The organism is Acinetobacter sp. AOR12_HL, assembly GCF_027855275.1.
GTDB lineage: Bacteria > Pseudomonadota > Gammaproteobacteria > Pseudomonadales > Moraxellaceae > Acinetobacter > Acinetobacter baumannii.
Genome location: NZ_JAKTIJ010000012.1, coordinates 1 through 115,343, shown reverse-complemented (window position 1 = coordinate 115,343; position 115,343 = coordinate 1). Strand labels below are relative to the sequence as shown.

At 37.7% G+C, this 115,343-nt stretch carries 100 protein-coding genes and 2 pseudogenes (1 of these 102 running past the window's edge); 66 read left to right on the top strand and 36 right to left on the bottom strand.

The genetic code is table 11. From position 1 onward, the window contains the following. Positions 1-620: the 5' portion of a DMT family transporter gene (locus MKL36_RS04800; protein ID WP_270908983.1), read on the bottom strand. Its footprint begins 298 nt before the window's first position; 620 of the gene's 918 nt are visible here — the first part of the coding sequence; its start codon is at positions 618-620; its stop codon lies off the left edge, out of view. Positions 621-786: 166 nt separating this feature from the next. Between MKL36_RS04800 and MKL36_RS04795 the strand changes: the two genes are divergently transcribed. Beyond that, entirely contained in the window at positions 787-1,641 is an 855-nt protein-coding gene (locus tag MKL36_RS04795; RefSeq protein ID WP_000331400.1) for a helix-turn-helix domain-containing protein, read from the top strand. Here MKL36_RS04795 and MKL36_RS04790 read toward each other — a convergent pair. Further along, positions 1,638-2,033, bottom strand: coding sequence for a winged helix-turn-helix transcriptional regulator (locus MKL36_RS04790; RefSeq protein ID WP_079747754.1), 396 nt, complete (start codon positions 2,031-2,033; stop codon positions 1,638-1,640). The two genes, MKL36_RS04795 and MKL36_RS04790, sit on opposite strands and share 4 nt — an antisense overlap. 95 nt (positions 2,034-2,128) lie before the next feature. Here MKL36_RS04790 and MKL36_RS04785 point away from each other — a divergent pair, with 95 nt between their 5' ends. Next, a complete protein-coding gene (locus MKL36_RS04785) occupies positions 2,129-2,737 on the top strand; it encodes an FMN-dependent NADH-azoreductase (protein WP_000771649.1) in 609 nt (202 codons plus the stop codon). An 83-nt stretch (positions 2,738-2,820) separates the two neighbouring features. Here the strand turns inward: MKL36_RS04785 and chrA are convergent, their stop codons facing one another. Beyond that, a complete protein-coding gene (chrA, locus tag MKL36_RS04780; protein WP_021510779.1) occupies positions 2,821-4,170 on the bottom strand; it encodes a chromate efflux transporter in 1,350 nt (449 codons plus the stop codon). Positions 4,171-4,411: 241 nt separating this feature from the next. On the opposite strand from chrA, the gene MKL36_RS04775 reads away from it, so the two are divergent. The 8 genes from MKL36_RS04775 to MKL36_RS04740 are packed head-to-tail and all read left to right on the top strand — an operon-like array spanning position 4,412 to position 11,626. Continuing rightward, positions 4,412-5,155, top strand: coding sequence for a GntR family transcriptional regulator (locus MKL36_RS04775; protein WP_000080819.1), 744 nt, complete (start codon positions 4,412-4,414; stop codon positions 5,153-5,155). Positions 5,156-5,183: 28 nt separating this feature from the next. Further along, positions 5,184-6,917, top strand: a complete 1,734-nt coding sequence (locus MKL36_RS04770) for a fumarate reductase/succinate dehydrogenase flavoprotein subunit (protein ID WP_021510778.1) — start codon at positions 5,184-5,186, stop codon at positions 6,915-6,917. A 20-nt stretch (positions 6,918-6,937) separates the two neighbouring features. Continuing rightward, the gene (locus MKL36_RS04765) at positions 6,938-7,183 is read left to right on the top strand and encodes a 4Fe-4S dicluster domain-containing protein (RefSeq protein ID WP_004739001.1); all 246 of its coding nucleotides are present in this window, start codon (positions 6,938-6,940) and stop codon (positions 7,181-7,183) included. Positions 7,184-7,202: 19 nt separating this feature from the next. Beyond that, entirely contained in the window at positions 7,203-8,633 is a 1,431-nt protein-coding gene (locus MKL36_RS04760; RefSeq protein ID WP_021510777.1) for an ABC transporter substrate-binding protein, read from the top strand. Positions 8,634-8,667: 34 nt separating this feature from the next. Next, positions 8,668-9,522 carry an ABC transporter permease gene (locus tag MKL36_RS04755; RefSeq protein ID WP_000097139.1) on the top strand — a complete coding sequence of 285 codons (855 nt, stop codon included), beginning with the start codon at positions 8,668-8,670 and terminating at the stop codon, positions 9,520-9,522. A gap of 1 nt (position 9,523) precedes the next feature. Then, the gene (locus tag MKL36_RS04750) at positions 9,524-10,363 is read left to right on the top strand and encodes an ABC transporter ATP-binding protein (protein WP_021510776.1); all 840 of its coding nucleotides are present in this window, start codon (positions 9,524-9,526) and stop codon (positions 10,361-10,363) included. Beyond that, positions 10,360-11,361: a HEAT repeat domain-containing protein gene (locus MKL36_RS04745; RefSeq protein ID WP_021510775.1), complete on the top strand. Its 1,002-nt coding sequence runs from the start codon at positions 10,360-10,362 to the stop codon at positions 11,359-11,361. Before MKL36_RS04750 ends, MKL36_RS04745 begins: the two co-directional genes overlap by 4 nt. Continuing rightward, positions 11,345-11,626, top strand: coding sequence for a gamma-butyrobetaine hydroxylase-like domain-containing protein (locus MKL36_RS04740; RefSeq protein WP_001167102.1), 282 nt, complete (start codon positions 11,345-11,347; stop codon positions 11,624-11,626). Before MKL36_RS04745 ends, MKL36_RS04740 begins: the two co-directional genes overlap by 17 nt. Positions 11,627-11,665: 39 nt before the next feature. On the opposite strand, the gene MKL36_RS04735 is transcribed toward MKL36_RS04740, so the two are convergent. Then, positions 11,666-12,952 (bottom strand): MFS transporter, encoded by a 1,287-nt coding sequence (locus MKL36_RS04735; protein ID WP_021510774.1) that lies wholly within the window; start codon positions 12,950-12,952, stop codon positions 11,666-11,668. A gap of 518 nt (positions 12,953-13,470) precedes the next feature. Here MKL36_RS04735 and MKL36_RS04730 point away from each other — a divergent pair. Continuing rightward, complete coding sequence (locus MKL36_RS04730; protein WP_021510773.1) at positions 13,471-15,681, top strand: TonB-dependent siderophore receptor; 2,211 nt, start codon at positions 13,471-13,473, stop codon at positions 15,679-15,681. Positions 15,682-15,736: 55 nt separating this feature from the next. Here MKL36_RS04730 and MKL36_RS04725 read toward each other — a convergent pair whose 3' ends face one another. After that, complete coding sequence (locus MKL36_RS04725) at positions 15,737-17,155, bottom strand: aspartate ammonia-lyase (RefSeq protein WP_021510772.1); 1,419 nt, start codon at positions 17,153-17,155, stop codon at positions 15,737-15,739. Positions 17,156-17,568: 413 nt separating this feature from the next. Here MKL36_RS04725 and MKL36_RS04720 point away from each other — a divergent pair, with 413 nt between their 5' ends. The 4 genes from MKL36_RS04720 to MKL36_RS04705 all read left to right on the top strand — a co-directional run bounded on the left by MKL36_RS04720 (position 17,569) and on the right by MKL36_RS04705 (position 20,877). Next, positions 17,569-17,754, top strand: a complete 186-nt coding sequence (locus MKL36_RS04720) for a hypothetical protein (protein WP_000922092.1) — start codon at positions 17,569-17,571, stop codon at positions 17,752-17,754. Between the two features lie 91 nt (positions 17,755-17,845). After that, a complete protein-coding gene (locus MKL36_RS04715; RefSeq protein WP_000668585.1) occupies positions 17,846-18,067 on the top strand; it encodes a hypothetical protein in 222 nt (73 codons plus the stop codon). A gap of 779 nt (positions 18,068-18,846) precedes the next feature. Further along, the gene (locus MKL36_RS04710) at positions 18,847-19,743 is read left to right on the top strand and encodes a LysR substrate-binding domain-containing protein (RefSeq protein WP_001047845.1); all 897 of its coding nucleotides are present in this window, start codon (positions 18,847-18,849) and stop codon (positions 19,741-19,743) included. Between the two features lie 237 nt (positions 19,744-19,980). Further along, a complete protein-coding gene (locus MKL36_RS04705) occupies positions 19,981-20,877 on the top strand; it encodes a LysR family transcriptional regulator (RefSeq protein ID WP_001983834.1) in 897 nt (298 codons plus the stop codon). 60 nt (positions 20,878-20,937) lie between these two features. On the opposite strand, the gene MKL36_RS04700 is transcribed toward MKL36_RS04705, so the two are convergent. The 5 genes from MKL36_RS04700 to MKL36_RS04680 form a co-directional block, all read right to left on the bottom strand. Next, complete coding sequence (locus MKL36_RS04700; protein ID WP_000095308.1) at positions 20,938-22,110, bottom strand: thiolase family protein; 1,173 nt, start codon at positions 22,108-22,110, stop codon at positions 20,938-20,940. Positions 22,111-22,175: 65 nt separating this feature from the next. Beyond that, complete coding sequence (locus MKL36_RS04695) at positions 22,176-23,585, bottom strand: short-chain fatty acid transporter (protein WP_021510771.1); 1,410 nt, start codon at positions 23,583-23,585, stop codon at positions 22,176-22,178. 116 nt (positions 23,586-23,701) lie between these two features. Beyond that, a complete protein-coding gene (locus MKL36_RS04690; RefSeq protein ID WP_000312583.1) occupies positions 23,702-24,343 on the bottom strand; it encodes a 3-oxoacid CoA-transferase subunit B in 642 nt (213 codons plus the stop codon). A gap of 1 nt (position 24,344) precedes the next feature. Further along, positions 24,345-25,049 carry a CoA transferase subunit A gene (locus tag MKL36_RS04685; RefSeq protein WP_021510770.1) on the bottom strand — a complete coding sequence of 235 codons (705 nt, stop codon included), beginning with the start codon at positions 25,047-25,049 and terminating at the stop codon, positions 24,345-24,347. A gap of 245 nt (positions 25,050-25,294) precedes the next feature. After that, positions 25,295-26,176, bottom strand: a complete 882-nt coding sequence (locus MKL36_RS04680; protein ID WP_000172956.1) for a LysR family transcriptional regulator — start codon at positions 26,174-26,176, stop codon at positions 25,295-25,297. A 226-nt stretch (positions 26,177-26,402) separates the two neighbouring features. Here MKL36_RS04680 and MKL36_RS04675 point away from each other — a divergent pair, with 226 nt between their 5' ends. The 4 genes from MKL36_RS04675 (at position 26,403) to MKL36_RS04660 (ending at position 30,910) form a co-directional block, all read left to right on the top strand. After that, entirely contained in the window at positions 26,403-26,915 is a 513-nt protein-coding gene (locus MKL36_RS04675; RefSeq protein WP_001121559.1) for a hypothetical protein, read from the top strand. 443 nt (positions 26,916-27,358) lie between these two features. After that, a complete protein-coding gene (locus tag MKL36_RS04670) occupies positions 27,359-28,780 on the top strand; it encodes a GntP family permease (protein WP_000263716.1) in 1,422 nt (473 codons plus the stop codon). 33 nt (positions 28,781-28,813) lie between these two features. After that, positions 28,814-29,599, top strand: coding sequence for a 3-hydroxybutyrate dehydrogenase (locus MKL36_RS04665; protein WP_021510769.1), 786 nt, complete (start codon positions 28,814-28,816; stop codon positions 29,597-29,599). A 324-nt stretch (positions 29,600-29,923) separates the two neighbouring features. Then, positions 29,924-30,910, top strand: a complete 987-nt coding sequence (locus MKL36_RS04660) for an AraC family transcriptional regulator (protein WP_004708836.1) — start codon at positions 29,924-29,926, stop codon at positions 30,908-30,910. Positions 30,911-30,978: 68 nt separating this feature from the next. Here MKL36_RS04660 and MKL36_RS04655 read toward each other — a convergent pair whose 3' ends face one another. Continuing rightward, a complete protein-coding gene (locus MKL36_RS04655) occupies positions 30,979-32,322 on the bottom strand; it encodes an MFS transporter (RefSeq protein ID WP_021510768.1) in 1,344 nt (447 codons plus the stop codon). 329 nt (positions 32,323-32,651) lie between these two features. On the opposite strand from MKL36_RS04655, the gene MKL36_RS04650 reads away from it, so the two are divergent. From MKL36_RS04650 to MKL36_RS04630, 5 genes are read left to right on the top strand one after another with little or no spacing between them, the layout of a single operon-like run. After that, the gene (locus tag MKL36_RS04650) at positions 32,652-33,902 is read left to right on the top strand and encodes a dienelactone hydrolase family protein (RefSeq protein WP_021510767.1); all 1,251 of its coding nucleotides are present in this window, start codon (positions 32,652-32,654) and stop codon (positions 33,900-33,902) included. A 12-nt stretch (positions 33,903-33,914) separates the two neighbouring features. Next, on the top strand, positions 33,915-34,700 hold the full coding sequence (locus MKL36_RS04645) for an SDR family oxidoreductase (RefSeq protein WP_001017893.1): 786 nt from the start codon (positions 33,915-33,917) through the stop codon (positions 34,698-34,700). A gap of 43 nt (positions 34,701-34,743) precedes the next feature. Continuing rightward, entirely contained in the window at positions 34,744-35,982 is a 1,239-nt protein-coding gene (locus MKL36_RS04640) for a styrene monooxygenase/indole monooxygenase family protein (protein WP_215903926.1), read from the top strand. A 28-nt stretch (positions 35,983-36,010) separates the two neighbouring features. After that, complete coding sequence (locus tag MKL36_RS04635) at positions 36,011-36,541, top strand: flavin reductase family protein (protein WP_000379656.1); 531 nt, start codon at positions 36,011-36,013, stop codon at positions 36,539-36,541. Positions 36,542-36,594: 53 nt separating this feature from the next. Beyond that, positions 36,595-37,542, top strand: coding sequence for a SphA family protein (locus MKL36_RS04630; protein ID WP_021510765.1), 948 nt, complete (start codon positions 36,595-36,597; stop codon positions 37,540-37,542). 60 nt (positions 37,543-37,602) lie between these two features. On the opposite strand, the gene MKL36_RS04625 is transcribed toward MKL36_RS04630, so the two are convergent. From MKL36_RS04625 to antA, 4 genes are all read right to left on the bottom strand, one after another. Further along, positions 37,603-38,661 carry an AraC family transcriptional regulator gene (locus MKL36_RS04625; protein WP_021510764.1) on the bottom strand — a complete coding sequence of 353 codons (1,059 nt, stop codon included), beginning with the start codon at positions 38,659-38,661 and terminating at the stop codon, positions 37,603-37,605. 466 nt (positions 38,662-39,127) lie between these two features. Continuing rightward, a complete protein-coding gene (gene antC / locus MKL36_RS04620; RefSeq protein ID WP_001987956.1) occupies positions 39,128-40,162 on the bottom strand; it encodes an anthranilate 1,2-dioxygenase electron transfer component AntC in 1,035 nt (344 codons plus the stop codon). A 5-nt stretch (positions 40,163-40,167) separates the two neighbouring features. After that, positions 40,168-40,659, bottom strand: a complete 492-nt coding sequence (antB, locus tag MKL36_RS04615) for an anthranilate 1,2-dioxygenase small subunit (protein WP_000076809.1) — start codon at positions 40,657-40,659, stop codon at positions 40,168-40,170. Positions 40,660-40,661: 2 nt separating this feature from the next. Further along, a complete protein-coding gene (antA, locus tag MKL36_RS04610) occupies positions 40,662-42,077 on the bottom strand; it encodes an anthranilate 1,2-dioxygenase large subunit (protein WP_000204400.1) in 1,416 nt (471 codons plus the stop codon). A 222-nt stretch (positions 42,078-42,299) separates the two neighbouring features. On the opposite strand from antA, the gene MKL36_RS04605 reads away from it, so the two are divergent. The 7 genes from MKL36_RS04605 (at position 42,300) to MKL36_RS04575 (ending at position 47,715) form a co-directional block, all read left to right on the top strand. Then, a complete protein-coding gene (locus tag MKL36_RS04605) occupies positions 42,300-42,650 on the top strand; it encodes a winged helix-turn-helix domain-containing protein (RefSeq protein ID WP_000664112.1) in 351 nt (116 codons plus the stop codon). 192 nt (positions 42,651-42,842) lie between these two features. After that, entirely contained in the window at positions 42,843-43,628 is a 786-nt protein-coding gene (gene modA / locus MKL36_RS04600; protein WP_021510763.1) for a molybdate ABC transporter substrate-binding protein, read from the top strand. Continuing rightward, positions 43,625-44,317: a molybdate ABC transporter permease subunit gene (gene modB / locus MKL36_RS04595; protein ID WP_000971578.1), complete on the top strand. Its 693-nt coding sequence runs from the start codon at positions 43,625-43,627 to the stop codon at positions 44,315-44,317. The genes modA and modB overlap by 4 nt, the downstream gene beginning before the upstream one ends. 4 nt (positions 44,318-44,321) lie before the next feature. Continuing rightward, positions 44,322-44,942 carry an ATP-binding cassette domain-containing protein gene (locus tag MKL36_RS04590; protein ID WP_000903966.1) on the top strand — a complete coding sequence of 207 codons (621 nt, stop codon included), beginning with the start codon at positions 44,322-44,324 and terminating at the stop codon, positions 44,940-44,942. 359 nt (positions 44,943-45,301) lie between these two features. After that, positions 45,302-46,072 (top strand): SDR family oxidoreductase, encoded by a 771-nt coding sequence (locus MKL36_RS04585; protein ID WP_002047318.1) that lies wholly within the window; start codon positions 45,302-45,304, stop codon positions 46,070-46,072. A 72-nt stretch (positions 46,073-46,144) separates the two neighbouring features. Continuing rightward, positions 46,145-46,786, top strand: a complete 642-nt coding sequence (locus MKL36_RS04580) for an isochorismatase family protein (RefSeq protein ID WP_021510762.1) — start codon at positions 46,145-46,147, stop codon at positions 46,784-46,786. A 527-nt stretch (positions 46,787-47,313) separates the two neighbouring features. After that, on the top strand, positions 47,314-47,715 hold the full coding sequence (locus MKL36_RS04575; protein WP_000207886.1) for a transcriptional repressor: 402 nt from the start codon (positions 47,314-47,316) through the stop codon (positions 47,713-47,715). 67 nt (positions 47,716-47,782) lie between these two features. On the opposite strand, the gene MKL36_RS04570 is transcribed toward MKL36_RS04575, so the two are convergent. Further along, positions 47,783-49,573 (bottom strand): bifunctional metallophosphatase/5'-nucleotidase, encoded by a 1,791-nt coding sequence (locus MKL36_RS04570; RefSeq protein ID WP_031945559.1) that lies wholly within the window; start codon positions 49,571-49,573, stop codon positions 47,783-47,785. A gap of 306 nt (positions 49,574-49,879) precedes the next feature. Between MKL36_RS04570 and ppk1 the strand changes: the two genes are divergently transcribed. From ppk1 to MKL36_RS04525, 9 genes are all read left to right on the top strand, one after another. Next, on the top strand, positions 49,880-51,955 hold the full coding sequence (gene ppk1, locus MKL36_RS04565; RefSeq protein ID WP_002047338.1) for a polyphosphate kinase 1: 2,076 nt from the start codon (positions 49,880-49,882) through the stop codon (positions 51,953-51,955). 223 nt (positions 51,956-52,178) lie between these two features. Continuing rightward, positions 52,179-52,253, top strand: a complete 75-nt coding sequence (gene pqqA / locus MKL36_RS04560; protein ID WP_001982218.1) for a pyrroloquinoline quinone precursor peptide PqqA — start codon at positions 52,179-52,181, stop codon at positions 52,251-52,253. Positions 52,254-52,328: 75 nt separating this feature from the next. Continuing rightward, the gene (pqqB, locus tag MKL36_RS04555) at positions 52,329-53,240 is read left to right on the top strand and encodes a pyrroloquinoline quinone biosynthesis protein PqqB (RefSeq protein ID WP_021510760.1); all 912 of its coding nucleotides are present in this window, start codon (positions 52,329-52,331) and stop codon (positions 53,238-53,240) included. 8 nt (positions 53,241-53,248) lie between these two features. Continuing rightward, positions 53,249-54,007: a pyrroloquinoline-quinone synthase PqqC gene (gene pqqC, locus MKL36_RS04550; RefSeq protein ID WP_000195110.1), complete on the top strand. Its 759-nt coding sequence runs from the start codon at positions 53,249-53,251 to the stop codon at positions 54,005-54,007. Beyond that, on the top strand, positions 54,004-54,288 hold the full coding sequence (gene pqqD, locus MKL36_RS04545) for a pyrroloquinoline quinone biosynthesis peptide chaperone PqqD (protein ID WP_001031364.1): 285 nt from the start codon (positions 54,004-54,006) through the stop codon (positions 54,286-54,288). Before pqqC ends, pqqD begins: the two co-directional genes overlap by 4 nt. Next, complete coding sequence (gene pqqE, locus MKL36_RS04540; protein ID WP_000134716.1) at positions 54,285-55,439, top strand: pyrroloquinoline quinone biosynthesis protein PqqE; 1,155 nt, start codon at positions 54,285-54,287, stop codon at positions 55,437-55,439. The genes pqqD and pqqE overlap by 4 nt, the downstream gene beginning before the upstream one ends. Positions 55,440-55,455: 16 nt before the next feature. Beyond that, positions 55,456-56,508, top strand: a complete 1,053-nt coding sequence (locus tag MKL36_RS04535; protein WP_021510759.1) for a dipeptidase — start codon at positions 55,456-55,458, stop codon at positions 56,506-56,508. 1,007 nt (positions 56,509-57,515) lie between these two features. Next, positions 57,516-57,752 carry a hypothetical protein gene (locus MKL36_RS04530; protein WP_000044010.1) on the top strand — a complete coding sequence of 79 codons (237 nt, stop codon included), beginning with the start codon at positions 57,516-57,518 and terminating at the stop codon, positions 57,750-57,752. Positions 57,753-57,919: 167 nt separating this feature from the next. After that, the gene (locus MKL36_RS04525; protein WP_000582742.1) at positions 57,920-58,507 is read left to right on the top strand and encodes a uracil-DNA glycosylase family protein; all 588 of its coding nucleotides are present in this window, start codon (positions 57,920-57,922) and stop codon (positions 58,505-58,507) included. A gap of 8 nt (positions 58,508-58,515) precedes the next feature. Here MKL36_RS04525 and MKL36_RS04520 read toward each other — a convergent pair whose 3' ends face one another. Next, on the bottom strand, positions 58,516-60,075 hold the full coding sequence (locus MKL36_RS04520; RefSeq protein ID WP_021510757.1) for a phospholipase D family protein: 1,560 nt from the start codon (positions 60,073-60,075) through the stop codon (positions 58,516-58,518). A gap of 432 nt (positions 60,076-60,507) precedes the next feature. On the opposite strand from MKL36_RS04520, the gene MKL36_RS04515 reads away from it, so the two are divergent. Then, positions 60,508-60,975 (top strand): hypothetical protein, encoded by a 468-nt coding sequence (locus MKL36_RS04515; protein WP_001136797.1) that lies wholly within the window; start codon positions 60,508-60,510, stop codon positions 60,973-60,975. 812 nt (positions 60,976-61,787) lie between these two features. Beyond that, a complete protein-coding gene (locus tag MKL36_RS04510; protein WP_021510755.1) occupies positions 61,788-62,153 on the top strand; it encodes a hypothetical protein in 366 nt (121 codons plus the stop codon). Between the two features lie 77 nt (positions 62,154-62,230). Here the strand turns inward: MKL36_RS04510 and MKL36_RS04505 are convergent, their stop codons facing one another. Next, positions 62,231-63,394 (bottom strand): catalase family protein, encoded by a 1,164-nt coding sequence (locus MKL36_RS04505; RefSeq protein WP_021510754.1) that lies wholly within the window; start codon positions 63,392-63,394, stop codon positions 62,231-62,233. A 182-nt stretch (positions 63,395-63,576) separates the two neighbouring features. On the opposite strand from MKL36_RS04505, the gene MKL36_RS04500 reads away from it, so the two are divergent. Beyond that, the gene (locus tag MKL36_RS04500; RefSeq protein ID WP_002067650.1) at positions 63,577-65,448 is read left to right on the top strand and encodes a non-contractile tail sheath protein; all 1,872 of its coding nucleotides are present in this window, start codon (positions 63,577-63,579) and stop codon (positions 65,446-65,448) included. 229 nt (positions 65,449-65,677) lie between these two features. After that, positions 65,678-66,787, top strand: a complete 1,110-nt coding sequence (locus tag MKL36_RS04495; protein WP_000842127.1) for an S-(hydroxymethyl)glutathione dehydrogenase/class III alcohol dehydrogenase — start codon at positions 65,678-65,680, stop codon at positions 66,785-66,787. Between the two features lie 47 nt (positions 66,788-66,834). Here the strand turns inward: MKL36_RS04495 and MKL36_RS04490 are convergent. The 7 genes and pseudogenes from MKL36_RS04490 to MKL36_RS04460 form a co-directional block, all read right to left on the bottom strand. Continuing rightward, positions 66,835-66,972 (bottom strand): annotated as a pseudogene (locus tag MKL36_RS04490) (DUF4882 family protein); the annotation flags it as partial. Continuing rightward, a pseudogene (locus MKL36_RS04485) lies at positions 66,972-67,106 on the bottom strand (DUF4882 domain-containing protein); the annotation flags it as partial. The pseudogenes MKL36_RS04490 and MKL36_RS04485, both read right to left, overlap by 1 nt. 112 nt (positions 67,107-67,218) lie before the next feature. Further along, entirely contained in the window at positions 67,219-68,235 is a 1,017-nt protein-coding gene (locus tag MKL36_RS04480) for a fimbrial protein (protein ID WP_021510752.1), read from the bottom strand. Further along, positions 68,232-70,790 carry a fimbria/pilus outer membrane usher protein gene (locus MKL36_RS04475; RefSeq protein WP_001124961.1) on the bottom strand — a complete coding sequence of 853 codons (2,559 nt, stop codon included), beginning with the start codon at positions 70,788-70,790 and terminating at the stop codon, positions 68,232-68,234. Before MKL36_RS04475 ends, MKL36_RS04480 begins: the two co-directional genes overlap by 4 nt. 57 nt (positions 70,791-70,847) lie before the next feature. After that, positions 70,848-71,582, bottom strand: a complete 735-nt coding sequence (locus tag MKL36_RS04470; RefSeq protein WP_002067644.1) for a fimbrial biogenesis chaperone — start codon at positions 71,580-71,582, stop codon at positions 70,848-70,850. A gap of 87 nt (positions 71,583-71,669) precedes the next feature. After that, on the bottom strand, positions 71,670-72,203 hold the full coding sequence (locus MKL36_RS04465) for a fimbrial protein (RefSeq protein WP_000731824.1): 534 nt from the start codon (positions 72,201-72,203) through the stop codon (positions 71,670-71,672). Positions 72,204-72,692: 489 nt separating this feature from the next. Then, positions 72,693-72,983, bottom strand: a complete 291-nt coding sequence (locus tag MKL36_RS04460) for a hypothetical protein (protein ID WP_021510751.1) — start codon at positions 72,981-72,983, stop codon at positions 72,693-72,695. Positions 72,984-74,227: 1,244 nt separating this feature from the next. Between MKL36_RS04460 and MKL36_RS04455 the strand changes: the two genes are divergently transcribed. Genes MKL36_RS04455 through MKL36_RS04420 form a run of 8 tightly spaced genes read left to right on the top strand, consistent with a single transcriptional unit; the run spans position 74,228 to position 83,939 of the window. Next, on the top strand, positions 74,228-75,286 hold the full coding sequence (locus MKL36_RS04455; RefSeq protein WP_000060709.1) for an ABC transporter substrate-binding protein: 1,059 nt from the start codon (positions 74,228-74,230) through the stop codon (positions 75,284-75,286). A 13-nt stretch (positions 75,287-75,299) separates the two neighbouring features. After that, positions 75,300-76,010, top strand: a complete 711-nt coding sequence (locus MKL36_RS04450; protein ID WP_021510750.1) for a class II aldolase/adducin family protein — start codon at positions 75,300-75,302, stop codon at positions 76,008-76,010. 32 nt (positions 76,011-76,042) lie between these two features. Then, a complete protein-coding gene (locus tag MKL36_RS04445) occupies positions 76,043-77,236 on the top strand; it encodes an LLM class flavin-dependent oxidoreductase (RefSeq protein ID WP_021510749.1) in 1,194 nt (397 codons plus the stop codon). Between the two features lie 10 nt (positions 77,237-77,246). Further along, positions 77,247-78,821: an ABC transporter substrate-binding protein gene (locus MKL36_RS04440; protein WP_001033950.1), complete on the top strand. Its 1,575-nt coding sequence runs from the start codon at positions 77,247-77,249 to the stop codon at positions 78,819-78,821. 5 nt (positions 78,822-78,826) lie between these two features. Continuing rightward, complete coding sequence (locus tag MKL36_RS04435) at positions 78,827-79,978, top strand: ABC transporter permease (RefSeq protein ID WP_000155280.1); 1,152 nt, start codon at positions 78,827-78,829, stop codon at positions 79,976-79,978. Further along, entirely contained in the window at positions 79,975-80,823 is an 849-nt protein-coding gene (locus MKL36_RS04430) for an ABC transporter permease (RefSeq protein ID WP_021510748.1), read from the top strand. The genes MKL36_RS04435 and MKL36_RS04430 overlap by 4 nt, the downstream gene beginning before the upstream one ends. Positions 80,824-80,825: 2 nt before the next feature. Beyond that, positions 80,826-82,643 carry an ABC transporter ATP-binding protein gene (locus MKL36_RS04425; RefSeq protein WP_086374113.1) on the top strand — a complete coding sequence of 606 codons (1,818 nt, stop codon included), beginning with the start codon at positions 80,826-80,828 and terminating at the stop codon, positions 82,641-82,643. A 27-nt stretch (positions 82,644-82,670) separates the two neighbouring features. Beyond that, positions 82,671-83,939 carry an acyl-CoA dehydrogenase family protein gene (locus MKL36_RS04420; protein WP_021510746.1) on the top strand — a complete coding sequence of 423 codons (1,269 nt, stop codon included), beginning with the start codon at positions 82,671-82,673 and terminating at the stop codon, positions 83,937-83,939. 336 nt (positions 83,940-84,275) lie between these two features. On the opposite strand, the gene MKL36_RS04415 is transcribed toward MKL36_RS04420, so the two are convergent. Further along, positions 84,276-85,328 carry an ABC transporter substrate-binding protein gene (locus MKL36_RS04415; RefSeq protein ID WP_000209743.1) on the bottom strand — a complete coding sequence of 351 codons (1,053 nt, stop codon included), beginning with the start codon at positions 85,326-85,328 and terminating at the stop codon, positions 84,276-84,278. Positions 85,329-85,611: 283 nt separating this feature from the next. Between MKL36_RS04415 and MKL36_RS04410 the strand changes: the two genes are divergently transcribed. From MKL36_RS04410 to MKL36_RS04390, 4 genes are all read left to right on the top strand, one after another. Next, positions 85,612-87,423 (top strand): ABC transporter ATP-binding protein, encoded by a 1,812-nt coding sequence (locus MKL36_RS04410; protein WP_021510745.1) that lies wholly within the window; start codon positions 85,612-85,614, stop codon positions 87,421-87,423. Then, positions 87,420-89,252 (top strand): ABC transporter ATP-binding protein, encoded by a 1,833-nt coding sequence (locus tag MKL36_RS04405; protein WP_021510744.1) that lies wholly within the window; start codon positions 87,420-87,422, stop codon positions 89,250-89,252. The genes MKL36_RS04410 and MKL36_RS04405 overlap by 4 nt, the downstream gene beginning before the upstream one ends. Before the next feature lie 166 nt (positions 89,253-89,418). Then, a complete protein-coding gene (locus MKL36_RS04395; RefSeq protein ID WP_021510743.1) occupies positions 89,419-91,911 on the top strand; it encodes a TonB-dependent receptor plug domain-containing protein in 2,493 nt (830 codons plus the stop codon). Positions 91,912-91,948: 37 nt separating this feature from the next. Further along, complete coding sequence (locus MKL36_RS04390; RefSeq protein ID WP_021510742.1) at positions 91,949-93,211, top strand: lipase family protein; 1,263 nt, start codon at positions 91,949-91,951, stop codon at positions 93,209-93,211. A gap of 92 nt (positions 93,212-93,303) precedes the next feature. On the opposite strand, the gene MKL36_RS04385 is transcribed toward MKL36_RS04390, so the two are convergent. Continuing rightward, positions 93,304-94,392 (bottom strand): LLM class flavin-dependent oxidoreductase, encoded by a 1,089-nt coding sequence (locus MKL36_RS04385; protein ID WP_021510741.1) that lies wholly within the window; start codon positions 94,390-94,392, stop codon positions 93,304-93,306. Between the two features lie 316 nt (positions 94,393-94,708). Here MKL36_RS04385 and MKL36_RS04380 point away from each other — a divergent pair, with 316 nt between their 5' ends. After that, a complete protein-coding gene (locus MKL36_RS04380) occupies positions 94,709-95,785 on the top strand; it encodes a sigma-54 interaction domain-containing protein (RefSeq protein ID WP_000846949.1) in 1,077 nt (358 codons plus the stop codon). Positions 95,786-95,814: 29 nt separating this feature from the next. Here the strand turns inward: MKL36_RS04380 and tatC are convergent, their stop codons facing one another. The 7 genes from tatC to MKL36_RS04345 all read right to left on the bottom strand — a co-directional run bounded on the left by tatC (position 95,815) and on the right by MKL36_RS04345 (position 100,794). Continuing rightward, positions 95,815-96,561: a twin-arginine translocase subunit TatC gene (gene tatC, locus MKL36_RS04375; protein WP_021510740.1), complete on the bottom strand. Its 747-nt coding sequence runs from the start codon at positions 96,559-96,561 to the stop codon at positions 95,815-95,817. Then, positions 96,558-96,974, bottom strand: coding sequence for a Sec-independent protein translocase protein TatB (gene tatB, locus MKL36_RS04370; RefSeq protein ID WP_021510739.1), 417 nt, complete (start codon positions 96,972-96,974; stop codon positions 96,558-96,560). The genes tatC and tatB overlap by 4 nt, the downstream gene beginning before the upstream one ends. A gap of 13 nt (positions 96,975-96,987) precedes the next feature. Beyond that, the gene (locus MKL36_RS04365; RefSeq protein ID WP_005040670.1) at positions 96,988-97,203 is read right to left on the bottom strand and encodes a Sec-independent protein translocase subunit TatA; all 216 of its coding nucleotides are present in this window, start codon (positions 97,201-97,203) and stop codon (positions 96,988-96,990) included. 96 nt (positions 97,204-97,299) lie between these two features. Then, positions 97,300-98,070, bottom strand: a complete 771-nt coding sequence (locus MKL36_RS04360; RefSeq protein ID WP_086374112.1) for an ABC transporter ATP-binding protein — start codon at positions 98,068-98,070, stop codon at positions 97,300-97,302. 19 nt (positions 98,071-98,089) lie between these two features. After that, positions 98,090-98,878: an ABC transporter permease gene (locus tag MKL36_RS04355; protein WP_021510737.1), complete on the bottom strand. Its 789-nt coding sequence runs from the start codon at positions 98,876-98,878 to the stop codon at positions 98,090-98,092. Further along, complete coding sequence (locus tag MKL36_RS04350) at positions 98,878-99,717, bottom strand: ABC transporter permease (protein WP_021510736.1); 840 nt, start codon at positions 99,715-99,717, stop codon at positions 98,878-98,880. Before MKL36_RS04350 ends, MKL36_RS04355 begins: the two co-directional genes overlap by 1 nt. A 3-nt stretch (positions 99,718-99,720) precedes the next feature. Continuing rightward, positions 99,721-100,794: an ABC transporter substrate-binding protein gene (locus MKL36_RS04345; RefSeq protein ID WP_021510735.1), complete on the bottom strand. Its 1,074-nt coding sequence runs from the start codon at positions 100,792-100,794 to the stop codon at positions 99,721-99,723. A 314-nt stretch (positions 100,795-101,108) separates the two neighbouring features. On the opposite strand from MKL36_RS04345, the gene MKL36_RS04340 reads away from it, so the two are divergent. The 4 genes from MKL36_RS04340 to MKL36_RS04325 all read left to right on the top strand — a co-directional run bounded on the left by MKL36_RS04340 (position 101,109) and on the right by MKL36_RS04325 (position 104,422). Further along, the gene (locus MKL36_RS04340) at positions 101,109-102,242 is read left to right on the top strand and encodes an LLM class flavin-dependent oxidoreductase (protein ID WP_021510734.1); all 1,134 of its coding nucleotides are present in this window, start codon (positions 101,109-101,111) and stop codon (positions 102,240-102,242) included. Positions 102,243-102,431: 189 nt separating this feature from the next. Next, on the top strand, positions 102,432-103,259 hold the full coding sequence (locus MKL36_RS04335) for an energy transducer TonB (RefSeq protein ID WP_021510733.1): 828 nt from the start codon (positions 102,432-102,434) through the stop codon (positions 103,257-103,259). 24 nt (positions 103,260-103,283) lie between these two features. Further along, the gene (locus MKL36_RS04330; protein WP_004701581.1) at positions 103,284-104,018 is read left to right on the top strand and encodes a MotA/TolQ/ExbB proton channel family protein; all 735 of its coding nucleotides are present in this window, start codon (positions 103,284-103,286) and stop codon (positions 104,016-104,018) included. After that, positions 104,018-104,422 (top strand): ExbD/TolR family protein, encoded by a 405-nt coding sequence (locus MKL36_RS04325; RefSeq protein WP_001018517.1) that lies wholly within the window; start codon positions 104,018-104,020, stop codon positions 104,420-104,422. Before MKL36_RS04330 ends, MKL36_RS04325 begins: the two co-directional genes overlap by 1 nt. Before the next feature lie 62 nt (positions 104,423-104,484). Here the strand turns inward: MKL36_RS04325 and MKL36_RS04320 are convergent, their stop codons facing one another. Continuing rightward, positions 104,485-106,068, bottom strand: a complete 1,584-nt coding sequence (locus tag MKL36_RS04320; RefSeq protein WP_021510732.1) for an ABC transporter substrate-binding protein — start codon at positions 106,066-106,068, stop codon at positions 104,485-104,487. Positions 106,069-106,353: 285 nt separating this feature from the next. Here MKL36_RS04320 and MKL36_RS04315 point away from each other — a divergent pair, with 285 nt between their 5' ends. The 3 genes from MKL36_RS04315 to MKL36_RS04305 all read left to right on the top strand — a co-directional run bounded on the left by MKL36_RS04315 (position 106,354) and on the right by MKL36_RS04305 (position 112,768). Then, positions 106,354-108,966, top strand: a complete 2,613-nt coding sequence (locus tag MKL36_RS04315) for a TonB-dependent receptor (RefSeq protein WP_021510731.1) — start codon at positions 106,354-106,356, stop codon at positions 108,964-108,966. A 252-nt stretch (positions 108,967-109,218) separates the two neighbouring features. Further along, positions 109,219-111,549, top strand: a complete 2,331-nt coding sequence (locus MKL36_RS04310; protein WP_005131896.1) for a TonB-dependent receptor — start codon at positions 109,219-109,221, stop codon at positions 111,547-111,549. A 22-nt stretch (positions 111,550-111,571) separates the two neighbouring features. Further along, complete coding sequence (locus tag MKL36_RS04305; protein WP_021510730.1) at positions 111,572-112,768, top strand: LLM class flavin-dependent oxidoreductase; 1,197 nt, start codon at positions 111,572-111,574, stop codon at positions 112,766-112,768. Between the two features lie 651 nt (positions 112,769-113,419). On the opposite strand, the gene MKL36_RS04300 is transcribed toward MKL36_RS04305, so the two are convergent. Next, positions 113,420-113,611, bottom strand: a complete 192-nt coding sequence (locus MKL36_RS04300; RefSeq protein WP_021511257.1) for a hypothetical protein — start codon at positions 113,609-113,611, stop codon at positions 113,420-113,422. A 132-nt stretch (positions 113,612-113,743) separates the two neighbouring features. On the opposite strand from MKL36_RS04300, the gene MKL36_RS04295 reads away from it, so the two are divergent. Both MKL36_RS04295 and MKL36_RS04290 read left to right on the top strand, forming a co-directional pair. Next, positions 113,744-114,979, top strand: coding sequence for a phage/plasmid replication protein, II/X family (locus tag MKL36_RS04295; RefSeq protein WP_021511258.1), 1,236 nt, complete (start codon positions 113,744-113,746; stop codon positions 114,977-114,979). 11 nt (positions 114,980-114,990) lie between these two features. After that, entirely contained in the window at positions 114,991-115,305 is a 315-nt protein-coding gene (locus MKL36_RS04290; RefSeq protein WP_021511259.1) for a hypothetical protein, read from the top strand. Positions 115,306-115,343: the final 38 nt, after the last annotated feature.

Genomic DNA, 115,343 nt, shown 5'->3' with positions numbered 1-115,343 from the left:
GGCGGCATTAAATCTTGTCCTGTAAATAATGCCAGAATTAACATCACCAATGCACCATAAGTCATTGCATAACAGTTTGTTGAAAAGATATTTAGGCCACGTTTTTGGTGTCTAACACTAATCATGTTCCCTAAAGAAAAACCGTAAGTGCCTATTGCACATAACCCAATACCCATTAATAGCTGCGCATTAAACTGGCTATTAATCAGATCGTGCCAAAACAGTAAAATAATACCACTTAGGCCCAAAAGTGCAGCTGGTGCAAAGTTTGGGGAAGGTTTCTGCTTAAAAAAGATAAGCGCATTAATGGCATTAAAGAAAACAGCCATCGAAAAAATGACAGACTCTAAACCGCTATTTAAATATTTAACCGCAGTATAAAAACAAATAAAGTTTAGACCAAAAACGCAAAGGCCTTGCAGCATACAAAACAAGTGATCTTTTAAAGCAATTCGCTGTAATTTTCCTGAAAATAGTAAAACAACCCAAAGTAATAAGGCTGAAATAGCAAAACGCCATAAAATTGCGACAACGGGTGTTGCATAATGGCTTTGAACGGCAATTCCAATCCATGTTGTTCCCCAAATCAACACCACCGCAACATAGAGTAAAATATTCATAACTTCATCCTCAATTACCAAACTTAAGTATCTAGGAATGCTTAATTTTTCACGTATATATTCTTGTGTTGTACATGCAAGATCTTGCGTTTTTTATAGATCTAAACTAGCTGAATTTTGCTGAATATGGTTAACTTAAGCTCAATCATATTCGTTTTAATTTTGCATGGCTTATCAAACTTTAGAACAGCTGCAGCAGTCTAAAGCCAAGCTTCACGAAACTGTGGTGCTTGATGAAAATATGCAACTTGCATTTTGGTCTAATCAGCAAGATCGTGTAAGTGTCTGTAGCGATCACCACACTTTAAGTCTTTATATTCAAGATGGCTATGAAAGCTATCAAAAAACACCTGCGGGCTGGAAAAATGGCGGTGGACCAGGACGTTTTTGCCTATTGCCCGAGCATCAGGAGTCGACTTGGGACATACGTGGTGGGCTTAAATTTGTCCACTTGTACTACACCGACCAACATTTGCGTGATGTTGCTGAAAAAATATGGGACAAAGAGCCGAATCAAATTGAACTAAACGAAGTTGTATTTAATGATGATGAACGGATTCGGGCGTTATATCAATTTTTCTTATTAGATTGCGATTGGCAAGATTCTTCAAATCATTTGCAAATGAGTACAACGGCAAGTTTATTGTTGAATCACTTAATTCGAAAATATAGTAGTGTTCAATGGCAACAGCCTACTATCAAGGGCGGCCTGGCACCCCATAAACTCAAATATATTCAGGAATGGATTGAAGATCATCTAGATCAGGCACTCACTTTGTCTGATTTGGCGAATGTTGTGAATTTAAGCGAATACCATTTTGCTCATATGTTTAAACAGTCCATGAATATGGCGCCTCACCAATATGTCATGCAAAGACGCTTAACTAAGGCCAAAGGACTAATTCAGTCATCTCAGCTTTCTTTGCAAGATATTGCCCTAGTATGTGGGTTTAGTTCAGCAAGTCACTTAAGTCATCGCTTTAAACAATTTTATGGCATGAGTCCTTCGCAGTTACGTTAAGTGTCTAATGTAATTGATTTCTCCTGAGCTGCATCAAATGCAGCTCTTGCCGCATCAATATCTGCAATATGCTGCTGAGCCCATTGGCCTAAAGCAATTACAGGTTCTGTAAGTGAATGGCCCAGTGGAGTTAATTCATATTCAACATGAGGTGGAACTACAGGATAAACCGTACGTTTAACCAACCCATCTCGTTCTAAACCACGCAAACATAATGTAAGCATACGCTGCGATATTCCATTGATACGTTTCTTTATTTCAGAAAAGCGATGAGGATGTGATGCAAGTGTCATTACAATGAGTATACTCCATTTCTCTCCAACTCTAGCCAACACTTGACTAACTCTTTGGCAATCTGAACTTTGGATATCATGAGGTATGGTTACAGTCATATTACTTGGTTCCCTAAATGTGCCTTCTTGTGCATAAGAATAATAGTAGTAACATAATTAGCTCAAGTAACAATTTTATACTGTAGGTATAAGCGATGAAACTACTTCAAATTGACACAAGTATTTTAGGTGAGCAGTCTGTTAGCCGCCAACTCACCTCATCTGTTATTCGTCAGCTCAGCACAGCTTATCCAGATGCAGAAATTATTCATCACGATTTTGCTTTAGAGCCAATTCCTCATTTGTCTGATGCTGAGTTTTTAGCATGGCAAGGTGTTGAACCTAATAATGAAACAGCGCAACAACGTGTTGCACGAAACACCCAATATTTGGATGAGTTCTTATCGTCAGATATCGTTGTAATTGGCGCACCTATGTATAACTTCAGCTTCCCATCACAGTTAAAAGCGTGGCTTGACCGACTATCTGTTGCTGGAAAAACATTCCGTTATACGGAAAATGGTCCTCAAGGTTTAGTAGAGGGGAAACGTGTCATTATTGCTTCTTCACGTGGTGGTGTGTATTCAGAAGGTTCACCAGCTGAAGCTTTAGACTATCAAGAAACATATATCAAAGCGTTTTTCAATTTTATTGGGGTGACTGATATCACTTTTGTGCGCGCGGAAGGGATCGCTTTCGGACCAGAAGCACGTCAAGCTGCCTTAGATAATGCAGCAGCGCAAATTGCACAGTTAGCAGGCTAAAAATATAAATAGCCGAACAGTAATGGGGCTGTTCGGCCTTATTGAGATTATGATTTTGAAAAATCAATTCAATCAGTAAATAACTAGAAGAAAGTGACAGCGAGCCCAACCAGGGCTGAAGCAAAAATGACATATAGCACATTAATGTTAAATCGGAATAAAGCAATAAATGCTGCAGCAGTAATTATTGCTGCAATAGCATCAAAATGGCCTGAAAAGCCTTGTGGCCATAACACGTGATAACTAAAAAATAGTGCTAAATTTAAAATGACGCCGACCACAGCTGCAGTAATGGCAGTAAGGGGTGCAGTAAATTTAATTTCGTTATGTGTAGACTCAATAATGGGCGCACCCGCAAAAATAAAGACAAATGAAAATAGAAAGGTAAACCAAGTCACAATGACTGCACCGAGTGCTCCAGCAAAAAATAAATGCTCAGAGCCTAGTAATGAATGATTTACACCTCCTAAAAAACCAACAAAGGCAACGACCATAATCAGTGGACCGGGTGTAGTTTCACCAAGTGCCAATCCATCAATCATTTGTGTAGGTGAAAGCCATCCAAAATGATTGACAGCCCCCTGATAGACATAAGGTAAAACCGCGTAAGCGCCCCCAAACGTAAGCAGCGCAGCTTTAGTGAAAAACCAAGCCATTTGGGTATAGGAATGATGCCATCCAAAATATGCGCCTAAAGCTAAAATTGGCAATAACCATAAAGCGATTGCCACAAAAATAAGTCTGGCTAACCGTGACCAATGGAATTTAGCGTGCTCTGGTGTTGGGGTATCATCATCAATATATGCCGGACCATAATCTTTTTGACTGGCTTTATGTCCAGCCGCTGAGGAAAATAGTTCTGGGTACTTTTTACTCGCTAAATAGCCAGCAATACCAGCTGATAGAACGATAAGCGGGAAAGGAAGTTTTAAGACAAAAATGGCAAAAAACGCTGCAATCGCGACGACCCATAAAAACTTATTTTTAAGCGAACGACTACCTATACGGTAAGTTGCATGAAAGACAATTGCAGTGACGGCAGGCTTTATCCCGTAAAAAATACCTGCAATAACAGGCACATCTCCAAATTTTATATAAACCCAAGATAGCCCAATTAAAATAAATAAAGAGGGTAATACAAATAGAATACCTGCAACCAATCCTCCCACAGTTCTATGCATAAGCCAACCAATGTAGGTTGCTAACTGCTGCGCTTCAGGTCCGGGTAACAACATGCAGTAGTTCAGTGCATGTAAAAATCTTTTTTCTGATATCCAGCGCTTTTGTTCAACCAGTTCCTGATGCATCACAGCGATTTGTCCAGCTGGCCCCCCAAAGCTAATAAAACCAAGCTTGAGCCAAAATAAGAAGGCTTGCCAGAAGTTGACTTGTTCCACTGAATCATCAGGGGTATTTAATTGTTTTTGTTGCATATTATCCCCTAAAAAATAATATTAATTTTTACGTTTATGGCATAACGGAGTATGTTTTATAGCATAACAAACACAAATGTATTTTTTATGATAACCATTCAACTTTTATAGATAACTATTTATTAATTTGTTGATATTAAATGAAATTATTTTTTTAACTAAAGTTATCGCTTTAAATTATTTCCAAAGCTGAAACATTTTAAACATTATTTGCTCAAGTTGTTATAACAGGTTGTGAGCCGTGAGCCAGCTACCCCAAGATCCCAAAAATCACAAGCCTCTTTACGATCAGTTAAGGGAACTCATCCTTAACAAAATTGTAAATGGTGAATATGCCGTGCTGAGCCAAATTCCATCTGAAAATGAGTTTGCTGAACAGTTCGGTGTAAGCCGAATCACAGTTCGCCAAGCACTCAATCAATTACAGTTGGAAGGCTATATTTTTAAGGTGCCAGGTAAAGGGACCTTTGTAAGCAAGCCAAAAACGTTCCAGAACATCTCAAGTTTGCAGGGTTTTGCAGAAGCAATGTCATCTGCTGGTCACGAAATTTTAAACCGTGTCATCTCCGCCGAGCTTAAGCAGGTCCCGATGCATGTTGTACCCAAATTAAAGTTACCAGTTAAAGCCAATGTGTATGAAATTCAACGTGTCCGTTTACTCAACCGTCAGCCAGTGTCGTATGAGTTGACTTATTTGCCTGAACATATTGGTTTGAAGCTTAAAGAAAAAGCGATTGATTTACGTACAACCGATATTTTTAAGGCATTAGAGCAAGAGTGCGATATTCCTTTGGGACATGCGGATTTAAGCATTGATGCCACGGTAGCGGATGAAGAATTAGCGGCTTTGTTGCAAGTCGAAATCGGAACTCCGGTATTACGGGTCGAACGTTTGACTCATGATGCAAATGGTCAACCGATTGACTATGAATATCTCTATTTCTCGGGCGATACCTTCCAGTACCGTTTACGTATTCATCGTTAATAACTCAAATAAAAATAAGGAATATTCAATGGAAACTAAATATCTTGAGTTCGATATTGTGGTTATTGGTGGTGGAACTGCTGGACCAATGGCTGCGATTAAAGCAAAACAAGAAAACCCGAATTTAAAAGTCTTGCTGATTGAAAAAGCGAATGTAAAACGTAGTGGGGCGATTTCAATGGGAATGGACGGTCTGAATAATGCTGTCATTCCGGGCTATGCAACACCTGAGCAATACACCAAAGAAATTACGATAGCCAACGATGGGGTAGTTAACCAAACCACTGTATATGCATATGCAAAGCATAGTTTCAAAACTATTCAACAACTCGATCAATGGGGCATTAAGTTCGAAAAAGATGAGACAGGCGAATTTGCAGTAAAAAAAGTACATCACATGGGTGCATATGTTTTACCAATGCCCGAAGGCCATGACGTTAAAAAAGTTTTATATCGTCAGTTAAAGCGTGCTCAAGTCAAAATTAATAATCGGATTGTCACCACAAAGCTTTTAAAAAATGAGCAAGGTGCAATCAATGGTGTACTTGGTTTCGACTGTCGTAGTGGCGATTTCTATGTCATTAAAACGAAAGCTGCCATTTTATGTTGTGGTGCCGCAGGGCGTTTAGGTTTGCCAGCTTCCGGCTATTTAATGGGCACTTATGAAAACCCAACCAATGCAGGTGACGGCTATGCAATGGCATACCATGCAGGTGCTGAGCTTGCTAACTTAGAATGCTTCCAAATTAATCCTCTAATTAAAGACTATAACGGTCCAGCTTGTGCCTATGTGACCGGACCTTTAGGAGGTTATACCGCCAATAGTAAAGGTGAACGTTTCATTGAATGTGACTACTGGAGTGGTCAAATGATGTGGGAGTTTTACCAAGAACTGGAAAGTGGTAATGGCCCTGTTTATTTAAAAGTAGATCATCTGGCCGAAGAAACCATTCAAACCATCGAAGAAATCTTGCATACCAATGAGCGCCCAAGCCGTGGTCGTTTCCATGAAGGCCGAGGAACCAATTACCGTCAAGATATGGTGGAAATGCATATTTCAGAAATTGGTTTTTGTAGTGGACACAGTGCTTCTGGCGTATGGGTCAATGAAAAAGCCGAGACTTCAGTTAAAGGATTATACAGTGCTGGCGATATGGCGGCTGTACCTCATAACTATATGCTTGGTGCATTTACCTATGGTTGGTTTGCAGGTGTAAATGCCGCGCAATATGTGAATGCAATTGAAGATAGCGAATTAAACCAAAGCGAAATAGAAGCAGAAAAAGCTCGAATATTTGCGCCACTGAATTGCTCAGAAGGTTTACCTCCAGAACAAGTGGAATATAAGCTGCGCCGTTTTGTAAATGACTATTTGCAGCCCCCTAAAACTCGCCAAAAAATGCAAATTGGGCTCAAGCGTTTTGAAGAAATTAAACAGGATATTAAGCGAATTTCTGCAAGAAACCCGCATGAGTTGATGCGTGCTGCTGAAGTTTCTTTTATTCGAGACTGTGCGGAAATGGCAGCCCGAGCTTCACTGTTTAGAGAAGAAAGCCGCTGGGGACTGTACCACTATAGGGCAGATTTCCCTCAAAAAAATAACTCGGATTGGTTTTGTCACGCGCATTTGAAAAAAGATGAACACGGCAACATGGTCAGTTTCAAAAAACAAATCGAGCCTTATGTAGTTTCGATTAATCAAGATGAAGCTGTGTCGTATGACCGTTTACGTATTCAAAAAGATGTTGCTCTAGCAGACTAAATAAATCAGGAATTTAAATCATGGCTTTTATTTTTAAAGAAGTTCAGCACCGTACTGTCGCACCCGTCATTATCGATGAAGATAAATGTATTGCTGATAAAGGATGCACCGTCTGTGTAGATGTTTGTCCAATGGACTTATTGGCAATCGATCCAATAACCCAAAAAGCTTATATGCAATTTGATGAATGTTGGTACTGCATGCCTTGTGAAAAAGACTGCCCAACGGATGCAGTCAAAGTAAACATCCCATACCTACTCAAATAATTAATTTGGAATACTCAACATGAGACAAAATAAATTGATCAATAAAAAATTATTACTCAGTAGCTTAATTGGTGCCATGGTACTCGGCACTTTGGGGTGCGGCAGTAAAACAGAAACTGTTCGTGTAGCGATTGGTACGCAAGACACAACCATTAACTGTGCAACAGGTGGGTTGCTGATTCGTGAATTGAATCTATTACCAAAATATTTACCTAAAGATGGTAAATACAAACATGTTAAATATGACATTCAATGGAAAAACTTTACCTCTGGTGCACCACTTACCAGTGAGATGGTGGCTGGGCGTTTAGATTTGGGAGCAATGGCTGACTTTCCTGCGGTTAATAATTTAGCGGCATTTAAAAAAGCTGGAAAAGAAAGCATATTTTTAGCGCCATTGTCGGGCAGTATTAATGGTAGCGGTAATGCGATTGTTGTTGCAATTGACTCAAAAGTCACTTCACTTAAAGAGCTAAAGGGGCAGACTATTTCTGTACCTTTTGCCTCAACTGCTCACGGACTATTATTGCGAGCAATTCAAGCTGAAGGTTGGCAACTTGATAAGGATATTAAAGTGATTGCTCAGGCGCCAGAAGTGGCAGGGCCTGCGTTAAAAAGTCATAAGATTGCTGCACATGCTGACTTCGTGCCATTCGGAGAGTTATTTGCTTACCAAGGTTTTGCTAAAAAAATCTATGATGGTTCACAAGCAAAATCACCGACATTTCATGGTTCGCTTGCCAGCAAGGATTATGCACAGCAGCATCCCGAAGTCATAAAAGCTTATTTACAAGCAACTATTGAAGCGAATCGTCTGATTCAGGAACAACCAGAAAAATATAGTGAACTTATTGCTGAAAAAACAGGTATTCCTGCCGAAGTTGTTTATCTATTTCATGGCCCTTTAGGTCTGCAAACTCGTGACTTAACGTGGAAACCTGAATATCGAAAAGCGACTCAAATTGCGATAGATACCTTAAAAGTTTTAGGCAAAAACGACGGTACGCTTGATGTAAATAAATTTATTGATGATCAATACATTAAGGATGCATTTCAAGCATCTGGACTTAATTACAGCCAGCAACTGGCCGACTATGCAAAATCACCTTTGGTTGCCAATGACGCTTTAACGGGCCAACCCATCAAAACATTTGATCGGGTAACTCAAATTTGGGTAAAGGGTGAAGAAAAAGTGCGTAGCTACGAAACGCCTGAGCATGCTTTTTCTGATTTAAAGAAAATACAAGCCGATGGAAAAATGGTGCGTGTGGTTTATAGCCAAGATCATCAGTCCGACATTAAGTTACTTGCTAATTTAGCATGGTATGCCACAGACAAAGCAGGACAAATTCAAGCCTTTTTATTAAAAGATGATGCTGAAAAATGGGCTAAACAACAGGGTGGAAAAGTATATGACTTTAAAGCTATTCAGCTTGTAAAACAGAGCTGATGTGTTGTCTTACCTAATGATCAGGAGGTGACGAATGAGTAGTTTGGTCCAAACAAAACCTAAAAACCAAAGTACATTTTTGACTAAATTTTTTCAGCAGTTGAGATCATATCCAGCGCGTTTAAAAAGCCATGTGATTGCTTTCACATCTATAGCTTTTTGGATAGTCATTTGGCAAGGACTTGCTCAGTTTAAAATAAATTTAGGCTTTGTGAACTTTAGCAATGTCCCGACACCTTTAGATGTCATTCATGCGCTATGGGCTTTTTTTCAACTCAGCGCTGCATTTGAACATGTTGAATCTAGTGTGTTTCGTGTAGTGATTGGTTTTGTGCTTGCGGCTCTAATTGGTGTAGGTATTGGTTTGTTGGCAGGACGTTATCAAAAACTGGCTGCCTTTCTAATGCCACCATTAGAAGTATTACGTCCAATACCAGCAGTTGCATGGATTCCTTTAGCAATTCTGATTTTTCCATCCTCAGAAGCTTCCATGATTTTTATTACCTTTATTGGGGCTTTATTTCCAATTTTATTAAACACCGTACATGGCGTTGGTGCAGTTGACCCAAGGCTCGTTGCGTCAGCGAAAAGTCTGGGTGCTTCTGATCTTGCCATTATTCATGAAGTCATTATTCCGGGGGCATTACCGAATATTATTACTGGTTTATCCATTGGAATGGGTACTTGCTGGTTCTGTTTAGTGACTGCCGAAATGATTTCGGGGCAACATGGAATTGGATACTTCACATGGGAATCTTTCACCTTGCAAAACTATAGCAATATCGTGGTTGGCATGGTGCTAATAGGAGCGTTAGGTATGTTTAGCAGTACATTGGTGCGTGTGATTGGAAACCGATTTACTCCATGGTATCAACTAAGGAAGTCTTAAAATGTCAATTACACAAGGCCATGTAAGTATTCAAAATCTATCTCTACATTTAGGGCAAACTAAAAATCGTTTTCAGGCATTAGATCGGGTTAATTTCGAAATACAACCAGGCGAGTTTATATGTCTACTTGGCCCATCTGGTTGTGGAAAATCCACATTATTAGGTGCTTTGGCAGGGCATTTACCGATTAGTTCTGGGTCTTTAACGGTCGATGATGAATCGATATTTGAACCGCATCCAGATAGAGGTTTAGTGTTTCAGCAACATACCTTATTTCCGTGGAAAAGCGTGCTCGAAAATATTGCCTTTGGTTTAAAAATGAAAGGCATCGCCAAGCAAAAGCGTATTGAACAAGCTAAGAAAATGATTGATCTGATCGGACTTAAAGGTTTTGAACATAAATTTCCAGCTGAACTTTCTGGTGGCATGCAGCAACGAGTTGAAATTGCGAGAGTACTGATTAATCAACCTCGCATTTTATTAATGGATGAGCCTTTTGGTGCGTTAGATGCTCAAACTCGTTTAAAAATGCAAATGCTATTACTCGAAATTTGGCAAGAAATTCAAACGTCGGTTTTATTTATTACCCACGATATTGATGAGGCACTTTTTTTAGCCGATCGAGTGTTGATTATGAGCCATCGACCTGGACGAATTATTGAAGAAATTCCGCTTAAGTTTGAACGTCCACGGGATGTTGAGCTTGTAACGAGTAGTGAATTTACCTCCATCAAAAAACATTGCATCCAGACTTTAAAAGAAGCCACTCAACAAGAAGAGTTAAGCCGTTTAAATCCATTAGGGCTTGGAAAGAAATCACAAATTAAGGAATACGAATGAGTTTTTATTATCAAGCTTTAGAAGATGATATCGATGAATATAATCAGGAATTTCTTGCGCAGCTCAATCATGCAGATGAAAAGATCCGCTTTGTCGCTTTAATGAATATTGGTGATGAAGAAAATCCGAATTTACTTCCTTGGTTGCATACAGCACTGCAACACGACTCTTCAGCTTTAGTCCGTGAAGAGGCGGCAAAAAAACTAGAAAGTTGGGAAGATCCAACCAGTTTGCAGGTATTAGCTCGAGCCTTATTTGATGTTGATCTGAATGTGAGACAAGCTGCCAGCCAGAGTTTAAGTGAAGTCAAAAATCCAGCATCGGCCCAGATACTGGCACCGTATTTAAAGCATACGGATACTTTTGCTCTTAGTGCAATTCTCCGTGCTTTAAAACCTTTACGACCACAGCAATTATTTGAAGAGATATCTGCTTTGGTACACCACGAAGATGCATTTGTACGCCGTGAGGCAGTCAGTGCATTAAGTTGGTTACAACAAGACCAAGCAATTACGATATTGGCAAAAATTGCCGAAACAGATACAGATGATGAGGTCCGCCGTATTGCAACAGGTGGTTTAGCTTATAGTCAGAACATATCGGTTGAAGTTATCCGAGCACTTCAACATTCTTTAACTTCGGAAAGTTGGCAACTAAGAGTGGAAGCTGCTCTTACGATTGGAAAATTACGTATTGTTCAGCTCGAAGCTCCTTTAATTCATGCTGTATCAGACTTGTATTGGCAAGTACGTATTGCAGCAGTACGGAGCTTGGGACTACTTAAATCACATCTGGCAGTTGCTCATTTGACTGATAACTTTAAGCATGAAATTAGTAATTTGCGTAAAGAAGTCGCTTTAGCACTCGGTGAAATTGGTACAGCAGAAGCTCAGAAGCTATTGGAACAACATCAAAATGATCCAGATCCTGAAGTACGAAAAGCGATTCGTATTGGATTAAATCAAATTGGTGAGGTGAAGTATGCAAATCAGACCTGATATCCGTGTCGACACTATAAATAAGCAGGTTCACTTTATATGGACCGATGGCTCAAGCGTATGTCTGAGTCATCAAAGTTTAAGGGAAATTTGCCCATGTGGCTTTTGCCGAGCGAAGCGGATTAAACAAATTAAAATAGAACATCAAAATGTTGAAGTGACAGCTATGTTTGATCAAGGTTATGGTGCCCAAATTTGCTTTAGCGATGGGCATGATAAAGGGATTTTTCCGTGGGCTTTTTTAAAAGAATTTGCTAAGAGCTAAAAGATGCCTTCTGCTTGGGGCAGAAGGCATCTTATTTAATTAATGATCATGTTCTAAATAATCTGGTTTTTTCGGAAGCGCAAGGCTACACAAGAAACAGATAATCAGCATGACAATGACATATATAAAGAAGGTGTTTTCGATTCCGGCAGCTTTGAATTGCAAAGCAACCGAAGGTGCAGAACCACCAAACAGCGCATTACCTACTGCATATGAAAATCCTACCCCGAGTGCGCGTACGTGAGGTGGGAACATTTCAGCTTTTACCAAACCACTAATAGAAGTATAGAAACTGAGTAACATCATCATAAAGATGAGTAGCAATGTAATGATGATTGGAGAATCTATATAGGCACGCATCCCGATCACCATGACGGGATAAATAAAAATGGCGGACAATAAGCTAAATGCTAACATTGAAGAGCGTCGCCCAATACGGTCTGAAATTGCACCAAATACAGGTTGAGCACACATATAGACAAATAGGGAAAAGGTCATGATATAACCAACGGTTTTTCCATCCATCCCTAAATTGGTTAAATAAGTTTTTGAATAAACAGTCTCTACATAAAACGTTAATGAACCAGCAGAAGTGTATCCAACTACCAATAAAAAGGTTTTCCAGTGCTTTTTAAAGAGTTCTCTTAAGCTACCAGACTCTTTTCGTTCGCTGTCTTGATGAGAAAGTGTTTCTTCTAAACGACTACGTGCAAGCAAAGATAAGATTGCTGCGATACCACCAATAACAAATGGAATACGCCATCCACCATCATGTAATTGTTGTTCACTTAAAAATGCCAACAAAATAACGCCCAATAAGCTTGCGAGTAACTGACCACCAGAGAGGGTGACATACTGAAAAGACGAGTAAAAACCTCGCTGGCCTTTTAAGCCTAACTCACTCATGTATGTTGCTACGGCGCCATATTCACCACCAACCGATAAGCCTTGAAGTAAGCGCACTACAAGTAAAAGAAAAGGAGCAAATAAACCGACTTGATCATAAGTAGGCAAAGCTGCAAATAAAAAGGAGCTTAGAGCCATTAGACAGATTGAGATAATCATCGACTTTTTTCGACCATGTCGGTCTGCAATTCGTCCAAATACCCAACTACCAATCGGACGCATAAAGAAGCTTGCAGCAAACACACCCCAAACATAAATAGACTTGGTCGTACTATCCATATCTGGCGCGGTTAAAGCTTGAGTAAAGTAAGCAGCAAATACTGCATAAATATAAAAATCAAACCATTCGACTAAATTACCAGAGGCTGCGCCTACAATCCCACGTATCCTGCTACGTTTTTCTTCCTGAGTATATGTCATATTTCTTCCATCACTTTGTAGACAAAAACTAGGAACTTTTTAGGTGGGCTAAACAGAAAATAGAATGAACTTTTTAAAAATCACTCAACCCTGAGCACGTCCTTAGAATTCCTAACCATTCATTTTTTCTAATTTTAAAATTCGATTCTAGTGAGATTACGTCCTTTTGTTCGATTTAAAGAATTTTTTACCAATGATCGAACACTTCCTTTTATTTAACTGCATAATTAATTGTTTTTAAAATCAGTAAGCTAATTTAATACCAGTATTTTTCTATTCTGTTTCTCCTTTTAAGTGCCATTTTGAGCTTAAGTGTATTTTGAATATTTGGTAATACTTAAAAAGTTATAGTATCAATTCCCAAGAAAATAAAGGAAATTCATAGAATGATAAGTTGAAAAAGTCGAACTAAATTCACTTAATCGAAAAAATACAGAATATATTGTTTCTCAATATATGTAGCTGTATTCTTGCGTGGCTAAAAATCGGCTCAGCACTTATTTCTAGCGCTTCAAATTATGCACGGTATGGCAGGTAGTTATTCAATGGAAAGACGTTCGTTAAATCTTCACTTTATAATATGCTCTAAAACAGCATTGGCTTCATCTATTGCACTCATAACATCTGTCGTTTATGCAAATGAAGCAGAGGTTTCGCAGCTCCCAACCATTACTGTGAACGCTACACAAAATAGTGATGCACTATACACATCAAAAAAAGTGAGTTTATCTGGTTTTCAAACTGGTGATGTAAAGAAAGTACCTGCATCTATTACCACCATTACATCTGAACGTATAGCAGATCAACACGCAAAAACACTGACCGATGTGATTAAAAATGATTCATCCTTAGGCGATGGCTATGCTGCAATTGGCTACTATCCAAATTTTGTAGCACGTGGTTTCGCACTCGATTTAGGCTCAAGCTATCTCATTAATGGCCATACCATACGTGGCGAACAAAATGTAGCTTTAGAAAATAAAGAACAAGTTGAAATCTTAAAAGGCATTTCTGCAATTCAAAGTGGAATGTCGACACCAGGTGGTGTGGTTAACTATGTAACCAAAAGACCAGCCGATGTTAAAAACATTACTGTAGATGCAAATTCAGAAGGCGGCTATACACTGGCAACAGATGTTGGCGGCTTTGTTAATGATAGTCTTGGTTATCGAATCAATTTAGCCCATGAAAGCATCCATCCAAATGTTCATCATGCAAATGGTAAGCGTGAGTTTGGTTCAGTAGCTTTAGACTGGAAAATTAATGAGCGTTCTAAATTATTGTTCGATATTGAAGCCCAGCATCAAAGTCAACGTTCAGTACCCGGTTATCAACTGCTTGATGGGCAAGAAGTACCAACAAATGTAGATCAAGACCGTTTATTGGGTTACCAGTCTTGGAGTAAGCCTGTTGTAAATAACAGTCTAAATGCGAGTTTGAAATATCAATATGCATTTAACGATCAATGGAATGGTAGCTTAAGTGCGTCTCAAAGCCGTGTTGTGATTGATGATTATATTGTATTTCCTTATGGAAGTTATTACTCATCAGGTAATGAACTTGCAGTATTCGACAAAGATGGCAACTATGACATTTATGATTATCGCAGTCCAGATGATGCACGTATAACCAATCAGTTTGCTGCTGGGTTAAATGGTCAATTCAATACTGGCAATATACAGCATCAAATCGCTTTCGAATTACAACATACTTATAAAACTCTAAAACACCATACACCACTTAATGGATTTATAGGAACAGGCAATATCTATGAAAATACGGTCGACTACAATCCGTCATTGGAAAGTCCAGGCGATCGTTACAAAGCTCTACAGAGTGATCAGACTGCATTTACTGTATCTGACCGAGTTCAATTTAATGATCACTGGTCAACCTTACTCGGTGGGAAACTGATTCATCTTGATGAGCAAGCTTATAATTCAGATGGGCAGCAAAGCCGTGATACGGATTTAAATAAGTTCTTGCCACAATTAGCGCTCATGTATAGCCCAACTTCTACGACTAATCTATATGCTTCATATGCTAAAGGTTTATCAGACGGTGGCGAAGCTCCGTGGTATACAAATAATATTAAAAATAATATAGGCCCTTCAGTACTATCACCTAGAAGCTCTGAACAATATGAACTTGGTATTAAGCAACAAATTCGGAACTTCTTGTTAACAGCAGCTATTTTTGATTTAAAACAAGACAATCAATACAGCAAGATTAATATTGATAGTCCTCCAGATTTTATTGAGCAAGGCGAACAACACAATCAAGGTATTGAGTTAGGTTTAACAGGTGCCTTAACCGATACACTTGACGTAAGTTCTGGCATTACCTATACCAAATCTCGTCTTATTGATATTGATACTGACAGCTACAAAGGTCATCAAACTCAAAATGTGCCGAAAGTACGTGCCACAGCCCAGTTATCTTATAAAGTACCGTCAGTTGAAGGTTTAAGATTACTCAGTGGTATGCAATACAGTAGCAGTAAATATGCAAATAAAGAGGGAACTGCAAAAGTAGGCGGATATAGTGTCTTTAATATTGGTGCTGCCTATAAAACAAATTTTGCTGGGCATGACACAACTTTTAGATTCAATATTGATAACTTGTTTAATAAGAAATATTGGCGTGATGTAGGGGCATTTATGGGTGATGACTATTTATTCTTAGGCAATCCACGTACAGCCCAGTTCTCTACAACTTTCAGTTTTTAAAATATAGAACAAATAAAAAAGGAGCTTATAAAAGCTCCTTTTTTATTTTCAGGAATTAAGCCGACATTTTTGGTTTAACCATATTATTAATCGACAAGATATCATCAAGCACTTGTGCCGATAATAAACCTTCATTTTGAACTAAAGCCAATACGCTTTGCCCAGTTTCGTTTGCTGTTTTAGCAATACGAGTTGTAGTTTCATAACCTAGGTATGGGTTAAGTGCAGTCACAATACCAATTGAATTTTCAACCAAAGCTTTACAGTGTTCAGGGTTCGCCGTAATTGTATCAATACATTTGGTTTGGAACATTGCCATTGCTTTACCAAGCAAGTCCATCGATTCAAACAGTTTGAATGCAATAAGTGGTTCCATTGCATTTAACTGTAATTGACCAGCTTCAGCAGCTAAAGTTACAGCCAAATCATTTGCAATAATCTGGAAGCAAGCAAGGTTCATTGCTTCAGGAATAACTGGGTTTACTTTACCTGGCATGATCGAGCTACCAGGTTGACGTGCTTCTAAATTAATTTCATTAATGCCAGTACGTGGACCACTTGAAAGTAAACGCAAGTCATTGGCAATTTTTGAAAGTTTAGTTGCAGTACGTTTTAATAAACCAGATAAAAGAACAAAGTCACCCATATCAGAAGTGGCTTCAATCAAATCTGGAGCTGACTTAATTTTCTTACCAGAGATTTTTCCAAGTGCTTGAATCGCGAGTTCACGGTAACTATATTCAGTGGTAATTCCCGTACCAATCGCTGTACCGCCAAGATTCATATAAGCTAAAACATTTGGAATAAGCGTATTAATTTGCTCAAGGTCTTTTTGTAGAGTTACCGCAAAAGCACCAAACTCTTGACCTAATGTCATAGGCACCGCATCTTGTAACTGAGTACGACCCATTTTTAAAATGTGTGCAAACTCTTGAGATTTATTCAAGAAGCTAAGAATCAAATTGTTAAATGGAAGATTTAACTCATCTAGGCTAAGTAATAAACCTAAACGAATTGCAGTAGGGTATACGTCATTTGTTGACTGCGACATATTAATGTCGTTATTTGGATGCAAGTATTGATATTGACCTTTAGAATGGCCCATATATTCTAAAGCAACGTTTGCCAATACTTCATTTGCATTCATATTGGTTGAAGTGCCAGCACCGCCTTGCATCATGTCGATTGGGAACTGGTCATGGAAATTACCACGAATAAGCTGATTACAGCTGTATTCAATCGCTTCAAATTTAGTTTGATCTAAGTTTTTAAGATTATAATTTGCTTCAGCACAGGCAAGTTTAACCATAGCTAATGCTTTAATTAAATTAGGGAAATTTCCAACTTTGCTATTTGTTAAGTTGAAATTTTCTAAAGCACGTACTGTTTGAACTCCGTAATAATGGTCATTGTTGATTTCTCGATGACCAATAAGATCCTTCTCAATACGGGTAGTAATATCAGCGTTCATCATTAAACTTCGAATTAGTTAAGATGATTCATCTTAGAATTCGAAATGCTTCACTTCTAATGCATTTATTAAAGCAATTATGCATTTTTTGCATAATAAAAAAGAGGGTAGTCGAGAAATAATCGTTGGTATATGAGCGTATATAGAATGAATACTTGTTCTAAAGTTTAATATATTCAAATATTTATTTAATTTTATAGATTGGTCAAAGGTGTGGAAATATAAGTAAATCAAAATTTATACAGAAAACTAAGCAATCATTTCCGTGTATTAAAATCAAAAAAATATTTGATTTTTCATGTGAAAGTTAATTTATATAAGCAAATAATGAGTTTTGTTTAATAAATTTTAATAAAATTGTGATGCATTTCACATAAAAATACTTATAATACAGAAAATTTTGATTTATTAAGTTTATGTTAAAAGTAACTGCTGCTTTATTAATATTGGGAAGTTTTGCTTGTTATCTCCTTTGGGGTAATGAAGAAAAAGCTGAAACTAAAAGTTCGCACATGCTTAAAGAAGCTGAGCAATCAATTAAGAATGCTGAGTTATCTATTCAAAAAGCTAAACAAAATATCCCTACTGCATCGTATCAATAATTTAGGCATTCAAGATTATTGTCTGTTAAATAATCTTTTGACTGAAATTTTATAAGGTGTAAGCACGCTGTAAAGAGACAAATGCATGAGAATGAAGTTTATTGCATATGACCCTAATTCTGGTGAGAAACTCAGCTTGAAAGAGCATATTCATCACATGGATAAATACACAACTTATGTTTTTTTTAGTGATGAAAAAGACAATATGGTTTTCAATCCACAGAAAAAACAGATATTTGAAATCAGTCAATATACTTCTAATATGATGGTTGAAATTTCAAGAAAGTTATACTACTTGATTGGTGAATATTAGGTCATTTTGATCAACCCGTCTGCGAAAATCGTCACCGCTTTTAAAGGGGACTCAATACGTTTGCGTACACTCAAATAGATACTTTAGTATAATAGTCGGGATTATCTTTTTATCTTATACTCTTTTCAAATATTGTATTTAAATACAATCAATTATTATGACTGCTTAAATCCTGAAATGAGGTAAGGTAATCATTTTCTTATCAATTATTACCTTACCAACCCATTGAGTGAGTAAAAAAAATTATTTTTCATATTTTTTGGGTTAGGCAAAGTAAAAAGGGTATGAAAATAGATTTTTTAACTACCTTTTATAGTGGAAAAGTATCTTAATTAAGATTCTGAAAAATTTAATCAATAACATAAGGATTGGTTATTGAAACAGTTTACAGTCCGCATTCTTCCCCAAGGTGCGGACTTTTTTTATCAATAAAATGTACAAATATAAGTTCGTGCTTATTTCTAAAAGTTATCTTTTCAAGATCTCTTATTTATTTTTATGATGGCTTTTTATTGTTTGATTTAAATAATTTTTTTAGCTGAATTGTACTTATGTTCATCTCTTGTCTCGTGAAAACAAAACCTATTATTTTCTTATCTTCTTTCCTATGTCAGAATTATTAAATACTTAATTTTATAGATTGGCTTTGTCCTTTCACTTCTCGCATTTTTGCAGGTACTCCCTATGTTTTATCATTCTTTCTCATCACTAAATTTATTTATGCTACTTCCCAAAAATATCAATTAATAAAATTACAAATCTAAAAGGGAATAGATAAGATGAATTTAGAAGTCCGTTGGGTAGAGGATCTCCTCACATTAGAACGTGAACGTTCAATCTCAAAAGCAGCAGAGAAAAGATTTATTAGCCAGTCTGCATTTACTCGAAGAATTCAACAAATTGAAGAAATGATTGGTGCTGAAGTCATTATTAGGAACAACAAAAACAACATCGAATTTACAGACATTGGTCGAATTTTATTAGTGATGTCTAAAAATATTGAAAAACAGGTAGAGGAGACCGCAAAACTCATTAAAAATATTAAAAATGAAACTGAATCGACCATTCGTTTCTGCGTTGTTCATTCTTTAGCTTCTGGATTTTTAACTACTTTTTTAAAGAAATTTCCTACACTTATTCGTGATTTAAAAATTGAAATTGTCGCAACGAATAGTGGAGAAGGCCTGTCTTTGTTAAAAGAAGGTGCTTGTGACTTTATGATTTGCTATGCAGATAAAAGCAATATTAGAAAAGTGGGGGATGATATTTTAAGTGGGATTAAAATTGCTGAAACGGTTATTGTACCAGTTTCTGCAACTGAACCCGACCACAGCCCTAAACATACAATACAAAGTAACTTTGCTCTGCTAGCGTATAGTAAACACGCGTACTTAAGAAAACTGGTAGATCAACTGATTGAAGGTAAACTTATATATAAAACGTTATATGAAACAGATAATGCCACCAATTTAAAAGAGCTGGTTTTACAAGGTCTAGGGGTTGCTTGGATTCCAAAAATTAATGTTGAAGAAGATCTTGCAGCTGGAAAATTAGTCATTTTAGACCAACAAGAATATTGCCTTGCTCAAGATATTTATATCTTCAAAAATAATTTGAGTGATAATAAGTCGGTACAGAAAATATGGAATGGTTTTAAAGGCCAGCAAGACCTATAACGTCTACTCATTTGAAATGATGAAGTACACGATATTTATATATAAATTAAGCAAATAAGTAGATTATGCTTTGGTCTTTACGATGAAAGGCAGTATAAAGCATTGCCCCTTGTCTAAATTCTTTGATAATTTAGAGTAAATTTCAATAAGTCAAAAGTAGAGTATAGGAGTATTTATCTCTTTCATACCTACTTTGAACTTATTTCAATGGATTATTGAGTCCAAGCGGAGACAATTTTGTTTGATCTAGACAGTAGATTATTAAATATTTTTTATCATATTTATCGGTTCAAAAGTGTTTCAATGGCTGCAGATGCTATTGGTTTGACACAGCCGAGCGTTAGTAATGGTCTAAACAAAATCCGCCAACATTTTAATGATCCTTTGTTTATTCGAGTCGGTAATGAAATGATTCCGACTGAACTGGCAAAGCAAATTTTTCCACTCATTAGCGAAGTTATTGATAAGGTTGAAAGCATTAATAATTTTAATGTGAACTTTGATCCGTTGACCTCAGATCAGTTGTTTACGATTGCGATGACTGATGTATCTCATTTGGTTTTATTGCCGCAACTGACCAATTATTTAAAAGAAAAAGCTCCTTTGATTCGTTTAAATATTAGGCCGATTACACCAGAAACTAGCTATCAAATGGCAAACGGTGAAATTGATCTAGCCATAGGTTTTTTACCGCAGTTAGAAGAAGGTTTTTATCAGCAGAAGTTTTTTCGTCAACACTATGTCGTAATTAGCTCAAAAAGCCATCCACGTTTAGACCCAAATAATTTCACTTTAGAGGATTATATGCGTGAATCTCACATCGATATTGATGCGGGTATTGGGCATTATCACATTAAAAATGAGCTGCAGAATAAAGGGCTGGACCGAAATATTTTAATTCGCTTACCAAGTTATTTAGGTGTGGGATTGGTCGTTCAGGAAACAGATGCTATTGCCACTGTGCCATATTATTTAAGTCAGGTTTTATTGGTTAGAGAGAACTTACAGATTTTACCGGCACCGCTTGATTTTCCAACTTATGATGTTAAGCAACATTGGCATATGTCTTGTCACCACAAGAGTAGCCATAAATGGTTCCGTCAAACCTGTTATGAACTATTTAAAACTGCTTAAGAGTTTTAATTATAAAAAAGAAGATGTAAGAAAATCCTTACATCTTCTTTTAATTTTAAATTAAATTTCAATCGCAACGGCTGTTGCTTCACCACCACCAATACAAAGGGCAGCGACACCTTTCTTTTTACCTAAGCGTTTTAATGCATAAATAAGAGAAAGAATAATTCTTGAACCTGTAGCACCAATTGGATGGCCCAATGCACATGCACCACCATGGACGTTTACTTTTGCTTCATCAATTCCTAGCTCATGAATTGGTGCCATTGCCACCATTGCAAAAGCCTCATTAATTTCCCAAGCATCTACTTCATCAACAGACCAACCAGCACGCTCAAGTACTTTTTGAATTGCACTAATTGGAGCAATTGTGAATTCGCTTGGATGCTGAGAGTGAGTCGAAGTTGCCACAATTTTTGCTAAAGTATTTAACCCGTGACTTTGAGCATATTCTTCAGTGGTAAGTACTAATGCAGCAGCACCATCAGAAATAGAGCTTGAGTTAGCGGCTGTAATTGTGCCGTCCTTGCTAAAAGCAGGGCGTAAAGTCGGAATTTTCTCAAGATTTGCTTTTAATGGTTGCTCATCTTGATCAATAACTTCGACACCTTTACGGGTTTTTACTTCAACAGGAACAATCTCTTCTTTGAAATAACCTTCCGTAATCGCAGTTTGCGCTTTTTTAAGTGAAGAAATTGCAAAGTCATCCATTTGCTCACGGGTAAAGCCTTTGGTATTTGCCATGTCTTGAGCAAAAGACCCCATTAAACGACCTGTTTCTGCATCTTCGAGGCCATCTAAAAACATATGATCCTTAATTTCGCCGTGTCCCATACGATAACCACCGCGAGCTTTAGGCAAAATATAAGGTGCATTCGTCATAGATTCCATGCCGCCAGCCACAATAATATTGGCACTGCCTGCTTTTAAGGTATCTGATGCCATTAACACCGCTTTCATTGCAGAGCCGCAAAGTTTATTAATGGTCACAGCTCCGACATGATCAGGCACGCCAGCTTTACGCATGGCTTGACGAGCAGGGCCTTGACCAATACCTGCACTGAGTACACAACCGAAAATCACTTCATCTACTTGTTCAGGCTTAACACCTGCACGTTGGATCGATTCGCGGATGACAGCAGCGCCAAGTTCTGGAGCAGTTAGAGAAGATAAACTACCCTGAAAACCACCCATTGCAGTACGGCTACCTGAAACTATAACAATTGAACTCATCTTAATATCTCTTATTGGTGTATTTGCTAAATTTGCCTTTAGCATAAACTAAAGGCGCCACTAAATTAAAAAGTTGGAGGGGTATAGCTGAGCGTTCTACCAAAGAACCACAGCAAGAATAAAACTAAAGGAAAATGCACAACGAGTTGTGTCACTGTAAAACCAATCACATCTTTTGCTTTTAGTTTTAAAATGCCTAACATTGGAAGCATAAAGAATGGATTGATTAAGTTTGGTAAAGCTTCGGCTGCATTATAAATTTGTACAGACCAACCCAAATGAACCTTTAAATCATTTGCTGCTTGCATTACATATGGGGCTTCAATGATCCATTTTCCACCACCTGAAGGTACAAAAAATCCAAGTACCGCAGAGTAAATTCCCATCACAATTGCAAAGGTTTCTTTTGAAGCGATTGAAACGAAAAACTCGGCAATATAATGTGACAGCGATAAGTCTTGGCTATTTAAAGCTTGCGTCATAATAAAGGCGATACTTCCGTACAGTGGAAATTGAATTAAGATGCCCGATACTGCCGGAACTGCTTTTGCAACAGCATTTAAAAAGTTCCGTGGTGTGCCATGTAAAGCTAACCCAAGCATTAAAAACACGAAGTTGTAGGTGTTGAGACTTGAAATGGCAATGATGGGATTGCTTTTTGAAAATTCAAAAAACATCCAGATTAAGCCTAAAACCACCACAATAATCGTTAAGATAGGCGAATTTTCTAACCAGTCACCTGGACGAGTAGATTTTGCTTCATTTGTTTTTTCTTCTTCAAATTGCACATCAAAACTATCAATGGTTTTAACGCTATTGCCTTTTGGGGCAGACCAATATGCAATAGCGATTGAAACAATCACTAAAATAATGGTCATTGCAATTGATTGCCAAAGGAAAATCGTTTCGGTAAATGGAATAACACCAGTCAGGTTATAAATTGACTCAGGTAAACTGGTTTTATTTGCCTGAAGCTGTGCTGCTGATGAACTAATTCCAAGAGCCCAAGTTGTTCCCATACCAATGATTGCAGCTGCCGCAGCAGCACGATAATCCATATTCAGCTCTTTACGTTTTGCTAATGCAATCACTAAAAGTGCAGTAAGAATCGTACTTATTGCCCAATTGACTAGTGAAATTAATAAACTAACGGTTGCCACCAAAACAATAGCACCACGTCCAGAACTTGGAATACGCGCCATTTTTTGGATCAGGAATTTTACGGGCTTAGATACAGAAACGACATAACCTACAATAATGAGCATAGTCATTTGTAGGGTAAAGGGAATAAGACTCCAGAAGCCATTACCAAATGAGGTCGCTACATCATGGATTGGAGCACCAATACCCAAGGCGGCAACAGAGACAATAATGACGCCAAGCAGAGCAAAAATATATGAATCAGGAAACCATTTTTCAGACCAGTCACTAATCCGAAGAGCAAATCTTTCAAAAATTCCTTGCTGTTTTTCCATAGCTGAAAAAATCCTTCTCATTCTTATTTATAGACAGCACATCCGGTGCTTGATAGGGCTAAGACTCAAGCTCACTTACTAACTTGAGTCTTGTACAGCTAACTAAGCCTTAGAATTTACGCGACTAAGGTTTTATAAAACTCGACACCTGTAGCAGCTTGAATTTGTTCGAGCGTTACGTCTTTAGCAAGTTCAATGAGCTCTACACCTTGTGGCGTAATATCCATTACGCCTAAGTCTGTAATTACGCGATGAACAACACCTTTACCTGTTAAAGGCAAACTACAGTTTTTCACGATTTTTGGTGTACCGTCTTTTGCGCAGTGTTCCATTAGAACAACAACTTTTTGAACACCAACAACCAAGTCCATTGCACCACCCATACCTTTGACTTTTTTACCCGGAATCATCCAGTTCGCTAAGTCTCCTTTTTCAGAAACTTCCATTGCACCTAAAATTGCAATGTTGACATGGCCACCACGAATCATGGCAAAAGATTCTGAGCTTGAGAAAAAGGCTGCACCAGGGCGAGCAGTAACCGTTTGTTTGCCGGCATTAATTAAATCGGCATCGACAGTTTCTTCAGTCGGGAATTCACCAATACCTAATAAGCCATTTTCAGATTGAAGCCAAACATTAATATTCTCAGGAATATAATTGGCAACAAGGGTAGGTAAGCCAATACCTAAATTGACATAAAAACCATCTTCAAGTTCTTTTGCAGCACGCTGTGCCATTTCATTACGTGACCAAGCCATTTTATACTGCCTCCGTGCTTAAAGTTTTATGCTCAATGCGTTTTTCAGGTGATGCGTTTAATACAATGCGGTTCACATATATACCTGGTAAATGGATTTCATCCGGATCCAATTCACCAATTTCAACCACCTGTTCAACTTCTGCAATTGTAATTTTTCCAGCCATTGCGCATTCGGGATTAAAATTCTGAGCAGTTTTACGAAATACTAAATTACCTGCCTTGTCTGCCTTATATGCTTTAACAAGAGCTACATCGGCTGTTAAAGATTCTTCTAAAATGTAATTTTTGCCGTTAAAAATACGTTCTTCTTTACCTTCAGCAATGAGTGTACCTACACCAGTTTGTGTGTAAAATGCTGGAATTCCAGCACCTCCAGCACGTAACTTTTCAGCTAAAGTACCTTGTGGCGTAAGTTCTACATCAAGTTCGCCATTTAAATATTGGCGCTCAAACTCTTTGTTTTCACCTACATAAGAAGAAATCATTTTTTTGATTTGTTTGGTTTGAAGCAAAATGCCTAAACCAAAATCATCTACACCTGCATTATTCGAAATACAAGTGAGACCAGTCACACCACTTTGCTTAACTGCAACAATTAGTTTTTCTGGAATTCCACACAAACCAAAACCACCAACAGCAAGTGTTTGATTGTCTGCAATTACATCTTTCAGTGCTGCCTCTGCGTTGGCATAAACTTTATTCATTCTGTTGTTTTCCTATATCCCTTAGTGTTTCTAGTTTTAGCATCACATTTTGTGTTATAGAAGTTAATTTTTTTAAATGATTAATAAGTATAATCAATGAATAATATCAAATTAAGTACAAAACTTAAGACACATACAAGCTAAAAAATTTAAAAATTACTCTACAACATATTGAAAATTATAAAAATTAAAGAATTTAACTTATCCATAAGCTTAACTTATACTAAAAGACAATCTTTAATTTTTTAAAATTTATATTGAACCAGTGCCTCAATAAATTGAGCAGAAATATTTGAAATTTCAAAGTTCTTTTTATAAACAATTCCTACTGTTTTATGAATGGCTTCGTCTTTTAAATCAATCAGTACGTTATGTTCTTTATCAATGTGTTTAGCAAAATGCCTTGGAATTGCACTTACCCCAATTCCATAAGCAACGAAACTTGAAAGAGATGAAATTTGGTGGCATTCAACTTTTAAATCGAGCGTTATATTATTTCGCAAACAATTTTGCTCAACTAAATATCGAACAATTGAGGGTTTTTGCAAGGTTACAAATGGATTTGAACAAAGCTCATGCCATGTAATAGAAGATGATTGAGCGAGTGGGTGACTCTTAGGTAATAGAGCTAAGAAGTCTTCTTCAAACAACGGTTTAAACTCTAAACCTTCGGTGAGATCAGGTTCAAAACAAATACCAAGCTCAAAAATACCATCTTGTACTTTTTCTATAATGGTCTCATTTGGAATATCGTGAATTGAAAAATTAAGATTGGGATGGACTGCTAAAAATTGATGAATCACCTCTGGCAAAATGGCATGGGTCACAAAGGGCATTGAGGCAATACTTAATGTTCCACGATTGAGTTTAAAGCGTTGTTTAACATCGTTTTCCATTTCATCCCAATTGGCGAGTAATTTTTTTGCATATGGAATGAGTGATTTACCTTCTTGAGTAAGCTCAACTCGGCGTGTATTACGGTTAAACAGTTTACCGCCTAACTCTTCCTCTAAGCTTTTGATGGTAAGACTTAAAGCAGATTGGCTGAGATGTAACTCTAAAGAAGCATTGGCATAGTTGAGTGTACGCGCAAGGGCCAAAAAAGCTTTTAGTTGTTTAAGCGTCATTTCTTTCCTTTAAATTACTCAACTTACCTAGAAGAGTAATTTATACGAAAATTTGCCTAATATGATGTTTTTTGACAAAAAATTATGAAAAAGCAAGTAGAGCTCAATGTGCTGAATTATTTTAGTAAATTTTTCTAGCTGAATTAATCAGTGTTTTTAGCAAAGTATGATGAAACGCAGGATCCAGCCGCTACTATTTGGAAATATCAGCTAAGGAAGGTTTAGGTTGCCAATTATTATTAATCTAATAAAATTTAGCTTTTTATTTTGTAATAATATTATGTCTTATACAACAGTACATATGCGTCATACGAGTAGTGGGTCAAGTAGTTCTAGAGATGCCAAAGATGTCTTTATATCTGGTTGCCGTAATGATTTTGATTTTAGTCAAATTACTCCTGAAAAAATCAGTAAATTAAGTAAAGAAAATCAAAATTATTTTCATAAATGTGATGATGCGATCAATAATAAATTGTCAGTAGATTCATTAGTTTATTACTCATCATTTATTTTACCTATTATTTGTATCCTTATTTTTATAAGAATAGGTAAAAAGCATTATCGAATTGCTGAAGAAAAAATTAAGAATGCAAAATACCCGGTAATTTTTGCTAGAAAACCAGAAAATAATCCCTCTAATTCAATGGAGATCGCACTAGTAATCGGTGGGGTACTGGCAGCGCTAATCTATATATTAATTTATATTGTTTATATTATTATAGTAGAAATTAAATATTAAAAGTACATAGTAGAAAATCTTTAGAGAGATAAAAAATTACCGCTATCTATTTTTTTATTTCTTATAAAAAATTACTGATCTCAACTAATAATATATTTATTAAATTAATTTAAAAAATATATTGTTTAATTGTCTTTATTAAATAATGTGTGGATATTAATTTAATTTACTCAATAATTAATAAGTTTTATAAAACAATAGTATTTTTTTAATAATTAAATTTTACCAAGAGAGTCAAATAAGCGTTTGTATTTTATTGGTATTTAAAAATTTCAATAAATTACATTGTTTTTAAATATTTTAGTGATATTTTATTTTTAAGCTCATTTACCTATTACCACACATGGATATTGTGATTTTTATCATTATAGGTTTGGGATAACCTAAATATCTTTTGGTAATTTTATTGAACCTAATATCTATTCTTTAGGGAGAAAGAATATATGTGGGAATTATTTGTAATTCTACTTTCGCTTGGGCTGTTAATGTATACAGCTTACAAGGGCTTTTCTGTCATTCTCATGGCACCAATTTGTGCCTTACTTGCAGTTTTACTCATTAATCCAGCCAATGTTTTACCGTTTTATTCGGGTGTTTTTATGCCCAAAATGGTGAACTTTATTAAAGATTACTTTCTTGTGTTTTTGCTGGGGGCAATTTTCGGTAAAGTCGTTGAAATGTCAGGAATTGCTGAGTCTATTGCTCGAACCATTGTAAGATGGATTGGGGCAAAAAAAGCAATTTTAACGGTTGTATTACTAGGTGCTATTTTAACCTATAGCGGTGTAAGTTTATTCGTTGCTGTATTTGCAATTTATCCCTTTGCAAACCAGCTTTTTAGACAAGCGAATATTCCAAAACGTTTAATTCCAGGAACCATTGCGCTGGGTGCCTTTACATTCACTATGGATGCTTTGCCTGGTACACCACAAATTCAAAACGTAATTCCAACCACATTCTTTGGCACCAATATTTATGCCGCACCATTTCTAGGAATTATTGGTGCTATTTTTGTTCTATGCATGGGTTTGGCTTACTTAGAATGGCGTCGCCGTGCAGCTGCAAAAGCTGGCGAAGGTTTCTTGGGTTTTGGCGTAGACAATACGCCATCTCAAGAAATTGAAGCCGATATGAACTTGCAAAATAATGGAAGTACGGCTCGTCAGTTTTTAGCGTTTGTGCCTCTCATTCTTGTTGCCGTAATGAACAAATATTTGTCTAAAGCAATCAAAGAGTGGTATCCAAATGGTTTTGATTTTGCTGCAGTTGGATTAGCGGATTACACCGTAGACGTTGCAAAAACCGGTGCGATCTGGGCAGTTGGTCTTGCGTTGATTGTCGGGATTATTACTGCAATTTTGTTTGATTATCAACGTGTAGTGACGAACTTCAAAGAAGGCATTAATGCCAGTATTGGTGGCTCACTTTTAGCAGTGATGAATACCGCATCTGAGTATGGTTTTGGTGCAATTATTGCGTCATTACCGGGTTTTGCCATGATTAGTCATGCAATGAGCAGTACTTTTACAAATCCATTAGTCAATGGGGCTGTGACAACAACTGTTTTAGCAGGTATTACCGGTTCAGCTTCTGGTGGTATGAGTATCGCTTTAAGTGCGATGGCTGAACAATATAACGCCGCGATTTTAGCTGCGGGTATTCCACCAGAAGTCATGCACCGTGTGGTTGCAATGGCATCAGGCGGTATGGATACCTTACCGCACAATGGTGCTGTTATCACTTTACTCGCTGTTACAGGTTTAACCCATAAACAATCGTATAAAGATATTTTTGCAGTCACGGTAATTAAGACATTAGCGGTATTTGTGGTGATTACGGTCTTTACCGTAACGGGTATTGTTTAAATCAGCACGATATAAGTATTAAGGAGTAAATAAATGACAAAACTTTTAGACGGTAAGGTCGCTTTTATTACAGGTTCTGCAAGTGGTATCGGTCTAGAGATTGCTAAGAAATTTGCTCAAGAAGGTGCCAAAGTTGTTATTTCTGATATGAATGCCGAAAAGTGCCAAGAAACGGCAAACTCACTTAAAGAGCAAGGTTTTGACGCATTATCTGCACCATGCGATGTGACCGATGAAGACGCTTATAAACAAGCCATTGAGCTTACTCAAAAGACCTTTGGTACGGTTGATATCTTAATTAATAATGCTGGTTTCCAACATGTTGCATCTATTGAAGAATTTCCAACGGCTGTTTTTCAAAAGTTAGTTCAAGTCATGTTAACTGGGGCATTTATTGGTATTAAACATGTTTTTCCAATCATGAAAGCCCAAAAATATGGTCGTATTATTAATATGGCTTCAATTAATGGCTTGATTGGTTTCGCTGGAAAGGCAGGTTATAACAGCGCTAAACATGGCGTAATTGGCCTAACAAAAGTTGCCGCATTAGAATGTGCACGTGATGGTATTACGGTAAATGCTTTATGTCCGGGGTATGTAGATACACCATTGGTTCGTGGGCAAATTGCAGATTTGGCTAAAACCCGTAATGTAAGTTTAGACAGTGCACTTGAGGATGTAATTTTGGCAATGGTTCCTCAAAAGCGTTTGCTATCTGTTGAAGAAATCGCTGATTATACAATTTTCCTTGCGAGTGAAAAAGCAGGTGGGGTAACAGGCCAAGCTGTCGTGATGGATGGCGGTTATACGGCCCAATAATTTAATTGTTTTATAAAAACCGCTTATTCTATATAAGCGGTTTTTTATTCGTTAAAAATTTATGATTATCTACTGTTAAAAATAATGCTTTATCTCTACTATAACTTGTTATAAAAAACTAAGAAAATAAGTTCGTTAGGGTATAAATTTATACTTTAAAGGTATTTAACTTATTTCCATTTTTAAAATTTAATAGAGTATGAGAAAGTAATATTTACGCTATTTCCTGATTAGATATTTTTCAGGAAAACTCGTCAATTAAAGGATATTAATTGGCATACAAGTTGCTTTTTTAGCAATAAGTTTTAGCTAGGTGAAAAGGATATGATATCACTCAGCCAACAGATGGAACTCAATCATTATTCACGCAAAGCTGAATTTGCGCAGAATCTAATGTCCACAATTTGTGGTGAACACCGTCTAGACACAATTTACAAAGATAATCTCGATTTCCACTATGACGGAATGCGTTTGCCCAATAAAAAAATGGCAATCGGCACAATCAGTTATGGTGCAAATGTTGCCATCAACATCTCAAATTTAAAAGCTTATAGCATTAGTTTACCTATACAAGGGCGACAAGCTCTCAACATTCGTGGTGCACATTATCAATCTGATGAAAACAGAGGCCTAATTGTTTCAAATAATGATCAACAAGATCTGATTATCGATAAAGACTGTAGAAAATTTCAGGTGGTTATTCCTGAGCGAAGTATGCAGATTGTCCTTGCAGATTTACTGAATAAACCTATAGAAACGCCTATCATTTTTAACCCTGAAATGCACTTAGACTCTGAGCAACTGATTGGAGCGTGGTGGAAGAATATTCAGAATTTTTTACAGCTAAAATCGCAATATAGCAATTTTTATGGTTTACAGATGTTATCTGAAGACTATGAAAATTTTGTAATTAAAGCCTTACTATTATCTCAAGAAAACAACTACTCTGAAGCTTTAAAGTCACTCTCACATCAAGATGAGCCAGCTTATATTCGAAAGGTTCGTAATTTTATTATTGAACATGCTCACGAAGAAATCTGTGCAGAAGACTTGCAGCGTTTGGCTGGGGTTTCAAAATCAAAATTGTATGATGAATTTCAACAATACTACGGCACCAGCCCAATGTCGTATTTGAAAAAATATCGTCTTCAACAAATTTACAAAATCTTGAGCACTACAGGAGCAGATAAAAAGATTTCTATTTCAAAGCTTGCGTATGACTGGGGCTTTAACCATTTAAGCCGTTTTTCTCAAGAATATCGTGAAGAATTTGGAGAAAACCCAAGTGAGACCAAAGGCAAAATTTTCTGATATTTAATTTTCCAAATTAAAAAACTGATTTAGGCAACTAAATCAGTTTTTTATTTATCGATTAATATTTATAGGCTTTCCTCAAACTTTAACACTTGTTTGTGTTTAGATTTTTCATAGATCACTTTCAGGCTAAGTGCAATAAATGAGATGAAAGTTGGTATTGCTAGAATAAAGAAAATACCGCTTAAACTTAAGTTAAAAGTGAAAATGAGCGAACCAAAGAAAGCGCCTAAAATTGCACCGATACGACCAATACCATGCATCCATGAAACACCAACCGCGCGGCATACTGCTGGATAGAACATAGCCGCAAGTGGCAGTAATGAAGACTGCGCACCAGCGAGTAAAGCACCAATTAAGAAAATAGTAAGACCCAATAAGAAAATATTTGAGCTCACCAAACCTGCAACAATGAATAGGACGAAAGCAATCAGATATGAATATTTAATGACTGTAGTTGGGTTCAGTTTATCCATGTACCATCCCATAATGGTTGCGCCAATTACACCACCAAAAGGGAAAATCGCAGCAATTAAACTAAACTGTTGGGTACTGAAACCTGCTGTTTTTAAAATCGTTGGCATCCAGCTTGTTAAAAGATAGAACACCAAAAGACTGGTAAAGCAGCAGAGCCAAAGCATGCTTGAACCCCACAGGTATTTTCCTAAAACCACTTTAACCGGATTTTCATCCGATGCAGTTTCTGCTTGAGTTAAAACAAGTTTTACAGGCTCTTGGAAAGCATAGCCTTGAATGTTTTCTAAGATACGCTGTGCTTTATCTTGTTGATGACGTGTAATTAAGTATTGCGTTGATTCAGGTAATTTAAGCAACAAAGCAATCACTAAAATTAGGGGAATGCTTCCGCCAATAATAATCACTTTGGCCCAGCCATAGCTTTCTAATAGATAAGCTGACAACACGCCGCCACAAGAAATACCCAGCATAAATCCACAGCCAGCAAGACCTGTAAGAAATGCTTTACGTTTTACAGGCATATATTCTGAGACAATGGTACTGATGTTTGGCATGGCCGCGCCTAGACCTACACCTGTAATAAAGCGATAAATCATTAAGTCTTGAGTTGAATTGGCAAAGCCACACAAAATGGTAAATATGGAAAACAAAAGGCTTGTAAAAACAATAACACCTTTACGGCCAAATTTATCGGCTAAGGGTCCCGAAATGATTGCACCAATTGACATGCCAACTAAGGCTGCACTTAAAACTGGTGCAAGTTGAGGCTTGGTAATTCCCCAGTCATCTAGTAATGCCGGAGCAACAAAACCAATAATTCCTGTGTCTAGACCATCACAGAAAAAGACAAAAAAACCTAGGATAAAAACCATCCACTGTAAGGGAGACAGTTTTTCGCGATTGATAATCGTATTCGCATCTATCGTTTTCATATGTATTCCTTCTTAAAATTATTTAATTCCCTGAGTAATTCAATGTATTCGTTACAAAACCTGTGTCTTTGATTGAACTATTTTTAGCCAGTCTTCACTATCCAATAAGTCCTAATCTTCATCCATTTTTTCCAAATTAGATAAAAAGTATTAATTTCATTTTTAATTTAACCTTTTGAAATATAGATATTTCTTTGTTTTTAATTTTTTATCCAGTTTGATTGATTTTGATAATTACGCAGAGATTGGATAGTGCTTGCAGCTTTTGGACAGTCTAAAAAAAAATTCAGATAGAAGATAAAGCCATAACAATGTCAGGAGTTGACACTATGGCTGGTCAAACCATTCAAATTAAAACTGCATCTGGAAAGCAGTTCAGTGCATATCTAGCGACACCAGAAACAGGAAAAGGACCTGGAGTGGTGCTTTGTCAGGAAATCTTTGGGGTGAATGCAGCAATGCGGGAAAAGACAGATTTTCTTGCAGAAGAAGGCTATACCGTTTTAGTACCTGATTTATTTTGGCGTGTAGCACCTAATATTGAACTGGGTTACACACCAGAAGATTTTCAAAAAGCTTTTGAACTTTATCAGCAATATGACGAAAACCTCGGTGTTGAAGATATTCAAGACAGCTTAGCTTTTTTAAAGACACGACCAGAATGTGATACCTCTACAGGTCTCGGCGTGGTTGGCTATTGTTTAGGTGGAAAGTTAGCTTACTTGGCAGGCTGTCGACTTTCGGAAGTGGCATGTGCCATAGGTTATTACGGTGTAGGCATTGAAAAAGCGTTAGATGAGTTAGCTAACGTAAAAGGACGTTTGGTTTTACATATTGCAGAACTGGACCAATTTACACCGCCAGATGCGAGACAAGCGATTGTCGATGCAGCTAATCAATATTCAGATGTACAAGCTTATGTTTACGAAGGCGTTGATCATGCCTTTGCACGACCAAAAAGCAACCATTACCACAAACCTTCAGCACGCTTTGCTCACGAGCGTACAGTAACAGCTCTACATGAAACGATTGGACCGAAATATGACCTAGTCACACTCTGGGAAGAGCATATCCGTCATGAGTTCGATACGCGTGACGTCCCCGCAACTATGGCAACAATGGTCGCAGAACCTTATGTCAACCATATTCCAACGTTAACTGGTGGGGTAGGCCAAAGCCAGCTTGCTCGTTTTTATCAGTATCACTTTGTTCATCAAAACCCGAAAGATATGAAGATCACTTCGATCTCTCGTACGGTTGGCTCAACGCAAGTGGTAGACGAGTTCATTATGAGCTTTACACATGACGCTGAAATTGACTGGTTATTACCGGGTGTAAAACCAACCGGTAAATACGTCGAAATTCCAATGTTAGGTGTAATTCAGTTCAGAGGTTCAAAGCTATGCCATGAGCATATTTACTGGGACCAAGCGTCTGTACTCGTTCAAATTGGTTTATTAGACCCAACAGGCTTACCAGTTGCAGGTGTAGAGACCGCGCGAAAACTTCTTGATGAAGACCTTCCTTCCAATACTTTGATGCCATCTTGGTCAAGTAGTGAAGGCAAGCCAGTCAATTAAGGAGGATCTGCAATGAATATAGATTTAAAAGGAAAAGTCGCTGTGGTGAGTGGCGGTGCAACACTGATTGGTAAAGCTGTTGTACAAGCTTTGGTAAGTGCAGGTGCTCATGTCGCTATCTTAGATATTGATGCCAAAGGCAAGGCAATTGCGGAAAGCTTTAACCATGACGTGATGTTTATTCAAACCGATTTAACCAGTGATGCAGCTATTCAACAAGCTGTGGCAGATATTCATCAACATTTAGGTGAAGTGAGTTACTTGGTCAATCTGGCATGTACATATTTAGATGAAGGTTTTAAATCTTCACGTCAGGACTGGTTGCAAGCACTCGATATTAATTTGGTCTCTACAGTTGAGCTGAGCCGTGCTTTATACCATGACCTAAAAAAGCAGCAAGGTTCAATCGTTAATTTTACTTCAATCTCGGCCAAAGTGGCACAAACAGGACGCTGGTTATATCCGGTTTCTAAGGCCGCGATACGTCAACTCACACAAAGCATGGCAATGGATTTTGCTGCCGATGGTATTCGCGTCAATTCGGTTTCTCCGGGTTGGACATGGTCTCGTGTCATTGCAGAAGTCAGTGGCAATAACCGTGAAAAAGCCGATAGCGTGGCAGCCGATTATCACTTGCTAGGCCGATTGGGTCATCCCGAAGAAGTCGCCAATGTTGTTTTGTTTTTATTGTCACCTGCTGCGAGCTTTGTCACCGGAGCAGATTATGCGGTCGACGGTGGCTATTCAGTAATGGGCCCTGAAGGATCACAGCCCGCTATTCCACGTTTAGCCGAATAGCACAGCGTTTTAAAAGCACATTTAGAAAATTATGGAGAATATTATGCGCCGTATTGCAATTGTTGGAGCAGGACAGTCTGGTTTACAGCTTGGTTTAGGCTTATTAGATACAGGCTATGACGTGACCATGATCACCAACCGAACTGCCGATGAAATCCGTCAAGGTAAAGTCATGTCAAGCCAATGTATGTTTCATACCGCTTTACAAACTGAACGTGACTTGGGACTAAATTTCTGGGAAGAACAATGTCCAGCAGTAGAAGGCATTGGGCTAGCTTTAGTTAATCCTGAAAATGGTAGTAAAGCATTTGAATGGAGCGCTCGTCTTGAGCGCTACGCTCAATCGGTCGATCAACGCGTCAAAATGCCATATTGGATGGAAGAATTTGAACGCCGTGGCGGTCGATTGGTGATTCAAGATGTAGGAATAGAAGAGTTAGAACAACTCGCAAACGGCTACGAGCTTGTATTACTCGCCGCTGGTAAAGGTGAAGTTGTTAAACAGTTTGAACGTGATGATGTACGAAGTGTTTTTGATAAACCGCAGCGCGCTTTGGCTTTGACCTACGTCAAAAACATGAAGCCAATTTCACCTTATTCACGTGTGACTTTTAACATTATTCCTGAAGTCGGGGAATACTTTTCATTTCCGGCACTAACCATCAATGGGCCTTGCGACATTATGGTATTTGAAGGTATTCCAAATGGGCCAATGGACTGTTGGCAAGATGTGAAAACACCAGAACAGCACCTGCAATGTAGTCTGGACTTACTCAAGAAATTTGTGCCTTGGGAATATGAACGCTGCGCAAATGTTGAATTGACCGATGCTGGCGGTTATTTGGCAGGGCGTTTCCCGCCGACGGTACGTAAGCCCGTTTTAACCTTACCGTCTGGCAAAAAGATTTTTGGCATGGCAGATGCCTTAGTGGTCAATGATCCAATTACCGGTCAAGGCTCAAACAATGCGGCTAAGTGTAGCAAGATCTATTTTGATGCCATTTTAGCCAATGATAATCAAAGCTTTAGCGAACAATGGATGGTTCAAACTTTTGAACGCTATTGGGCTTATGCAGAAAAAGTCGTGGCTTGGACCAATAGCTTGTTATTACCACCAGAGCCTCATGTCGTTGAACTCCTAGCAGCTGCAAGCCAGAACCAGAGCATTGCTTCAATTATGGCCAATAACTTTGATGACCCGCGCGCCTTTGCTCCGTGGTGGTTTGATGCAGATCAAGCTCAGGCATTCTTAGCTTCAAAAAACACAGCAAAAGTCGCTTAAGGTCAAAATATCAAAGGAAGATTTAAAAATGGACACAATTGAAACTTTAGCTTTACAAACGATTAATGCCGAAAACCCAAGAGAAATTCGTAACTTGCTTGGTCAGTTTGCAACTGGCGTTACCGTGATTACAACTCGTGGTAAAGATGGCCGGAAAATAGGTATGACAGCCAATTCATTTTCATCTCTGTCTTTAGATCCGCCATTAATTTTATGGAGCCTTTCAAAAACGGCGCCAAGTTTGCCTGATTTTGTAGAAGCTGAATATTTTGCCATTCACATGTTGGCACAAGAGCATCATCAGCTTTCAGGGCATTTTGCTCGAGGTGCCGAAGACAAATTTGCAGGCATTGCTCATCAACAATGCAATGCTGGCGTGCCAATTTTAACTGATGCACTCGCAACCTTGGTTTGCCGCAATGTAAATCAGTATGAAGGCGGAGATCACCTGATTTTTATTGGTCAAATTGAACAATACCAACAACGCCAAGGTGAACCATTGGTATTTCACGCAGGAAAGTATCGGATTGCCGCTGAGCATCCAGAATTAGCACATTAATTCACCACAATCACGATCAATCCGGTCGTGATTTTTTTATAGGAAATAAGAAGATGAAAAGCACTTTAATTAAACATGGCTTTTTAGCAGGGACATTATTAGGTTTGCCGTGGGTTACATATGCCTATGATTTACCGACCGTAAATTTAGGCATGACCAGCTTTCTCGATGGTGGATTACCTGCAGGGCCCGGCTGGTATGCTCAAACCTATTTTCAAAATTACGATAGCAATAAACTGGTCGATGCCAATGGGCAAAAACTGGGTTTACCTAAAACAGATTTAAATTATCAAGTATTGGTTGAACAGATTAGTTATTTATCAAATGTTCGAGTAAAAGATAAAGCCAGTTTAGGCATGAATTTTTTAATTCCTTTTGTCAGCAAAATGGACATGGATGATGGCTTGAATAATGCTGCTATTAAGGCCCAAAGTGGCTTTGGGGATATTATGATCGGACCTTTTATTCAGTTCGATCCAGTCATGGGTGCGCAAGGGCCGAAGTTTGTACATCGTTTTGAGTTTCAGGTGAATTTACCTACTGGCGAATACGACCAGCAAAAAGATATTAACCCAAGTAATAACGCTGTTTCATTTGACCCGTATTGGGCTGCCACATATTGGTTTAATCCCAAATGGACTGCGTCAACACGTATCCATTATCTCTATAACTTTAAAAATGATGACCCAAGCTATGCCTTTGCTGGAGCAAATGATATGCAAGCTGGGCAAGCAATTCATGCAAACTTCGCAACAGACTATGCTATTACTGAACAGTTTCGCTTGGGACTAAATGGCTATTGGCTAAAACAAATCACTGACACCGAAGTCGATGGTGAAAAAGTTAAAGGTAGACGTGAGCAAGTGTGGGCAATTGGTCCGGGTGCGATGTATAGTTTTTCTAAAAATGATCACTTGGTTGCAAATGCCTATTTTGAGCAAGATGCTGAAAACCGCCCAGAGGGAACACGACTGCAAGTTCGCTATGTTCACCATTTCTAAGTCATAAAAAAAAAGCCTTTTATATCAACAAATATAAAAGGCTTTTATCTATTTTTTAATTTAAGAAAAAATTGAAGTAATTATACCTGACCCTTCACTCTGTCCAGATCGGCGAGTAGACGAAGGTAACTCACCATAACGGCGTTTGTACTCTTGTGAAAAACGACCTAAATGGGTAAATCCCCATTTAAATGCAACGTCAGTGACCGATAGATGTTCATTATGCATAAGTTCTAAATGGGCTTGTTCAAAGCGTAATTCTTTAAGATAAGACATTGGGGTGGTTCCCAAATAATTTTTAAAACCAGTAAATAGGGTTCTTACGCTCACGCCTGCATGTTCAGCTAAAATCTCGACATTAAGCGGCTCATGCAAATGTTCTTTAATGTAGGCTTCTGTACGCTTCACGAAATAAGGAGATACCGTTTTTTCTTTATAATGATCAAGCTTATGTAATGCATTATTGGGCTGACCATAAATCAATGCATTAAATAGATTTGATTCAAACTGTTTAAAGGCTAAAGGATGATGGAGAGGGTGTTGCTCACATGCTAAAGCATCCATTAAGGTTCTAACAAGCTGCAAAAAATAGGCTCCACCTTGGGTAGAAAAATCTAATTTTGGGTCAAAAACGAGTAAGTTATTTTCTGAATCGGCAATGTGTTGACGGCAATGGTAAGTAAAATCATCCTTTGAAACTTTTAGAATGAGCTGTGGTGAGTTTGCGTGCCAGCGCATACGTAAAGATTGTTGAGGAGAAATAAGAGAAGCAACTTGAGAATAAGAAATAAACTTTTGTGAACCAAACTCGATTTCTGCATAGCCCTGAGTTGGAATTTGAATTAAGTAAAAGTTATCCAGATGATCTGGTTCAATAATGACATCTGCGCCATATTCCAAGCGACTAATAGACAATGCGCCTGTTTTAACATGGTGCATAGTTGCACTGAAATCTCGCTTCTGATGAGAGATTTTAAGATCATGCGGTTTAAAAATTTGGCCTACATTTCGGCAGGTTTCGCTTAAATCGTGGTGATCGAACACCAAATTATGATCAGTAAAGATCGGCTCATTTTGAAAATGACGTCCATTGAGTTCGTGGGAGTTGGCTTGGTTCATATTTATCCCTTTTGGCTCACTCCTGTATTTACTTGTATTGCGAAAGCTTTAAAACTTCGCTGCACAGCAAGTAAATACGGCACTTAAAAAATTAAGTTACTCGCAAATTACAATGAGATATAAGCAAGATATAGACCAATCTAACCGCTAATTAATGTGATTTTCTCAAACTTTTACATCGGATTTTGTCTATCAATTTAATACATTCGAGAAATAGAATAGGGGGATATAAAAGGTGCTATAAGTTAATCTCATCATGATCTTATTCCTTAAGATCTATCAAAATTTATAGCAAATCCGAGTGAGTTGGTCAATTTATTTTGCCGGAATTAATTATTTTATATTATTGATATATAAAAGCTTTTAATTTAAATGCAAAAATTCAATATACCCCTTATAAGAGTATATTGAATCATTTCAGGTTTGAGTGGTTTCTAAATTATTTGTACTGAAGCTATTTATACTTTTAACGTGAGGTATTGCTCTGTAAAAATTTCTCGCTGTAGATACGGTAGTTTTGCAGAGCTTGCTCATCTAACCAATTTTTAACGGCTTCAATCATTGGCGGTGGGCCACATAAATACATATCAAAAGCTTGCTCGGCCAGTTGATCTTTATTTAAGTGCTCATGGATATAACCGGCTTTACCTTGCCAAGTTTCCGTTGCCTTAGTCACAATCGGGTGATAACTAAAGTTTGGTAGCTGTTCTGCATAGGCCTGTAAACGCTGTTGTTCACACAAGTCGGTTTCACTATTTACGCCGTAATATAACTGAACTGCAGGTGAGTTAGGCTGTTCAACCAAGTTATCAAGCATTCCCAAGAAAGCTGATAAACCAGTTCCACCTGCCACAAAAACCAGCGGTCGCTCTACTTCACGTAAATAGAAACTACCAAGCGGTGCTTCAATAAGTAGGCTTTGTCCAACCTGACAACGGTCACGTAAGTAATTACTCATCACACCGTCTGGTAAGAGACGAATGAGAAATTGCAATTGATTGGTCGCATTTGGTCTATTTGCAAAAGAATAAGAACGCCAGTCTTCAGTATCCGGTATTTGCAAACGAGCATATTGACCCGGCAAAAACTGAAGTTGTTCAGCGTGACTGCTTGCATCAAGATGTAAGATTGCTGTCGTTTCAGAAACTAGCTCAACCGCAGTCACTTTGGTTTCAATTTTTAAGGTATCACCAGCGTTACAGATAGCAGAATCATGATCGAAATAAAAAGCTGCATCGGATTTTACACGGGTCTGGCAAGCTAACATTTTTCGCTCGGCCAAATCACGTTCACTTAATGCATCTTCATCAACATATTCTTGTTCATAAATGCCGGTTTCACACTGTCCCTGACAGGTGCCACAAACACCTTCGCGGCAGTCTAACGGCAGGTTAATTCCTTGGCGAACTGCCGCATCAAGCAACAATTCGTCGTTATTTACCGAAATGAAAAAGGTTTTGCCATCGGCAAAGTTAAGTGCAACTGAATGTCCCATTTTCATTCCCCTTAAACGTGATAGAAGTCTAAAACGGAATCAATTTTGTCATTCAGCAAAATGCTGTGCTGACGACGAATGCGGAAACCATCTGCTGTTTGGCGTAAAAGATAGGTTGCGTGTCCGTAAAAACAGCCTTCTAAACCTTGACGGTTATAAAGCGTTTGCCATGCAACTTTTGCTTCAATTAATCCATCATCCAATGTTTTAACTCGGATGTTGTTTATGCTATGCAAAGTACGTGGTAACGGAGTTGCAGATGCTGCTTTACCTGTACGAATACGGAATACACGGTCTTCGAGTCCAGTACGGTCCGCATAATAAATATAAGACAAGCCCTGATTTGGATCTTGAACATAGTTATGGTCATCAATCCACTGTGGGATATGATATTCACTATCTTCATCGTAAAGCTCTAGATAGGCATCCCAGTCATAAGCATCGCAAAGCTCTGCCTTTTTGTACAAAAACTGAGATACAGCAAAATGTAGTTCTTGTGACATGGTTACACCTCATCCATTACGGCATTGTTTTCAAAAGTAATATCTTGCATTTTCAATGCTTTCTTGTTTAAGCCGTCGAGCATGAGACGTTGCCAGTGTCCATGCTGGTTTACATAGAGTCCTTCATGGGTAAATTCACGGCCAGTAATAACGGGTTGAATGCCTAAATCTTGTGAGTTTTTGGTCGCGCCATATTCCCAAGACTGACAACCACGCGAAATATCGCTCCAACGTTCAAGTCGGGCCTGAAAACCTTTTTGCTGTTCACGGAATTCAACTAGATCATCTGGTGTACCAAGGCCCGACACATTAAAGAAATCTTCAAACTGGCGAATACGGTTACGGCGTGCTTCAGCAGATTCGCCTTTAACTCCAATACATTGACTGATGACTTCGGTTTTATTCCATGCCACGGGACGAACAATACGAAGTTGTGAGCTAATCTGGTCCATAAAAAATAGGCTAGGGTACAAGTTCAAATTTCTTAAACGATGCATTGCCCATTCAGCATATTTTTCGCCGTATTTTTCAACCATATATGGCATAACTGTGCTGTAGCCAGGACGAACTGTCGGATTTGGCATATCACTAAATAAAACACTATGACCATTCTTAAAACTAAACCAGCCATCGTCAGTTTCTGAGTCACCTGCACCTAATTTGCTGTAGTCGAGCGTGTCGAGTTCGGCACCTTTGGATGCATTGACTTGCTGACGGTGTTGAACTGTAGAGACATAGTTATAGTGAACAGTGCTGACATGGTAGCCATCTAAGCCATTTTCATTTTGTAGCTTCCAGTTACCTGCAAATGTATAAGATGACTTACCTTGTAATACTTCGAGTTCACCTGTTGGCGACTGGTTAACCATTAAATCAAGGAACAGTTTAGCATCGCCCAAAAAGTCTTCTAGTGAATCTGTTGCTTGAGTATCAAGGCTTACAAATACAAATCCACGATAGCTGGCAATACGGCCTTGTTTTAAGCCCCGGCTTGATTTATCAAAATCTTCACAATATTCGCTAGGTGCTTTGACTTTAACCAAACGGCCATCTGACTTATAGCACCATGCGTGGAACGGACAGGTAAATGTAGATTGATTGCCTTTAGCAACGCGTGTTAAGGTCGCACCGCGGTGTTCACAAGCATTCACCATGGCATGTAGTTCGCCTTTACCATCACGGCTTACAATAATCGGTTGGCGGCCAATTTGAACGGTTAGGAAATCATGATTGTTTGGAATTTCACTTTCGTGACATGCGTAAATCCAAACCTTTTCAAAAATAAATTCCATTTCCAAGTCAAATAGTTCTGGCTCGGTAAACATGTCGCGTGCAATACGGAACACGCCATCGTTAGGACGGAAGTCGATACATCCATCTATAAAATCATTCCATTGTTTTAAATTAGATGAGGTCATTTACTCAATCCTCCAATCAATCAGCTTTTAACTGATTGAACCGCGATTAAGCATTGCTCTCTATCCGTTTTTTCCAGATCTTTATCCACTTTGTGCAGTTTTGATTTTTTAATTGAACTCTTTTGAAGAAAGAGTAGAGATTTAAATTTGTATGTGTTTTAAGCTATTAAAGTTTTCTATAATGTTAAGCAGCATAAAAATGAAACTTTGTGAACTAAGTCTATGAAAGAACAAAACTTAAAATTACAAATTAGAATTCTTTTAGAGCAAAATATTGCATTTGGTCCGGGTAAGGCGGATTTACTTGAAGCAATTGCGAGAACTGGTTCAATCTCACAAGCTGCAAAATCTATGAATATGAGCTATCGCCGTGCATGGCAGTTAGTCGACACCATGAATCAATGCTTTGAAACAGCTTTAGTGGAAACACAAACGGGGGGAACACATGGTGGTGGGGCAGCTATCACAGCTTTGGGCCAGAAAGTCTTACAGCATTACCGTCAAATGGAAAACAATGCCCGACAAGCTTTAGAGCATGATTACCAAATCATGAGTAGTTATTTAAAAGGTTAAGATAAAAGATTGCATAACGATGAAATCTTTTGATTTGGTATAGCTTTTGCTTAATATCAAGTGCACGCCGAAAAAGCACTGCTGCATTCCAGTCATCTATAGTTAACGAATTATGCTTTTCATAATCTTCGTGTAGCGCTATATTCTTGGATATATATCGCTGCAAAAAAAAACACAAAAAAGGTAAACATAATGGTAAGTGATACGAAGATAAAAAAAATGGCTTTAGCCTGTTCAGTCCTCAGCATAGGATTGGTCTTTAATGTTCCAGCCAAGGCTGAATCAGTTACTGTTTATGCAGCAGCAAGCTTAACGAATGCAATTAACGATTTAGAAAAAATTTACGAAAAACAGAATAAAGTAGAAATTAAAACTTCATATGCAGGTTCATCGACCTTAGCTAAACAAATTGAAGCTGGAGCACCAGCTGATATTTTTATTTCAGCAGATACCCAGTGGATGGATTATCTACAAAACAAAAAACGAGTTGCAGCAAAAGACCGTATAAATTTATTAGGTAACCGTTTGGTGCTAATTACCCCAAAAGGGCAATCATTAAACATAAAATTAGATAAAACCACAGATCCAAATAAAGTATTCACAGGCAAGATTTGTACAGGAGATACCAAAAGTGTGCCTGTAGGCAAATATGCTAAACAAGCTTTTACTAATTTAGGTTGGTGGAGTCGTATTGAGCCAAAGTTAGTTGAAACAGAAGATGTTCGAGCTGCTTTAAACTTTGTTGCGCGTGGTGAATGTCAGGTCGGTATTGTCTATGCAACCGATGCTGCGATTAGTAAAGACGTGAAGGTAGCTGGCATATTTCCAGAAAATACGCATTCACCAATTATTTATCCTGTAGGGATAATTAAAAAGAACTCAAACTCAGCAAAGTTCTATCAATTTTTACAAAGCAACCAAGCTAAAGCTGTCTTTAAAAAATATGGCTTTAGTGTGTTGGCTCCAGTCAAGCCATGATGTTTTCTTTAACCCCAGAAGAGCTCAGTGTACTGCAACTTTCTTGTAAGGTGGCAGCAAGTTGTCTTGTGGTCAGTATTATTCCTGCAATTTGTGTGGGATGGTTTTTGGCACGTAAAGACTTTTGGGGGAAGTCATTCATTGAAACATTGGTGTTTTTACCTTTAGTACTACCGCCAGTAGTTCCTGGTTATTTGCTTTTACAAGTTTTTGGAAGCCGCGGCATTATTGGACAATATTTGGCACCGCTCGGAATTGATTTTGCATTTAACTGGAAAGGCGCCGTTCTTGCTTCGGCAGTGATGGGTTTCCCGTTATTGGTGCAATCTATTCGTCTAGCGATTGAACTGGTCGATCAGCGTTTAGAAATGGCAGCAAAGACATTAGGTGCCTCATCTTTAGGGGCATTTTTTCATGTCACTTTGCCTCTTGCCAGCAGTGGCATTTTAATTGGTGCTATTTTATGTTTTTGCCGTAGTTTAGGGGAGTTTGGGGCCACCATTACTTTTGTAGGTAATATCTCAAATGAAACACGGACTTTGCCTCTAGCCATGTATAGCTTGATGCAACAACCCGATACAGAAGCCGCTATTCAAAGGCTTATTGTTTTATCGTTAAGTGTAGCTTTTCTGGCATTATGGTTTGCGCAGTGGTTTCATCGTTATCAAAAGAAGCGTTTAGGACGGTAAAATTATGTTGATTGATTGCCGTTTTGAGCTACACATGGGTCAGTTTCATATTGAACCTAGTTTCCAGTCAGATGCTTCTGTTATTGGCTTATTCGGTGCATCGGGTTCAGGTAAAACGTCCATTTTACATGCCATTACAGGACTGAACACACCGCGTAGTGGAATCATTAAAATACAGGGCCAAACATGGTTTGATTCAGATCAAAAAATTAATGTCAGCACGCAAAAGCGGCATGTTGGATTAGTTTTTCAAGATGCTCAGCTTTTTCCGCATAAAACAGTCAAGCAAAATTTATTATTTGGTTTTAAGCATCTTTCCCAACAAGAACGTCACTTCGAAGCAGATTACATTATTGAGTTATTAAAGTTAGGGCATTTATTACAGCGTATGCCTATCAAACTCTCAGGTGGGGAAAAGCAGCGGGTGGCACTAGGTCGAGCATTATTATATTCGCCTAAGCTGTTACTGCTTGATGAACCTTTATCAGCATTAGATGCGAATCATAAAGCTGAAATTATTCCTTTTTTTCAGAAAGTAAAAGAGGAAATTAAAATTCCGATGATTTATGTAAGTCATGATATTCAAGAGATTAAACAACTGACCGAAACAATGTGGATTTTATAATTTTTCATTTTTTATACGCATTTCCAAACTTACGAGAGTCGGAGTTATAGAGAACTCATTCTGAGCCTGCGGGAGATTGAAGCCTAAAAAGTTACTAGGTTTGATAAACCATAAATCTGATTTTAGTCGAATAAATCAAAACCTGCCTTATTGAAAATGATTATTAATAACAAAATATTCTTGACCTTTAAATTTTATAAACTACATATAAAACAATATTTTAGCTTGTAATTTTAAGCTGTAACTCATTTGTATAAGATCATAATTTGAACTTTTATATCCATTTGCTCTTGATAAGAATGATAATTATTTGCAATTATATTTATAGATTTCTTTATAATATAAATTGGAGTATTCACATGCGCTCTACCATCGTGGTCACAGGTGCTGCAAGAGGGATAGGAGCGGCTATCGCCAAGCAACTACTAGATCAGGGGTATCATGTTATTGGTATTGACTGTCAAAAAAATCCTGAACAATGGGATATCAGTAAAACAATGACGTCAGATCAATCTTCACAATGGCAAGGCATCTCACAAGACATTACCCATCAACAAGAAACACAAAATTTAATCTCAGAGCTTTTAGAAAAATACGAAATTACGGGGTTAGTAAATGCAGCAGGAGTATTAATTATGCGCTCCATGCTTGAAGCAAAAACGGAAGATTGGGAAACACTTTTTGCGGTCAATGTCATGGCGCCTATCGCGATCAGCCAACAAGTTGCTAAACATTTTTGTAAAAAAAGACAGGGCAGTATTGTCACTATTAGTTCAAATAGTGCGCGTATGCCACGTATGCAACTTGGTATGTACGCCACCACTAAGGCTGCACTAAGTCATTTTTGTCGCAATCTGGCACTTGAAATCGCACCTTATCAAGTCAGGCTGAATATCGTTTCACCTGGATCTACTCTCACTCAAATGCAGCAACAACTCTGGACAGATAATGCACCTCCACCTGCAGTAATTGATGGTGATTTGAGCCAGTACCGAACAGGAATTCCATTAAGAAAACTCGCGCAACCAGATGATATTGCCAATACCGTGAGCTTTTTACTTTCGGACCGAGCGGCCCAAATTACAATGCAAGAAATAGTGGTAGATGGAGGAGCTGCACTTGGGGTTTAAAGCTTACTTCAGCACAACAATACACTGAAATTAAAGAACAAATATTTTTAAAGATAGAAAAGGAAAATACCAATGAGTATTCCAAAGATTGCAAGTTACAGCATGCCCCAAGCGCACGAATTTACTCCAAACAAAACAAATTGGCCACTACATACCAGCCGAGCTGTTTTATTGGTTCATGATATGCAGCAATATTTTTTAGATTTCTATGATCTAACCCAAGAACCTATTCCAGAACTAATTCAAAACACTAAGGCATTAATTGATGCTGCTCGCCAGTCTAATATTCCCGTTGTCTATACAGCACAACCTGGCAACCAATCACCTGAACATCGGCAGTTATTAACTGATTTTTGGGGACCTGGTTTAAAGAACGAGCCGAGCTTTACGCAGATTTTGCCAAAAATTTCACCTCAAAAAAATGATACGGTGCTTACCAAGTGGAGATATAGTGTTTTTAAATTTTCTCCGCTCGAACAACTCATGCGAGACTCTGGTCGCGATCAACTCATTATCTGTGGTGTATATGCACATATTGGTTGTCTAATGAGTGCTGCGGAAGCATTTATGCTAAACATACAGCCATTTTTATGTGGTGATGCGCTGGCTGACTTTAGCAGAGAAGAGCACGATATGGCATTAAAATATGCCAGTACACGATGTGCTCAAGTTATGACAACACAACAAGTAATCCAAGCATGGATACAAGAATAAGATGCACTACCTCTAGAATAAAAATCATTTAACTTTCTGTATTTAAGATATAAAGAGCAGGTCATTGATCTGCTTTTTATATGGGTCGAAATGAATACTTATAATAGAGGATGGATGCAATTCATCATTATTTAATCAATAAAATATAATGGTTATCATTATGTATTTGATAATTACTTAATATTGAATATTAAAACTTATGTGTATATGATACACCGTTAAATACAAATGATAATAATTATCATATGTTAACCATTATATAAAATAATGTTGAAGAGTGATATTAATGAAGAGGGTCGCCATATGGTTCAGTTCAAGAATGCATCTATTCGCAAAGTGCGTACATGTAAAAAGCAAAGAGAGGGATAATATGAGAGTTATTTTAAAACGTAATAATTAGCTCGGAGCTTATTTATAGGGTAGTAAGTTCTAATTTATAGATCAAATCATTTCCATAATTTTCAGGTAAATATAGTCAAAATAATTTTAAAAAATTCCTATATTTCTAGACATTAAGGTTCAGTAAGATGACGACAATATCAAAATCATTATTAAATGGATTACCGATAAAAAAATCGAGGGTACAAGTTTTTGAGATTTTAAATCAGAACCCACAAGGCTTAAGCGCGGTAAGTATCTATGCGCAAATTAAAAATGAACATAAAATTACCTTAGGTACCATTTATCGAATTTTATCTGAGTTTGAAAACCGTAAAATCATCAAAAGGGTATTTTTAGGAAAAAGCAAAAGTATTTATAAGCTTAGAAAAGACAAGATGAGCTGTAACCTCATTTCGCTCAAAACCTCTGAAGCCTTGAACTTTGAAAATGAGAAAGTTAAAGAATTACTTCATGAGGTTACGGATATTATTTTTGCAAACACCGGAGTCGACATTAGTAGTGTTGAACTTAATCTTTATACCGAATAAAAATCTTTTAAACTGTTATAAAAATAAAGGACAGCTTCGTACTGTCCTTTATGCATTCTTAAATGAGTTATTTAATGACTTTAATACGAGTCGTAGCCGGAATAATTAACGGTGAATCTTTAGAGTTTTGTGCAACATAGCTTTCAAGCGCATCGATATCTTGACCACCACCGACACGGTTTTGGCCTTCTTTTAATACCGTGAAGTTGTCACCACCATCTGCCAAGAAGCTATTTACCGTCACACGGTATACTTTAGTGTCAACTAATGGTGAACCAGCAACCATGATGTTACTTGCTCGTGGTGAAACAGATGTATTTGCCGCATATTGGTAACTCAACTCTTTAGACGGCTGTAAAATTCTAGGCGAATTTGCATTTGCACCAGACCATTGTTGTTCAAGCACATCTCTAATCTGTTTACCGGTTAAGCTCAAAGTCACAATCGAGTTACCGAAAGGTTGAACTGCAAAAATATCACCAAACGTAATCTGGTTACTGCTGTTAATCAGTAGGTCAGCACGTACACCGCCCGGGTTCATTAACGTAAAATCCGAACCTTGATTACTTGCTTGAAGAGCGGCAGCTTGCTGCGCATCGGCAATCATATCACCTAGTGGGCTTTCACCACTTTCGACTTGCGTACGGCTCACAACGGCAGTAGAAGTTCCAACAACACGTCCAGAAATTGTGGTTACTGCTTGACGGTATTTATCTAAAATCGCTTCGATACTTGGCGTTTTACTAAATTTTTGATAGAGGTCTGTCAGACTTACAGTGGTTGTACCCGAAGTATAGGCCTCACTTTGAACCGGAATTTGTTTAGCATCCTTTTTAATGATATCGCCAGTTTTACCATCCAACTCCACCTTAATATCGGTAATAAGCGTGCCGTATTGGCCAGCTGAGGTTAGTAAAAATGGTTTAGCCGGATTCTTGGTTGCATAATCACAAATATAAGACTGATGTGTATGCCCCGAAACAACAATATCAACTGCCGGATTTAACCGATCTAAAATACCTAAAATTGGCCCACTTAAGCCATCACATGTTTTTTGATTGAGTTTCGTACTTGGCGCTGCACCTTCATGGACAACGACGACAATGGCTTCAATACCTTGTTTTTGGAGTTCAGGAATTAACGCATTTACCGTATCCGCTTCATCACGGAATTCAACATCCTTAATACCCGCCGCTGAAACAATACTTGGAGTCGCTTTGAGTGTTAAACCAATAAATGCTACAGGAATCCCGCCATAAGTTTTGACTTTATAGGCAGGAAAAATTGTTTTACTTGTATCATTTTTCATTGCTACGTTAGCTGCAAGGAAATTGAATTTTGCGCCGCTAAAGTTTTTATTAATTTGGCATGGGGCAGTGCTGGTATATTGTTGACAACCGCCATTTTGTAAACGACGCAATTCATCTGTACCACGGTCAAACTCATGATTTCCAACCGCATTAAAGTCAATTTGAATATCATTCATGACTTCAATAGTAGGCTCATCTAGAAATAACGAAGAAGTGAGTGGGGAAGCACTAATTAAGTCACCTGCTGACACAACAGCATTATTGGGATTTTGAGCTTTAAGTTTCTTAATTGCATCTGCAAAGTAACTCACACCACCGACAGGAATACGTACAGTTTGAGATGCATCATTTGGATTCGCTGCTTCAACGTAACGTTTAGGTGGTTCTAAATTTCCATGAAAGTCATTGAAAGCTAAAATATTTACAGTTTGGTTACTTCGCGGTGCTGGTGTGCTTGAATCATTGTCATCGTTATCATTACAGCCTACCAATAAGGCCATTGCCAGACATAAAGATGTTGTCTTAAATAGTATGTTTAAAGTCGTCATTTTTTTATCAATTGATGAATTAAGATGCATAAAAAATACGCATAGAGTATGAATATTTGATGAAAATTGAAACTGAATCGAAATAGAATGATCTTTAAAAAATTAATGTTAAGATGATGGTAGATATGGATGACTAGAAGGAAGTAAATAAGGCAAAAATAAATATTAATTTTAAGGTTTTCATAAAAAATTCATGAATTTGCAATAAAGCAGTTACAAAATGTCCGGTGAATAAAATCGGTTATACATTAATAAATTAATCTTTTTTATTCATTTTAACTTTTTTACCCAGTATAAGAGTCAAGAATGACATCATTGCCCACTTTAGCTAGCTCAAACCAGCACAATTTAGAAACGTATATTAATAGAGAACTCTCTTTATTAGAGTTTCATAAACGGGTGCTTGCTCAAGCCAAAGATATTGAACACCCATTACTGGAACGTTTGAATTTTTTAATTATTTTTTCGCGTAATCTGGATGAGTTTTTTGAAATTCGTGTGGCAAGTTTAATCCAGAAAATTAGCTTGATGAGTCAGGCAACCGGACCAGAAGGTTTACCGTTAGTAGAAGTATTAAAACAAATTTCCAAAAATGCTCATGAGGCGGTTGAAGAGCAATATAAAATCTTAAACTATACTTTGTTACCGCAACTCCAAGGCTATGGCGTTCATTTTATTCAGCACGGCGATATATTAGAAAAGCATAAAGAATGGATTAAAGAGTACTTTTTTAAAGAAGTACAACCTGTAGTTACGCCAATCAGTCTAGATCCAGCCCATCCATTTCCAAGGCTGGTCAATAAAAGTCTTAACTTCATTGTAACTTTAGAAGGTAAAGACGCTTTTGGACGTCAAATTGATTTAGCTATTGTGCCGGCACCGCGTTCGTTACCAAGGCTTGTTAAAATTCCAGAACATATTTCTGGCGGTGCAGAGCATTACATTCTGCTCTCGGCCATTATCCATCAACATATTTCGGATTTATTTCCGGGTATGAAAGCGACGGGCTGTCATCAATTTCGTGTAACTCGAAATGCCGATTTAACCGTTTCTGAAGATGTAGAAGACTTGGCTGCTGCTTTAAAAGGTGAGTTATCTTCACGCCGTTTTGGCCAAGCAGTTCGTTTGGAAGTAGCAAAAAAATGTCCTGAAGAAATTGCTAACTATTTATTAGAGCAATTCGATTTAGATGCAGAACATCTTTACTACGTCGATGGCCCCGTTAATTTGGCCCGTTTTATTTCAAACTTTGATTTACCAGAGTTGCGCTATAAACCATATCAACAAGTTTTGCCTCAGCTTTTGTACACGAAAAAACCGATTTTTGATGTGTTAAAAGCAGGAGATGTTCTACTTCATCATCCATTTGATTCTTTTGCACCTGTTATCAAGTTCCTTCGGGAAGCTGCACAAGATCCAAATGTCTTGGCAATTAAACAAACGTTATATCGTAGTGGTGCCAACTCGGAAATCGTACAGCTACTTGCAGAAGCTGCGCGTAATGGTAAAGAAGTGACCGCGGTTATTGAGTTGCGGGCACGTTTTGATGAAGAATCAAATATTGAAGTCGCTAACGTTTTGCAAGAAGCTGGCGCCGTCGTGGTGTATGGCATTGTTGGCTATAAAACTCACGCTAAAATGATTTTAGTGGTTCGCCGTGAACAAGACAAAATCAAAAGATATGTGCATTTAGGTACAGGTAACTATCATGCAGTGAATGCCAAAATCTATACCGATTTTGGTTTGCTGACCAATGATGCGGAAATTTGTGAAGACGTCCATAAAATTTTCCAAGAACTGACCGGTATGGGCAAAATGGCAAAGCTTAAAAAGCTTTTTCATGCGCCATTTACCTTACATTCTCAACTGTTAGAACTTATTGAACAAGAAATTAAAAATAGCCTTGCTGGTAAAAAAGCACACATCATCATTAAAGTGAATGCGCTTACTGAACCACAGCTCATCAGCGCGCTTTATAAAGCATCACAAGCTGGTGTAAAAATTGATTTAATTATTCGTTCAATTTGCTGCCTGAGACCACAAGTTGCAGGACTTTCAGAGAATATTCGAGTACGTTCAATCGTTGGTCGTTATTTGGAGCATACGCGGGTTTATTATTTTTATAATGATGGCGATACAAAAGTTTATTGTGCAAGTGCAGACTGGATGGAACGTAATTTGTTCTCTCGTATTGAAACCTGCTTCCCAATTGAAAATAAAAAATTAAAGAAACAAGTCATTGAAGATGGCCTAAATAACTATTTAAAAGACAATCGTCAAGCATGGGAATTACGAGCTGATGGAACTTGGGTGCAATGTCATCCTAAGTCGGAAGAAGAACTTTATATTGCACAGCAACACTTGATGAACTTAGCTGGGTAAGGCATAAGTCATAACAGAACATTGACCTGTTATGACTTTTCAAATGCTTTTGAAAGATCAGGATTTATTAAAATTTGGACAAAAAACACAATTATCGAACAATATCTTGTTCCGAGCTTATCTACAAACGTGGCATTTTTAATTAGAATAAATTTTTAATTGCCTTATGAGATTTAATCAAGTGATTCATTTCACGAGATTAATACTGACTGGAGTAAAATTTATGCAATGGACAAAACCAGCTTTCACTGATTTACGTATTGGTTTTGAAGTAACAATGTACTTTGAAGCACGTTAATCATTTCTATTCAAATCTGTCATAAGCCCTAGTCTTGTTCTAGGGCTTATATCTTTCTAATAAGATATTAATTTTATGCATATTTATATTTTAGGTTCAGCAGCTGGAGGCGGTTTCCCTCAGTGGAACTGTAATTGTCCTAATTGTCATGGTGTTCGTACAGGTACGATTAATGCCAAAGTGCGTACTCAATCTTCAATTGCAATTTCAGAAAACGGCGTAGACTGGATTTTATTAAACGCATCACCAGATATCCGTCAACAATTATTTGATTTTAAAGCGGCTCAACCAGCGCGAAAATTACGTGATACTGGTATTACCAATGTTATTTTAATGGATAGCCAACTTGACCATACCACTGGACTGTTAACTTTACGTGAAGGCTGCCCAATGAATGTGTGGTGTACTGAAATGGTCTATCAAGATCTCACCACGGGTTTTCCGGTATTCAATATGCTGAAACACTGGAATGGTGGTCTTCAATATCACCAAATTGATCCTAAACAAGCTTTTAAAATTGATGGTTTCGAAAATTTAGAATTTTTCCCCTTAATTATTCAAAGCGCGGCACCCCCATATTCTCCACATCGCCATGACCCGCATGAGGGCGATAATATTGCCTTGATTATTAAAGATCATAAAACGCAAAAACAGTTGTTCTATGCGCCGGGTTTGGGAAAGATTGATGATCAAATCATGCAGATTATGCAAGATTCTGACTGCGTCATGATTGATGGCACACTATGGACAGATGATGAAATGCAGCAAACCGGTGTAGGGAAAAAAACTGGCCGTGAAATGGGGCATTTATACATTAGTGGTGAAGGCGGTTCCTTATCTTACTTAAACCAACTCAGGACACCAAAGAAAGTGCTAATTCATATTAACAATACCAATCCGATTTTAAATGAAGACTCTGCTCAATTTGCTGAACTAAAAGCAAATGGTGTAGAAGTTGCCTTTGATGGCATGCAAATTGAACTCTAAGGTGAAACATGACTCAAACACCTGAAGCTTTAACGACCGAACAATTTAAACAGGCTATTATTGATAAAGGTCAGTATTATCATATCTATCATCCATTTCATGTGATGATGTATGAAGGTAAAGCCACTCAACAACAAATTCAGGCTTGGGTTGCAAACCGCTACTACTATCAAATCAATATTCCGCTCAAAGATGCTGCGATCATGGCAAATTGTCCTGATCAACGTGTGCGACAGGAATGGATTCAGCGCATGATTGACCAAGATGGTGAATATCCTGATGGTGGTGGACGAGAAGCATGGTTACGGTTAGCCGAAGCTGTAGGCTTGAGTCGTGAGCAAGTGATTTCCGAAGAATTGGTTTTGCCGGGTGTACGATTCGCCGTAGATGCCTATGTAAATTTTGCACGCCGTGCGTCATGGCGTGAGGCAGCAAGCAGTTCTTTAACTGAACTATTTGCACCTCAGATTCATCAGTCTCGACTTGAATCATGGCCACAGCATTACCCTTGGATTGATGACAAGGGCTATGAATATTTCCGCTCTCGTTTAAGTCAAGCACGCCGTGATGTTGAACATGGTTTAACAATCACGCTTGATTCATTTACTACTCATGAACAACAACAAAGAATGCTGGAAATATTACAGTTTAAACTGGATATTTTATGGAGCATTTTAGATGCTTTAACACTGGCATATGTACACAATGAAGCACCATATCATAGCGTGACTCAAGAACGGGTATGGCACAAAGGACTATTTAAATGAATAAAGAACAATTTGATGTAAATCTTGTGCCTACTTGGCGCCAAGGTTATCGCTTTCAATTTGAGCCTGCTCAAAATGGCTTTGTCATTTTATATCCTGAAGGCATGATCAAATTAAATGAAAGTGCAGGGGCCATTGGACAGTATATTGATGGGACAAATAATGTTTCTGCAATTATTGCCCAGCTCAAGCAACAATTTGGTGATGTAGCCGAAATTGACAACGATGTTATTGATTACATGTTAGTTGCCCAGCAACAACACTGGATTGATTTAGTATGACAGAAGGTGTTGGCCTACCTCTATGGTTATTAGCGGAGTTAACTTATCGTTGCCCGCTACAATGTCCATATTGCTCAAACCCTTTAGACTACGCGCAGCATAAAAATGAACTGACCACGCAAGAGTGGTTTGATGTTTTTGATCAAGCGCGTCAAATGGGGGCTGTACAACTCGGTTTTTCCGGTGGTGAACCTTTGGTGCGTCAAGATCTGGAGCAGCTTGTGGCGCATGCACACCAACTAGGCTTCTACACCAACCTGATTACCTCAGGCATGGGGCTTACCGAACAGCGTATTTCTCATTTAAAGCAAGCTGGCCTAGACCATATCCAAATTAGCTTTCAAGCGAGTGATCCGGTCGTTAATGATGCTTTGGCAGGGTCGAAACATGCTTTTGAACAAAAGTATGAAATGTGCCGACTTGTTAAGAAATATGATTATCCGATGGTCCTCAATTTTGTAATTCATCGGCATAACATTGACCAGATCGATAAAATTATTGAACTTTGTCTAGAACTTAATGCGGATACAGTTGAGCTAGCAATTTGTCAGTTTTATGGTTGGGCGTTTTTAAACCGTCAGGGTTTATTACCGACACAAGAACAACTCATACGTGCCGAACGTATTACCAATGAATATCGGGAAAAGTTAAAAGCGCAAAATCATCCTTGCAAACTTATTTTTGTAGTGCCTGATTATTACGAAGAAAGACCAAAAGCCTGTATGAATGGCTGGGGTAAAATTTTCTTTACAGTTGCTCCAGATGGTATGGCGCTACCTTGTCACGCAGCAAGACAATTACCGATTTCTTTCCCAAATGTTCGTGAACAAAGCCTATCAAAAATCTGGTATGAGTCTACCGGTTTTAACCACTTCCGTGGTGATGCATGGATGCCAGAAGGATGCCGTAGTTGCCCAGATAAAGACCGCGACTTTGGTGGCTGTCGTTGTCAAGCTTATATGCTAACAGGCGACGCAAGTAACGCAGATCCTGTTTGTGGTAAATCGCCGTATCATCAATTCATTGAGCAGGCACGTGCCGAGAGCGAAATTGATTCCTCTCTGGAAAAATTGGTATTCCGTAATAGCCGAAATTCAAAGCAATTTACGGTTCAACAAAACATTCCGGTTCAAAATATTGTAGATGATTAGCTATGAGAAAACCGATATGAACCATAGCACATTTCCTGTTTTTGATGGCCATAATGATGTACTAACCCGATTGTGGTTAAGTGATCATAACAATCCTGCTCAAGCTTTTATTCAAGAAGGTTTAGCCGGACATCTCGATTTAAAACGTTGCCAACAAGCCGGTTTTGTTGGCGGTATGTTTGCTATTTTCTTGCCGCCTTTTCATTATGTTAAGCAGCATCATCCCAACAAACTCTTTGACCAAGACGCATCTGACTTCACACAACAGCAAATTGAACACATTTGTTTGGCACAGCTCGATTTAGCAAAACAACTTGCCGAGTACTCTAACGACATTCAAATTTGCACAACTGTTCAGGATATCCAGCACTGCCTAACACAGCAAAAGTTAGCCATTGTATTGCATATGGAAGGTGCTGAAGCATTACAACATAATCCAGATTTACTCGATGTATTTTATGATGCTGGGCTTCGTAGCATCGGTCCACTTTGGAATAGACCAAGTCGTTTTGGTCATGGTTTAAATGCCAAGTTTCCGCATTCACCTGATACCGGAGCAGGGCTTACAAACGAAGGTAAAGCTTTTATAAAGCGCTGTGCTGATAAAAAAATGGTGATTGATGTTTCCCATATGAATGAACGAGCTTTTTGGGATACAGCTAACATTCTTCAGCAGCCAATTGTCGCAACTCACTCAAATGTGCATGCTTTATGTCCACAAGCCAGAAACTTAACAGATAATCAACTTAAAGCAATTAAGGACTCTAAAGGCATAGTCGGGTTAAATTTTGATGTCGCATTTTTGCGTAAAGACGGGCAGCGTGATGCAAACACATCCATTGAGGTACTTTTAGAACATCTTGAATATTTAATAGATCAAATGGGAGAAAATCATGTCGGTTTTGGTTCTGACTTTGATGGAGCACTGATTAGTCATGAAATTGAAGATGTAAGGGGACTACACCTACTGATTGAAGCAATGCAAAAGCGACATTATTCGAATGAAATTATAGAAAAAATTTGTTTTTCTAACTGGCTAACCGTGCTCAATCGCATCCTAAGTAAATAATTTATTGCTAAATATATTAAAAATAGCGAATTATTTTACATTTTTTATTGGCCGAAATGACTAAAAAAAGTACAACTAGTTTAATTGTCAACCAATTGCTAAGTTAATTAGAATCAACATTACTAAATGTAAGAACATTTGGTATTTCAGGTCTTTAGTGGTTTTCACTTACGCTCATTTCTTTTTGAGAAGTAGAAATGGGCGTTTTCTTTTGCTTAATTAAAAAATGAGAACCTCATCACAAGAATAGCCAATTAATTGCAAATCATCGCTTTCCTATCTTGACTAAAAGTTCAGCATTAAATACATTGGAATTGTATTTAAACATAAATAAGATTGCTTAAAGCAATTAATAATACTGCTTAATCCTGAAATACAGTAGAAAGCCTATTCTGTTTTGAGAATAGGCTTTTTGCTTTGTATCAAAATTTATTTTCTCAAAATTATACTTTTTAATTAACATAAAAATTAAATACCTTACAAAAGCGGCTCAAATGAAAGCCCTTAAATAACAAAGAATATGCTATTAATTTAAGTTGATTTCTCAGAAGTTTCTCCGTTAATTGAAGAGGTGCAAAATGTTAAAGTCAATTTTAGTATTAGGAACAGGTATTGCGATTGGCATGTGTATGTACAAGAAAAAGCAAAAGAATAGTAAGAGCTTCTCTACTGATAGTGATACCGACTCATTGATTAGTAAGGATAATAATAAGAGTAAAGATAACAATTCACTCGATAATGCTGTCCAGGTTTAAAGTTAAATGCAAGGGTTCATACGTGAACCCTTTAAATATTATTTTTTATAAAATTAATTTTACTTAAAATAAAGATAGCTTTAATAAGTTAATTTAATAATAAAACTTATTTTTAAAGATATTCCACTATTCATTTAATTATTAAATAAATATGTTTAAAACAAAAAAAACACTTCAAATGTTAAATTTTACACATTGTAGCAAAACACCCTTTACTATTTTTTATGTTAAGAATAAAAAATGGAGATTAGAATGTCAAAGCGCCATATTTTAAAAGAAGTTAATGCGAAAAGTATGTGTGGGATGGAAATTGTAGTAGAACAAATTTTTGAAAATACATTGGAGAAAAATTTAGCTTCGGCTGAAATCGAACAAAACTGGTTACCGCTTTCCAAGATTGTGATTTCAGATAAAGTTATCAATTTAGATCAAGATAACACCTTTGCTCATCCCAGAACAGGGAAAGTCTTTAAAGTTTTAAATTCTTAAATATTTTTGGTTTTTAGCATGAATATAAAATTAGAAATGATTGAGGCGAAACAACAAAACGTTTCGCCTCAATACATTTAATTAAGATAATTTGCACTTCTTGACTCGTGATTAACCTTAAAATACGTTAAGTTATTTATAAATTTTGAAGTAAATACTGATTTTTTATGATAATTGAGATAGAAACCCATCCACTGCAACCGTTTTTGCCAGAAAATGCCCGTTTATTAATGTTGGGAAGTTTTCCACCGCCACGTAATAAATGGAAGATGGACTTTTACTATCCGAACTTTCAAAACGATATGTGGAGAATTTTTGGTTTAATCTTTTTTCAAGATAAAACTTATTTTTTAAGTGAGAACCAAAAAAGCTTTAACGAAGAAGCTATCCGCAGCTTTCTGATTGAGACAGGCATTGCTATTTTTGATACGGCGTATCAAATTAAACGCCTAAAGGGCAATGCTTCAGATAAGTTTCTTGAAATTGTCACTCCGACAGACTTAGCGGTTTTATTGAAACAGATTCCTCAATGCCACACTATTATGACTACGGGCGATAAAGCCACAGATACCTTAATCTCAGTTTTACCTGAGAACACGGAAAAACCTTTAATTGGGACATCTACATCAACTTATTTTGCAGACCGCGATATTAATTTATATCGATTACCGTCATCTTCTAGAGCATATCCATTAGCTCTCGAGAAAAAAGCAGAAGCCTATCAGAAATTCTTTAAGGAAATCGGTTTCTTGTAATAAGAAAATTACATCATCCACTCAATTGGCAAATAAGAGACAGCTTTAATCATTGTTCTCTGAAAACGGCTGGTTCCCGGGTCTTTATCATATTCAATGACTTGTCCGTTGGCTTGGTAATCTAGCCAAGTAATTTGGCCTTGGCTATTTAGCTTAAGTTGATATGCTACTTGAGGTAAATGTTGATCTAACATGACAGAAATCTGAGTTTGTAATTGACTGGACTCAATCACCAAACCTACTTCGGTGTTTAAATAGGTAGAGCGGGGGTCAAAGTTAAATGATCCGATAAAGACTTTGCCATCTACATCAAAAAACTTAGCATGCAAGCTCGACTTATTTTTTCCTTTTGCTGGTATAACGCTGCCTGTTACGATTTCGTACCACGTTCTACGTCGTCGTTCCAGAACAGGTTTAAACTCATACAGTTCAATACCATTCTTAAGCATTTCTACACGGTATTGGCTATAAAAGGCATGTACGATCGCAACATCGTTTGCAGCAAAAGAATTTGTTAAAGCGCGGACTTTTATGCCTTCAACTCGTAGTTGCTTTAAGTAATAAGTGCCTTGTTGGGTAGGTACAAAATAAGCTGAAGCTAATTCTAAGTGTTGCTTAGGTTTACCCATAATAGACATGACTTGGCCATAAAGCATTTCATGTTGAGTTGCAGTGCCCAGTATTTTCTTAGGAGAATCAGCAACAAAATGGGCCTTAGACCATTGAATAGGGTTATGCTCTAAAAGCTCTTTTAAATAGCTCTGTGCATCGTAAAGTTTATCTTCAGTGAGGCTATGGTCTTCGTGGTGGAGTTGTTCATAGTGCTCTCTTAAAGCTTTTAAATGGTGCTCAGCACAAGTTCCGATAATCTCAGTTGCATTTACACTTAAGGTACTTTCCCAAAAATCAGCAAATACAGCTTGGGCATGGCGTACTGCATGCCCGTAAAATAAGATATCCATATCCGTAAATTGAAACTTACTACTTGCTTCAAAATATTCACTACTAATATTTCTACCGCCTGTTACTGCAATCGATCCATCTGCAATAATAAGTTTATTGTGCATACGATGATTTACTTTTTTAAATCGGAACAGATAATCAAAGATACGTAAGTATCGAAATTTATAAGGATTAAATAATCTAATTTCAAAGTTGGTATGCTGTAAAAGGCTTCTTAATATACCATCGAGCTTTATACCGTTTTGATCATCAATTAATAAGCGAACTTTGATGCCACGATCCGCTGCCTTGAGCAGCTCATGTAAAATAAGGTTCCCCACAAAATCATTGGTCCAAATGTAGTATTGTAGATCAATCGTTTCCTTGGCATTTCTAATTAAATAAATTCGTGATGCAATACTCATAAATGCGTCATCAAGAGCTACAAAGGCAGTAAGACCTTGCTGAGTTTTTTCCTCTGCTGCCTCATCATTCAACCAATTATTTGTCTTTATCACTATATCTTTCTCATTAGGATCATATTTATCTGTATAAGAAGGTAAATCAGTAAAGCCCCAAGCACTTAAGGCCATAGTACTATACTGCTCATATAGCTGATTGATCATGTAAGCATTTAATTTGCATCCAAGTTAGAGCTATAAGAGCATTCTTATATTCAATTTATATGTCAAAATTCACAATAACTGTATGATTTTGTTATAATCTAAGAAAATTAAAATTTAAAATATAATAAAAACAGTGGCTTATAAAATATTTTTTAAATTTTCTATAGTTATATATGACTAATCAACCTAATTATGTGAGCTGTATTTTATTGCAAACAATTATTTCGATAGTTTACGTTTTTTATAAGTAAAACAGTGACGTAGTTCTCTTTGTCGGTATAAGATGCGTTTTATTAGATACTCATATTTCATAACTTTACATTACTTACAATTAAGTTACCAACAACTACATTACAACACATGATTTCTATCATACTTCCTTAAAAAGCTGAGTAAGCAACCAGCCAGAAAGAGGAAGGAAGGAGATAGGAAATGCCACAATATTTAATGATTGCTGAAAAGGTGTATAAAAAAATTAAAGAAGATGATCTTTTCTCTGATACTCCGACCGAGCATTTAAATAACTTAATAGGTGTGATTCGTAAGGAAATTAAAGGTACAAAGTTTAAGCTTAAATATAATTTTATTGACTTTGACGAATATTTAACAAAGCCACTAGATGAATGTGCCGTCAAAATTGATATTAGCCTCATGCCTAGTCATAAAAATAAAGATGAATATATTTTATGGTTAGCTGGATTTATAGAACGAATGACGACAGGTGGGGAAACCCATCTTCCACCTATCTCAAAATTTATTCCGCCCGATTTTAAGTTTAATTGCGAATTTGATAACGCTAAGACACCAGCAAAATCTACACATCTAGATGATGAAGGTGAACTGATCATTAACTATTTTAAATCTGAAGCTTTTATGAAAATTATAAACGAAGAAAAATAATGTGATAAGAAATATAGAAGGGTTTCTGCCGTACTTCTATTCATAGCTGTTAAAATTCAGCAACCGCCTTTTGGGGCGGTTTTTTGTGGCTTAATCTCTTTTTTATCTCGTTCTCTTCACATAAGTTTTCATTGTAAACAGAAGTCACTTGTTCCCTATAAAAACAGATACATAGATTAGTGCTAACTTTTACTTATCTTCATTGAGTAAGGAGATAAGATATTTTGAAATATTTTCTTTTTGCTTCAATTTAAGCTTTTCACATACCTTTCAAAAAAGATATGGTGAAAAATTTCCCTTTTAGACAATTGAGTCTAGATGTATTCTGAATCTCTAAAAAACTTCCATAATTGTTGGTTTTTTTAAGGAGGTGTCTATGCTCCATAATATTAGACAATTTTTCTGCATACACATCTGGGAATATGATTTTGATATTTCACATGATGAAGTCAGAGAATGCAGAAAGTGTGGGAAAATTCATAAAATGAAGAGTTCCCATAAAATGACTTAAGTTTAAAGTGAAATACTTCAGTCATACTAAGCCAATTAAAGATAAGCTCAATAATTAAAAGTGTTGAGCTTATTTATTTTAAAGAAGAGCATAGTTTAATTCAGTAATCATATAAAACCTATTAATTTACTCAGAATATAATTCAAAGTAGTTCACACTTTAAAATAATAAAAAGTTGCAACTTACATAAAACTCTATTAATTTTAAAAAATAAATAACACTTCAATAAAAACTGAAAACTTAAATTTATAACTTTAATTTTATACTCATATTTTATATAAAAATTGATAAGGAGATAGAAATGCCAAAATACTTACTATTAGCAGAAAAAATTTCTAAAAACACTAAACAAGACTCTTCAAGCAATTATCTAAAAAGCTTAAATAATTTAATTATAGAAATAAAAAAAGCCATTACAGGAACGGAATTAAAATTTTTATATAATTTTTTAGATTTCGGTGGTTCGCTGCTTAACCTTCAAGATGAAGTATTGCTCAAATTTGATAGCAGTTTGATTCCTAGCTATAAAAATGAAGAAGAATTTATTTTATGGTTAGCAGACTTCATTGATCGGATCACCATAGATACAAGTAAAGGAGATTATCCAATAAAAAAGAATTTAGCCAACCTAAGCTCTATTGCTGAGAAATTGATTTATAGACATTAGAAAATCTATGGACATCCTCATCAAATACTGAACTATAAAGAACTGCTTTGGTTATTGGCAGTTCTTTTATACTTAAATTAGTTTTTGGGTTCTTGTCGGGGAGCTGAGTTGATATCGTGTCTAACTCTGCTTATATTTTCATAAATAATTTTACGCATTCTATTTATTGCGCCAAGCGGTTTATGCTCAGGTAAAGCATGCCACGGCGTAAAAGAGAGATTTTCACAAAATTGGTTCTGTTCAGGGGTATCAAAGCTTTGCTTTGGAATATGAATGGTCGCAACTTGATAAAAAGGTGCTTCATTTTCTTTCCACTCGGTCATTGCATCTTCAACCAGCATTTTAGTCGAAGTTCTTGGCTGTATAAGAAATTTCATACATACGTCTTGCTTTTGCAATGTATCTTTTAAAGCATCTCGTAAAAAATTATGGCTAGGATGATCAGGTAGAGTTGCAGACACAGTAGAGCAATTTCTTACGGAGTATTTAACCGCTTGACGGTCAACACCTAATCCTAATTGATAGGGCACCATAGACCAGTACCGTGTATATAATGGATTTGAAATTTTAGAATTACGCGCACCTAAAGCATTCATGGTACCTTTAAAACCTAAAGCAAACGGCATATGAAGCTTTCTGATCATATTATGGCTATTTAGATCGTTCATAAAAGAAAGGTATCTTTGCCCGTCATTTACAAAAAAGACGGGGTGATTAATCATAATAAAGTCTTGAGTTGTAGCCTCTTTTTCATTTTCTAAAATTTTCTGACCTGATACACCTAAGATTTTTATTGCCATTCCACGTGCGTCTTTTTCAATATCTGCTCTAGAAGTATTATTAGAAGCATTCGAAAAACGAATCCATGCTTCATAGTTTTTATCTGGAATAAAAATACCTTTTGCAAGTTGAGCTGGTATATTTTTAAGTACATGAAATTCAGCACGAACACATCCATGCGCCTTAGGGTGTGCATCACGCAAAGCATTTCCCGCTGTATACTGTTCACGAATCGACTTTTCAATAACTTGAGTTATTTGATGAGCTATTACTTCTTCATTCGGTTGTAACTTTTCTCCTAATGCTGTATCGATCTCTGGATAGTCGATATTTTCTGAAGAAGACTTTACTGATGGGATTGTTTGGGAATATAGCGTTTCACTACAACCTATTGATACAAACAGAAGAGGAGTAAATATAAACAGAGCCTTAAAATTGATAGGCTGTATAAATTTTGACATTTATAGTCTCCTCGGTAGAAAAAATATTTTAGAATAGTATTAAGTTTTTTGTTTAAGTTTATTTTGAGCTTTTTAAAATTATTCACTGTAAATAATTTAAACGTCATTGTTACTTATCTGAACAGTAAAATAAGAATACTTATTTAATATAAAACTTCTTAATACATTAAGAGAATGACGTCATGATAACTAATCGACAAAATGTGCAAAATAATACTAATACATCACCTCATCCAATTACCCAAAATACACTTATTGATCGGTTTAGTCCTATTTACTGGAGAATAGATGGCCCACAAACCATGTCTTTTGCCATTACAAATTATGGAAATGGATTTGAAGCATCTTTTAGATCACGTATGACAAATGACTTGGTAGGGATTAGCTGGGATTCTTATGACACGAAAGATCATAAACTTTTAGCATATGAAACCAAATATAGTTATGCAGGGGTAGTTTGGGATTTTGATATTGAATTATCGGCTTCTATGCCCGTACTTAATAATCCAAGTTTAACCCCAACTTTAACGGTGTACTATCATGACAATGGCGTAGATAAAATTGCATATATCGTCTTATTTAATTATGCAAATAATCCTTCGTCGCGAACGGCGCATATTCATATTAACTGGGATACAGTTAAAGCTGGTTTTTCTGCTACAGATAGCTTTCCGGTAACCAATATTCAACGTATCTCATTTTCAGGCTTTACTAGCCATTATAACGGCCAGTCAGCTACGCCGTTAAGCCAGCCGGAAGATGGTTATATTCGTATTACCAATTCAGTCGTGACTGGAACAAATGCAAAGTTAAATCTGAGTCGTGTTGTTGTACCCCAGCACAATTATGGGATCTGTACCAGCTATGATGACCATTATGACTTGAATCCGCAGCGCCTAGTCAACAATATGGTCGCTTTGGGATATCAGGGATTGGTAAACCACTATTGTGGAATGTCGCATTATCCTGAAATGACATGGAAAAGCGATATTAATAAATGGCAAATACCAGATACGTTGGTAACAGGTGAGGCAGTCATCAACGCATGTACCCGAAAATGGCATGAAAAATATGCCCAAGCTCTACATAATGCAAACATGCAACCCATTTTTGGGGTAAGTTTTGAGATGTATTCACTTGGAGCAAATGAGTTTTGGGCACAGCGTGACTGGAATAGCAATTTAGGTAAAACAGGCTACCAACCACCGAGTTATTTCTTTAGCTTAAGTGATCAAAATGCTTTGGCTTATTTGCACAAAGTTTTTATTGAGTTCGCAGATACAATGGTTGCTGGCGGCTGTAATGTTAACATGCAAATTGGTGAACCTTGGTGGTGGTATAACACGGACACGAATCTACCTTGTGTGTATGACTATCCAACAAAATTAGCCTTTAATGCCGATACAGGACTATATGCGCCAGACCTAGGCACAATCTATGAGGCTATGAATAAAACAGGTACGCCGTATGATGAGTTTAAAACTTGGTTAAGAAATAAGTTAGGACAGACCTGTCAAAATATTCGAGCAGCCATTAAAGCTAAATATGCAAATGCTCAAGTGTGTCCTTTAATATTTTTCCCATCCATTCGTTCTCCAATACAAACCCTAGCAACCTATATCAACTATCCAAGCCAGCACTACTCATATCCAAATTTTGATTACATCATGACTGAAGCTTATGACTGGCTTTTAGAAGCTAAATTAGATTTAGCTCATCAAGCTGTTTCTCAGATACCAACTCAAGATTTAGGTTATCCGGCAAATAAAGTTGCTTATTTATCTGGATTTGTACCAGATGCATCTATTGCTTATATCTATGGATTCGACAAAAACAAACCTTATCGAACTCCAATTTGGCAGAGGATTTTTGGCGATATGAAAAATAACGTATCTCTTGGCCTAATGAAGCAGTTTATCTGGGCCTATCCGCAAGTCATGTTCGATTCAATTACAATTGATACGACCCAAGCCCCAAATGGCTTCTTTGTTGAAAATACACTTTACTCACCAATTAGTGATAACACACCGTATCCACCAGATATTTACCTCTAAGTAAACATAAGCTGTTTATAAGAGAAGTAATCTGATAGAAAACCTCTTCATCTAGGAGGTTTTCTTCTTTTTTTAGTACAGGCTTGCTTAGACGTTTCTGACTGGCTATGCTGTGATGGATTGTCATGAAAGCCAATTTTAATTTAAGCAAAATTAAGCTCTTGTATTACGGTTACATAATCTATTTTGCTCGACTATAAGTACCGAATGATATAAAGGAAACCCAAAGATGAAATCTCGTGCAGCTGTCGCCTTTGCCCCAGGAAAACCTTTAGAAATTGTTGAAGTTGATGTTGCACCACCCAAGGCTGGTGAGGTTTTAATAAAAATTACCCATACAGGGGTATGTCATACCGATGCTTTTACATTATCTGGCGATGACCCAGAAGGTGTTTTCCCAGCGATTTTAGGTCATGAAGGTGCAGGTGTTGTAGTTGAAGTAGGCGAGGGCGTAACAAGTGTTCAACCTGGCGACCACGTGATTCCACTTTATACCGCTGAATGTAAAGAATGCTTATTCTGTAAATCTGGAAAAACTAACTTGTGTGTTGCGGTACGTGCTACTCAAGGTAAAGGTGTAATGCCGGATGGCACTACACGTTTTTCTTATAATGGCCAACCGATTTACCACTACATGGGTTGTTCAACCTTTAGTGAATATACAGTAGTTGCGGAAGTCTCTTTAGCTAAAATCAATCCTGAAGCGAATCACGAACAAGTTTGTTTACTTGGATGTGGTGTAACGACCGGTATTGGCGCCGTGCATAACACAGCTAAAGTACAAGAAGGTGATTCGGTTGCCGTATTTGGTTTAGGCGGTATTGGTTTAGCTGTTGTACAAGGTGCACGTCAAGCGAAAGCAGGGCGCATTATTGTCGTAGATACCAACCCAGATAAATTTGAACTTGCTAAACAGTTTGGTGCTACCGATTTCTTAAATCCAAAAGATTATGACCAACCTATTCAGCAAGTGATTGTAGAAATGACAGGCTGGGGCGTAGATCATTCATTTGAATGTATCGGTAACGTCAATGTTATGCGCTCGGCTCTAGAGTGTGCACATCGTGGTTGGGGACAATCCGTTATTATTGGCGTTGCTGGTGCAGGGCAAGAAATTTCGACTCGTCCATTCCAGTTAGTTACAGGCCGTAAATGGTTAGGCACTGCTTTTGGTGGAGTAAAAGGCCGTTCACAACTTCCTAAAATGGTCGAAGATGCCATGAAAGGCGATATTCAACTTGAACCTTTTGTGACTCATACTATGCCTCTACAAGACATTAATACCGCTTTTGATTTAATGCACGAAGGTAAATCAATTCGTACTGTCATTCATTTCTAAACGAAAGAAAAGGGCTGTGATTCAGCCCTTTTTTACACTTGATAGTTTTATATCTTAAATAGCATTACACAGATATCGGTTGTACTCTGAGGGTAGTTAAACTGTAATGCATTACGGTCAGTAATGAGTTTGTTAGACAACTCTTGTCCAAATAATTGTTCAGCATCTATTGATATTGCACTTATGATGAAAAGTTTTTAGATGTGACTTTTTGGCTAGCCTCATTATGCGTTACTGTATTGGTATTATCAAAAGACATCTCATACATAGCCCAATATAATGTGATTGCACCAACAGCAACTATACCTATTTTTTTCATAAATGTTCCTATCGAGTTAAGTGTTAAATTTTTTGAAAGTAGTGATAAATTAAAATTTATTATTAATATTTAAATATTTGAAATTATTAAGTTTATAAACTATTGAATATGATTAATCATATTCAATAGTTACAGTAGCCATTGCACGTACTTTACCAGCCGTCACATTTGTTGCTGTTTGATAGTAGCGGGCAGTCATTGGTACGTTATATTGAATTGTCTGGTTAGAAGACAAGGTACCTAAGGCTAATTTGTCACCTTTTTTGATGACTTGATTTTTATTTTGATAATTCCAGAGTAACTGTACACCTACACCATTTGCTTTTTCAGATGTCGGAGCAGTATTTGCTAGGACCTGATTATTTGTTCCGTCTTGGGTAAAGTCGTAAGTTAAGCTAATGAGGTTTTTCTCTTCATAACCTGTTGGGTTAATACCACCATTACATAGAATGTTCATATCAAAGGTTTGGTCGCCTTGAGTTGAGCCAACACCTTTAAAACCTGCCTTTGTAACTGTTGGCAGCTGTACAACTTTATTGATATTACCCTGAATTTCACATGAAGAAGAAGCAATGGTAATTGCATTACCATACACAGTACTTGTTAACCAAGGAACAGCTGAATAGCCAGAGGCATTATAAGTACTATAACGACCGGGTACTAAGGTACCTGAGCCAGTCTGTGTTTCAGTTTTAACAATCTCCACTACAAAATATCCTGTTGCTAGCGTATACCTTCTACTTCTTTGGGTGGCCGCTCTATAAGGATAATAACCAGAGAAATTTGTAGCATTTTCTGCTTCACGGTATAAACGAATACCAATCCCAGGAATATTTGTTGAATAGACATTATTTCCGATGGAGCTAATAGGATAATTTTGTGTAAGATTAGCTTCTAAATATCCTCCATATGAATCACACCAGTAAGTTGAGCCATTGGAAGAAATAGGGAAGGTAGCTTTCCTTAATACCTTTCCAACTTCATCAGTTGGGCGAACTACCACACGTCCAACTGCCATAGGAACGTCTAGAGTCTTAAATCCAGTTTCAGGAGTACAAGCAGCATTAGCTTCACCATATACACCAAGGCCTGCCGTAAATAAAAAACCCGTTAATAATATTCTTTTCATTTGCATACAGCCTCAGTCATAACTATGCTTTGTTGTTTATTTTGCAACTCATTACTGATGTTGTACTCAACCGAACAACGTTCATTACTTTCATCGCCCCATTTAACATAGAGACGATCTTGAGCGAGGGGTGTACGTAAGTAAATCATACTCCCTTGTGCAACAATACCTACAGCTTCATCTTTCTGGTTAAAGACTTGCGCTGCAAACGGCAAACTGTTGCCATCAGCAGTTTTACTATTAATGTAAACTGCATAGCCTGTCTTAGTCGCAAAATCTACTTTAGCAATTGCACCAGCAAATGGGGCAATACGTTGACTTGTTTCTTCAAGTTCAACTTCGCTCGACATTTCTTGTGGGTCAAGAGTAATGTCATTAAGGCGGTATGGCGTAACATAAGGAACTACTGCATAACCCGCTTTATTTACACTTAGACCAACCGTGTTATTCACTTTTGCTCCAGCAGCATCAGGTGCATGCACAAGTACCATGGTTTGGCCTTGCTCAGGTCCAAATAAAATACCATCTGAGTGAGCAACAACACTACCGCTTAAACTTACCATTGCTTGTTGGTAAGAATCAGCAATACTATAAGAGCCGCCAACAGTTGCATAGTTAGTACGGTAACGACCATTTGCGTTAAATGTTGGGTTCGCATAGTCTTGATGTGACACAGAAGCGCCATAACTAAAGCGATCACCCACCATTCCACTTGCACCAACAGTACGGCTGTCTTCAGAAGCAGTAACGTTGACGTTGACTGAATTCTTCTTAAAGTTAATTGGGAATGAAAGCGTCATTAAATATTCAGTATCATGCGACGCATCATTTGAGCCGTACTCAACCTTACGGTTAATTGCAGATAAACCATAAGTTAAACCATGGTAGTTATTACTATAACCAATCTGATACTGTTTAGTACTCTCGCTACGATTCCAGTAATCTACCCATGAACCTACCACATAGAAGTTACCCCAACCCTCAGGTAACCCTTGGTTTAAAGTAATCTGGAACTCACTACGTTGACGACCAGCAGCATAAGTGTTTACACCTTTTTCTTCCAAGTCACGTATAAGCAGGGCATCGCGCAATTTATAGAAGTTTTCGGTTGAATAACGGTAAGCTGCAAGTGTTAAGTTTGTGTTGGTCGGCGTAATTAACTTACTATAACTTAAACGGAAACTTTGACCTGATTGTGAAGCCTGTTTTTCAAACTCAGCTTCAGAGTGAGTCACGTCGAATGCAATTGCTCCAATTGGTGTAGCAACGGCAGCACCAAGCAATATTGCAGCGTAATTCTCAGATGCTTGAATTCCGGTATAGCCGGTTAAATAGTTATTAATACCTTGTTGGTATTTACCCTGAATAATCCAAGGGTCCAGATCAATGTCTTGATCACGGAACTGACCTACAGTTAATGAGTAACGGTTCATGCCTGGGCGTAACATCTGTACAACAGAGGCATAAGGCACAGAAAATTTCTGTATTTCACCATTCGCTTCGATAACAGAAACTTCAATTTCACCACCAAAGCCGGTAGGGTAAAGGTCATTAATTTCGAAATTACCTGGTGCAACCGTTGTTTGGTAAATCAATTGCCCCTGTTGACGTACTTCAACTTTTGCATTGGTTTTTGCATTACCACGGATACGTGGAGCATAACCAAGCATACTATTCGGTAGCATTCGATCATCACTTGAAAAATCGATACCACGATAACCATATGAGTCAAATACTTCGCCGTTTGTAAAACTATCCCCAAGTGTTAAAACACCACGATATTTAGGAAAAGCTCTTTGTAAATAGGTGCTTGTTTCTTGATAGTCTGATTTAGATTGATTTTCCGCAGGCGTATCTTGCCATTGCCACTGACCATTATGACGTAATTGCCAACCTGCTAAATTTAGACCAGCCGTAACCCCCATAAAAGCATTAGTCGTTTCGCTTCGGTCACCAGACTGATTAAAAGTTTTATACGCACTACCACTATAAGACAAAAAGCCGGCATTAATCCCGCGATCCCATACGCTTGGGTCGACATAGCCTTGAGCATTTTTTTGTAATGCGACTTGAGGAATTGAAATATCTACACGTAAACGAGACGTATCGAATTCATAAAATGCGTTTTCTACCCATTCTTCAATTTTATAACAACTATTATTTTCTTTTTGAAGGGGAGCGTGCTTGGTTAAAATTTCTTGTTTTACGCCGTATTCAAGAAGATTCATTCCAGTAAAACAAGTTACGGCATTTTGATTTGGATCTAATGCCTTGAAAATCATGCGGCGTTTACCAAACCATTGACCATTTACATAAACGTCAACGTTATATTCACCTGGTAAAACAGGGTTGCCGTACTTAAATCGAGAAATATCGACTTTCTGAGCGTCACCAATTAAAAAAGCAGAATCAAATTCAGCTTCTACAGGCGCACTCGCAGCTGCTTCTTCAGCATGCACGAACACAGGCATTGTCATTGTAACAACGCCAGAAGCCAAGTAATAACAAATATGGCGTTTTAATAATTTATAAGATTCTTGCCTTTTTTTTGGCATAGCTAAGTCCGCCTACTCACATAATAGGTGCTTAAATTTATTAAAAAGATAATCTGATTACTGAAGTTTTATTTGGTGTTCGACTCGACCACCATAGTCGTTGACATTAATAAAACTCATATCCTGAAGGTTGCTATTCTTAAGCTGAACAGACTCTTCAGAAAAAGGCTTAACCATTAGCCCTTGAGGCAATAAATCAACTTTTTTATCTCCAACCTTTTGATAAACAGAAGTCATCGTAATGTGGAAAGGAGTTGGATTTTTTACCGTTAAATTCTGACCAGATTTAACCCATTGAAGCTTATCTGCTGCTAAATTCGCATCTTCTTTAATTGAAGCCGGACGATAGAAGAATTTAATCCGGGAACGAATTGCAAGTTGTAAGAAGTTATCAGGTGTCGTATCTGCATTTTTTGAGGTAGGTCTTGGTGGAATATCCAAAACGTTTAACCACAAAACAGTTTCTTGCTTCTGGTTAAATTGAGAAGCATTTGGAAGGGCAGTAATACGAAGCGTCTGACTTTTTGTCGCTTCAACACGAGAAATTGGAGGAGCAATCATAAAAGGAACTTTTGATTGATCCGGAGTACTTTTTGGATCACCTTCATCAATCCAAGCTTGGACAAGTGCTGGCTTTGAACCGTTATTGCTAACTTGTAGCGTAACTTCTCTAGCATCCGACGGATAAATTACACGGGTACCATGAATTACAATTTCTGCTTGAGCGGCAGGAGCAGCAACAGATGAAGCAAACGCCAGACCTAACAAAAAATTATAACTGTTCAATTTCATTTTCGAGTTCTCAACCAAGAAAGATTCAGGAAAGTGCTACACAAAACAGGGTTTCCATGCGGACATAGAAACCCCGCTATCAATTAATTATTGATAGATAATTGTGTATTGAACAGAAGTAGTTACTTTACCAGCAGTAGAAGCACCAGTTGCATAGTATTCAGCATAGTAGTTAAGGTCAGCAGTACCAGTTGCACTTACATCAACCCATTGAGAATTAGCTTGAGCACCATTTGTACCCGCAGCAAGTACAGGGATGAAATTATTGTTACTACCTAAAAGTTGAACATTAACGTTTTTAGCACCAGTAGCATCTGTGTTAATTAAACGACCAGTATTGAAGTCAACAGTTGCACCTGGCTCAAAGTAAGTAGCTACTTTACCTTCAGAACATTTATCTAATTTAATTTGGAAAGGAGTACGACCAGCAACATTCCCAGCAGCAGCTAAAGTTTGTTTAGAAACAGTTGGAAGAGTCACTGTGAAATCTTTACCAGCTGGAGTAGCGATGTTACAGGTTTTGTCTGTAACTAAACCATTAATTGTAATTGTACCATCAGCAGCTTGAGCATTCGCAATCCCTACAACCGAAAGAGCAGCGATCAAAGCAAGTTTTTTCATAGTGTTTTCTCAAAAGTCTGGATAAAAGTTTAATTCCTTACTTTTCCAGTGTTTGACATCTTGAAAAGTAATGTAACAATGCTAACACTTTTTAAACAAAATGCAAACTATGTCACATTATTTTTTTATAGTTTTAATTGTGTCGCACTTTTAGGATTCAGTTAACAGCTAGTTAACACAGCTTATACAACTGTTTTATAGATAGTTTTTATTGTTTAGAAGAAAGGAATCGTAGAGATAAGAAAATTACATAAGGCTACTATGTAACTGGAAAAGAATTAAACAATTTACGTGAAGAATAAGCTTAAATTCTTACAATACAATTATATAGAATAAATTATGCAGATGTATATAGAAAAAATATACAAATAGACATTTTTTCAGAAAAAGAGTGACCCAATACCCAATTCATAAAAAATTATGCTGAATTGTATGAATCACTCTTTTGCCAGCTTCTATAGTAATAAGATCAAATGTGATGAAATGAGCTTAATGATAATTGATAAGTATAATCTTTCGATTAGAACCTAGACTTTCAATGCTAGTGTCCATCTTCTCTGTATGTTGAGCTAATTTATAGAGACTATCTTTATTTAAATATTCACTATCAAGTTTAATATTCAAATTGTTGACTTCGTTACATTCTATCTCATTACTTTTTGTTGAGCATGTGTCTTCAACAATATTTCCTTTAATCATTATTGTGTTATTTGCATAACAAAATAGTGGGGAAGTAGAAAATACCACCAAAACCAAAATTTTAAATATATTATTTTTCATTTTATAAGTACCTATTTATTAAATAGTTACTATAAGTGATACAATATTTTTTATTTAAAAACAATATATAAATCAATTTCAATTAAAAAACATAATATAATATGTGACCTATATCTCATTAATTATTTAATTTGTATAAATAGGTTTTATTTCTACATCTATTTTATTAAAACGATAATTAAATCACACTTTACAAATATTAATGTATCTTGGTTATTGTAAAATTAAATTATTGATAATAAATACTTTAATTAAAATTATAAAAATTTAACTTAGAATACCAGATTAAAAAATAATTTAATTAACCATAATATTTGTTGAAATAATATATATTAATGAAAATTAAGAGATGGTTTAGCTTAGATTTTTTATTTATACAAATTAAAATATGAAAAATAAAATTACTTTTGAATAGGTTATAAATAATTCTTGTATTTATTTAATTTTACTTAAGAACATAAGGTAATTATACAATAATAAGGCGAACTAAATTAGAAGATTTAATCTTTAAAGTATTCAAGAGGAATACAGAAATTTGAGTATCAGAATGATTATTTTAAAATTTCCGTAATGATAAAGTTGTTAGAATTTAATTGAGTAGTAAGGAGCATGGTTCATCTGAAATTTAATTTAAATTTTAATTCTTTAGCCAAGGATGATCATCTAAATTTAAGTGCAGCAAAGATTCTAAGAAAAGCTATACGGTGATCAATAAAATTATGTTAGCTATGTAAAGCTAAATAGAGAATGATGAGTGTTATATTTTTGCTCAGATAGTGATGTTCAGCCAAATAACTTTAAAGCTACGTAAAGAGAGCTTTAGATCTGAAAGATCGTATGTTTAACTGAACTTGTTACCTTAATGAGCAGTAATATAAGGATATTTTTTAATGAAGCCTATGTAGAATTGATTTCAGTCCATAGTATTAGTGAGATGAGATAACTGATGTTTTTTTATATATAAACATTGAATCCTTAGCTTTCTGATACTTATATCTAGAAGATAGTGTTCTGGCATCCTAAAAAATCATTGAATTAAAAAGTGGTCATAACAAATATATAGAAAGTTATATTTGTCTAAAATAATTGTTGATAAAACAACACTAGCCTTGAAAAATGATGAAATATAAACATTTCCAATCCTACTATATTTGCATAAACATTTGAAAATAAATAATAAATTAAATTGGCATAAAAGCTGCTCAATGTAAGTGATGAAAGTGGAATTATCCTAAGGAATCCGTATGTCACTTGTAGTAGATAAAAAAGAAAATTCTAAAGAATTTGTAAAAAACATCCTGTCTGAAATTTGGGTCACTCGATGTCCAGTACCCACAGCAACAGGTATTTCATTAAAACGCGGTACTTTAGTTAAAAAGTTTGAAAAACACGGCATTGATGTTGCTGTCTTGCAAGATGCGCGTAAAGGTTTATCGGTCCATCATTTTGATCATCAATTGCCAGCTCTGTTCCGAGAGGGTGGAAATGTACCTGCGTTAGCCGCACGCTCTGAAGGCGCGCCAAGCCGACTCATTGGATTGACTTGGATTGATGAGTGGCAAGTCATTATTGTGCGACCTGATTCAGATATTAGCCAGCCAGAGCATTTAAAAAATGCGAAAGTAGCTTTACCAGAATATGCTGACAAACGTGCTGGCAGTATTTTTAGAGCCATGTCATTGCAAGGTATTCGTGGTGCTTTACAACTTGCCAATCTCACTTTTCGTGATGTGAATTTTATTGAAGTACCTGAACGTGCTGGATCTAAGGAGAATCGTGATGCGAGTACGTATTGGTCAGGTCTTGATGCATTAATTACAGGTGAAGTTGATGCCGTGTATGTAAAAGGAGCTTCTGCTGTTGAAGCTGCAACTAAACGTGGCCTAAAAGTTGGGATTGATTTAGATAAATTTGAAGATGTGACTTCTCGTGTTAATAACGGTACACCTCGTCCCATTACGGTCCATGAAGACCTATTAGAAGATCATTTTGATGTGGTCGTCGATTTTCTTGAAGAGTTGTTTGATACCGCAGATTGGGCACAAGATCATTTAGATGAGGTCTTGGTCATTTTAGAAGATGAAACGATTGCAGGAGCAGAAAGTGTTGCAACAGCCTATCGAAATAATTTTCATAAGTCTTTACATCCGTCATTAAGTGAAGACCGTTTAGAGCTATTAAAACAACAAAAAGATTTTCTTTGGTTGCATGGCTTCTTAGAGCGCGATGTCGATATTGAAACATGGGTTGATCATCGTCCTTTACTCGAAGTTTTAAAACGCCGTCAAAATAAAAATTTTTAAAGAGGATTTGACCATGACAACACTTATTCAAACGCCATTATCTCGTGAACTCAATGACTTTATCGAATTGAACCGTGAAAAAGCTGAATTTGCTTTTGAAGTATTCCGTGAAACAAGAACAATTACTGCAAATGGAACAGTTAATTTTGTTGAACGTGGACCTGAAAATACCTTAGTCACTTTTAACTATGCAGGACCGTGGTCTAAAGATAAAAAAAGCAAAGTATTGGTGGAGACCATTGATCGTGAAGTTTTATTGGGAAGAAAAAGTGCAGGTGGGCGCTATAACAAGCTTTTTAAAGAGCATGCAGATGTCACCACAATATCTCATGTACACGCGCCGAATTTAGGCGCATGGGCTCAAACCCATCGTACTTTACCGATCCGCTATGTGCCTGTTCAGCGCTTCCATTTATTTAAAGAGTTGCCGATTTACATTGATCGCCGTCAAGCTGAAGTGGATTTTATTTTAGATCAACTCAAAGTTGATATTGAACATCGGGCCATTTTGGAAGCCAATGGTGGAGCAACTGTATGGGGACGCCAAGGACTACAGGAAACTGCTGAATTTATTTTATTGCTTGAAGAAGGTGCTCAAATTCAGCTGCTGGCTGAATTAGTCGGTGGCAGCCGAGAATACGGGCAAGGGGTTTTACATCAGCAATGGAAAATGAGCGGATTGACTGAAAAAGCAAAATCGCTGGGTTTACTTCCCCTGAATTAGATAAAGATTAAAAAATAAAGATCGAGAATACTATGGCTGTAAAACTTTTATGGTATCTCACTTCTCCAGATGGACCATATCCTTGGTTGGAATCTGGGCGGTGGGATACCGATTATGAACACTTGCAACAGATTGCGATTACCGCAGATCGACTTGGTTTTTACGGTTCACTCATGGATACAAGTGAGTATGAAACACTTGCTGTTGCTGCAAGTTTAATTCCATTTACTGAACGTTTAAAGTTTCTGGTTGCCCAACATCCTGGAGAAGTCCAACCAGCAGTTTTGGCAAAATATGCGCAAACTTTTGATGCATTTTCTAAAGGGCGTTTGTTATTTAATGTCGTCAATGGAAATGATAAGGGTTTGGCAGCTTTAGGCATTCACTATACTCATGATGAGCGTTATGACTTTAGTAAAGAATACTGGAATGCATTTCAACAAAACTACTTAGGTGATACCTCGGGATTTGAGGGCGAGTTTATTCAAATTGCTCCACGCTTAGAGGGTGGATCTCCAATGTCCAAATGGCGTGGTCCAACTCAAAAGCAGGGTGTTCCTTTGTGGGGAGCAGGAACTTCTGCCAAAGGCGTTCAGCATTCTGTTGAATTATTAGATGTGTATTTAAGTTTTGCGAATACACCACCATTACTTGGAAAAAAGTTTAGCAAGGTTGCGGCTGAGGCAGCAAAAATTGGCCGAACTTTAGAATTTGGGACTCGATTACAAATTATTGTTCGGGAAACAGAAGAAGAGGCTTGGCAATATGCTCAATCGTTACTTGACAAGATTGATGTAAATTATGCAATCGAAGCTGTTAAACGACAGCTTCCTCCAAATGAAAGTTTTGAGAGTTATCAAAGCAACAACCCATCTATTCAAAAGAACTTAGAACAATTACGTCGAGGTGATTTGCCTCAAGCTAAAGATTTTGAAATTTATCCTAATGTTTGGACTGGCCCATCTTTATTTGGTTTCGATATTTTAAACCCAGCCGCAGGAACTGCCTTAGTTGGTAGTGCTGAAAATATTGCCAAACGGATTAAAGAATACGAAAGCTATGGTGTATCAACCTTTATCTTGTCTGGTTTCCCTTTAATTGGAGAAGCCTATCGGGTAGCAGATTTATTGTTTCCATTATTAGAGCTAGATCATGGTTTTGAGTTACCTAAGCTAAATAAAAATTCATCCATTGATTCCCTCTTGAATCAAGAAGTCGTGGTTTAAGGGAGAAGGCATGAATAAAATTACACGTAGAGAACTCATTAAACAGACGGGATTAGGTGTTGGCGCTTTTGCTGCAATTAGCCTTATAGGATGTTCTAAACCTGACTCTTCATCGTCTGAAAGCGCTACTGCCGCTACCCCCCAAAATGATACGCCGAAAAAAGGTGGTGTTATCAAAATTGGAGTGATCAATGGTAACCAAGCAGGCAATTTAGATGCACATAAACCTATTGGTATGTCTAGTGCGTTTAGAGGCTGGCCTTTATATGCAAAGTTATGGGAATGGGGCAGAGATATTCAGCCAAAACTTGCCCTTGCTGAATTTGCTGAACCTAATAATGACGGAACGAAATGGACCATTCGCCTTAAAAAAGGACTCGAATTTCACCACGGTAAAACCATTACAGCTGATGATGTTATTTTCTCTTTACGCCGTTTGACCGACCCAAAACTTGCCTCGCCATTCGCAGCTTATCTTTATTCTTTGCAAAGAGATGCAATTAAAAAGCGCGATGAATACACCGTTGAAATTCCTTTTTCTCAAGGAAAGGGATTGGTTGCTTTACCAGAAGCATGGATGAGCTGGGGTGGTATTGTTCCTACAGATTATGACCCAGTTAAAAATGTAGTTGGTGCTGGTCCCTTTAAGCTTGAAAGTTTTACACCCGGCCAGCGTTCACGTTTTGTACGTTTTGAAAATTACTGGAAAGAAAATCAACCTTATGCCGATGCAATAGAAATTATTGATTTTAAAGATCAAACAGGGCGTCTTGCTGCTTTGCAATCTGGTCAAATTGATATTGCATCTGGAGTAAGTGCTGAGCATATTTCTTTAATTCAATCTAATAAACGGCTAAATCTTGTTTCATCAGAAACCGATGCTTGGCAATCATTTGATATGAATACGGCTAAAGCGCCGTTCAATGATCTTCGGGTACGACAAGCTTTTAGATTGATTGCTAATAGAGACGATTTGGTCAAACGTGCTTTAGCTGGGCAAGGACGAGTTGCAAATGACCTTTATTCGTTTAGTGATCCTGTATATGACCACAGTATTGCGCAGCGCAAGCAAGATTTAAATAAAGCAAAAGCGCTACTCAAAGAAGCTGGTTTTAATAATAGTTTGACTGTCGATTTATATACAGGCCCAGATAGCAATGCTGCATTAGTTTTTGCTCAACATGCTGCTCAGGCAGGTGTCATTATTAATGTTAAACAGGTTGAGGCTGCTACCTTTGCGGATGCAGTAAAACAAGATTGGGCATTTAGTACAGGCTCGAACGTTTCACGTCCTTTCTTATTAACAGTTTTGCAAATTGATGGACCAGGTGCGGCAAATAATAAAACTCGTTTTAAGAATGAGCGTTTTACGGAACTAGTGCATGCAGCATTGCAACAACCCGATTTGGAAAAACGAAAAGTTCTTGTTCATGAAGCACAGCATATTCAACATGAGCAAGGTGGTTTACTCATTTGGGGCTTTAATAATGTCCTTGATGCACATTCGAACCAAATTGGTGGTGTAACCCCTGATCGCACTGGTTTTGCTGCGTGGCGTACAGATGAATTCTGGCGTAGAGGGTAACCAATATGACAATTCAATCCAGCAAAATAGAAGCATCTATTCAACAACCAACAATTGCCAAGTCATTTGAATTTCCTGCATGGTTACCTTGGTTTTTGACACGTTTGGTGTCAGGGGTATTGGTTGTATTTGTTATTAGTCTCATTGTTTTTATTGCAACACAAGCACTTCCATCTGACCCGGCTCGCGTCATTTTAGGACCAGAAGCACCTGAAGCGACGGTACAAATACTTCGTGAACAATTGGGATTAAATGATCCGATATTGCTTCAATACTGGCATTGGTTGAGTCAATTGTTACAAGGTAATTTTGGACGCTCGATTGATTCCAATGTGCCTGTTTTAGAAATTATTCAGAATTATTTTGGTAATACAGTTGCACTCACGAACCTCGTGATTGTTGTTACTGTACCGATTTCAGTCGTGTTAGGTGTGTGGCTCTCGCTTCATCGCGATAGCAAACTCGATCGTATTATTGTCTCTAGCTCTATTGTGTTTAAAGCGGTGCCGGGGTTTGTTATTGCGATTTGGTTAATGATGTTTTTTTCAACATCGGTTTTACATATATTACCAGCGGCCTCGTTACTGATTCCTAATGAGTCTCCTTATAGCCAACTAGAGTTTTTAATTTTACCAATTTTAACTTTAGCTTTATCACTCATTCCATATCTGATGCGTTTAGTACGTGGTTCAATGATTGATGCGCTAGAGTCGGAATATGTGACCTCTGCACGACTGCGTGGTATTCCTGAGCGCCGGATTATTTGGAAACATGTTTTACCAAATGCATTGGTTCCTGTGGTGCAGGGTACAGCATTGACCATACGAGTTTTGCTGAGTGGTGCTCTCATTATTGAGGTGGTTTTCAGTTACCCCGGTATTGGTAATGCGCTCAATGCAGCAATCGAAATGAGGGATATCCCGACCATTCAAGCAATCGTTTTATTGCTCACTATTTGTGTGGTGGTTGTTAATTTAATTGCAGATTTAATCACGACTTTACTCACACCAAAAATACGAACTGCAAAAAGACATAAAGCACGTTCGCCAGGGCGACGTCAGGCATTACGTTTATGGAAGTCTGGCCGACCAATTACGGTAAAACCTGTCGATCGTCGCAATGCTTTAAAGAATATTCAGCAAGGAGGTGGGAAATGAGCTCACTTCATTGGTACCAAAGAAACTTTTTTCAAACATTAATTCGTGAAAGACAAGTACGTTTTGGATTTGTAGTCACAGCTCTAGTTTTGATTTTCGCACTGGTTGGCCCGATATTTGTTGCATTTGAGCCCACTGCATTGGTTGGCATGACTTATGGACCACCCGAGGGAAAATCATTTTTAGGTTATGACTATATTGGTCATGATGTTTGGTCACGTGTACTTGCTGGCGGTGCTTCAATTATCTGGATGACACTGGCTGCCAGTTTGGTCGCATTAGTGATTGGTTCTAGTTTAGGCATATTAGCTGCTTTTGCCCGAAATAAGATTGATCAGTTCGTGACTTGGCTGACTGATGTTTTTATGGCCTTTCCTGATCTTATATTGGTCTTGCTTATTGTTTCGATGTTAGGTCGACAGCCTTGGCTCATTGTTTTAACGGTTTCAATTGCTTTTATTCCAGGAGTCGTGCGTCTTGCACGAAGCGTTGCACTTAATTTAGTGGAACAGGAATATATCGAAGCCGCCCGAATTCTTGGTTATTCAAAAATTTATATTTTATTTCGTGAAATTTTACCCAACATGTTGACGCCTTTACTCATTCATCTGGGTGTGATGCTGACATGGGCAGTAGGTATGTTATCTGGTTTGGCTTTTCTAGGTTATGGCGTGGCACCTCCAGCAGCAGATTGGGGACTCATGATTAATGAAAATCGTGCTGGTTTATTAGTTCAACCATGGGCCGTGTTTGCTCCTGTCATTTTAATTGCTTTATTTGCACTCGGAACGAATGTATTGGCAGAGGGAGTTGGACGTGCAGCAGCTCGGATTGAGGAAAAATAAACATGGCAAATACATTTAAAAATACAGTATTGACCGTAACAGACTTAACTGTGGCATTGGTAAACACCGGTAATCATATCGTTTCTAATATCTCATTTAGCTTGCGAGAAGGTGAAGTTTTAGGTCTGGTCGGAGAGAGTGGTTCTGGTAAAACGACATTATCGAGTGCCTTATTGGGCTATGCACGACATGGCGCCAAGATTATTCAAGGAACTATTGAACTGGATGATGAAGATATTCTCAGTTTAGATGATCATGCTTTACGTCAGGTTCGTGGCTATAAAATTAGTCATGTCGCTCAAGATCCTGGAACGGCACTCAACCCAGCATTAAGTATTGGTCAACATTTATTTGAATTATTAGAAGTCCATCAGGCCCAGTTATCAAGCGCTGAAAAATACCAGAAAGTAGCCAAAATTTTAGATGAAGTGGGGTTACCTCATGATGAGCTATTTCTCAAGCGTTATCCTCATCAACTTTCAGGTGGACAGCAACAACGAATTTTATTGGCCTTGGCATTCTTATTACAGCCACGTTTGATTGTTTTAGATGAGCCAACCACCGCCTTAGATGTGACGACACAGACATTGGTGTTGAACATCATTCGTAAATTATGCCGTGAATATAATGTTGCTGCTATTTATGTATCGCATGACTTAACGGTTGTAAAAGATATTGCAGATCGGGTGATTGTTTTATATTCAGGGCGAATTGCTGAAGATGCGGTATTAACCCAACTATTTGAAATCCCTAAACACCCTTATACGCAAGGTTTACTTAACGCCATTCCCGATGTGGCCATTCGTAAATATTTATCTCCAATTGAAGGACACGCACCCTCACCAAATGAGCGTCCAGCCGGATGTGCTTTTGCAGTACGTTGTACTTTCGCCACAGACATATGCCGTCAAAAACAACCTGAATTAACTCAATTAAAAGATGAGTTTGACCCGCATTTTGTTGCTTGTCACCATTCGGATCATGTTGGCGTGATTAATTTTAAAGAGCTTGATCATCAGGTTATTGAACGAGAAACTGATCGAGAAGCACTGCTGAAAGTTGAACATATTAATGCGTGGTATGGGCAGCAACAGGCTCTTTTTGATATCTCATTTCAACTCAAAAAAGGTGAATGTTTAGCATTGGTTGGTGAATCTGGCTCAGGTAAGACAACTTTATCACGTGTGATTGCTGGCCTGAATGAAAATGCAGATGGACAAATTACATTAGCAGATGAAGTCTTGTCATTGCGTGGACAACAGCGTCATTTACGGCAACGACATAAACTGCAATATATCTTTCAAAATCCTTATAAAGCCTTGAATCCAGCGCATACGATTGGACAGACCTTAATTAAAGTTGTGCAGCATTTCTTTGGAGCATCTCGACAAGAAGCCATAGAAAAAGTCACACAGATACTTAAACAAGTCTCTCTACCTATACAAGTTCAGGAACTCTATCCAAGAGATTTATCGGGTGGGGAACGACAACGAGTGGCGATCGCGCGAGCTTTATTGTGCCAACCTGATGTTTTGATTTGTGATGAGATTACCTCTGCTTTGGATGTTTCAGTTCAGGCATCTATTTTAAAACTGTTACAAGACCTTCAGCAGCAAGGTGTGACCTTACTATTTGTGACTCATAACCTAGGGGTTGTTCGTGCAATCGCAGATCGAGTCGCCGTATTAAAAAATGGACATATTGTTGAATACGGTGAAACAGATCAAGTGCTTAGTCATCCTCAACATATATATACCAAAACTTTGCTTACCCATGCGCCAAGCTTGTTTAAAAAAAACGTATTAGAAGTTAGCGCATAAAAAAGAACAGATTTTTCGGAGTTAAAAATGAACGATATTAACCAACACAGTTTTTTAGAATTAGGTAGCGTAAGACATATTCAAAGCGAGCAAGAAGCACTTGAGATTGCAAATGAGGTAGCAGATCAACTGAATCAATTTGCTCGAGATCCAAGTTATAACAAGACTGTCCCTTATGATCAGGCGCGTTTAATTTCAGAAGCCGGTTTAACCGCGATTATTGTGCCCAAGCAATTTGGAGGCTTAGGTGCCAGTATTTCAACCTTGGTCAATGTGGTGAAAATTATTTCATCTGCCGATGGTGGTGTAGGGCAGTTATTACAGATTCACTTCACTATGTTCCGAGGAATTTTAACTGGCTATGACGATGAAATTCGTGATCAATTACTTGCCGATGTATTAAGTGGAAAGCGTTTAGGCAATGCACTTGCAGAAGTGGGAGGCAAAGATAAGTTCCAGCATAAAACACGCGTAGAAAGGAATGCAGAAGGACAATTAATTCTAAACGGCAGTAAGTTTTATTCTACGGGCTCTTTACTTGCAGAATGGATTTCTTTATTTGCGGGTAGTGATGATGGACCAGTCTCGATTTTAATTCATCGAGATACAGAGGGAGTAGAGTTGCTTGATGACTGGGATGCAATGGGACAAAATAATAGCGTCAGTGGCACTGTTAATTTTAAAGATGTGATTGTTGATGAACGTTATATTGCTAAGCGGAATACTGGGGGTTTAGGCACGGTTTTACGTACGGGACTCACTTGGCCTCAGATTTTACACGCTGCAATGGACACAGGAATTGCCAAAGGGGCATTACAAGGCGGGATTGATTATTTACAACATCATGCTCGACCTTGGGTAGAAAGTGGGGTCGATTCACCTACACATGAATCTCATATTATTAAACAAATTGGTGAGTTTGCTGTTTTGGTCCGTTCGGCTGAGGCATTGTTAGATCGTTCAGCACAAATTTTTGAACAGCATTTGGCAAATGTAGAAGATGAAGACTTACAAACGGAACTGATTTTATCGGTTGCTGCTACCCGTAGTCAGTCTGATCATGCATCTTTAAAAATTTCGAGTGAAATTTTTGGATTACTCGGCGCAAGTTCAACCTTATCGAAATGGAATCTAGACCGTTTCTGGCGTAACGCACGAACCCACACCACGCATGATCCAATTCGCTGGAGGCTATATCATGTTGGAAATTATTATTTAAATAATATTCCACCAGGAGAATACAACTCGGTACTTCTGAAGAAACAGGCGGAAAATGTGACTAAATTTAATAAATAACCCGAGTTCGAAAGTAAATATGATACTCGGAAACGTCATCTGCAACCTGCATGGTTTAAACAAGAGGCTGTTTCTACGAGAGGTTTTAATAAATCCAAGAAAAGAACAGGTTTTGCAGATGACAATGCCTTTGGTTACTTTGGGCGAAACCAAAGTAACTCCAGCTGAAAGCTAATCCTAAAATTGGATAAAACTCGATAAGACTCCGTTAAAATAATTGTTGTTAAAGAGATTAACATTACCGATGCTAACTACTACGATAGTTTAGAGTTACTTGAATTTGGATGCTAAAAATAAAAAAGGTTGTCATCAAGACAACCTTTTTGTTTTGAAGTATTAAGCCACTTGAGCTTGAATAGAAATATCCTGCGCCAGCCATTCACGAACATTAATCTGTGCAGGAATAAAGTTCCAGCGGTATAGAAAGTCACTCAGGTCTTGTAAAGCAACAATAGAAGTCTCATCAAAGTTAGTGTTGAGTTTCAGATGCGCATCTGCACCATACGCCGCATGAACCCATTGTTCACTGCTATTACACTCTTTTGCCAAATAACGATGGGTTTCATCGGGATGGGCATGAGCCCATTGTTCTGCTTGTAAAACAGCATCGACAATCGCTTGGGCTTGCTCTGGATATTGCGTTAGAAAATCTTCATCAACAGTGAGCGTTCTTGGTGTTCCATTATTAGAGCGTAGAATAGGGTCTGGATGTGAGCCAATATCAATAATAGTATGCAGGGCGAAATCATGAGCAATTTGCGCAGCATGTGCACCTTTTAGGAAAATAGCATCGACATCACCTTTAATTAATGCCACAATTTCTGCACTTGCATTAATTTTGTTACGATTACCATAAAAACTAGAATCATTTTCTTCAGGCTGTTGTTGCTGTGCAGCTAAAATATCTGCTCGTAAACAATCGACCAGCTCAAGATCGCTCACCTTCAAATCCACTATTTTTAAGGCATTCTCTAAACCACGAATCGCCTGTGCACGTGAGAAATCAATAATTGCATCTTGATTCAGTGGAATACCAAAACGTTTGCCTTTTAAGTCTGCAACAGTTTTGATGTTTGAATCGTAGCGTGTTAATAACAATTGAACTTCATCAGCCCAAGATAAGCCAATCACTTTGGTTTTTTGACCAGATGCATATGCCCAAATTGCAGGAATACTGCCGCCATGTCGAACTGAGTTGGCAAGGGTATGGTTAAAATGGGAGTTACGAATATCTTTGGAGTTTGATTCTCGAATTGATTTTATTTCAATCTGCTGCTCATTAAATTTTTCTTTGAGCCAACCTTTTTGAATTGAAATGCCTAGACCAGTTGGTACGGGGCAGCGTGTATACCAAAGTGTGTTTAATGGTTGAGTTTGAAGTGTTGTCATCGTGACATCCTTTTGTGGTTTTCATGCTTTAAAGCAAAATTGATGCCACTCATTAATTTATTGATATTTATAAATTATTTTTAATATCTTTTTTTATGATGTTGATATATCAAATTTTGTTGCGATTACAACACAAGAATTGCTTTGGTGTTTTAAAAACAACACCCCCATAAATAGCGCTCTATAAAAACAATATAAAACAATAATTTAAAATATTTTTTAAGGTCATTAATTTGGCATGAATCTCGCAATAAAACGGAATCTTAAATTTTTACTATCTTTTATGTTTAAAAATTATCCATTATTGCGAAGTTTGGCTTTATATCGTTTTATGCCATTTCGTTTTGTATTGACGGCGACCTTATTTGTTATCGCAAATATCGGGTTAGCACTTCAACAGTATTCAATCGGTCATGCGATTGATACCTTAAAACATAGTGAACGAGCAACCTTATTTCAGCATGCTATCACTGATCCTTTAAATCCTTGGTTTTGGTTCATTCTACTTACGAGTATTGCAAGTATTAGAGCTGTTATTCAATATTTAGCAGGGTTAAGTGCTTTAACCATTGGCCAGCAACTGCTAAGTATTTTAAGGGAAAGAATCTTTAGCCAAGTACAGCATTTAGATGTTTCATGGCACTGGAAACATGGGCTAGGAGAAGTATTATCTCGTACAACACGTGATTCAGATAAATTAAAAGAAGCGCTCATCAATTTTTGGCGTCAAGTATTTGAGTCAAGCTTGGTTGTTACCGTAACCGTTGGGCTCTTGTGTTGGTATCATCCTTGGCTTGGCCTAGTTCCTTTATTATTTATTTTTTTAGGGCTTTGGGTTCTATTTAAACTGACCAATCAATTGGTGGTTCTGGACCATCAAGTTGCATCTGCATATGAAAAAGTCAGCGATACATTGGCAGAAAGCGTCAATGGAATTCGGGTAGTCAAAGCTTTTCAACTCGAAGAGAAACTTTTACAACGTTTTAACCATGCTGTAGATCTATTTATTCATCATTCTATTCAGACCATCAAGACAAGTGCAAAACGGTTACCTATTCCGCAAGTAATTATTGCGGGTTCTTACTTATGGGTCATTGCTTTTGGTGCTTATTTAATTGGTCAAAATCAGTTGCAGGTAGGGCAATTTGTTGCTGCCATTCTCATGGCAAATTTATTGGTGTTTCGTATTGAAAGCATTGGTCAGGTCTTACATATTTTTGCCGATGCTCGCTCGTCTGCAACAAGAATCTGGCAAATGCTAGATGAGAAGTCCGCAATTGAAGATCAACAATATCCTCTAACGTTGCAATGGCGTGATGAATTAAGCATTAAATTAGAAAATGTCAGCTTTCAGGATAAAACAACAAAAAATTTTATTTTAAAGCAATGCAGTGTTGAATTTCGAGCAGGTGAAATCGTTACTATTGTCGGTAAGACAGGCTCAGGTAAAACGACTTTGATGAATTTACTCAATCGGTTTATTGACCCAACAGAAGGGCAAGTTTTAATTGGTTCTGAGCAAATGGGATGGACGAATATTAAAGATTTGAGCCTATTTGAATTACGACATTGGGTTCAGATCATTCCTCAAGAAAATTTCTTTTTTAGTGGCACACTGGCAGATAACTTAAGAGTTGCTAAGCAAGATGCAACGGAGCAAGAGATGAAAGAGGCTTTACATTTAGCTTCTGCATCTGAACTATTACAACGACTTGATAATGGTTTAGACACGTTGATTGGGGACAAGGGCGTTACCTTATCTGGAGGACAAAAACAACGACTTGCCTTGGCCCGTTCTATTTTAAAAAATTCACCAATTTTAGCACTAGATGATTCTACCAGTGCCTTAGATGCCACTACAGAAAAACAAGTTTTACAGCGACTATCAGGACTTTCTGATGATGGAAACCATTTTAAGAAAACAATCATTATTAACTCTAATAAACAAACCACGATTGCTTTATCTGATCGCGTTATTGTGCTTGATCAGGGTCATATTATTGCCCAAGGCACACATGCTGAATTGGTTCAAAATTGTTTGTTTTATCGAGAGTTGATGGGTTTTCAGTTAGAGCAGCAGGAGATTGATGCATGAATACCAGTGTTAAAAATTTCCGCCCATTTGCAAAATCAGCTGATCTACAAATCGAAGAAAATTTGGCAAATGCCTCAATTCATAGAGGAATGCTAAAAAAACTTATTCCTTTAATTTATCCCATTCGATACTTGCTGCTTGCTTTAATTGCAGTAGAAATTTTACAAGTGATGAGCGTTTTTGTTCGGCCTTGGGTGGTGAAATATATTTTAGATTCGGGCTTTCAACACATTGCTGGAAAAATAGTATTGAATCAGCCTGTTTTATTCATTGCGATTAGCATTTTATTCTTAAGTTGGATTTGTCGTTTTGCTTTAGCGGGCGTATCAAAATATCTTTCAGGCCGAGCAGCTTTGAAAGTGATTAATGGTTTAAGACGTTCGTTATTTCAGCATATCCAAAGTTTAAATATTGGTTATTTTGATCGTACCAAGGCTGGCAGGATTATTTCACGGGCCGATCGTGATGTCGAAACGCTAGAGCCTGTTTTGATACAAGGGCCACCAGAGTTACTTTCGGCAATTTTGCGTTGTGGATTAGCTTCAGTACTCCTTTGGCATATCTATCCACCATTTTTCTGGTGTTTATTTGCGACGCTACCCATTTTATTTGGAATGACTGCAATTTTTAAAAAGTCATCACAAAAACATTGGGGACGAGTTGCGGAGGAACGCAGTCGGTTTACTGCTCATTTGGTTGAAACAGTAAATGGAGCAAAAATCATTCAGCAATTAAATTACACCGAAACCAATCAATCTCGTTATCAAGAATTATTAAAAGACTTTAATAACTCTATTATTTATGGCAGCAAGCGGACCAGTTGGTTTGCTCCCTTTACAGGTTTACTCTCAACTCTAGCTACTGCCGGATTCATTGTGATTGGTAGTTATGCGTATAGTGATGGCATGATTAGTATAGGGCAGTTTGCAGAGAGTATTTTCTATGTGTTTTTATTCTTAGCCCCCTTACAGGAACTGACCGATTTATTTGAACGTTATGCAAATGGAGCAGCATGTGCGCAACGAATATTTTTACTTTTAGACACTCAGTCTACGATTCAAGAACAACCGAATGCTTTGAAGCTTGAACACTTGAACGGTCATATTCGATTTCAGTCGGTAGATTTTGCCTATACCCACAAACCTGTTTTACAAAACTTTAATTTGGACATTGAAGCTGGAAAAATAATTGCGATTGTAGGGCCAACGGGACATGGCAAAAGTACCATGGTTCAGTTACTAACGAGATTTTATGAACCCCAGCAAGGTGGAATTTTTCTAGACCGTTATCCAATACAAAATATTCATCTTGCAAGTTTAAGACAGCATGTGAGTATCGTTTTACAAGATAATGTTTTATTTAGTGGAACAATTTTAGATAACTTACGTCTAGTTCAACCTGATGCTACAGACCAGAAACTTATCCAGGTTATTGAAGACTTGGGAGTGGATGAGATATTGCAACAGCTGCCGCAAGGCTATTTCACCGAAGTGGGAGCGCTTGGTAAAAATCTTAGTCATGGACAAAGGCAACTTGTTTGCTTAGTTCGTGCTTATTTGGCAAACCCCAAAATATTAATTCTAGATGAAGCCACCTCTGCAATCGATATTTATACCGAGCAAAAAATACAATATGCGCTCAGACGCTTATGCCAAAATAGAACATGTATTGTCATTGCACATCGGCTGAGTACCATTCGTGAGGCTGACAAAATTGTTGTGATTAAAAATGGCCATGTCGTAGAAGAAGGTTCACATGAGCATTTAATACAGCAGCAGTCAGCTTACTTTCAGTTATATCAGTCATATTTACAAAACCAACTTGTTTAAGCGATTTACAGATTTCACAACTGTAGTTTTATAAGCATTTTTTTGAATCATTGTTTAAATTTAAACAATGATTCTTTTATTTAAATTTCTTAATGCATTGATAATAAATAATAAAATATTTGGCATCGGCTTTGCTATATCGGTCTAGATCGTTAAGGAAGCTAATATGCATACATATTTTTCTCAATTCATTCTTCACTCCTCAATTTTTGCACTGAGTACACTCACTGCCTCAATTACTTTGGCAAATGATCAAAAGAATTTGCCAGATAAAGAGGATGCCATCACATTACAATCTGTGGTTGTCACAGGCTCTAGACGGGCAATTAGTAGCTCACTTGATGCACCTGCACCCGTTGATATTTTAACTGCCAAAGAGTTACAAGAGACTGGTGCAACTGATCTTGCAGCAGCATTAACACGATTGTCTCCTTCGGTGACTTTACCGAGTTCTCCTGCAGGTGGGTTTGGGGCATCGGTTCCGCCAAGTATTGCACTTAGAGGATTATCTGCTGATCAAACTCTAATTTTAATTAATGGAAAACGTCGTCATACATCCGCTTATTTCACCCGCCAAGCCTATGCAGGTGGAAGAGGCGCAGCGGTAACTGACCTAAGTTTAATTCCAGTGAGCGCGATTGAGCGTATAGAGATCTTGAGGGATGGTGCTGCCGCACAATATGGGTCAGATGCAATTGCCGGCGTCGTTAATATTATTTTGAAATCACGAGATCATGGAGGTGGCGTAAGCTATCAAACAGGTGGCTACACTCAAGGAGATGGTGAACAACATAAAGTTAATCTTTGGAAAGGTTTTGCACTTCCTAACGATGGTGCATTGACGGTTGCATTAGATTTAGGCAAACGTGAAGCTGCAAGTAATACAGCACCTGATACGCGAACTTTTTATGATGGTTCAACCAAGGCTCAATATACAGAACAAAATACACCCTATAGAACGTGGAAATTTGGCTCCCCTGAACAAAAAGATCAAATCAATGTGACTGCCAATCTAGATTTGCCTTTGACAGATGACGTTGCACTTTATGGTTTTAGTAGCTATGGCCATCGTAAAACAATAGGGGAAAACTTTTATGAGCCCCCAACAACCAAAACCGTACTGAATCAATCCAGCTATTTTAAAGAACGTTATCCAGATGGACGCTCGCCATTGAGCTTGGTCACTGTAGATGACTTTGCAACGACAGTTGGAGTTAAAAAAGGAGAGCAGAAGTCAGGTAAATATGATCTTTATGCAACCTATGGACAAAATAAAGTCAGCACAGAACAAGGCAATGGCATTAATCCAAGTTACGGGCCAAATTCTCCTTCAAACTATGACTTGGGCGAAAATATTTTTTCACAATTAAATACAGGGCTAGATTATAGCCGTGATATTGCAATTGACTGGTTCGCAAGCCCACTCACGTTGTCTACAGGGGTTTTATATCGTTGGGAGCAATATAAGCAAAATGCTGGTGATCCGATTGCCTATACCCGCGGCCCATATTTCAATCCAAGCACAACTTTGGGCGTTGGTGTTCCGGGAATATATGCCGGAATTACAGACCAAGATGAACGAAAAATTAGCCGTGATGTCTATGGTATCTATCTAGATTTAGAAGCAGATATTATTAAAGACTTGAATGTGGGTGCCGCTGTTCGAAGTGAAAAATATTCAGACTTTGGTTCGACCACAAACGGAAAATTATTTGCTAAATATGATGTATCACCTAAATTTACTGTACGTGGTTCAGTAAATACAGGCTATAGAGCGCCGTCATTGGCACAGCAGGGCTATTCGGCTTATAGCGTACAAACAGTGCAAACCGCTTCAGGTTGGCAAGATGTTCAACAAAGAACTTTAGTTGCAGGAAGTGAGGCGGCTTTACTGATTGGCGGAACTTCTCTTAAACCTGAGAAATCGACGAATTATTCTTTAGGTTTTGTTTGGAAGCCACTTGTTAATACATCGGCAACTTTGGACCTTTATCAAATCGATATTAAAAATCGTATTTTGCTTTCAGACAATATTACTGGAAGTGTAATTACCAATGCTTTTGCCAATACACCGTATTCGAATATTGCCAATGTGGCGTTCTTTAATAATTTACTAGATACACGTACTCAAGGCTTAGAGCTCGCACTTAAACATGATTTAAACCTTGAACAATATGGTAAGTTAAATCTGAATCTCGGTCTGGCATATAACAAAAATGAAATTACCGAAACTCGAGATTCTATTACCGCAAAAGGTGAGCGAATTCCTGTTTCAAGTATTGCAGGACGAAATACACAAAGCCTGATTGAATCTGCTGCGCCGAAAACAAAGTTAACGCTTGGCGCACTTTGGTCAAATCAAGCATGGAGCGTGAATACGGCTGTCCGTCGCTACGATAAATGGACTACTTTAAATAATACCAATACTGCACTAGACCAAACCTTTGACCCTCAGTGGATTGCAGATTTGGATATTGGCTACAAAGCGGATGCATTCGTGAAAGGCCTGAAATTCAATTTAGGGGCGATCAACTTATTTAATAGCCATCCTGATCAAGCCAAAGATTCTTCGGTCGGCAACATTGTCAAATATAGTTTTAATGCGCCTGAAGGAGCATTTGGAACGTATTTATATGGCCGCGTAAGTTACGAATTTTAAATCAAAAATGATGAGACAGTTTTTAAGGTAAATGACAATGCAACATACTTTTTTATCAACTTTATGCAAGTTTTCTTTAATCACAACGATTTTAACTTCAAGTTGTTTGGCGACCGCTCAACAAGCTCCAACACCTGACGATAAATATGGAGATGGCCGAGTTTCCGAGTTTTATACATGGAAATCAGCTATTCCTGAACAAGCAGGAAAATTATTAAAAACAGAAGCGATTCATAATCCTTATATTCGTTTAGCAAATGACAGTCAGGTTATTCGGATTCTCTACAGTTCTACGAGTGGTAAAGATAGCAAAACACCTATTGTGGTTTCAGGAAGTATTCACTTACCAAAAGGAACTCCACCGAAAGAAGGTTGGCCAGTGGTGTTATGGGCACATGGTACTGTAGGTTTGGCCGATGCTTGTGCGCCGTCTTGGAGTGGACGATCATACCGAGATGTACAATATTTAAATCGTTGGCTAAAAGAAGGATTTGCAGTCGTTGCCACAGATTATGAAGGGTTAGGTGTTGCAGGACCACACTTGCTAATTAATAACCCAATGCTGGCTTATAGTATTTTAGATAGTGGTAGAGCTGCTTTAAAAACAAAATTGCCACTTGCCAATAAGTTTGTGATTGTTGGCCAATCACAAGGAGGCGCTGGGGCTGTTGCGGCTTCTTCCTATTCGGCAACGTATGCACCTGACTTAAATATTAAAGGTTCAATTGGTACAGGCGTGATTTATCAAGATCCTGAAGCGACGCCTGAAAAAAATCAGTTAAAGTTAAATCCTTACGAAGTCAGCCCATCACTGGCTTATGGCATCTATAGTTTTTTAGTGACACAAAGTTTATATCCAGAAATTAAAACAGAAGATATTTTCACGCCTGAAGCTGCTCCTTTAGTTGAACAAGCAAGAAATGCCTGCTTAACAAGTTTTATGGGAGATATTCAAACCGCAGGGCTTTCGCCAGCACAAGCATATAAACCTAATCCGCCAGCAAGCTATAAAAAACTGCAAGAGAAACAGTCAAATGATTATGGTTATTACCCTACATTAAAAATCAATCATCCATTATTTATTGGAACAGGGGCAAATGACCGAACTCCAGATGCTCGTTCTCAAATGAAGCTGGTGGCAGATGCTTGTAAAGCAGGTACAGTGGTCGAAGGTCATTTGTATCATGGCTTAGGACATAGCGAAACTGTTAATGCTTCCTTAAAAGATTCAATTCCGTTTGCTAAAAAGGTGATTGCGGGAGAGAAAATTCAGGCTATTTGTAAACCTGACTTGCAATAAAAGATGGACTAAAGATTTTCTCACTAAAGAAAATCTTTATTAAAAAAGCCGCTCTTCAAAGATATTGAATGAGCGGCTTTTGCTTTAAATATTTAAGCGATTTGTTTTAATCTTTTGGCTGCCTCTTCACGTACAGCGGGGATAATATAACGACCATAATCGACCGTATCATAGATCGGATCGTAGCCCCGATTTAAGAAAGTCGTCACCCCTAAATCTACATAATCAAGTAATGAGGCAATAATGGTGTCTGGTGTACCAACAAGGGCCGTCGTATCGCCATAAGCCCCTACAGCAGTTGCGGTTGGCATCCATAATGCGCGGTCATGTCGATCACCTTGCTGGGCTGCTGCCAATAAGCGCTGTGAACCGATGCCTTTGATTTTATGTCCCGACAATGTGCCGTTATTTTGAAAAGTTGGATTATTTTGAATATCTGCAAGAATCTGTTCTGCTCGTTGCCAAGCAAGTTCTTCGGTTGCACCAATAATAAGACGTACAGATAAGCTAACAGGAGGCTGTGGTTTATTGGCTTTTTCTGCTGCGAGCTTCAATTTAGTAATTTGCTCTTTTACTCCAGCCAGTGGTTCACCCCATAGTGAATAGAGATCTGCATGGCGGACTGCAATATCATAAGCAATGTCTGATGAACCACCGAATGAAATCGGGATTGTACCGTTGACTGGCTTTAACGGGCAAAAAGCATTATCTAACTTAAAATATTTACCTTCATAACTAATGGGTTGATCGCTTTTCCAAAGTTTCTGGATGATATCTAAATATTCACCCGTCCGTTCATAGCGCTGAACTTTATCAACAATATAATCGCCTTCTTGAGGCTCAGCTGTAATTCCCGTAATTGCATGTAATCGGATTCTTCCACCACCTGTAGTATGGTCAAGCGTAGCAAAAGAACGCGCAGCAAGATTTGGAGTGAGCAGTGCAGGACGATGAGCAATCATAAATCCAAGACGTTCTGTATGTTGGGCAAGGTATGCCGCGATTTGTGCACTGTCTGGGCTGGTTGGCCCGTTAGCAATTAAGACTTTATCAAAACCCGCATATTCATGTGCCCGTGCGTGGTAACGTAGATATTCGAGGTCAATTTTATGGCCAATTCGTGTTCCTTTGGTTTCAGACCATTGGTTAGGGAAAACCATACCTACAAATTCGATGCTCATTATTAAACCTATTTTGTGGATTTTAAATGAATGAGCAAAATAAATGCCAAACTTTATACCTATATAAATCAAATATAGGAATGGATTATAATTTTTTAGATTGTTTGGATTTAATCAAAAAGACAACATTGTGTTTGAGAAGCAACATATCATAAAAAAAGAATTGTGTTTATTTTTAATTTATAAGAGAAAATATTTTCAGAATAAAATAGGTGAATTTTGGATTAAATATATTTATTTGTTATTTATTAAAAAACGCACTGAAATGTAATATAGCCTTTTAGAATGCTTATATCATAAGTTTTATGGGGTAATTATGAAGACCTTTTTAGATAATGATTATAAAGTAATTACTTTGCCTGATAATGGTGTTCCTGTAAAACCAATAAGAGCAAAAGCAATTATCTTTTCAGATCAGAACTCCCGTAAATTATTAAATCAAGTTGAAACGATTGCTCCAAGCTCTGCCAGTGTCATCATTCAAGGAGAATCTGGGACAGGTAAAGAGTTAATTGCGCGCGAAATTCATTTGAAAAGTGATCGTAAAAATAAGCCTTTTCTTGCTGTCAATTGTGGTGCTTTGGTCGAGACTCTTGCCGAATCTGAACTGTTTGGCTATGAAGCTGGAGCTTTTACGGGTGCAAACAAAACTCGAGCTGGTATTTTTGAAACAGCCGATGGTGGTACTTTATTTTTAGATGAGGTAGGTGAGTTGCCTCTATCCTTACAAGTTAAGCTGTTAAGGGTGTTGCAAGAAAAAGAAGTCGTACGCGTGGGCGGTCGAAAACCAATTCCAATTAATGTCCGTATTTTGTCGGGGACGCACGTCGATCTACGTAAAGCTGTAGCAGAAAACAAGTTTCGTCTAGATTTATATTATCGCTTGAACGTGGTTGTGCTTAATATTTTGCCACTGCGTGAACGTAAAGGAGATATTTTACCTCTGGTTGATTTCTTCTTAAGTTCATATTCTCAGAAGCTCATTACCACTAAGCCAAATATTAGTGATAGAGCAAGAAATGCGCTGCTCAATTATAGCTGGCCAGGCAACATTCGTGAGCTAGAAAACAATATTCACTATGCTTTGCTGGTGAGTGGCGGTAAAACAATTGATCTTGAGCATTTAAGATTTTCTGAGGAAACGGGCTCAGCGGTTTTACCAGATAATGATCTTATTCAAGAGTTTGAAAGTATTTTGAAGCGCTTGTTTCAAGAATATGATGGGGAAGCATGGCATATTATTGAAGATAAAATAGTAAATACTGCATTTTCAAGTTGCTGGAATAATCAGGTCAAGACGGCAAAAATGTTAGGCTTATCGCGTAATGTTTTACGTAATCTTCTATCAAGATATAACTTACTACCTAATAAGAATGAAAATGAAATTGCTTAAAGGTTTTCTATAGAAAAAACATCCATTTTTTAATGGATGTTTTTTTGCATTGTGAATTTTGTGACCCATAAACCCAATTCAAATAACAACCACATTGGGACTGCAAGAGCAAGCATGCTAAAAACATCAGGAGGGGTAATAAACATTGCAATAAAAAAGAAGAATACAATGATGTGCTTACGATGTGCTTCTAGCTGTTGAATAGAAATAAGGCCAATAAAAATAAGAATATAAGTTAAAACTGGAATTTGAAATGCTAGCCCAAAAGCAAGAAAAAGCTTCAAACAAAAATCTAGATAGCTATTGATATCCGTCATAGGTAACACATTATCGGGCGATGCCAAAACAAAAAACTTTAAAGCGAGAGGCAAAATTAAAGTATAGGCAAACACAATTCCTAAATAAAATAGAAGGTTACTCGAAAGCACTAGTGCTATACCGAACCTTTTTTCTTTTTGATAAAGAGCTGGAGCAACAAATTGCCAAAATTGATAAAGAATAAAGGGAATGCTTAATAAAATCGCAAAATAAATATTGAGTTTAAATGGTGCTAAAAATGTACTCATCACATCTGTTGCAATCATGGTGGAATTGCTAGGAAGTAATGAAATTAAAGGATGAGCAAGAAAATGGTAGTTCTTCTGAGCAAGCGGAAGTAGTAATAAAAAAATCGCTAAAACAATACCAATACTATAGATCAGCCGTTTTCTTAATTCTTTTAAATGTTCGCTATATTTCATTTCAGTGAGGCTTTCACTGACAATATGTTCCGTCATGCGGCTTGATCCTCACTGAATTTATTGGCTGTTTTAAAATGAGCTAAAAATGGTGTCTTTAACTCATCTTGTGAACGGGTATAGATATAGTCATTAATGCGCCGTGCTTTGGTTTTTTGTTCCGTAAAAACAGTTGTTTGTACGTTTTCAATTTCTTGTTGCATGAGAGCAAGTTGTTGTTTGAGCTGCTCTTCATTTTGTTTTATTTTTTGCAGCTCTTCTTGCATGACTCTCTTAAGTTCGATCAGGTCAAGTTCGTTTTCAATATCATTTTGAATTTTACTAATTTGGTTTTTAATTGCTCTGTATTTGAGGAGGACTGATCTTAATGTGTGAGGAAGCTTTTCAGGTCCTAAAATAATAAGCGCAATAATTGCAAAAGCTAATAACTCTCCAAAGCTGATATTAAACATAATAATAAATCACTCATATTTTATTTTGTTTTTCATTATGTGATTCAACTGGACTAATATCTTTGTATTGCTGGTTTTGCAATAATTTTTGATCATCAGAATTAACTGAATCTTTAAAATCTTTAATTGCACCACCTAAGTCTTTACCTAGATTTTTTAACTTTGAAGTTCCAAATAATAAAATAACAATCACTGCAAACAGTAAAATATGCCAAATAGATAAACCCATTTTCTCTATCCTATATTAATTAAGTGTAAAGAATATTAATATCACGATATTATCTGTTTTCTAAATCATATTAATATCGATCAATATTCAAATTAATTATGCTGTATGATCTAGCATATTAAGTGCCTGATTGCGAAAACCAAATAAAAGTTCACTTTCTTTATGTCGAGGATGTGTCAGCGGAACATGAATAATTTCTTTAATTTTTCCTGGTCGGGCTGACATTACAATGACACGGTCTCCAAGATAGACAGCTTCTTCAATATCATGGGTAACTAAAATCATGGTGATTTTTTCGTGTTGCCAGATACGCTGAAGCTCAACTTGTAAGTGACTCCGTGTGATGGCATCTAAAGCACCAAAAGGCTCATCCAAAAGTAAAATATCGGGTTTATTGACGAGTCCACGGGCAATTGCAACACGTTGTGCCATGCCACCCGAAAGCTCATGTGGATAAGCCTTTTCAAAACCTTTCAGCCCGACAATTTCTATATGCTCATTTACCCGTAAATTTTTCTCTTCACGGGTGAGTGGAGTCTCCTCAAGTGCTAAATGGATATTTTCAAAAACAGTAAGCCATGGAAGTAATCGGTGTTCTTGAAAGATAAGACCGCGTTTTAAATCTGTACCTTTTATTTGGGTTTGATTCAGTAAAATTTCACCGTCATAGTCTTGATCTAATCCAGCAATAAGACGTAATAGTGTTGATTTTCCACAGCCACTACTGCCAACAATCGAGATAAATTCGCCTTGCTCAATGTTGAGGTTAATACCATCTAAAACGGTCAAAGTATTTTGATCACGTTGAAAAGATTTATTGAGTTTTTTAATAGAAAGTAGTGAGAACGACATATAAATTCCTAACAATATTTTTTAAAAAGACAAATTAGGTACGCCATTGCAGCAGGCGTTTTGAAATAAGATGAATACCTGCTGTCATAAAGGCTCCACAAAGGGTAACTGTTATGGCGCAAACCAACAGAATATCCATTTCGGCATTAATCTCGGCTTTCATCATTAAGTTACCGAGTCCTGCACCTGCATTGAATAGCAATTCACTTGCTGTAGTGGTGATCCAAGTAAAGGGCACGGCTAAATTTAGACCAGTTAAAATATGGGGTAGGGCTTGGGGAAGGCGTATTTTTTTAAATTTGCGCCAGAATGAAAATTGATAAATACGTGCAATTTCATCGTATTTTGCATCATTGTGGCTAAGGCCTTGAAATGTATTAATCACTAATGGAAAAAATGAGGCAAGCGCGATAATAAAGATTTTTGCTTCTTCTCCGTTACCAAACCATAAGGCAATTAAAGGTGTTAAACCCAGTAATGGAACTTGTCGAATACTGTTAAATAGTGGAGAAACTAAAGCATTTAAAACTTTTGAATAGGCAAGCAAAGTACCTAAAATTAATCCGCTTATCGAACCTAAGATGAATCCTATTCCAGCTTTTTTAAGACTTCCCCATGTGTTTAGCCACAATTCACCTGTTTCAAGCAATTTGATAAATGCGAAATAAATGTTTTGCAAAGGAACAAATGCATAGGCATGACTAGCACCTAAGCTTGAGTTGTATTGCCATAAGCCTAATAACAATAATGGCAGTACTAAGCCTTGTACTAAAATAATTGACCGTTGCCATGATTGTTTTAAAGTAAATGAACGCTGAGACATTATTTCTCCCCCGAACTAAGCGCAGGCGAGATAAAGCGTTGTTCCACTAAACGTAAAACTTTATCCAAAACAAACCCGACCACGCCTGTGATAAACACACCAACCATCACAACATCTAAGCGTAACATTTGACGTCCTAGTTCCATCATTTGCCCAATACCCGTTCCAGCTGCCAGTAGTTCAACGGCAACTAAAATCAACCATGCGCGACCAAGTGCAATGCGGAGTCCACCAATTAACGGCGGGAGTATGGATGGAAGAATAATAAGCCTGAGCCAAGCTCGTGTTTTAAGCTGGTAGATTTGTCCTAATTCAATATATTTTTTGGGAATATTTTTGACTGCATCGGTCGTTGCTAACGCTATTGGAAAAAAGCAGGCCTTTATAATCAGTAAAATTTTAAATAATTCACCAATCCCAAAAACTAAAATAAAAATAGGAATAAGGACAAAGATCGGAATTTGATAAAAAACGTTAAATAAAATATAGGTGTAATTGCGAAAGAGAGTATTTGCCCCGTAGGCAATACCAAAAGCAATTGCGCTGATTGCTGCGATAGAAAATCCCAAAAACAGACGAGACAGACTATCTTTGAGATGCATTTGAAGCTCACCGCTTTGTAACAACGCAATAAAAGTATTCCAGACAGTTTTAGGTGGCACCAAAATTTGGGTTGGGAAAATCTGTAAAGAACTAATCAACTGCCAAATGAGTAATACTAATAAGGGTGAAATCACAGAGAGCAGCCCATACACCTTTTTAGAAGAAAATTTCTTACGGAGTGGGGTTTTAAATAAAACGTTATTTTGCTCAATAAGTGGCTTTACTAGTATTTTCATTGTCTAGTTTCCCTGCTTATTTGAAGCATGATTCGTATGTAAATTTTGAATCGCTTGACGGGTAAACTTCGGATTCAACAGTTCATCTGCTTTGATTGGTGTTTGAATAAGCTGATTTTTCACAGCGTGATCAATGACTTTCGAATAATGCTGTTTCAGAAAGTCGACTTGATAGTCTGGAGACCAGTCTTGTTGCCATGTGCTTGCCGTGTTCTGGCTTTCACGTTGAATCACACTAAGAGGTTGGCCAAACTTAGTTTGACTTTGCTGAAACTCATCTTGATGGTGCGCAATCCAGTCCATTGCACGTACTGTCGCATCAGCAAGTAATTGTGTGGTATCTGGATGTTGCTCAATATAACTTTTGCTACCCCAGAGTTCGGCACGCATTTTCCAATCTGCGGGCAAAGATTGTGATGACCAAATAATTTTACCCAAATGGCGATCTTGTAAAGTAAGTGCATCACTTAAGGTAAAAAAGGCATCTACACTTTTGGCAGATAAAGCAGCAGCCCCAGCTTGCGGGTTTAAATTCACAATTTGAAAGTCTTTTAGGCTTAATCCTTTACTTTGTATGAGTTGCCCAAAGTTAATTTCCCACGGACGGCCACGATGTAATGCAATTTTTTTACCTTTTAATTCTTCAATAGATTTAATAGGTGAATTTTCTGGAACAATAAGGTAGACGTTATTACCAATACCTCCGGGTACAACAATTTGTGTTTTAACGCCTGTGGCATTAAGGACTACAGCAGGAAGGTTCCCATAAAAAGCAAAATCGATTTTATTATTTAGAAAACTTTCATTAACCAAAGTTGCTACAGCAGCAGTGGTCACAGGTTCCCATTTTAATTCAATGTGATTTTGCTTTAATGCTTTTAGAAAAATTTGATCTTGTGAAATGAGTTGTGGCACACCAATAAAGTCCAAACTACCCGAAGTTCCATTGGCAACGACAGCAATTCGGAGTTGTTGCTGTTCAGACTGTTTTGGGATGGTCTCTTCTGTTTTTTGTGCGCCACAAGCAACAAGACCCAAAAAACTAAAACCTAAAACTAAACGTGGAAAAATACGCATATCATCATAAGAATTAAAAAATATATGAGTATTGAGCAAGAACCACGCCAATAAAATTATCTTAAATAAATCAATAAATTATAATTTTTTATAATTATTATTGAGGTTAAATGCCGCCGTTGTGTTGTGATTGGGACACTCTTTAGCGTTTAAGTGTTGAAATATCAACACAGCTTTTAAACTCGATTTTTTAATATTTATATAAAACAGTAGTATAGCTAAAAATTAATTTAAAAAAATAACGGCATGATTCCTGCTCATAAGACTTATAACGAATTAAATATCGTCAAATCTTTAAATTATCGAGATTCATTATGTCAGTTGAGTTTTTATGGAGAATCCCTGTTCATGGGGATGGTCGTCGAGCACATCAATTACACACACGCGGTGAATGGAATCAATTAACCCCAGCAGTTCAATCTCCACAACGTGTTGCACCGCAACATGAAGATCAGTTATTTGCTTACTATGACTATGTCGAGCAAGTGGCGAAAGCAGCCGATATTGTTGGTTTTCATGGCGCACTCATTCCTGCTTTTCCACATACTGAAGAACCATGGGTGTTAGCGTCTGCATTGGCCAGAGAAACTAAAAGACTTCGTTTGCTCATCGCAATTCAACCTTGGTTTATTCATCCTGCTTATGCAACCCAAATGGCTGCAAGTTTGCAGCGCTTGAGTCAGGGACGAGTAGAGTGGAATGTGATTTCAGGGGGAGGCGGTGCACAACAACGCGCGTATGGGGATTTTATTGAACATGATCAACGTTATGCACGAACCAATGAATTTTTAGAATTTGTGAAAGGTTATTCACACCACGCACCTTTCAATTACGATGGAAAGTTTTTCCATGTTGAACAAGGTGGCCTAAAATACCCAATGAATCAATATGACGTTCCACGCTTATGGTTAGCAGGTGCAAGCGATGCGGCTTTACAAGTCGCAGGACGTCATGCAGATATCCACTTAACTTGGGGCGAACCTGTAGACCAACAGAAAAAAGTGATCGAACAGGCACAAAATTTCTTTGAGCAGAACTCGCCGGAACGCAAAGTTAAATTTGGTATGCGTATTGATATTTTAGCGCGACCAACCCAAGAACAAGCCTTCCAAGAGCTTAAACAAATGTATGAAACCATTGCTGTTGATAGTAATGCTTTTGAACGCAAAGACACTGAATCTGTAGGAGCAAAGCGCCAGCAAGCCTTAGCACAAGGCAACCGTTTTGAAGACCTATTTGTAAGTCCGAATGTGTGGGCGGGAATGTCAAATGTACGAGGTGGCCCAAACTGTATTTTAGTCGGGAGCTATGAGCAAGTCGCAGAACGTTTGCAAGAATATATTGATATTGGGGTGGGACATTTTATTTTAGCCAGTAACCCGCATTTAGAAGAAGCATATCGCGTGGCCGAAGAAGTCTTACCCTTAGTAGGATATAAATTAAAATAATAAACTTAGATCCCTTTGCGATATCAAAGGGATCTTGTTGTTTGAACAGCATAACACTGTCTGAAAACCAACATCTTTTGTATCAATCATTTGAAAAATACAAATTAAATTAATAAAAAATAATAGCTTATAGTTTTGGCATGGCTTGTGCAATTTACGACTTAATCTTTATTTTTAGTTTAAATTTTTATGCGTGATCAAATCTTTAATCCCCATAAGCGGGCTTTGCTCTTTGAGCAATTTGCGACAGTTGCAGCCACAACTGAAATTGCAGATCCGTTTGCAAGGCATGATCAAGATGTTATTCAACCTGCTCCAGTGAAGTTGAATAAAGTCTTAATCGCAATTATTGCGGTTGCTTCAGCCCATCTTGGAATTTGGTATGTTGCAAAACAATTGCCGACACCAGCTTTAGATATTCATAAACCTGAACCTGTGGTGATTGAAATCGTAAAACCGGTTGAACCACCTAAAGTGATTGAACCCAAAATTCCACCCATTACTGAAAAACCAAAAGTTCCACCTGTGGTGGAAAAACCCAAGCCAATTCCCAAACAAGTTGAACAACCCAAACCTGTCCAAAAAAGTGTGGAGCAACCTAAGCCAGTTGCAAAAGCGGTGGCTGAACCAACTCCACAAAAAGTTGCAGAACCTGTGGTCACAAAAGAAGTCGTCACAGAACCGGTTAAAAAAGTGGCTGAGCCTGTAAAAGCGTCAGATGACAATTTACCTGTGACTGAAGCCAAAGGTTATGCCGGATATCTCAGTAACCCTGCACCTGAATATCCTGAACAAGCTTTAGAACGTGGTTGGGAAGGCTCAGTCATTTTACGGGTCAAAGTATTAGCAAATGGCAGCCCGGATACAGTCAGTGTCAAGCAAAGTAGTGGCAAAAAAATTCTAGACAGTGCTGCCGTAAGAACAGTAAAGCAATGGAAATTTTCACCTGCGCTAAAAGGGAAAACCCCTGTAGAAGGCTGGGTCGATGTTCCAATTCATTATCAATTACCGAAATAAAATTTAAATTAAGAGGATATTTTCATGTCAGATATTAATTCATTGATCCATGACGGCACGATCTGGTTATTAGTTGCTTTCTCAATTGTGACTTGGGTGTTGATTGTGGTTAAAGTGGTCCAGACACAGCGAGCAACAAAACAAAGTAAGCTTTTTGTAGAAGAGTTTTGGAAAGCAAAAAATTTATCAGATGCAGTAACTAAGTCTGAATTGGGTGAAGGCCCAGCAGCACGAGTGGCTAACACCGGTTTTCAGACTTTAATTGAAGCAGATGAAAAGACGCATCAAGACTTACAAAACAGTTGGAGCCGTCAGGACTTATTAGAACGCCATTTAAGTAAACAAGTTCTAACTGAGCGCCGCCAATTAGAAAAAGGTTCAGCTTTACTGGCTTCTATTGGAAATAACGCACCATTTATTGGTCTATTCGGTACAGTATTTGGGATTATTCATGCATTACAAGCAATTGCTCATTCAGGTAATGCAAGTATGGATGTCGTGGCTGGACCAATTGGAGAGGCGCTGGTTGCAACTGGTATTGGTATTGCAGTTGCTGTACCTGCGGTGCTTGCTTATAACTACTTTGTGCGTAAAGTAAAAACAATTGGCGCAGATCTTGATGATTTTGCAACGGACTTCGTGAGCCTGAATCAAAAAGCAGGGTTCCAACTACCAACTGCAAAAAAAGGTACGACTGGTAATACGGCGCTTAAAGATAATTCTGCTAAAGAAGTGAAAGAGAAAGGAGTGTTTGCATAATGGCAATTTCTACCTCTCAAGAAGACGATGTCGTCAGTGAAATTAATATTACACCGCTAGTCGATGTCATGTTGGTCTTACTCATTGTATTCATTGTGACAGCTCCTTTGTTAACAAATACGGTGAAAGTAAACTTACCAAAAGCGGCTCCAACTCAATCGACAGATCAAAACAAAGCTGTAGTGATTAGTGTAAATCCACAAGGTGAAATATTCCTTGATAAAGATAAGGTGACCCTTGCGAACTTTGAACAAGAAATAAAGTCACGCAAAAGCAGTAATCCTAAATTAGCATTAAATTTAAATGCTGATGAGACCGTACCATATGGAACTGTTGCAAAATTATTGGCAAGTATTGAACGTGTAGGTGTAGATAAACTCTCTGTGATTACCGTGCCTAAATAATTATACCTCCATAAAAAAAGCTGCTTCGGCAGCTTTTTTTATGGTGAGTTTACAGATGAGTATTAAGCTTTCCAGAGTTTTTCAAAGCGCCATGTCGGAAAAATCGTATGTTCAGGAGCTAAACCACCAATATTTTTAGCTGCCGCATCAATCGTATGGCTAAATCCCCAAATGAGCATTCCACCACGCTCATGTTGAATTTTTTGTGCTTGCGCTAAATGGATTTTGCGTTTGGCTAAATCAGGCTCTGCCAGTGCTTTAAAAAATAACTCACTATATTCAGGGTCTTTAAAGTTCACACGATTGGTCGTGGAAATTGGGGCATCGTTAACAACGGCAGTCGATAAATAGGGTGTGCCGACATTGGTCGCATTACTCGATAGCTGCCATTTACTGCGGTCAGGGCCATTAAATGTTGCAAAATCGACTTGTTTAACTCGAATATTCACATTGGCTTGTTTTGCTTGCTCGGCAAAAATTAATGCAGGTTGAGCGCTACTCACTGGGGTAACAAGCTCTACACTCAAACCATCTTTAAAACCTGCTTGCGCTAATAGATTTTTTGCCTCGGCAATATTTTGCTGACGTTGCGGCAGATTGAGAAAGGCTGGGTCTTGCGGCGAATAAAGATCGTTAGCGATTCGACCTTGCCCATTTAAGCCTCGTTGTACCAACTCTTCTCGGTTTGCAATCAAACGGAATGCCTGGCGCACTCTAGGGTCATTAAACGGCGCTTGTTGGGTATTAAAGTCAAAACTATTATGCGTATTGGTCGCAGAGCGTATAGTTTGAATGTGTTTTGCTTGCTCCAAAATTTTAATATATTCAGGTGAAATCGCATTTGCTACATCAATTTGTCCAGCCAATAAAGCATTTAATCGAGAAACCTGATCTTTAAAATCAATCACTTCAAAACTATCTGCATAAGGTTTGTCTGCTTTAAAGTAATTATTAAAACGGGTAAAAACAGAACGTTGCCCCGGAATAAACTCTTTAACTTTATATGGACCAGCTCCGACTGGATTATGAATAGGGTCGAAGTCAGTCGGTACAATTCCTCCAAAGTTTACCCAAGTTTCGGGCAATGCAACAAAGCCGGGAATCGTACTAATAAAAGGAATACGAACCGTATATTCATCTAGTTTTTGAATACGATCTCGGTCAATCCACTGCACCAGATTACGAAATGGTGAAGCGAGTTTAGGGTCTGTTAGGCGTTTCACTGAAAAGATTACATCATCTGCGGTAATAGTTTTACCATGATGAAATTCTAAGCCTTTGCGTAAACGGATGGTCCATTCGCTTGCATTGTGATTAGGCTCGGCAAACTCCGCTAAAGCAAGTCGGGGCAGCATATTTTCATCCCATTCCCATAACTTATTATAAATAGCGAAACCTCGTGTAATACCACTTCCCGATGCTGAAAGATGAGGATCTAGACTGCCTGATTGTTGTCCTCCAATCAGCCCCAAGCGTATAACACCTCCATGCTTAGGCGTTGCTGAAGAGGTACTTTTTGATTCGGTACTATTATCTGGAGAGGGGCCACAGCCTGATAAACTGCCCATCAAAGAGACGCCACCTAGCGCCGTAAGACTTTGTGTTAAAAATTTTCGACGTGATAACTGAAATGTTTGATTTGTCATTATAAATACCTGATTAGATCTTCATCTTTTAAGGTATTGCAGAATAAATGCCAATATTTTTATATAATTTTAATATATTTATCAATAACTTATGTAATTATTGTTTTTGGTGAGTGTCTCTATTTCAACAGCTTTGTTGAAAAAATAAACATGAATAGAATTGATAAGTAAACAATGAGAAATTAAAAACAAATAAATCAAATTGTTAGATTGAATTATTTGGCGATTCAATGGTTGGCATAGGCTTTGCGTAACGCATTGTAAATTTACTTTACTGAGTGTGATATGAGACAGCCTTTTCAATTAAAACCTTTAGTTATTGCGCTTAGCGTATTAGGGGCCACTTTACCGTTATATGTTTTTGCCGAAGAAACGTCACAACAAGCAGGTGATTCTGAAAGTGATGTAATTACTTTGTCAGATGTAGTCGTTACTGGAGCAGCTAAGAAAACTACCGTTGTTCCCAAACGCAAAGTTACCTCAATTTATGGAACGGATAGCTCTGTATTGGATACTCCGCGTGTAGTATCGCAAGTGTCAGAACAACAATTTAGAGAAGATGTTATTCGCAGTGCGGATGATCTCGTCAAATACGCACCTAGCATTACGCGAGGCGGGGGACAAAATGCTAACTTTGCTCCACAAATTCGTGGACAGAACTCGGAAGTTTTTCAAGATAGTCAACGTATTTACAGTACTCGCCATCCGACCAATCTCAATGCTTATGAAGGAGCCGATATTGTGGCAGGGCCAACAGGTGTAATTTTTGCGCCGACTTCAGGTTCTGGCGGATATATTAACTACCTGACCAAAAAGCCTAATTTTAATAAAGCCGAAACCAATATCTCTGGGACTGTAGGTTCCATTTACTCAGGTAAAGGCGCAGAGCCTAATTTCTCTGTCAGTATTGATCATACAGCGCCCATTTCAAAAGAATTAGCATTTCGCGTGAGCGCAACAGCACAAAAGACAGATGACTATTATGACAATGTGAAAAATAATTTTAATGCATTTTATGGGGCACTTGCTTGGCGTCCAAATGATCGTTTAAGGGCCGATTGGAATATCAGTTACGATGACTATTACGATTTTAATGTCACACATGGATGGAATAGAGCGTCGCAGCAATCGGTTGATAATGGCCTTTATTACAAAGGTAGAGCTACGCCTATTATTCAAAATGGTTCGACTTTTTGGTCTCCTGTATTTGAATCGGGTGCGGCAAATTCTAAAGTCATTGGTTGGCAAACTCGTCAGAAGAACGATAAAAACCAATATGTTGCTGTTGGTGGAGTTCAGACCACGCCTTTACCGAACTCAACTGCTGATCAAGCAGGAACGATTAAAGGTTGGGTCTATGATCCATCAATCCCTGGCAATGAATTGGTCAAGCTAGATGATAATGTTTCAGGACGTAGTGAAGATAAAAATAGTGCCAAGCGATTTAGCACTCAATTAAAAGTCATTAAAGATTTAAATGAACATTGGTCTATTGCAAACAGTACGCTCTATCAAAATAACAAAGATTTAGGCGACTCTGTTGGAAGCTTTTTTACAGATTTAGATCATGAGTTAATTGATAACCGACTAGAATTTTTAGGTGACTATGATTTTGAAATAGGTGGCGTAAAAATTAATAATAAAAGCAGTACCGGAGGAACATATCGTCATGAGAAGTTTACGTCTTTAGCTGCAAATAATAGTTTTAATATTAATCCTTATGATTTAACCAATGATCCATCGCAGAAGAACCCTGGTGATTTACTGGGGTTGATTAACAATAGCGGTTCAACAGGAGGTTGGATTGGACAAGCCGGAGTACCACAGTATTCTCAATATTTTGGATATTTAAATTTACCGCGCATGTACCCAATTGGAAACGGTTTATATGCAGAAAAAGGTGGCTTTCCACCGAATGGAGGAGGCGCTGTCTATACGGGCTCTGGTTTTTGGGACACGTTGAGTGTGTTCACTCAACAAAACTTTACCTTTAACGATGTATTCGGTATTAACTTAGGAATTAACCATAGTTCTGTAAGAGCAAAACTTGAAAACCCACTTGTTTTAACCCCAACAGATGTCCGTTCGTCGAGTGATAAATATAGTCTATTGAGCTATCAACTGAGTACGTTTATTAAGCCTACTGCGAAAAGCACACTCTATTTTACTTATGACAAAAGCACTGCATTAAATACGGGAGTATTTGGGCCTTTCTTGATTTGGGGCGCTGGAAATCAACTTAATCCTTTAGCTTTTGACAGTCAAAGTGAGCTAAAAGAAGTAGGATTTAAATATGAACCTATTACTGACCAGTTATTTTTAACCCTAAGTGGATTTGAACAAAAACGAGATTTATCGCCCGATACGAACGGAAATATGGCTCGCTTTGAAATAAAAGGTATTGAGTCATCATTAAGATGGCAACTTCAAAAAAATATAGCGATTGGGGGCAATTTCACTTATTTAGATGCTGAATACAGCTCTATTATACCTGCTGGTTTTTCACCATTTGGCTTTCATGCGGACAATGCTACGGTTTGGGGAGACAATAACGCTTTAAACCAACGTAAAGCCGGACGTTATGATGCAGCAGGAATTCCCAAATACTCTGCAAGTGCTTATGTAGATTACCAACATCAGTCTGGTTTTGGGGTTAACCTTTCGGGATGGTGGACAAGCTACTGGTACACAAACTTAAGTCAAACCGTGAAAGTACCGAATAACTATAATCTGGACTTAGGTCTTTATTATCGCCAGCCACAGTGGACGGTGGGCCTTAACATTCTTAACCTAACCAATGAACGAAATTTTGTGAATGGTTTGGCAGGAGCGAATAGTGAGTTTTTACAACCAATGCGACCTCTGACTGTACAAGGCCAATTTAGTTATAAATTTTAAAACCAATCAATCATTTCCAAGAATCTTAAAAAGCCATACGTCCGTATGGCTTTATTATTAATACGGGATATAAAACACGTTAAATCGTGAATGTTGAAATAACAACAATAATACCTTTCAGACTGTCTATCTATCAGCAGCATTGAATCATTTTTATTTTTAAATTTTTATTAAGTATTTGAAATTGTTTACATAAATTAAATGGCATAGAAGTTGCCAATATAAGAATAGATTTATTTAAATGGAGTCACCATGTTTAAGGTTACAAAAATTAGGCAGAGTATTTTAACTGCTATGTGGGGAGTAACGGCGAGTGTTTCGACATTAGCTTTAGCGAACGATGATGCTGATGCAATTCCTGCTGAGCAACAAGCTCAAGTGGTAAATGCTAAAGATGTAAAAAAACTAGGCGATGTCATCGTTACTGCACAATATCGTGCACAAAACATTCAAAAAGTTCCAACTGCAATTACAGCAGTTTCGGGTAAAGATTTGGCTGCGAAAGGCTCAACATTTATTGGCGATGTTTTAACTTATACGCCCAATGCAGCAGCTGAAAACCCAGATGGCGATAGCCGACCACGTTGGTATATTCGTGGTTTAGGAACTGGCGATGTTGCAGCCTCTACAGTTTTTCCAGTCGGTATTTATGCAGATGGGGTTTATTTAAATGCGCCTGTTGCTGGTGCTGGAGATTTATTCGATTTAGAACGTATTGAGGTTCTACGTGGTCCACAAGGCACGCTTTACGGTAAAAACACCACGGCTGGTGCGGTGAATTACATTTCACGAAAACCTGTTTTTACAGATAAACCGACTGGTTATGGAACAATAGGAATAGGTGACCATAATCTTCGTACTTTTGAAGGCGCCGTGAATGGGGCTATATCAGATAACGTTGCCGTGCGAGGAGCATTCTATTCAGAAGACCGCGATGGCTATGCAAAAAATTTAGCCAATGGTGAAAACTACGGGGATGTAGATAAAAAATCATTTCGCTTCCAGATATTAGGAAAAATTAATGATGATTGGAATGCTTTAGTCAATCTACATAGCCAAACTTATAATGGTCTTGGCAATAATGGCTCTTTAAGTATTGGAAAATACTGGGGTGTTTATGAAAGACCACAAGGCCGAGATACAAATTTAGATTTACCTGAAAGTAATAAAATCCAACATGATGGCGCTTCACTCACCTTAACAGGAGATTTAGGCGGCGGTCATACTTTTACATCCATTACAGCGTTTGATAAAACCACTCAAAAATCTATTTCTGATGGTGACTATACGCCTTACGATGTAGCAAGAAGCTATAGCGATAATGAGTGGCGCCAATATAGCCAAGAGTTTCGTGTTTCTTCTGATGCTGAAAAAAGACTCAGTTGGATCGCAGGTTTCCACTTCTTTAATGAAGACTTAGATTCAACAGGTGTAAGTGCGCGAGTAAATAAAACATTACCTAATGGCGCTCCAGCTCAGACTGCGGGAACACCAGCTTTTAGAGATATTACCTATAATCAGACGACACAAAGTTTTGCCTTGTTTGGTAACAGTACCTATAAATTTACCGATAAATTTAAAGTAACAGGTGGTCTACGTTGGACAAGTGAAGAAAAAGATATTGATCTAGATCTTGTTCAAATTACCTCAGGCGATTACACCAAAGGCAGTTGGTGGCAAAAGGATGGGTACAGTAATGCGGTTTATAACCCAGCGCCTAATGCAAATGGTTCAACAAGTCGTAAAAAGAGATGGAATGAGCTGACCTACGATATTACGCCAGAATATGAAATCACTCCTGATATCAACACATACTTCCGTTTTGCTCGAGGTTTCCGTTCAGGCGGTTTTAACACTGGACTTTCTAGTAGCCTGACGCAACTAGCAGATGTTAACCCTGAATATTTAAATAGCTACGAACTAGGCTTGAAGTCTAGCTTGTTACAAGGCAATTTAACGGCCAATGCCAATATTTTCTATTACGACTACAAAGATATTCAAACAAATTTATTGGTTGCGACAGAAGGACAAGGTGGAGGAGTAACCTCAGTTCTGGCAAATGGTCCTAAAGCAGAAGTAAAAGGTGCCGAATTAGAATTAGATTATTTAGCGACTGATAACTTACGCCTACGTTTTGCAGGCGCTTATTTAGACAGTGAATACACCGACTTTGTTGATAAAAACCCAGTAACCAATGTCGTAAATGCTGACAATACAGGTAACAGCTTGGTTCGTTCTCCAAAATACACCATCGGTTTAGGGGGTGAATATACCTTTAATCTTGATAGTGGAGCACGCGTTATTGTGGGCACAGATGCAAAATATCGTGACCGCGAGTTTTTCTTAGTCAATCGTCAAGATTATTCTGTTGACCCAATCTTGAGTCAAAAAGGGTACACCTTATGGAACGCGAACGTTGGGTATATCAGCGCAAATAATAAATATCAAGTTAATGCTTACGTTAAAAACTTGCTAGACGAAGAATATCAAGTTCATGGGCGACCAAATGGTCCTGCTGGACAATATGTCTTAACCTATGGAAACCCACGTCAAGTTGGTGTTTCTCTCACTGCAAAATTCTAAGCTTTGCTTTAAGGAGAAAATAATGGGAATTGAATTTTTTACACGTTTACCACTTCATGGCGAAACAGAATTTTTACCCGGTGATCCACGTAATCGCGGTGATTGGGCCAATATTGAAAATGTTGAAAATACCGGAGCGGTTTCGAACTATGAAGTCGGTGATGACTTTACCTATATTGATTACTTAAGTCAGGTAGCGCGGGCAGCAGAAATTAATGGTTTTGCTGGTGCACTCATGGTGAACGCGCCAACGGGTGAAGAGCCTTGGACAGTATGTTCATTGCTTGCAAGAGAAACTAAAAAACTTAACTTTGTGACTGCATTTCAGGCTTATCATTTTAGTCCATATAATGCTGTACAAACTGCGGCAACCTATCAGCGTGCAACGGGTAATCGACTGGTTTGGAATATTATTAATGGCGGCTCAGAAGTAATCCAACGTCAGGTCGGCGATGACTTACCTCACGATGAACGTTATGCACGTGCTACTGAGTTCCTAGATGTTGTAAAAGGATATTGGAATAATCCTTCATTTCACTATAAAGGGAAGTACTATTCGGCAGAAGGCGGTGGTCTAAAATATCCACTGAATAAAGCAAGTCTTCCAATTATTTGCACAGCAGGTTCTTCGGAAGCTGCTCGTGAGTTTGGAGCAAAACATGCCGACTATTATTTAATGCGAGCTGAAAAACCAGAAGAAATTGCAGCATTGATTGCCGATGTACGTGCTCGTGCAAAAAAGTATGGTCGTGAAAATATAAAATTTGGTCTATCAATCGATACGATTGCTCGCCGTACTGAACAAGAAGCGTTGGCAGAGGCACAACGCTTTCTCGATGAAGCTGCTGAAAAGCAACGTTTACACGCGGCGGCAGCCCATGCGGGTTTACGCTCAGCGCGGGTATTAAGCTTCGAAAAAGAGTATGCCGAAAAAGATGGCAGTAAAAATGTCAGTGACTTTTTTATCCATCCAAATGTTTGGTCGGGGTTCGGATACATTGGAGTGCCACCCGGTGTTGCTCTGGTAGGCAGTTACCAACAGATTATTGAGCGTATTGAAGAATACAATAGCATTGGCATAGAGTTATTCTTCCTTGCAGGCTATCCACATCTTGAAGAGTCATACCGTCTTGGTGAACATGTTCTTCCGCACTTTAAAAAGCAACGTGCTCGATTACAGCCTACAGTAGCTAGCCTAGAGTTTGATATTGCGCTTTAAAGTTTAAATGTTCTAAATAAGCCTGATTAGTAAGCTAGTTAGGCTTTTTAAATTTTTTGTTCCTTTCAATTTTCATGGGAAAAAGAAATTATGCATTTTTTTGATCACAGCCTTATGGGGATGGCCGAATGTTATTTTTATTCTTTAACTCAGTGGTTACAAAAGAAGTAACAAGTTGAGTTAGTTTTTAAAAAATTATTTAAAAAACTGCATTTTCACTCAAATTCATAAAACAAAGTAAGCTTATGAAATATTTAAGATTTAATTTTCATAGTTAACAAGTTGAGTTAAATGTACGATAGAAATAACTAGGGATTAGTTGAAACTATATAATTGTTCGTATAATAACTAGATTATGTTACTTGCCTTAGTCATTGATAAATAAGCTAATTTCATTAATTTGGAATTAGCTTTTTTGTCAATGATGCTATGCTTTTGCCTGCACTTGCAGGCATTTAACATCAATCTTCATTATGCGAACTGGAGGGAGAGGAAAGGGCGGGCAGCGACTTGTCGCGCCTGACCTTTCTGAATATTTTTTGGTGTCTGAGGGTAAAAAAGTCCACCTTCTCTAGTGTGGACTTAACTGCGGAATTTTGCACTTTTTCTGATTCTAGTGTGGACTTAACTCCCGAATTTGGGAGTTTTTTCTTATTTTGGTATGTGTAACTTACCGCTGTTACTAATCTCTACAAGATCTAGTCCGTTTTCTATTAGAATGTGAACTAACTCACTATCTCGAATAGGTTGTTGACCTTTAGCAATTAAAACTTTGTTAAGTTCGACAGCTTTCTTTCTAAGCTCTTCTTGCTCTTTGTCGTTAAGCCTAACGCTTTGTACCATTCCCAATTTTCCCAAATTTTAGAATGTAGAAAATGATACATGTATTTTTGCATGCATGTATTGTGCATGCGTGTATCACTGTGGTAAATTCTTCGCATTGCATTTATGCATGCATGTTTACATGGTGGGGAAATGTTAGACAAAATCGTGATGCACATACCAGTTGATGCTTCGCTAGTCGATATTGATAGCGAAGGTCGGTACTGTGTATTTGGTTTTGATTTACTGGACCTTGGGTTAAGAGTTGGCTCTTATGATGTATACAAAGACGAAGATGGGAACGTTAAACATCAAGTTCTAAATCATGCATATTCTAAACTTCCGACTTCTTACACGAAGATGGCTTTTAAGTTTTTCCATGAAGGTCGTACTTATCCTTATGTTGAGCTTAAAGCTAGTCCTGCGAAGATTCTTCAAGGACATAATGTGTATGGAACGGATTGGATAGAGCAGGGTGCGCTTGAAATGCTCGGCTATTTAGCTGAATCGCATCCTACACTTTACGGTATGTTGGCCATTGGTGAGACGGAAGTTAAACAGTTAGATGCAACTTATTCAGCACGCTTACGTGATGATAACCAAGTTGCTGATGCTATTGACTTTTTACGCAATGTAACTACTCAACATATCCGTAAATCGACTAAGCAAGTTACCTATAAGAATACTAACTATTATGGTTCTGAACGTTGTAAACGTTTTGCCCGTAAAGTTTACGGTAAATCTGCTGAATTTCAGTCTCAACTTGAAGAGCAAATTAAGCTTGCTAAGGCAAATGATAAATGTGCTCAACGTGTTGTAGCTGTTATGTCAGATCCAGATTTACAGCAGTGGGTTAAAGGTCTCTTGCGATTTGAAACAGGCATTAAAGCCTACGTTATGAAAGAACTCGGTATTCCGACTAATTTATTTGAACTTATTCGTTATCAACGCTCTAACCCTAATTTTTTACGTGATATCTGGATTAAAGCAAACGCTCAGTTATTTAAAGCCCTAGAGGGTACAGCCATGAAAGCTACTGACCACGATACTGTATTTAAAAATCTCTGTAATGTTTTTGGAACTGTGACACCTAAAGGCCGTCAAAGTTTTACTAAGGCTCGTAATGTCTTCAATTTTTACTGCGCATTAGAAATGAATGGTTATGAGGTTATGAAGACACGTTATGGTGAGCGTCAGTATTACCAATATATGGCTGATTTAATTGCTGCGGGTTACTCAAAAGCATTCTTGCAGAATCTACATGTTGAGTCTAAATCCAACATTATTCCATTTCTTAAACTTGTCGAAATTAATTTCGAAAATCAAGTACCTAGCAACTTTGTTGAACCAATTTCTACTTTTAATCAGCGTGAATTACGCATCGCATAAGGATCATATTTATGTCTCAAATTATTTTCAAAGCAAAGCTACTTAACGTTGATTTAACTACAAATGAGAAAGGATTAAACATGCGTTTAATCTTTGAATCACAACGCTATGACAAAGGTCTCGATCAGTGGGTTCCATGTTCACAGAACGTTAAAGTTGTTGAAGATCATCACCACATGAAAGATTTTTATTTGTCGTACAAAGGTCGTGAAATCTATTTACCAATCGAAATGACAGCGATGGACCGCAACATTTTTTATAAGACTACTGGTGACGGTAAGCCGTTGCAGGTTGAGGAAAAGAAAGCGACTGATATAAAAGCTTAATAGTATCAAAGGCTTACATATATAACATGACGTATAAT

What these genes read in the sequence shown, in the direction of transcription:
- MKL36_RS04770 (WP_021510778.1), top strand. Translation starts at nt 5,184, where the DNA reads ATGGAAACTAAATATCTTGAGTTCGATATTGTGGTTATTGGTGGTGGA.
- MKL36_RS04330 (WP_004701581.1), top strand. Translation starts at nt 103,284, where the DNA reads ATGTCAGATATTAATTCATTGATCCATGACGGCACGATCTGGTTATTA.
- MKL36_RS04430 (WP_021510748.1), top strand. Translation starts at nt 79,975, where the DNA reads ATGAGCTCACTTCATTGGTACCAAAGAAACTTTTTTCAAACATTAATT.
- MKL36_RS04510 (WP_021510755.1), top strand. Translation starts at nt 61,788, where the DNA reads ATGCCAAAATACTTACTATTAGCAGAAAAAATTTCTAAAAACACTAAA.
- MKL36_RS04390 (WP_021510742.1), top strand. Translation starts at nt 91,949, where the DNA reads ATGCAACATACTTTTTTATCAACTTTATGCAAGTTTTCTTTAATCACA.
- MKL36_RS04315 (WP_021510731.1), top strand. Translation starts at nt 106,354, where the DNA reads ATGAGACAGCCTTTTCAATTAAAACCTTTAGTTATTGCGCTTAGCGTA.
- MKL36_RS04475 (WP_001124961.1), bottom strand. Translation starts at nt 70,790, where the DNA reads ATGCCAAAAAAAAGGCAAGAATCTTATAAATTATTAAAACGCCATATT.
- MKL36_RS04405 (WP_021510744.1), top strand. Translation starts at nt 87,420, where the DNA reads ATGAATACCAGTGTTAAAAATTTCCGCCCATTTGCAAAATCAGCTGAT.
- MKL36_RS04410 (WP_021510745.1), top strand. Translation starts at nt 85,612, where the DNA reads ATGTTTAAAAATTATCCATTATTGCGAAGTTTGGCTTTATATCGTTTT.
- MKL36_RS04470 (WP_002067644.1), bottom strand. Translation starts at nt 71,582, where the DNA reads ATGAAATTGAACAGTTATAATTTTTTGTTAGGTCTGGCGTTTGCTTCA.
- MKL36_RS04660 (WP_004708836.1), top strand. Translation starts at nt 29,924, where the DNA reads ATGATATCACTCAGCCAACAGATGGAACTCAATCATTATTCACGCAAA.
- modA (WP_021510763.1), top strand. Translation starts at nt 42,843, where the DNA reads ATGGTAAGTGATACGAAGATAAAAAAAATGGCTTTAGCCTGTTCAGTC.
- antA (WP_000204400.1), bottom strand. Translation starts at nt 42,077, where the DNA reads ATGACCTCATCTAATTTAAAACAATGGAATGATTTTATAGATGGATGT.
- MKL36_RS04445 (WP_021510749.1), top strand. Translation starts at nt 76,043, where the DNA reads ATGGCTGTAAAACTTTTATGGTATCTCACTTCTCCAGATGGACCATAT.
- pqqD (WP_001031364.1), top strand. Translation starts at nt 54,004, where the DNA reads ATGAATAAAGAACAATTTGATGTAAATCTTGTGCCTACTTGGCGCCAA.
- MKL36_RS04365 (WP_005040670.1), bottom strand. Translation starts at nt 97,203, where the DNA reads ATGGGTTTATCTATTTGGCATATTTTACTGTTTGCAGTGATTGTTATT.
- MKL36_RS04495 (WP_000842127.1), top strand. Translation starts at nt 65,678, where the DNA reads ATGAAATCTCGTGCAGCTGTCGCCTTTGCCCCAGGAAAACCTTTAGAA.
- MKL36_RS04655 (WP_021510768.1), bottom strand. Translation starts at nt 32,322, where the DNA reads ATGAAAACGATAGATGCGAATACGATTATCAATCGCGAAAAACTGTCT.
- antC (WP_001987956.1), bottom strand. Translation starts at nt 40,162, where the DNA reads ATGAAAATGGGACATTCAGTTGCACTTAACTTTGCCGATGGCAAAACC.
- MKL36_RS04645 (WP_001017893.1), top strand. Translation starts at nt 33,915, where the DNA reads ATGAATATAGATTTAAAAGGAAAAGTCGCTGTGGTGAGTGGCGGTGCA.
- MKL36_RS04750 (WP_021510776.1), top strand. Translation starts at nt 9,524, where the DNA reads ATGTCAATTACACAAGGCCATGTAAGTATTCAAAATCTATCTCTACAT.
- MKL36_RS04685 (WP_021510770.1), bottom strand. Translation starts at nt 25,049, where the DNA reads ATGAATAAAGTTTATGCCAACGCAGAGGCAGCACTGAAAGATGTAATT.
- MKL36_RS04630 (WP_021510765.1), top strand. Translation starts at nt 36,595, where the DNA reads ATGAAAAGCACTTTAATTAAACATGGCTTTTTAGCAGGGACATTATTA.
- MKL36_RS04450 (WP_021510750.1), top strand. Translation starts at nt 75,300, where the DNA reads ATGACAACACTTATTCAAACGCCATTATCTCGTGAACTCAATGACTTT.
- MKL36_RS04530 (WP_000044010.1), top strand. Translation starts at nt 57,516, where the DNA reads ATGTCAAAGCGCCATATTTTAAAAGAAGTTAATGCGAAAAGTATGTGT.
- MKL36_RS04605 (WP_000664112.1), top strand. Translation starts at nt 42,300, where the DNA reads ATGAAAGAACAAAACTTAAAATTACAAATTAGAATTCTTTTAGAGCAA.
- MKL36_RS04740 (WP_001167102.1), top strand. Translation starts at nt 11,345, where the DNA reads ATGCAAATCAGACCTGATATCCGTGTCGACACTATAAATAAGCAGGTT.
- MKL36_RS04785 (WP_000771649.1), top strand. Translation starts at nt 2,129, where the DNA reads ATGAAACTACTTCAAATTGACACAAGTATTTTAGGTGAGCAGTCTGTT.
- MKL36_RS04525 (WP_000582742.1), top strand. Translation starts at nt 57,920, where the DNA reads ATGATAATTGAGATAGAAACCCATCCACTGCAACCGTTTTTGCCAGAA.
- MKL36_RS04715 (WP_000668585.1), top strand. Translation starts at nt 17,846, where the DNA reads ATGAAGTTTATTGCATATGACCCTAATTCTGGTGAGAAACTCAGCTTG.
- MKL36_RS04465 (WP_000731824.1), bottom strand. Translation starts at nt 72,203, where the DNA reads ATGAAAAAACTTGCTTTGATCGCTGCTCTTTCGGTTGTAGGGATTGCG.
- MKL36_RS04420 (WP_021510746.1), top strand. Translation starts at nt 82,671, where the DNA reads ATGAACGATATTAACCAACACAGTTTTTTAGAATTAGGTAGCGTAAGA.
- MKL36_RS04515 (WP_001136797.1), top strand. Translation starts at nt 60,508, where the DNA reads ATGCCACAATATTTAATGATTGCTGAAAAGGTGTATAAAAAAATTAAA.
- pqqC (WP_000195110.1), top strand. Translation starts at nt 53,249, where the DNA reads ATGACTCAAACACCTGAAGCTTTAACGACCGAACAATTTAAACAGGCT.
- chrA (WP_021510779.1), bottom strand. Translation starts at nt 4,170, where the DNA reads ATGCAACAAAAACAATTAAATACCCCTGATGATTCAGTGGAACAAGTC.
- MKL36_RS04395 (WP_021510743.1), top strand. Translation starts at nt 89,419, where the DNA reads ATGCATACATATTTTTCTCAATTCATTCTTCACTCCTCAATTTTTGCA.
- MKL36_RS04505 (WP_021510754.1), bottom strand. Translation starts at nt 63,394, where the DNA reads ATGTCAAAATTTATACAGCCTATCAATTTTAAGGCTCTGTTTATATTT.
- MKL36_RS04680 (WP_000172956.1), bottom strand. Translation starts at nt 26,176, where the DNA reads ATGACGCTTAAACAACTAAAAGCTTTTTTGGCCCTTGCGCGTACACTC.
- MKL36_RS04585 (WP_002047318.1), top strand. Translation starts at nt 45,302, where the DNA reads ATGCGCTCTACCATCGTGGTCACAGGTGCTGCAAGAGGGATAGGAGCG.
- MKL36_RS04335 (WP_021510733.1), top strand. Translation starts at nt 102,432, where the DNA reads ATGCGTGATCAAATCTTTAATCCCCATAAGCGGGCTTTGCTCTTTGAG.
- MKL36_RS04440 (WP_001033950.1), top strand. Translation starts at nt 77,247, where the DNA reads ATGAATAAAATTACACGTAGAGAACTCATTAAACAGACGGGATTAGGT.
- MKL36_RS04735 (WP_021510774.1), bottom strand. Translation starts at nt 12,952, where the DNA reads ATGACATATACTCAGGAAGAAAAACGTAGCAGGATACGTGGGATTGTA.
- MKL36_RS04650 (WP_021510767.1), top strand. Translation starts at nt 32,652, where the DNA reads ATGGCTGGTCAAACCATTCAAATTAAAACTGCATCTGGAAAGCAGTTC.
- modB (WP_000971578.1), top strand. Translation starts at nt 43,625, where the DNA reads ATGATGTTTTCTTTAACCCCAGAAGAGCTCAGTGTACTGCAACTTTCT.
- MKL36_RS04520 (WP_021510757.1), bottom strand. Translation starts at nt 60,075, where the DNA reads ATGATCAATCAGCTATATGAGCAGTATAGTACTATGGCCTTAAGTGCT.
- MKL36_RS04480 (WP_021510752.1), bottom strand. Translation starts at nt 68,235, where the DNA reads ATGAAAAGAATATTATTAACGGGTTTTTTATTTACGGCAGGCCTTGGT.
- MKL36_RS04570 (WP_031945559.1), bottom strand. Translation starts at nt 49,573, where the DNA reads ATGACGACTTTAAACATACTATTTAAGACAACATCTTTATGTCTGGCA.
- pqqB (WP_021510760.1), top strand. Translation starts at nt 52,329, where the DNA reads ATGCATATTTATATTTTAGGTTCAGCAGCTGGAGGCGGTTTCCCTCAG.
- MKL36_RS04415 (WP_000209743.1), bottom strand. Translation starts at nt 85,328, where the DNA reads ATGACAACACTTCAAACTCAACCATTAAACACACTTTGGTATACACGC.
- MKL36_RS04425 (WP_086374113.1), top strand. Translation starts at nt 80,826, where the DNA reads ATGGCAAATACATTTAAAAATACAGTATTGACCGTAACAGACTTAACT.
- MKL36_RS04790 (WP_079747754.1), bottom strand. Translation starts at nt 2,033, where the DNA reads ATGACTGTAACCATACCTCATGATATCCAAAGTTCAGATTGCCAAAGA.
- MKL36_RS04455 (WP_000060709.1), top strand. Translation starts at nt 74,228, where the DNA reads ATGTCACTTGTAGTAGATAAAAAAGAAAATTCTAAAGAATTTGTAAAA.
- MKL36_RS04730 (WP_021510773.1), top strand. Translation starts at nt 13,471, where the DNA reads ATGCACGGTATGGCAGGTAGTTATTCAATGGAAAGACGTTCGTTAAAT.
- pqqE (WP_000134716.1), top strand. Translation starts at nt 54,285, where the DNA reads ATGACAGAAGGTGTTGGCCTACCTCTATGGTTATTAGCGGAGTTAACT.
- MKL36_RS04385 (WP_021510741.1), bottom strand. Translation starts at nt 94,392, where the DNA reads ATGAGCATCGAATTTGTAGGTATGGTTTTCCCTAACCAATGGTCTGAA.
- MKL36_RS04380 (WP_000846949.1), top strand. Translation starts at nt 94,709, where the DNA reads ATGAAGACCTTTTTAGATAATGATTATAAAGTAATTACTTTGCCTGAT.
- tatB (WP_021510739.1), bottom strand. Translation starts at nt 96,974, where the DNA reads ATGTTTAATATCAGCTTTGGAGAGTTATTAGCTTTTGCAATTATTGCG.
- MKL36_RS04290 (WP_021511259.1), top strand. Translation starts at nt 114,991, where the DNA reads ATGTCTCAAATTATTTTCAAAGCAAAGCTACTTAACGTTGATTTAACT.
- MKL36_RS04765 (WP_004739001.1), top strand. Translation starts at nt 6,938, where the DNA reads ATGGCTTTTATTTTTAAAGAAGTTCAGCACCGTACTGTCGCACCCGTC.
- MKL36_RS04310 (WP_005131896.1), top strand. Translation starts at nt 109,219, where the DNA reads ATGTTTAAGGTTACAAAAATTAGGCAGAGTATTTTAACTGCTATGTGG.
- MKL36_RS04635 (WP_000379656.1), top strand. Translation starts at nt 36,011, where the DNA reads ATGGACACAATTGAAACTTTAGCTTTACAAACGATTAATGCCGAAAAC.
- ppk1 (WP_002047338.1), top strand. Translation starts at nt 49,880, where the DNA reads ATGACATCATTGCCCACTTTAGCTAGCTCAAACCAGCACAATTTAGAA.
- MKL36_RS04300 (WP_021511257.1), bottom strand. Translation starts at nt 113,611, where the DNA reads ATGGTACAAAGCGTTAGGCTTAACGACAAAGAGCAAGAAGAGCTTAGA.
- MKL36_RS04575 (WP_000207886.1), top strand. Translation starts at nt 47,314, where the DNA reads ATGACGACAATATCAAAATCATTATTAAATGGATTACCGATAAAAAAA.
- MKL36_RS04345 (WP_021510735.1), bottom strand. Translation starts at nt 100,794, where the DNA reads ATGCGTATTTTTCCACGTTTAGTTTTAGGTTTTAGTTTTTTGGGTCTT.
- MKL36_RS04435 (WP_000155280.1), top strand. Translation starts at nt 78,827, where the DNA reads ATGACAATTCAATCCAGCAAAATAGAAGCATCTATTCAACAACCAACA.
- MKL36_RS04755 (WP_000097139.1), top strand. Translation starts at nt 8,668, where the DNA reads ATGAGTAGTTTGGTCCAAACAAAACCTAAAAACCAAAGTACATTTTTG.
- MKL36_RS04710 (WP_001047845.1), top strand. Translation starts at nt 18,847, where the DNA reads ATGAATTTAGAAGTCCGTTGGGTAGAGGATCTCCTCACATTAGAACGT.
- MKL36_RS04665 (WP_021510769.1), top strand. Translation starts at nt 28,814, where the DNA reads ATGACAAAACTTTTAGACGGTAAGGTCGCTTTTATTACAGGTTCTGCA.
- MKL36_RS04695 (WP_021510771.1), bottom strand. Translation starts at nt 23,585, where the DNA reads ATGGAAAAACAGCAAGGAATTTTTGAAAGATTTGCTCTTCGGATTAGT.
- MKL36_RS04350 (WP_021510736.1), bottom strand. Translation starts at nt 99,717, where the DNA reads ATGAAAATACTAGTAAAGCCACTTATTGAGCAAAATAACGTTTTATTT.
- MKL36_RS04295 (WP_021511258.1), top strand. Translation starts at nt 113,744, where the DNA reads ATGTTAGACAAAATCGTGATGCACATACCAGTTGATGCTTCGCTAGTC.
- MKL36_RS04535 (WP_021510759.1), top strand. Translation starts at nt 55,456, where the DNA reads ATGAACCATAGCACATTTCCTGTTTTTGATGGCCATAATGATGTACTA.
- MKL36_RS04795 (WP_000331400.1), top strand. Translation starts at nt 787, where the DNA reads ATGGCTTATCAAACTTTAGAACAGCTGCAGCAGTCTAAAGCCAAGCTT.
- MKL36_RS04690 (WP_000312583.1), bottom strand. Translation starts at nt 24,343, where the DNA reads ATGGCTTGGTCACGTAATGAAATGGCACAGCGTGCTGCAAAAGAACTT.
- MKL36_RS04700 (WP_000095308.1), bottom strand. Translation starts at nt 22,110, where the DNA reads ATGAGTTCAATTGTTATAGTTTCAGGTAGCCGTACTGCAATGGGTGGT.
- MKL36_RS04460 (WP_021510751.1), bottom strand. Translation starts at nt 72,983, where the DNA reads ATGAAAAATAATATATTTAAAATTTTGGTTTTGGTGGTATTTTCTACT.
- MKL36_RS04355 (WP_021510737.1), bottom strand. Translation starts at nt 98,878, where the DNA reads ATGTCTCAGCGTTCATTTACTTTAAAACAATCATGGCAACGGTCAATT.
- MKL36_RS04580 (WP_021510762.1), top strand. Translation starts at nt 46,145, where the DNA reads ATGAGTATTCCAAAGATTGCAAGTTACAGCATGCCCCAAGCGCACGAA.
- MKL36_RS04670 (WP_000263716.1), top strand. Translation starts at nt 27,359, where the DNA reads ATGTGGGAATTATTTGTAATTCTACTTTCGCTTGGGCTGTTAATGTAT.
- MKL36_RS04725 (WP_021510772.1), bottom strand. Translation starts at nt 17,155, where the DNA reads ATGATGAACGCTGATATTACTACCCGTATTGAGAAGGATCTTATTGGT.
- MKL36_RS04760 (WP_021510777.1), top strand. Translation starts at nt 7,203, where the DNA reads ATGAGACAAAATAAATTGATCAATAAAAAATTATTACTCAGTAGCTTA.
- antB (WP_000076809.1), bottom strand. Translation starts at nt 40,659, where the DNA reads ATGTCACAAGAACTACATTTTGCTGTATCTCAGTTTTTGTACAAAAAG.
- MKL36_RS04625 (WP_021510764.1), bottom strand. Translation starts at nt 38,661, where the DNA reads ATGAACCAAGCCAACTCCCACGAACTCAATGGACGTCATTTTCAAAAT.
- tatC (WP_021510740.1), bottom strand. Translation starts at nt 96,561, where the DNA reads ATGACGGAACATATTGTCAGTGAAAGCCTCACTGAAATGAAATATAGC.
- MKL36_RS04590 (WP_000903966.1), top strand. Translation starts at nt 44,322, where the DNA reads ATGTTGATTGATTGCCGTTTTGAGCTACACATGGGTCAGTTTCATATT.
- MKL36_RS04340 (WP_021510734.1), top strand. Translation starts at nt 101,109, where the DNA reads ATGTCAGTTGAGTTTTTATGGAGAATCCCTGTTCATGGGGATGGTCGT.
- MKL36_RS04640 (WP_215903926.1), top strand. Translation starts at nt 34,744, where the DNA reads ATGCGCCGTATTGCAATTGTTGGAGCAGGACAGTCTGGTTTACAGCTT.
- MKL36_RS04745 (WP_021510775.1), top strand. Translation starts at nt 10,360, where the DNA reads ATGAGTTTTTATTATCAAGCTTTAGAAGATGATATCGATGAATATAAT.
- MKL36_RS04325 (WP_001018517.1), top strand. Translation starts at nt 104,018, where the DNA reads ATGGCAATTTCTACCTCTCAAGAAGACGATGTCGTCAGTGAAATTAAT.
- MKL36_RS04500 (WP_002067650.1), top strand. Translation starts at nt 63,577, where the DNA reads ATGATAACTAATCGACAAAATGTGCAAAATAATACTAATACATCACCT.
- MKL36_RS04720 (WP_000922092.1), top strand. Translation starts at nt 17,569, where the DNA reads ATGTTAAAAGTAACTGCTGCTTTATTAATATTGGGAAGTTTTGCTTGT.
- MKL36_RS04305 (WP_021510730.1), top strand. Translation starts at nt 111,572, where the DNA reads ATGGGAATTGAATTTTTTACACGTTTACCACTTCATGGCGAAACAGAA.
- MKL36_RS04320 (WP_021510732.1), bottom strand. Translation starts at nt 106,068, where the DNA reads ATGACAAATCAAACATTTCAGTTATCACGTCGAAAATTTTTAACACAA.